Annotated in this window: 117 protein-coding genes (2 of these 117 only partly in view); 49 read left to right on the top strand and 68 right to left on the bottom strand. The window is 63.6% G+C overall.

Annotated elements, in window-relative coordinates; translation table 11 throughout:
- A protein-coding gene (locus NO877_RS11480; protein WP_256396480.1) for a glycosyltransferase crosses the window boundary here: on the bottom strand, positions 1–8 show its 5' end (the start). Its footprint begins 949 nt before the window's first position; the window shows 8 of its 957 coding nt (coding positions 1–8); the start codon lies at positions 6–8; its stop codon lies beyond the left edge, outside the window.
- A 105-nt stretch (positions 9–113) separates the two neighbouring features.
- Between NO877_RS11480 and NO877_RS11475 the strand changes: the two genes are divergently transcribed.
- On the top strand, positions 114–1,487 hold the full coding sequence (locus tag NO877_RS11475; protein WP_256396479.1) for a sulfatase: 1,374 nt from the start codon (positions 114–116) through the stop codon (positions 1,485–1,487).
- A gap of 107 nt (positions 1,488–1,594) precedes the next feature.
- Positions 1,595–2,635: a lysylphosphatidylglycerol synthase transmembrane domain-containing protein gene (locus NO877_RS11470; RefSeq protein ID WP_256396478.1), complete on the top strand. Its 1,041-nt coding sequence runs from the start codon at positions 1,595–1,597 to the stop codon at positions 2,633–2,635.
- Positions 2,636–2,651: 16 nt separating this feature from the next.
- Here the strand turns inward: NO877_RS11470 and NO877_RS11465 are convergent, their stop codons facing one another.
- Positions 2,652–4,115, bottom strand: a complete 1,464-nt coding sequence (locus NO877_RS11465; RefSeq protein ID WP_256396477.1) for an RtcB family protein — start codon at positions 4,113–4,115, stop codon at positions 2,652–2,654.
- 63 nt (positions 4,116–4,178) lie between these two features.
- Complete coding sequence (locus NO877_RS11460; RefSeq protein WP_256396476.1) at positions 4,179–5,321, bottom strand: DoxX family protein; 1,143 nt, start codon at positions 5,319–5,321, stop codon at positions 4,179–4,181.
- Positions 5,322–5,495: 174 nt separating this feature from the next.
- On the opposite strand from NO877_RS11460, the gene NO877_RS11455 reads away from it, so the two are divergent.
- Positions 5,496–6,869 carry an RDD family protein gene (locus NO877_RS11455; protein WP_256396475.1) on the top strand — a complete coding sequence of 458 codons (1,374 nt, stop codon included), beginning with the start codon at positions 5,496–5,498 and terminating at the stop codon, positions 6,867–6,869.
- A 5-nt stretch (positions 6,870–6,874) separates the two neighbouring features.
- On the opposite strand, the gene NO877_RS11450 is transcribed toward NO877_RS11455, so the two are convergent.
- On the bottom strand, positions 6,875–7,297 hold the full coding sequence (locus NO877_RS11450; protein ID WP_256396474.1) for an archease: 423 nt from the start codon (positions 7,295–7,297) through the stop codon (positions 6,875–6,877).
- A gap of 113 nt (positions 7,298–7,410) precedes the next feature.
- On the opposite strand from NO877_RS11450, the gene NO877_RS11445 reads away from it, so the two are divergent.
- The 3 genes from NO877_RS11445 to NO877_RS11435 all read left to right on the top strand — a co-directional run bounded on the left by NO877_RS11445 (position 7,411) and on the right by NO877_RS11435 (position 8,615).
- The gene (locus NO877_RS11445) at positions 7,411–7,887 is read left to right on the top strand and encodes a GNAT family N-acetyltransferase (RefSeq protein WP_256396473.1); all 477 of its coding nucleotides are present in this window, start codon (positions 7,411–7,413) and stop codon (positions 7,885–7,887) included.
- Between the two features lie 81 nt (positions 7,888–7,968).
- The gene (locus NO877_RS11440; protein ID WP_256396472.1) at positions 7,969–8,262 is read left to right on the top strand and encodes a 50S ribosomal protein L21e; all 294 of its coding nucleotides are present in this window, start codon (positions 7,969–7,971) and stop codon (positions 8,260–8,262) included.
- Positions 8,259–8,615 carry an RNA polymerase Rpb4 family protein gene (locus NO877_RS11435; protein ID WP_256396471.1) on the top strand — a complete coding sequence of 119 codons (357 nt, stop codon included), beginning with the start codon at positions 8,259–8,261 and terminating at the stop codon, positions 8,613–8,615. The genes NO877_RS11440 and NO877_RS11435 overlap by 4 nt, the downstream gene beginning before the upstream one ends.
- A gap of 83 nt (positions 8,616–8,698) precedes the next feature.
- Here the strand turns inward: NO877_RS11435 and NO877_RS11430 are convergent, their stop codons facing one another.
- Entirely contained in the window at positions 8,699–9,253 is a 555-nt protein-coding gene (locus NO877_RS11430; RefSeq protein WP_256396470.1) for a pentapeptide repeat-containing protein, read from the bottom strand.
- A gap of 168 nt (positions 9,254–9,421) precedes the next feature.
- On the opposite strand from NO877_RS11430, the gene NO877_RS11425 reads away from it, so the two are divergent.
- The 7 genes from NO877_RS11425 to NO877_RS11395 all read left to right on the top strand — a co-directional run bounded on the left by NO877_RS11425 (position 9,422) and on the right by NO877_RS11395 (position 15,546).
- Positions 9,422–10,009 (top strand): DUF655 domain-containing protein, encoded by a 588-nt coding sequence (locus NO877_RS11425; protein WP_256396468.1) that lies wholly within the window; start codon positions 9,422–9,424, stop codon positions 10,007–10,009.
- A gap of 43 nt (positions 10,010–10,052) precedes the next feature.
- A complete protein-coding gene (locus NO877_RS11420; protein WP_256396467.1) occupies positions 10,053–10,937 on the top strand; it encodes a 16S ribosomal RNA methyltransferase A in 885 nt (294 codons plus the stop codon).
- Positions 10,927–12,084, top strand: coding sequence for a mechanosensitive ion channel family protein (locus NO877_RS11415; RefSeq protein ID WP_256396466.1), 1,158 nt, complete (start codon positions 10,927–10,929; stop codon positions 12,082–12,084). Before NO877_RS11420 ends, NO877_RS11415 begins: the two co-directional genes overlap by 11 nt.
- On the top strand, positions 12,077–12,676 hold the full coding sequence (locus NO877_RS11410) for a HemK2/MTQ2 family protein methyltransferase (protein ID WP_256396465.1): 600 nt from the start codon (positions 12,077–12,079) through the stop codon (positions 12,674–12,676). The genes NO877_RS11415 and NO877_RS11410 overlap by 8 nt, the downstream gene beginning before the upstream one ends.
- Before the next feature lie 71 nt (positions 12,677–12,747).
- Complete coding sequence (locus NO877_RS11405) at positions 12,748–13,344, top strand: hypothetical protein (protein WP_256396464.1); 597 nt, start codon at positions 12,748–12,750, stop codon at positions 13,342–13,344.
- Positions 13,345–13,465: 121 nt separating this feature from the next.
- On the top strand, positions 13,466–14,476 hold the full coding sequence (locus tag NO877_RS11400; protein ID WP_256396463.1) for a 5-methyltetrahydropteroyltriglutamate--homocysteine methyltransferase: 1,011 nt from the start codon (positions 13,466–13,468) through the stop codon (positions 14,474–14,476).
- A complete protein-coding gene (locus NO877_RS11395) occupies positions 14,473–15,546 on the top strand; it encodes a methionine synthase (RefSeq protein ID WP_256396462.1) in 1,074 nt (357 codons plus the stop codon). Before NO877_RS11400 ends, NO877_RS11395 begins: the two co-directional genes overlap by 4 nt.
- Positions 15,547–15,556: 10 nt before the next feature.
- On the opposite strand, the gene NO877_RS11390 is transcribed toward NO877_RS11395, so the two are convergent.
- The gene (locus tag NO877_RS11390; protein WP_256396461.1) at positions 15,557–17,149 is read right to left on the bottom strand and encodes a bacterio-opsin activator domain-containing protein; all 1,593 of its coding nucleotides are present in this window, start codon (positions 17,147–17,149) and stop codon (positions 15,557–15,559) included.
- Positions 17,150–17,396: 247 nt separating this feature from the next.
- Between NO877_RS11390 and NO877_RS11385 the strand changes: the two genes are divergently transcribed.
- From NO877_RS11385 to NO877_RS11375, 3 genes are read left to right on the top strand one after another with little or no spacing between them, the layout of a single operon-like run.
- Positions 17,397–17,750 (top strand): hypothetical protein, encoded by a 354-nt coding sequence (locus NO877_RS11385; RefSeq protein WP_256396460.1) that lies wholly within the window; start codon positions 17,397–17,399, stop codon positions 17,748–17,750.
- A 53-nt stretch (positions 17,751–17,803) separates the two neighbouring features.
- On the top strand, positions 17,804–18,775 hold the full coding sequence (locus NO877_RS11380; RefSeq protein WP_256396459.1) for a ribose 1,5-bisphosphate isomerase: 972 nt from the start codon (positions 17,804–17,806) through the stop codon (positions 18,773–18,775).
- Complete coding sequence (locus tag NO877_RS11375) at positions 18,772–19,683, top strand: ATP-dependent ribose-1-phosphate kinase (RefSeq protein ID WP_256396458.1); 912 nt, start codon at positions 18,772–18,774, stop codon at positions 19,681–19,683. Before NO877_RS11380 ends, NO877_RS11375 begins: the two co-directional genes overlap by 4 nt.
- A 27-nt stretch (positions 19,684–19,710) precedes the next feature.
- On the opposite strand, the gene rbcL is transcribed toward NO877_RS11375, so the two are convergent.
- The 16 genes from rbcL to NO877_RS11295 all read right to left on the bottom strand — a co-directional run bounded on the left by rbcL (position 19,711) and on the right by NO877_RS11295 (position 33,522).
- Entirely contained in the window at positions 19,711–20,958 is a 1,248-nt protein-coding gene (gene rbcL, locus NO877_RS11370; protein WP_256396457.1) for a type III ribulose-bisphosphate carboxylase, read from the bottom strand.
- 57 nt (positions 20,959–21,015) lie between these two features.
- Positions 21,016–22,116 carry an NADH:flavin oxidoreductase/NADH oxidase gene (locus NO877_RS11365; RefSeq protein WP_256396456.1) on the bottom strand — a complete coding sequence of 367 codons (1,101 nt, stop codon included), beginning with the start codon at positions 22,114–22,116 and terminating at the stop codon, positions 21,016–21,018.
- A 236-nt stretch (positions 22,117–22,352) separates the two neighbouring features.
- Positions 22,353–22,616: a DUF7542 family protein gene (locus tag NO877_RS11360; protein ID WP_256396455.1), complete on the bottom strand. Its 264-nt coding sequence runs from the start codon at positions 22,614–22,616 to the stop codon at positions 22,353–22,355.
- Positions 22,617–22,671: 55 nt separating this feature from the next.
- Positions 22,672–23,631 (bottom strand): inorganic phosphate transporter, encoded by a 960-nt coding sequence (locus NO877_RS11355; RefSeq protein WP_256396454.1) that lies wholly within the window; start codon positions 23,629–23,631, stop codon positions 22,672–22,674.
- 141 nt (positions 23,632–23,772) lie between these two features.
- Positions 23,773–24,237, bottom strand: coding sequence for a nucleoside-diphosphate kinase (ndk, locus tag NO877_RS11350; protein ID WP_256396453.1), 465 nt, complete (start codon positions 24,235–24,237; stop codon positions 23,773–23,775).
- A 42-nt stretch (positions 24,238–24,279) separates the two neighbouring features.
- Positions 24,280–24,459, bottom strand: coding sequence for a 50S ribosomal protein L24e (locus NO877_RS11345; RefSeq protein ID WP_256396452.1), 180 nt, complete (start codon positions 24,457–24,459; stop codon positions 24,280–24,282).
- The gene (locus tag NO877_RS11340; protein ID WP_253736706.1) at positions 24,459–24,683 is read right to left on the bottom strand and encodes a 30S ribosomal protein S28e; all 225 of its coding nucleotides are present in this window, start codon (positions 24,681–24,683) and stop codon (positions 24,459–24,461) included. Before NO877_RS11340 ends, NO877_RS11345 begins: the two co-directional genes overlap by 1 nt.
- A 6-nt stretch (positions 24,684–24,689) precedes the next feature.
- Positions 24,690–25,052: a 50S ribosomal protein L7Ae gene (gene rpl7ae / locus NO877_RS11335; protein WP_256396451.1), complete on the bottom strand. Its 363-nt coding sequence runs from the start codon at positions 25,050–25,052 to the stop codon at positions 24,690–24,692.
- A gap of 236 nt (positions 25,053–25,288) precedes the next feature.
- Positions 25,289–25,456 carry a hypothetical protein gene (locus NO877_RS11330; protein ID WP_256396450.1) on the bottom strand — a complete coding sequence of 56 codons (168 nt, stop codon included), beginning with the start codon at positions 25,454–25,456 and terminating at the stop codon, positions 25,289–25,291.
- Positions 25,457–25,496: 40 nt separating this feature from the next.
- On the bottom strand, positions 25,497–25,940 hold the full coding sequence (locus NO877_RS11325; protein ID WP_256396449.1) for a MaoC family dehydratase: 444 nt from the start codon (positions 25,938–25,940) through the stop codon (positions 25,497–25,499).
- Between the two features lie 102 nt (positions 25,941–26,042).
- Entirely contained in the window at positions 26,043–27,791 is a 1,749-nt protein-coding gene (locus NO877_RS11320; protein WP_256396448.1) for an ice-binding family protein, read from the bottom strand.
- Positions 27,792–28,196: 405 nt separating this feature from the next.
- Positions 28,197–30,071: a Glu-tRNA(Gln) amidotransferase subunit GatE gene (gene gatE / locus NO877_RS11315; protein WP_256396447.1), complete on the bottom strand. Its 1,875-nt coding sequence runs from the start codon at positions 30,069–30,071 to the stop codon at positions 28,197–28,199.
- A gap of 72 nt (positions 30,072–30,143) precedes the next feature.
- Entirely contained in the window at positions 30,144–30,314 is a 171-nt protein-coding gene (locus NO877_RS11310) for an HVO_2901 family zinc finger protein (RefSeq protein WP_256396446.1), read from the bottom strand.
- 300 nt (positions 30,315–30,614) lie between these two features.
- Positions 30,615–32,024, bottom strand: a complete 1,410-nt coding sequence (locus tag NO877_RS11305) for a class II fumarate hydratase (protein ID WP_256396445.1) — start codon at positions 32,022–32,024, stop codon at positions 30,615–30,617.
- A 65-nt stretch (positions 32,025–32,089) separates the two neighbouring features.
- Positions 32,090–32,353: a BolA family protein gene (locus NO877_RS11300; protein WP_256396444.1), complete on the bottom strand. Its 264-nt coding sequence runs from the start codon at positions 32,351–32,353 to the stop codon at positions 32,090–32,092.
- A 59-nt stretch (positions 32,354–32,412) separates the two neighbouring features.
- On the bottom strand, positions 32,413–33,522 hold the full coding sequence (locus tag NO877_RS11295) for an RNA ligase (protein WP_256396443.1): 1,110 nt from the start codon (positions 33,520–33,522) through the stop codon (positions 32,413–32,415).
- Between the two features lie 130 nt (positions 33,523–33,652).
- On the opposite strand from NO877_RS11295, the gene NO877_RS11290 reads away from it, so the two are divergent.
- On the top strand, positions 33,653–34,345 hold the full coding sequence (locus tag NO877_RS11290) for an RNA ligase partner protein (RefSeq protein ID WP_256396442.1): 693 nt from the start codon (positions 33,653–33,655) through the stop codon (positions 34,343–34,345).
- Here the strand turns inward: NO877_RS11290 and fen are convergent.
- Both fen and NO877_RS11280 read right to left on the bottom strand, forming a co-directional pair.
- Entirely contained in the window at positions 34,342–35,322 is a 981-nt protein-coding gene (fen, locus tag NO877_RS11285; RefSeq protein WP_256396441.1) for a flap endonuclease-1, read from the bottom strand. The two genes, NO877_RS11290 and fen, sit on opposite strands and share 4 nt — an antisense overlap.
- Position 35,323: 1 nt before the next feature.
- Positions 35,324–36,016: a GNAT family N-acetyltransferase gene (locus NO877_RS11280; RefSeq protein ID WP_256396440.1), complete on the bottom strand. Its 693-nt coding sequence runs from the start codon at positions 36,014–36,016 to the stop codon at positions 35,324–35,326.
- Positions 36,017–36,111: 95 nt separating this feature from the next.
- On the opposite strand from NO877_RS11280, the gene NO877_RS11275 reads away from it, so the two are divergent.
- Together NO877_RS11275 and NO877_RS11270 are read left to right on the top strand one after the other, a co-directional pair.
- A complete protein-coding gene (locus NO877_RS11275; RefSeq protein ID WP_256396439.1) occupies positions 36,112–36,537 on the top strand; it encodes a DCC1-like thiol-disulfide oxidoreductase family protein in 426 nt (141 codons plus the stop codon).
- A 69-nt stretch (positions 36,538–36,606) separates the two neighbouring features.
- Positions 36,607–37,578 (top strand): VOC family protein, encoded by a 972-nt coding sequence (locus NO877_RS11270; protein ID WP_256396438.1) that lies wholly within the window; start codon positions 36,607–36,609, stop codon positions 37,576–37,578.
- A gap of 12 nt (positions 37,579–37,590) precedes the next feature.
- On the opposite strand, the gene NO877_RS11265 is transcribed toward NO877_RS11270, so the two are convergent.
- Both NO877_RS11265 and NO877_RS11260 read right to left on the bottom strand, forming a co-directional pair.
- Positions 37,591–37,860, bottom strand: a complete 270-nt coding sequence (locus NO877_RS11265) for a DUF7571 family protein (RefSeq protein ID WP_256396437.1) — start codon at positions 37,858–37,860, stop codon at positions 37,591–37,593.
- Positions 37,861–37,950: 90 nt separating this feature from the next.
- On the bottom strand, positions 37,951–38,703 hold the full coding sequence (locus tag NO877_RS11260; RefSeq protein ID WP_256396436.1) for an FkbM family methyltransferase: 753 nt from the start codon (positions 38,701–38,703) through the stop codon (positions 37,951–37,953).
- An 85-nt stretch (positions 38,704–38,788) separates the two neighbouring features.
- On the opposite strand from NO877_RS11260, the gene NO877_RS11255 reads away from it, so the two are divergent.
- Positions 38,789–39,427 (top strand): class I SAM-dependent methyltransferase, encoded by a 639-nt coding sequence (locus tag NO877_RS11255; protein WP_256396435.1) that lies wholly within the window; start codon positions 38,789–38,791, stop codon positions 39,425–39,427.
- Here NO877_RS11255 and NO877_RS11250 read toward each other — a convergent pair.
- Entirely contained in the window at positions 39,424–39,624 is a 201-nt protein-coding gene (locus tag NO877_RS11250; protein ID WP_256396434.1) for a hypothetical protein, read from the bottom strand. The two genes, NO877_RS11255 and NO877_RS11250, sit on opposite strands and share 4 nt — an antisense overlap.
- Before the next feature lie 112 nt (positions 39,625–39,736).
- Here NO877_RS11250 and NO877_RS11245 point away from each other — a divergent pair, with 112 nt between their 5' ends.
- Positions 39,737–40,129, top strand: coding sequence for a DUF3054 family protein (locus tag NO877_RS11245; RefSeq protein WP_256396433.1), 393 nt, complete (start codon positions 39,737–39,739; stop codon positions 40,127–40,129).
- A 43-nt stretch (positions 40,130–40,172) separates the two neighbouring features.
- Here the strand turns inward: NO877_RS11245 and NO877_RS11240 are convergent, their stop codons facing one another.
- The 6 genes from NO877_RS11240 to malA all read right to left on the bottom strand — a co-directional run bounded on the left by NO877_RS11240 (position 40,173) and on the right by malA (position 47,757).
- On the bottom strand, positions 40,173–41,783 hold the full coding sequence (locus tag NO877_RS11240; protein ID WP_256396432.1) for a hypothetical protein: 1,611 nt from the start codon (positions 41,781–41,783) through the stop codon (positions 40,173–40,175).
- A gap of 2 nt (positions 41,784–41,785) precedes the next feature.
- Positions 41,786–42,643, bottom strand: a complete 858-nt coding sequence (locus tag NO877_RS11235; RefSeq protein ID WP_256396431.1) for an ABC transporter ATP-binding protein — start codon at positions 42,641–42,643, stop codon at positions 41,786–41,788.
- A gap of 101 nt (positions 42,644–42,744) precedes the next feature.
- Entirely contained in the window at positions 42,745–43,464 is a 720-nt protein-coding gene (locus tag NO877_RS11230; RefSeq protein WP_256396430.1) for an Ig-like domain-containing protein, read from the bottom strand.
- A 75-nt stretch (positions 43,465–43,539) separates the two neighbouring features.
- Positions 43,540–44,346, bottom strand: coding sequence for an acetyl-CoA synthetase (locus NO877_RS11225; protein ID WP_256396429.1), 807 nt, complete (start codon positions 44,344–44,346; stop codon positions 43,540–43,542).
- Positions 44,347–44,429: 83 nt separating this feature from the next.
- Entirely contained in the window at positions 44,430–45,608 is a 1,179-nt protein-coding gene (gene dnaJ, locus NO877_RS11220) for a molecular chaperone DnaJ (protein ID WP_256396428.1), read from the bottom strand.
- Positions 45,609–45,759: 151 nt separating this feature from the next.
- Positions 45,760–47,757, bottom strand: a complete 1,998-nt coding sequence (malA, locus tag NO877_RS11215; RefSeq protein ID WP_256396427.1) for an alpha-amylase MalA — start codon at positions 47,755–47,757, stop codon at positions 45,760–45,762.
- Positions 47,758–47,985: 228 nt separating this feature from the next.
- On the opposite strand from malA, the gene NO877_RS11210 reads away from it, so the two are divergent.
- From NO877_RS11210 to NO877_RS11200, 3 genes are all read left to right on the top strand, one after another.
- The gene (locus NO877_RS11210) at positions 47,986–52,521 is read left to right on the top strand and encodes a DUF7997 domain-containing protein (protein WP_256396426.1); all 4,536 of its coding nucleotides are present in this window, start codon (positions 47,986–47,988) and stop codon (positions 52,519–52,521) included.
- Between the two features lie 53 nt (positions 52,522–52,574).
- Positions 52,575–53,093, top strand: coding sequence for an SRPBCC family protein (locus NO877_RS11205; protein WP_256396425.1), 519 nt, complete (start codon positions 52,575–52,577; stop codon positions 53,091–53,093).
- Between the two features lie 62 nt (positions 53,094–53,155).
- On the top strand, positions 53,156–53,560 hold the full coding sequence (locus tag NO877_RS11200) for a VOC family protein (RefSeq protein WP_256396423.1): 405 nt from the start codon (positions 53,156–53,158) through the stop codon (positions 53,558–53,560).
- A gap of 9 nt (positions 53,561–53,569) precedes the next feature.
- Here the strand turns inward: NO877_RS11200 and NO877_RS11195 are convergent, their stop codons facing one another.
- The 6 genes from NO877_RS11195 to NO877_RS11170 all read right to left on the bottom strand — a co-directional run bounded on the left by NO877_RS11195 (position 53,570) and on the right by NO877_RS11170 (position 58,870).
- Complete coding sequence (locus NO877_RS11195; protein WP_256396422.1) at positions 53,570–55,228, bottom strand: ATP-binding response regulator; 1,659 nt, start codon at positions 55,226–55,228, stop codon at positions 53,570–53,572.
- A 71-nt stretch (positions 55,229–55,299) separates the two neighbouring features.
- Positions 55,300–57,090, bottom strand: coding sequence for an SLC13 family permease (locus tag NO877_RS11190; RefSeq protein ID WP_303646957.1), 1,791 nt, complete (start codon positions 57,088–57,090; stop codon positions 55,300–55,302).
- Between the two features lie 64 nt (positions 57,091–57,154).
- Positions 57,155–57,292, bottom strand: a complete 138-nt coding sequence (locus tag NO877_RS11185; RefSeq protein ID WP_256396421.1) for a hypothetical protein — start codon at positions 57,290–57,292, stop codon at positions 57,155–57,157.
- A 133-nt stretch (positions 57,293–57,425) separates the two neighbouring features.
- A complete protein-coding gene (locus tag NO877_RS11180) occupies positions 57,426–58,058 on the bottom strand; it encodes an RAD55 family ATPase (protein WP_256396420.1) in 633 nt (210 codons plus the stop codon).
- 43 nt (positions 58,059–58,101) lie between these two features.
- Positions 58,102–58,458, bottom strand: coding sequence for a hypothetical protein (locus NO877_RS11175; protein ID WP_256396419.1), 357 nt, complete (start codon positions 58,456–58,458; stop codon positions 58,102–58,104).
- Positions 58,459–58,495: 37 nt separating this feature from the next.
- Positions 58,496–58,870 (bottom strand): YlbF/YmcA family competence regulator, encoded by a 375-nt coding sequence (locus NO877_RS11170; protein ID WP_256396418.1) that lies wholly within the window; start codon positions 58,868–58,870, stop codon positions 58,496–58,498.
- 130 nt (positions 58,871–59,000) lie between these two features.
- Between NO877_RS11170 and NO877_RS11165 the strand changes: the two genes are divergently transcribed.
- Positions 59,001–60,008: a sodium:calcium antiporter gene (locus NO877_RS11165; protein WP_256396627.1), complete on the top strand. Its 1,008-nt coding sequence runs from the start codon at positions 59,001–59,003 to the stop codon at positions 60,006–60,008.
- A 182-nt stretch (positions 60,009–60,190) separates the two neighbouring features.
- Here NO877_RS11165 and NO877_RS11160 read toward each other — a convergent pair whose 3' ends face one another.
- The 4 genes from NO877_RS11160 to NO877_RS11145 all read right to left on the bottom strand — a co-directional run bounded on the left by NO877_RS11160 (position 60,191) and on the right by NO877_RS11145 (position 62,818).
- Positions 60,191–60,430, bottom strand: a complete 240-nt coding sequence (locus tag NO877_RS11160; protein ID WP_256396417.1) for a hypothetical protein — start codon at positions 60,428–60,430, stop codon at positions 60,191–60,193.
- 61 nt (positions 60,431–60,491) lie between these two features.
- Entirely contained in the window at positions 60,492–61,151 is a 660-nt protein-coding gene (locus tag NO877_RS11155) for an alpha/beta hydrolase (RefSeq protein ID WP_256396416.1), read from the bottom strand.
- Between the two features lie 127 nt (positions 61,152–61,278).
- Positions 61,279–62,349 carry an actin-like salactin gene (locus tag NO877_RS11150; RefSeq protein ID WP_256396415.1) on the bottom strand — a complete coding sequence of 357 codons (1,071 nt, stop codon included), beginning with the start codon at positions 62,347–62,349 and terminating at the stop codon, positions 61,279–61,281.
- 16 nt (positions 62,350–62,365) lie between these two features.
- A complete protein-coding gene (locus NO877_RS11145; RefSeq protein ID WP_256396414.1) occupies positions 62,366–62,818 on the bottom strand; it encodes a FlaD/FlaE family flagellar protein in 453 nt (150 codons plus the stop codon).
- A gap of 221 nt (positions 62,819–63,039) precedes the next feature.
- Here NO877_RS11145 and NO877_RS11140 point away from each other — a divergent pair, with 221 nt between their 5' ends.
- Entirely contained in the window at positions 63,040–63,732 is a 693-nt protein-coding gene (locus NO877_RS11140) for an HD domain-containing protein (RefSeq protein ID WP_256396413.1), read from the top strand.
- A 12-nt stretch (positions 63,733–63,744) separates the two neighbouring features.
- Here NO877_RS11140 and NO877_RS11135 read toward each other — a convergent pair whose 3' ends face one another.
- Positions 63,745–65,658, bottom strand: a complete 1,914-nt coding sequence (locus NO877_RS11135; RefSeq protein WP_256396412.1) for a hypothetical protein — start codon at positions 65,656–65,658, stop codon at positions 63,745–63,747.
- A gap of 172 nt (positions 65,659–65,830) precedes the next feature.
- On the opposite strand from NO877_RS11135, the gene NO877_RS11130 reads away from it, so the two are divergent.
- Both NO877_RS11130 and NO877_RS11125 read left to right on the top strand, forming a co-directional pair.
- The gene (locus NO877_RS11130) at positions 65,831–67,129 is read left to right on the top strand and encodes a M48 family metallopeptidase (RefSeq protein ID WP_256396411.1); all 1,299 of its coding nucleotides are present in this window, start codon (positions 65,831–65,833) and stop codon (positions 67,127–67,129) included.
- Positions 67,129–67,542 carry a GIY-YIG nuclease family protein gene (locus NO877_RS11125; protein ID WP_256396410.1) on the top strand — a complete coding sequence of 138 codons (414 nt, stop codon included), beginning with the start codon at positions 67,129–67,131 and terminating at the stop codon, positions 67,540–67,542. The genes NO877_RS11130 and NO877_RS11125 overlap by 1 nt, the downstream gene beginning before the upstream one ends.
- 177 nt (positions 67,543–67,719) lie before the next feature.
- Here NO877_RS11125 and gltB read toward each other — a convergent pair whose 3' ends face one another.
- Together gltB and proS are read right to left on the bottom strand one after the other, a co-directional pair.
- Entirely contained in the window at positions 67,720–72,264 is a 4,545-nt protein-coding gene (gene gltB, locus NO877_RS11120) for a glutamate synthase large subunit (RefSeq protein ID WP_256396409.1), read from the bottom strand.
- A gap of 174 nt (positions 72,265–72,438) precedes the next feature.
- On the bottom strand, positions 72,439–73,908 hold the full coding sequence (proS, locus tag NO877_RS11115) for a proline--tRNA ligase (protein WP_256396408.1): 1,470 nt from the start codon (positions 73,906–73,908) through the stop codon (positions 72,439–72,441).
- 143 nt (positions 73,909–74,051) lie between these two features.
- Between proS and NO877_RS11110 the strand changes: the two genes are divergently transcribed.
- Complete coding sequence (locus NO877_RS11110; protein ID WP_256396407.1) at positions 74,052–74,246, top strand: cold-shock protein; 195 nt, start codon at positions 74,052–74,054, stop codon at positions 74,244–74,246.
- Positions 74,247–74,327: 81 nt separating this feature from the next.
- On the opposite strand, the gene NO877_RS11105 is transcribed toward NO877_RS11110, so the two are convergent.
- Both NO877_RS11105 and NO877_RS11100 read right to left on the bottom strand, forming a co-directional pair.
- Positions 74,328–74,831: a macro domain-containing protein gene (locus tag NO877_RS11105; RefSeq protein WP_256396406.1), complete on the bottom strand. Its 504-nt coding sequence runs from the start codon at positions 74,829–74,831 to the stop codon at positions 74,328–74,330.
- Between the two features lie 36 nt (positions 74,832–74,867).
- Positions 74,868–75,350: a DUF7984 family protein gene (locus tag NO877_RS11100; RefSeq protein WP_256396405.1), complete on the bottom strand. Its 483-nt coding sequence runs from the start codon at positions 75,348–75,350 to the stop codon at positions 74,868–74,870.
- A gap of 244 nt (positions 75,351–75,594) precedes the next feature.
- Here NO877_RS11100 and NO877_RS11095 point away from each other — a divergent pair, with 244 nt between their 5' ends.
- Complete coding sequence (locus NO877_RS11095; protein WP_256396404.1) at positions 75,595–77,520, top strand: beta-CASP ribonuclease aCPSF1; 1,926 nt, start codon at positions 75,595–75,597, stop codon at positions 77,518–77,520.
- A 23-nt stretch (positions 77,521–77,543) separates the two neighbouring features.
- On the opposite strand, the gene NO877_RS11090 is transcribed toward NO877_RS11095, so the two are convergent.
- Positions 77,544–77,714 (bottom strand): HVO_0758 family zinc finger protein, encoded by a 171-nt coding sequence (locus tag NO877_RS11090; protein ID WP_256396403.1) that lies wholly within the window; start codon positions 77,712–77,714, stop codon positions 77,544–77,546.
- A gap of 161 nt (positions 77,715–77,875) precedes the next feature.
- Here NO877_RS11090 and NO877_RS11085 point away from each other — a divergent pair, with 161 nt between their 5' ends.
- Genes NO877_RS11085 through NO877_RS11075 form a run of 3 tightly spaced genes read left to right on the top strand, consistent with a single transcriptional unit; the run spans position 77,876 to position 80,186 of the window.
- A complete protein-coding gene (locus NO877_RS11085) occupies positions 77,876–79,033 on the top strand; it encodes a glycosyltransferase family protein (protein ID WP_256396402.1) in 1,158 nt (385 codons plus the stop codon).
- Positions 79,034–79,073: 40 nt separating this feature from the next.
- A complete protein-coding gene (locus NO877_RS11080) occupies positions 79,074–79,562 on the top strand; it encodes a DUF7109 family protein (RefSeq protein WP_256396401.1) in 489 nt (162 codons plus the stop codon).
- Between the two features lie 24 nt (positions 79,563–79,586).
- Positions 79,587–80,186 (top strand): NUDIX hydrolase, encoded by a 600-nt coding sequence (locus NO877_RS11075; protein ID WP_256396400.1) that lies wholly within the window; start codon positions 79,587–79,589, stop codon positions 80,184–80,186.
- 4 nt (positions 80,187–80,190) lie between these two features.
- On the opposite strand, the gene NO877_RS11070 is transcribed toward NO877_RS11075, so the two are convergent.
- Together NO877_RS11070 and NO877_RS11065 are read right to left on the bottom strand one after the other, a co-directional pair.
- Positions 80,191–80,727 carry an Hsp20/alpha crystallin family protein gene (locus tag NO877_RS11070; RefSeq protein WP_256396399.1) on the bottom strand — a complete coding sequence of 179 codons (537 nt, stop codon included), beginning with the start codon at positions 80,725–80,727 and terminating at the stop codon, positions 80,191–80,193.
- On the bottom strand, positions 80,724–80,882 hold the full coding sequence (locus NO877_RS11065) for a DUF7559 family protein (protein WP_256396398.1): 159 nt from the start codon (positions 80,880–80,882) through the stop codon (positions 80,724–80,726). The genes NO877_RS11070 and NO877_RS11065 overlap by 4 nt, the downstream gene beginning before the upstream one ends.
- A 103-nt stretch (positions 80,883–80,985) precedes the next feature.
- Between NO877_RS11065 and NO877_RS11060 the strand changes: the two genes are divergently transcribed.
- The 4 genes from NO877_RS11060 (at position 80,986) to NO877_RS11045 (ending at position 84,701) form a co-directional block, all read left to right on the top strand.
- Positions 80,986–82,707, top strand: coding sequence for a radical SAM protein (locus NO877_RS11060; RefSeq protein WP_256396397.1), 1,722 nt, complete (start codon positions 80,986–80,988; stop codon positions 82,705–82,707).
- Positions 82,708–82,733: 26 nt separating this feature from the next.
- Complete coding sequence (locus NO877_RS11055; RefSeq protein ID WP_256396396.1) at positions 82,734–83,540, top strand: MBL fold metallo-hydrolase; 807 nt, start codon at positions 82,734–82,736, stop codon at positions 83,538–83,540.
- 3 nt (positions 83,541–83,543) lie between these two features.
- Positions 83,544–84,227 (top strand): YkgJ family cysteine cluster protein, encoded by a 684-nt coding sequence (locus tag NO877_RS11050; protein WP_256396395.1) that lies wholly within the window; start codon positions 83,544–83,546, stop codon positions 84,225–84,227.
- A gap of 66 nt (positions 84,228–84,293) precedes the next feature.
- On the top strand, positions 84,294–84,701 hold the full coding sequence (locus tag NO877_RS11045) for a TRAM domain-containing protein (protein ID WP_256396394.1): 408 nt from the start codon (positions 84,294–84,296) through the stop codon (positions 84,699–84,701).
- A gap of 34 nt (positions 84,702–84,735) precedes the next feature.
- Here the strand turns inward: NO877_RS11045 and NO877_RS11040 are convergent, their stop codons facing one another.
- The 4 genes from NO877_RS11040 to NO877_RS11025 all read right to left on the bottom strand — a co-directional run bounded on the left by NO877_RS11040 (position 84,736) and on the right by NO877_RS11025 (position 88,143).
- The gene (locus tag NO877_RS11040; protein WP_256396393.1) at positions 84,736–85,968 is read right to left on the bottom strand and encodes a tripartite tricarboxylate transporter permease; all 1,233 of its coding nucleotides are present in this window, start codon (positions 85,966–85,968) and stop codon (positions 84,736–84,738) included.
- A 106-nt stretch (positions 85,969–86,074) separates the two neighbouring features.
- Positions 86,075–86,419, bottom strand: a complete 345-nt coding sequence (rpl12p, locus tag NO877_RS11035) for a 50S ribosomal protein P1 (RefSeq protein ID WP_256396392.1) — start codon at positions 86,417–86,419, stop codon at positions 86,075–86,077.
- A gap of 21 nt (positions 86,420–86,440) precedes the next feature.
- Positions 86,441–87,502 (bottom strand): 50S ribosomal protein L10, encoded by a 1,062-nt coding sequence (locus NO877_RS11030; protein WP_256396391.1) that lies wholly within the window; start codon positions 87,500–87,502, stop codon positions 86,441–86,443.
- Positions 87,502–88,143: a 50S ribosomal protein L1 gene (locus tag NO877_RS11025; RefSeq protein ID WP_256396390.1), complete on the bottom strand. Its 642-nt coding sequence runs from the start codon at positions 88,141–88,143 to the stop codon at positions 87,502–87,504. Before NO877_RS11025 ends, NO877_RS11030 begins: the two co-directional genes overlap by 1 nt.
- A 245-nt stretch (positions 88,144–88,388) precedes the next feature.
- Between NO877_RS11025 and NO877_RS11020 the strand changes: the two genes are divergently transcribed.
- Positions 88,389–89,000 (top strand): chemotaxis protein CheC, encoded by a 612-nt coding sequence (locus tag NO877_RS11020; RefSeq protein ID WP_256396389.1) that lies wholly within the window; start codon positions 88,389–88,391, stop codon positions 88,998–89,000.
- A gap of 129 nt (positions 89,001–89,129) precedes the next feature.
- On the opposite strand, the gene NO877_RS11015 is transcribed toward NO877_RS11020, so the two are convergent.
- A complete protein-coding gene (locus NO877_RS11015; protein ID WP_256396388.1) occupies positions 89,130–89,618 on the bottom strand; it encodes a 50S ribosomal protein L11 in 489 nt (162 codons plus the stop codon).
- Positions 89,619–89,759: 141 nt separating this feature from the next.
- Between NO877_RS11015 and NO877_RS11010 the strand changes: the two genes are divergently transcribed.
- Positions 89,760–90,098 (top strand): hypothetical protein, encoded by a 339-nt coding sequence (locus tag NO877_RS11010; protein WP_256396387.1) that lies wholly within the window; start codon positions 89,760–89,762, stop codon positions 90,096–90,098.
- A 565-nt stretch (positions 90,099–90,663) separates the two neighbouring features.
- Here the strand turns inward: NO877_RS11010 and NO877_RS11005 are convergent.
- Positions 90,664–91,725 (bottom strand): M20/M25/M40 family metallo-hydrolase, encoded by a 1,062-nt coding sequence (locus NO877_RS11005; protein WP_256396386.1) that lies wholly within the window; start codon positions 91,723–91,725, stop codon positions 90,664–90,666.
- A 110-nt stretch (positions 91,726–91,835) separates the two neighbouring features.
- Between NO877_RS11005 and NO877_RS11000 the strand changes: the two genes are divergently transcribed.
- Together NO877_RS11000 and NO877_RS10995 are read left to right on the top strand one after the other, a co-directional pair.
- A complete protein-coding gene (locus NO877_RS11000; protein ID WP_256396385.1) occupies positions 91,836–92,072 on the top strand; it encodes a hypothetical protein in 237 nt (78 codons plus the stop codon).
- A 69-nt stretch (positions 92,073–92,141) separates the two neighbouring features.
- Entirely contained in the window at positions 92,142–93,092 is a 951-nt protein-coding gene (locus tag NO877_RS10995) for a zinc-dependent metalloprotease (protein ID WP_256396384.1), read from the top strand.
- An 8-nt stretch (positions 93,093–93,100) separates the two neighbouring features.
- Here the strand turns inward: NO877_RS10995 and NO877_RS10990 are convergent, their stop codons facing one another.
- The 3 genes from NO877_RS10990 to NO877_RS10980 all read right to left on the bottom strand — a co-directional run bounded on the left by NO877_RS10990 (position 93,101) and on the right by NO877_RS10980 (position 94,539).
- Positions 93,101–93,325 carry a hypothetical protein gene (locus NO877_RS10990; protein WP_256396383.1) on the bottom strand — a complete coding sequence of 75 codons (225 nt, stop codon included), beginning with the start codon at positions 93,323–93,325 and terminating at the stop codon, positions 93,101–93,103.
- A complete protein-coding gene (locus NO877_RS10985; protein ID WP_256396382.1) occupies positions 93,325–93,750 on the bottom strand; it encodes a YybH family protein in 426 nt (141 codons plus the stop codon). Before NO877_RS10985 ends, NO877_RS10990 begins: the two co-directional genes overlap by 1 nt.
- A gap of 84 nt (positions 93,751–93,834) precedes the next feature.
- Positions 93,835–94,539: a class I SAM-dependent methyltransferase gene (locus NO877_RS10980; protein WP_256396381.1), complete on the bottom strand. Its 705-nt coding sequence runs from the start codon at positions 94,537–94,539 to the stop codon at positions 93,835–93,837.
- A gap of 196 nt (positions 94,540–94,735) precedes the next feature.
- Between NO877_RS10980 and NO877_RS10975 the strand changes: the two genes are divergently transcribed.
- Positions 94,736–95,008, top strand: coding sequence for a MarR family transcriptional regulator (locus tag NO877_RS10975; protein WP_256396380.1), 273 nt, complete (start codon positions 94,736–94,738; stop codon positions 95,006–95,008).
- 84 nt (positions 95,009–95,092) lie between these two features.
- Positions 95,093–96,001: a glycosyltransferase family 2 protein gene (locus NO877_RS10970; protein ID WP_256396379.1), complete on the top strand. Its 909-nt coding sequence runs from the start codon at positions 95,093–95,095 to the stop codon at positions 95,999–96,001.
- A gap of 7 nt (positions 96,002–96,008) precedes the next feature.
- Here the strand turns inward: NO877_RS10970 and NO877_RS10965 are convergent, their stop codons facing one another.
- Complete coding sequence (locus tag NO877_RS10965; RefSeq protein WP_256396626.1) at positions 96,009–96,830, bottom strand: amidohydrolase family protein; 822 nt, start codon at positions 96,828–96,830, stop codon at positions 96,009–96,011.
- 177 nt (positions 96,831–97,007) lie between these two features.
- Here NO877_RS10965 and thsA point away from each other — a divergent pair, with 177 nt between their 5' ends.
- Together thsA and NO877_RS10955 are read left to right on the top strand one after the other, a co-directional pair.
- Positions 97,008–98,576, top strand: coding sequence for a thermosome subunit alpha (gene thsA, locus NO877_RS10960; protein WP_256396378.1), 1,569 nt, complete (start codon positions 97,008–97,010; stop codon positions 98,574–98,576).
- Between the two features lie 258 nt (positions 98,577–98,834).
- The gene (locus NO877_RS10955) at positions 98,835–100,208 is read left to right on the top strand and encodes an FAD-dependent oxidoreductase (RefSeq protein ID WP_256396377.1); all 1,374 of its coding nucleotides are present in this window, start codon (positions 98,835–98,837) and stop codon (positions 100,206–100,208) included.
- Positions 100,209–100,231: 23 nt separating this feature from the next.
- Here the strand turns inward: NO877_RS10955 and NO877_RS10950 are convergent, their stop codons facing one another.
- The 5 genes from NO877_RS10950 to NO877_RS10930 all read right to left on the bottom strand — a co-directional run bounded on the left by NO877_RS10950 (position 100,232) and on the right by NO877_RS10930 (position 104,019).
- Positions 100,232–100,720 (bottom strand): DUF3592 domain-containing protein, encoded by a 489-nt coding sequence (locus tag NO877_RS10950; protein WP_256396376.1) that lies wholly within the window; start codon positions 100,718–100,720, stop codon positions 100,232–100,234.
- Positions 100,721–100,776: 56 nt separating this feature from the next.
- Positions 100,777–101,562, bottom strand: coding sequence for an HpcH/HpaI aldolase family protein (locus NO877_RS10945; protein WP_256396375.1), 786 nt, complete (start codon positions 101,560–101,562; stop codon positions 100,777–100,779).
- Positions 101,559–102,536, bottom strand: a complete 978-nt coding sequence (locus NO877_RS10940; protein ID WP_256396374.1) for a hydroxyacid dehydrogenase — start codon at positions 102,534–102,536, stop codon at positions 101,559–101,561. Before NO877_RS10940 ends, NO877_RS10945 begins: the two co-directional genes overlap by 4 nt.
- 95 nt (positions 102,537–102,631) lie before the next feature.
- Entirely contained in the window at positions 102,632–103,201 is a 570-nt protein-coding gene (locus NO877_RS10935) for a cysteine hydrolase family protein (protein WP_256396373.1), read from the bottom strand.
- Positions 103,198–104,019, bottom strand: a complete 822-nt coding sequence (locus tag NO877_RS10930; RefSeq protein WP_256396372.1) for a YqcI/YcgG family protein — start codon at positions 104,017–104,019, stop codon at positions 103,198–103,200. The genes NO877_RS10935 and NO877_RS10930 overlap by 4 nt, the downstream gene beginning before the upstream one ends.
- A 269-nt stretch (positions 104,020–104,288) precedes the next feature.
- On the opposite strand from NO877_RS10930, the gene NO877_RS10925 reads away from it, so the two are divergent.
- From NO877_RS10925 to NO877_RS10915, 3 genes are all read left to right on the top strand, one after another.
- The gene (locus tag NO877_RS10925) at positions 104,289–105,797 is read left to right on the top strand and encodes a methyl-accepting chemotaxis protein (protein ID WP_256396371.1); all 1,509 of its coding nucleotides are present in this window, start codon (positions 104,289–104,291) and stop codon (positions 105,795–105,797) included.
- Between the two features lie 75 nt (positions 105,798–105,872).
- Positions 105,873–106,322 carry a universal stress protein gene (locus NO877_RS10920; RefSeq protein ID WP_256396370.1) on the top strand — a complete coding sequence of 150 codons (450 nt, stop codon included), beginning with the start codon at positions 105,873–105,875 and terminating at the stop codon, positions 106,320–106,322.
- 104 nt (positions 106,323–106,426) lie between these two features.
- The gene (locus tag NO877_RS10915) at positions 106,427–106,858 is read left to right on the top strand and encodes a universal stress protein (protein ID WP_256396369.1); all 432 of its coding nucleotides are present in this window, start codon (positions 106,427–106,429) and stop codon (positions 106,856–106,858) included.
- A 71-nt stretch (positions 106,859–106,929) separates the two neighbouring features.
- Here the strand turns inward: NO877_RS10915 and NO877_RS10910 are convergent, their stop codons facing one another.
- A complete protein-coding gene (locus NO877_RS10910) occupies positions 106,930–107,952 on the bottom strand; it encodes a DNA replication complex subunit Gins51 (RefSeq protein WP_256396368.1) in 1,023 nt (340 codons plus the stop codon).
- Positions 107,949–109,103 carry a DNA primase small subunit PriS gene (gene priS / locus NO877_RS10905; protein WP_256396367.1) on the bottom strand — a complete coding sequence of 385 codons (1,155 nt, stop codon included), beginning with the start codon at positions 109,101–109,103 and terminating at the stop codon, positions 107,949–107,951. Before priS ends, NO877_RS10910 begins: the two co-directional genes overlap by 4 nt.
- Before the next feature lie 186 nt (positions 109,104–109,289).
- Here priS and NO877_RS10900 point away from each other — a divergent pair, with 186 nt between their 5' ends.
- On the top strand, positions 109,290–109,303 hold the beginning of the coding sequence (locus tag NO877_RS10900) for a YciE/YciF ferroxidase family protein (RefSeq protein ID WP_256396366.1). It continues 496 nt past the right edge of the window; the window shows 14 of its 510 coding nt (coding positions 1–14); its start codon is at positions 109,290–109,292; its stop codon lies off the right edge, out of view.

The raw sequence follows: 109,303 nt of genomic DNA, 5'->3' as shown, positions 1-109,303 counted from the left end.
GTACTCATAGACGGCTCTGTCTGTTCCCACCAGGTGCACAAATATAAACTGCCCGTGACTGTCGAACAGTCGCAACCAGAGTGACTAACTACTCGCTACCGTTTGGTAGGGATATGAGCGACGCCACTTCCGGGCGGAACAACGTCGTCTTCCTCGTGTTGGACTCGCTGCGGACCGACCGCGTCTCGGCATACAACGAGGGCATCGACTTCACCGACCATATCGACGAGCTGGTCGACTCCTCAATCGTCTTCGAGAACGCCGTCACCCAGGCCCCCTGGACCCTGCCCTCGCATGCCTCGATGTTCACCGGCCAGTATCCGTGGGACCATGGCACCACACAGGCCCGCAGCTACGCCACGGGCGACGAAGAGACGTTTATCGGCCAACTTCGCGAGGCGGGCTACACCACTGGCGCGGTCACGCCGAACGTCTGGATCACCCCACACAAGGGAATGACTGAGGATTGCGATACGGTCGAAAACTTCCTTGGCAGCGCGGACAACTCACTGAGCCGCCGGATCTCGAAGTTCACGACCAAGCTCTACGACAGCCTCGGCACCCTCCCCAAGCGAATCCTCGGCCGCCAACTCGACCGGGCCTTCCGGCTGTTCGGCGTCGACGACTCGTGTAAATCCGAGGAGACGGTCGGAGCCGTCGAGGCGTACCTCGGCGACAGAGAGCCCGACGAGAACTTCTTCCTCTACGTGAATCTGATGGAGCCCCACGAGCCGTATCATCCGCCCCAGCGGTACGTCGATACACATGGCGTCACCGACGAGTCGGTCATTCCCCACCGGCAGAAGGATATGTTCACCAAGGACGATATCGATTACGAGGAACTCCGGCGGATGTACGACGCTTCGGTCGACTACACCGACGATCTGGTCGGCCGAATCACGAGCGCGCTGGAAGCCAACGATCTCGACGACGATACGGTCGTCGTGCTGCTGTCGGACCACGGCCAAGCACTCGGCGAGGACGGTGTCTTCGGCCACCAGTTCACCGTCGCCGAGCCGGTGATCAACACGGTGCTGATGGTCGATCACCCCGACCTCGATGGACGGCGCGAGAAGCGCCCGTTCGAACTCCGGCGACTGTCCGATCTCGTCCCCTACTGGGCCGGGATCGAGCCGACCGAACCCAACGCCTTCGGCGAGACGATTCGGGGCGGCTACGAGTTCCCCGAGAACTTCACCGGCTACATTCCAAGCGACCAGTGGGACGACTACTACCGGCAGGCCAGATACGTCAAACGCGACGGCACAAAGGTCGTCAAATCAACCGACGAAGACGGGAACGCACGCTACGAGGCCGTTGATCTCGACACCGGCGAGGAGATCCCGGTTCCCGAGGACCTGAAACGCGAAGTCGACGCGATCGGCGACGTCGACGTTGGCGACACGGGCGACGATTCCGACGAGCAAGACGGCGAGGCGGTCGACGACGAGATCGAAGACCGGCTCGAAGCACTCGGCTACCGGTAGTTCTCCGTGGCGGAAACAGCCGCCACAGAACAAAGGCATCTTATATTGCTGTGCCGAACGCTTCGGCAAATAGACTGGTCCGCACAGTGGTCAGTGACTTCCCACATATGAACCTCTCACTCGGCGACGACTGGAAATCGAACAAGTGGCTCTGGTATGCCATCACGGGGCTGCTGTTCGTCGGACTGCTGTATTTCGCCGATGCCGAGCGGTTCGTAACCACGCTCAATCAGGTCGATATTCCGCTGTTTGCGGTGGCGGTGGCGGTCGGCTTCTCCTCATTGGGGGTCTGGGCGTGGGTCTGGTACCGGTTTTTCGGCCAGCTGGCGATCCGGTCGACGGTCTCACAGACGCTGCGGATGTTCATGACAGGCCACTTCCTGAACTCGATCACGCCGCTGGGACAGTTCGGCGGCGAACCGATCATGGCCTACATCATCTCGGAGACGACCGACTCCGAATACGAGCGATCGCTGACCGCCGTGGTCTCCTCCGATATCATCAACGCCGCCCCGTTTTTTACGTTCACCCTCGGCGGCATCCTCTATCTGGCCGTCTTCGGGACGCTTGCGGGGTTCCTCGTCGACATCGGTATCATTGCAACCGTTATCCTGACCGTCGGCGGACTGGTCGCCTATCTGCTCTGGTCGGACAACGGCACGCTCACTGAATCGGTCCACGGTCTCCTGGACTGGTTCGAAGCCCGAGTCGGACGGTTCGAGGGCGTCTTCGACTCCCTGAAAGACAGTGTCGAACGGATCGAAGAATCGTTTCAGGCCGCGGGCAACGACCGGCGGTTCCTCGCCGAGACGGCCGCGGTCTCACATCTCGCCATCGTCGCCCAGATCGCCTCGCTGTACTTTGTCTTCCTGTCGATGGGCATCGAGCCGCGGTTCGTCCCCATCTACTTCCTGGTGACGCTGTCGACGGTCGCCACGCTGTCGCCGACCCCCGGCGGCTCGGGCACCTACGAGGCGGCCTTCTCGGGGCTGATGACGTTCTTCTATTCGGTTGATCTGGCGACCGCCCTGAGCGCGGCCGTCCTGTTCCGGCTGACGACCTACTGGCCGGGGATCGTCGTCGGATACGTGTCGATGCTGACCCTCCGTGACGAGACTGGCGGCGACCCGGTGCCTGATCGAGAGTAGCCGACCTGCGAGCGGTTCAGCCCTTTATATTGCAGACCGGGAACGTCCGGGCGACCGCATCGCCGATCCCGAGCTCCTCGGAGACCCGAACCACTTCGTCGACGTCCTTATATACGCCAGGAGCCTCCTCGGCGATCGTCGCGCCACTTTGGGCTTTGACGTAGATCTGGTTTTGTTCCTGGAGTTCGTCCTGGACGGTCTCGCCCCAGTAGTCCTGTTTGGCCTGCGTCCGACTCATCGTCCGGCCCGCGCCGTGGGCCGTCGAACCGAACGTTTCTTGCATCGACTCCGCGCCGCCGCGGAGGACGTAGCTCCCCGCGCCCATGCTGCCGGGAATGATGACCGGCTGGCCCACGTCGCGGTAGGCCCGCGGGACCTCCTCGCGGCCCGCGGGGAAGGCTCGGGTCGCGCCCTTCCGGTGGACGTACAGTTCACGGGTCTCGCCGTCGACGTCGTGGGGCTCCTTTTTGGCGATGTTGTGAGCCACGTCGTACAGCAGTTCCATCTCCATGTCCTGCCAGTCGCGGCCGAAGACGCGCTCGAAGACCTTGCGGGTCTGGTGGGTGATCAGCTGGCGGTTGACCCACGCGAAGTTGATCGCCGCGCCCATCGCGCCGTAGTACTCGGCGGCGAGTTCGCTTCCCGCGGGCGCGGCCGCGAGGTCCTTGTCGGGCAACTCCGCGAGCAGATCGCCGTGCCGTTGCTCGATTTTCCGGACGTAGTCCGAACAGACTTGGTGGCCTAGACCCCTGCTTCCGCAGTGAATGAGGACGACGATCTGGTCGGCTTCGAGACCGAACGCCTCGGCCACGTCTTCCTTATAAATGTCCGTCACGCGCTGGACCTCCAGGAAGTGGTTGCCCGAGCCGAGGCTCCCGACCTGATTCTTGCCGCGATTTTTCGCCTTCTCGGAGACGGCGTCGGCGTCGGCGTTGGGCCGGCGGCCCTCGTCCTCGCAGTGGAGCCGGTCGGCCTCGGTGGCGTACCCTTCTTCGATCGCCCAGTCGAGGCCGCGTTCGAGGATCTCCTCGACGGTTTTGACGTCGGTTTCGACGACGCCACCGCCGCCGAGGCCGGAGGGGACGTTCTCGAAGAGGGTCTCGACGAGTTCCTCCTCGTTCCCTTGGAGGTCCTCGTAGGTGAGGTTCGTCCGGATCATGCGGACGCCGCAGTTGATGTCGAAGCCCACGGCGCCGGGCGAGATACAGCCCTCCTCGGCGTCGATCGCGCCGACGCCGCCGACCGGGAACCCATACCCCTGGTGGCCATCGGGCATACAGAGGGCGTACTTCTGCATGCCCGGCAGCTGGGTGGCGTTTTTCAGCTGCTGGAGGGTTTTGTCGTCGCCGATCTGTTCGAGCAGTTCCTCGCTGGCGAGGACGCGTGCGGGGACGCGCATCTCGCCGGATTTGGGGATCTCCCAGACGTGTTCCCGAACCCGTTCCAGCGTGATGTCCTGGAACTCGCGTGTCGTAGTCATAGTGGGCAATCGGCGGCCGGGGTGAAAGAGGGTTGCGTCAGCCGCCGGATGGGGTGCCGAGGCTCAGTCGTCGGTGGGCGTCTCGTCAGCTGGCTCCGGCTCGGTGAGATCGGCCGCTCGCGTGGCAACCTCGTTGGCGGTCCGAATCCGCTCGGCGAGCCACGCATCGAACGAGTAGGGACCCGCCCCCGTGATCAGCAGCGCCGACACGAGACCGAAAAGCGAGATGTGGGCCACCACGGGGTCGTCCGGCAGGCCGAACAGCGTGGTCGTAAAGAGGCCGAACGCCACCAGCGAGAAACCCCGCGTAAAGGCACCCGCAATGAGCATCACGCCAACGAGGGCTTCAGTGAGTCCGGCTCCGATCACCCACAGCGCGGGGTCGACCGGCACGATCGCGGTGAGATCGTACTTCTCGACGACCGCCAGCGCCTCGCCGGGGCGCATCAGCTTCTGGGTGATCCCGAGATAGATGAAGGCGATCCCGATCCCGACCCGGAGGACGACCGGGGCCAGTTCTTTATACGGCTTGATTCGCGTGGCGAAGGGGACCGCCACCCGGCGGTAGAAGGGGTCGAACTGCGAGTAGAGGGTCTTGTCGTCGTCGGCCATCCGGGCGATAACGGCGTCGGCGCTGGGCCGACCGCCGCCGACGAGCGCGACCGCCAAGAGTCCAGGAACGTACTCGAAGGCCAACAGGAGCCCCGGGTGCGACGGGAGGGCGACCAGATAGACGAACAGGGCCCAAACGGCCGTTACCCGCGTTGCCAGCCCAAAGAGGAGGAAGAAGCCGACCGAGATGCCGAACAGCCGCAGTGCCGTGGGGTACGGCAACGTGACCGAGGGGCTGAACAGGTAGCCCTGAAACCCCGCGGCGATCAGCGGCATCCCCATGCTGAGCCGGAGCAACCACCCCAACAGATCACGGTAGTCGTCCATCGCCGCCCGGAACGCCGCGATATCCGCGGGGAACGGTCGGAGGTACAGATAGCCGCCGATTCCCGCGAGGACCGCGATGAAACCGACCAGCAAGGTTCCGACGATGAACGGGGTGGTGAACGCCGCGACGAGGAAGTCGACGACGTTTGCGGGCTGGCTGCCGGGTGGCCTCACGTACTCGACGTGGGCGGTTGCCGAACCGACGAAGGCGACGAGCGCGGCCAGTAGGGCAACACTACCCCCGAGGAGGCGACGATTGGTGTGCATACCACCTCTAGGTACTTCGGGGTTCTAACTGCAGCGGTTTTCTCAGTTCGCCGGTAGGTGTCTCTCACAAACATACCTGAAATACGCGGTCGATCAATCGCTCTCGACAGTCAGCACTCGACTGAACCGTTCACAACTGTTTTTTATCGAATCGGAGTACGAAACACCACCCAAATGTCGTCCCCACGGAAGCTCGGTCTGTTTGGTGTGATCCACATAGACCGACTCAGCAAAGTAACACGGGAACTGGAGGCGTTCGTCGGCGATAGCGAGACGATCTTCATCGAGTCACCCACCGATTCGATGGGCCTCCGGCAGTACGGCTCGCTGTTCGCGCGGGTGCCCGCCTACGCCTTCGGCGCGCTGCTGTTACAGCTCGCCATTTATACGCCGCTGTTTCTCCTGTTTAATCGCGATCTGCTCCCGACCGAGTTGGCCGCCGCCCGACGCGTCGCCGACAGCAACGGGCTGTCGGTGCAGGCCGTCGACGAACATCCCAACGAGACGCTGAGTCGGGCCGGACCGCGGCTGATCGTCCTCAACTGGCTCGTGTTTGGAGTGGTAGGGTGGCTTGAACCAGTGGCGACGGCAGCAACGGCCGCGGTCGCGGTCGGCGGCGGGCTGGTCCCGATTTTGATCAGACGCCGCGGCCACCGGTACGGGGGCCTCGCTGCGGCCATCTGTGGGCTCGGTCTCGCGGGCTGGCTGGTGGCCGAAGGGTTGTGGTCAGTTTGGCTGTTCTGCTGTGGGCTGCTGTTCGTCGTGGTGATCGTCTGGACGCTCGATCACCGAAACGAAGTTATGCTCGATCGGATCGAAGAACGGTCGACCGAGGCGGACTACGACGAAGCGGTCCTCGTCACGGGGAAGGCTCATCTCGGGGGGTTGGCCTCCCTCGCCAGCGGTCAGGAGCTCGCAGTTCCCCGCGTCCACATCTCACGATGGCTGCGCGCCGGAACAACGATCACCGACTTCGAGCCCGAGGATCTCCCGACCATCGGCAGGAAAACACTCGCCCCCACTAACGACCTCACCCCGAACTCCGGGCTGGGGCCGCTGGCCCGACGCGTCGGCGCGGCCGTGGTGGATCTGCTGGTCGTTGGAATTCCGACGGCAGTGCTCTGGGTCGTCTTCGCCGTCGTCGCCTCGATTGCCACCAGCGACCCGACAGCCACGGTCGGGGCGGTACTGATCGGATTCCCGGCCGTGATGGTGGTCGGCTACCACGTCCTCCTGGAGTGGCGTTTCGGGACGACAGTCGGCAAACGGCTCTTTGGCCTGGTGGTCGTCGACCGCGCAGGCGACGATATCTCGGGTCGTTCGGCACTGGCTCGGAACCTCCTGCGGCCGGTGAGCCTGCTGGGTGGCTATCTTGTCGGCGGCCTGCTGGTGGCTGTGACGAGCCGCCACCAGCATCTCGGCGATCGGCTCGCCGGGACTGTCGTCGTCGCAGGCGATCGATCGACCGACAGCTCGGCGGAACCCGACGATACTGGGACAACAGAGTCGGCACAGTCGAACCAGCCGCCAGCCGCCAGTAATAGCTGATCGGTTTACACGTCGAAGACGACGTAGCCGTACCATTCGTCGTCGCGCTGCTCGACGACCATCTCGGAGTAGGTGACGGCCTTGATCTCGCGGGCCGTGACTTCGGCCAGCGGGACGCCGCGGGCGCTGGCAGTGACGCGCCACTCCCCACCTGGTGTTTCGGGGTCCTGGACGGTCGCCTCGTTGTCGACCGGCAATACCAGCCGAACGTCCCGCTCGTAGATGAGTTGGTCGAGATACTCATACAGGAGGGCTTCGACCGACTCCGCGCGGCACTCGATTTCGAAGCGGTCGCCGCCGCTGGTGGGGACCGACTCGCACATCGCCGCGGCGAGTCCCTCGGCGATCGCCCCAAAGAGGCCGCCGAGCTCCGGCGCGGTTGCCTCGACGGCGATGTCGGCGGTGTGCTCCCGGAGCGTGTAGCTCATTAGTGGCCAGTCGGCCCCGGTCGACATGACGGCTTCGACTCCCGGCGACCCACCCGAGGGACGACCAGTGGCCCGGAGGAGTTAATATGCTTGTGGGCGCTATAGCTACAGTAGTGAGCGTCACTGTCGAACAGCGCGTCGACGAGGCGGGTGAGACCGACTACGTCGAGGCCGCCTGGCACCTGAAAGAACACATCCGCCGGACGGAGGGCGTGCTCAAACAGCGCCGTGGCTTCTTTATCGACGCCTACCGCCGGTCGACGACCCACCTGTTTTTCGAGGACGGCGATCTCGTCGCCTTCGCCTCGGTCCGACGCGACGGCTATATCCTGTTTCTCGCGGTGCGCCCCGACGCCCGCGGCCGCGGCTACGGCCAGCGGCTGATCGCCGAGATCGCCGACCGACACCGGACAGTGACCTGCCATGCGCGGACGACAAATGAAGAGGCACTCGGCTTCTACGAACACCTCGGATTCCAGATCACCCGCCGGATCGACAACTACTACGAGGACAATGGCGACGCCTTCTACCTGAAACTGGGCGAAGATAGCTCTATTCGCGACAAGGTCTCGGAGTTTTTCAATCGCTGAGCGGGGCCATGGGGACAAGTACCGTGGCAGGCGCGGAACGCACGTTTTATAACTGGACCGGGACAACGGGAAGCTACGACTATGCCGAGTTCCAATGGGCCCATGAAGGGGACGCGAGGAAAGCTTTCGAACGACCCACGCGACCGCGGCACTTCGCCGCCGCAGCGCGCGATCCAGGAGTTCGAGGCGGGCCAGAAGGTCCACCTCAAACTCGACCCGAGCGTGCGAGAGGGGCGGTTCCACCCGCGCTTCAACGGCCTGACCGGTGAGGTCACCGGGAAACAGGGCAGCGCGTTTACGGTGAGCATCAACGACGGTGGCAAGGAGAAGACAGTCATCGCCCGCGCCGCTCACCTCAAAGAACAGACCGAATGACTATCTTCAAGGAAAAAGTCGACGAGGAGTATATCACCATCTCGGAGGTCAAACCGCTCCTCGGCGAGGTCGAAGCCGAACGCGCCGTCGACGAGGACCGCGAGCTGCGCTACGAGCTCGCCCGCGCGATCGAACACGTCAACCGCTATGCGGTATTGGACCCCGAGGAGGCCCGCGAACTCGTCGAGAAACTGATCGAACTCGACAAGGTCAACGAGAAAACCGCCCACAAGATCGTCGACACCCTCCCGGAAGACCGCACCGAGCTGCGGTCGATCTACGCCAAAGAGCGCTTTGCGCTCGACGGCGAGGAGCTCGACGAGATCCTCAACCTCGTCGCGCAGTACGCCTGAGACTCCTGGAAACGGTCGGTTGCCGATCTGCGAAGGGTTTTACCTGCTGTTGTGTTTCTCTCGGCCGATACATACGGACCGAGCTACGGCGTTCGAACGATCTCGTCGCCGTGTGCGTATCTCGATCCGTCGGGCATGGTCGCCCCCACAAACTGAGTTCCAGTCACCGTCGCATCGGTGAGGTCCGACCCCGTGAGATCGGACCCCTGGAAATCCGCCCGAGTGAGATCCGCCTCCCGGAAGTCGACGTTTCGTGCCGATGCTTTCAGGAAGTTCGTCGCGCCCAGATCCGCCCGGCGGAAGTTGGCGCCGTCGAGCGTCGCGCCGGTGACATCCATCATATACAGCCGCGACCCTTCGAAGTTCGCCCCCGAGAGGTCGGCAAACCGGAACCGCACAGCCTGTATCTCCATCTCGGAGAGATCACAGTTCGAGAGGTCTTCGTTGTTGAGATCCTCTCCAGGAACGAGATTGAACGACTCACACGAACGGTAGCCGTTGGTCGCCGTTCCGGCCAGATCGCCGTCGAGACAGCCCGCCAACGCGACCGAGCCAGCCGTACAGAGCGATCCGACTGCACCGAGTACGTGGCGTCTGGAGATGTTCCGGGCCGGTTGGTGGGGAGATGGTGTGGTCATTTGTGAAACACTCGCAATCGCAGTATATCGGTCGTTTCTGGTGATAAACTAGTCGTATACTGTCCGTATTTGGCACCGTCCCGCCGAACACTGCCGACGATCCGGCAGTCGGCTGGCGGCGTCGCTTCGAGGCGATTTTTTAAGTGGCTTGTTACCCTACAGTTCGGTATGTCCACTCCCGAAAACGGCAGCGGTGACAACGCTGAGTCGACCACCCACGCCGTTGTTCTCGACTATCTCCCCCACGGTCGGTCGGACGACAACCGACCCCAGTACCAGAAGGACGCGGTCGCCTACGCTCTGACCGAGGACTCCTTCGACCTCCTGGAGCTCACTTTGACCGACGAGGCCGACATCAACATCGTCGACCGCGTGGCGGTCGAGCCGCCGGACGACGAACAGATCGACACCGTCCGCGAGATCGACTACGACGAACTCACCAGCTCGGCGGAGTCGGAACTGGAGTACGCCATCGAGGCGATCATCGACGCCGACGAACAGCGCTTTGTTGACTTCTACAACGATGCCCAGCCGATCACCCTCCGGCTCCACCAGCTGAATCTCCTGCCGGGGATCGGCAAGAAGCTCCGCAACAAGATCATCGATACCCGGAAGCGCGGCCCCTTCGAGAGTTTCGAGGAGCTCTCCGAGCGCGTCGGGGGATTGCATCGCCCCAAGGAGGTCCTCATCGAGCGAATCCAGGAGGAACTGCGGGACGACGACCTCAAATACAAAATCTTCGTCCGGCCGGAGTAGCCGAAACGAGACGTTTAGGCCGACAGAGTCGGAACCCCATGTAATGACTGTCTCCGACCGCACAGACGTTGGGAGCCGTGATCCCGCCGCACTCATTCGGCGGGCTGGCGAACGCGGCAACCCGGATTTCGACCAGCACTTCCTCGTCGACGACCGCGTCGTCGATCGGATTCCCACGTTTCTCCCCGCAGAGAGCGACACCAGCCACGTCCTCGAAATCGGCGGCGGGCCGGGCATCCTGACCGACCGGCTGCTGGCGGTCGCCGACCGCGTCACCGTCATCGAGCGTGATCCGACCTTTGCCGACCACCTCCGCGAGGAGTTCGCGGCGGCCCGCGAGGCGGATCGACTCACCGTGATCGAGGGCGACGCCTTGGAGGTCGACCTCCCCGAGTTCTCGGCCTGCGTTTCGAACCTCCCCTACAGCGCCTCCAGTGAGATCGCGTTTCGACTGTTGCCGCTCGGCAAACCCCTTGTACTGATGTTCCAAAAGGAGTTCGCTGACCGGATGGCCGCCGAAAGCGGGAGCGACGAGTACGGTCGGCTCTCGGTGAGCGCCCAACACTACGCCGATGTCGAGGTCGTCGAGTACGTCCCGAATACGGCGTTCGATCCCCAGCCCGCCGTCCAGAGTGCAATCGTGCGACTGACACCGCGGGCTCCCGACTACGAGGTCGACGACGAGACGTTCTTCCTGGATTTCGTGAAAGCGATCTTCACCCAGCGGCGGAAGACGATCCGAAACGGGATTCGGAACACTGCCCACATCTCGGGGCTCGACGATCCGGCGGCGGTCGTCGAGGCCGCCGACGAGGAGCTGCTGGGTCGGCGGGCGGGCAACGTCGCGCCCGCGGAGTTCGCCGCCCTCGCGGCGGTCGCCGCGGAGTACGGGATCGACGGTGGTGACTCGACCGCCAATGGTGACTGAGATCGCCAGCGGGGTGGGTCTGTGGCTGGTCGACAACACCCAGCGACTGCTTGTCACCGTCGCGGTGCTCGGCGGGCTGATCGGTCTCAAACAGCTCGTCGATCGCTGGCGACGGGACCGGGAGGTCACCCCGCGGATCGCACTGGTGATCTCGGCGGTGCTGGCAGTCTGCATCGCGGGTGGCCTCTCGTCGCTGGTGGCGGTCTGGGGGCTCACCGGGACGCTGTACAGCGCCTACGACGGCGTCGACCTCGGCCGACAGATCGCCAACATCGTGCTGTCGGTGGTGATCCTCGGGGGGGCCTACGCGCTGTCGGATTTCGTCGGCCACCTGATCAAGGATCTCGCCAGAGAGCAAAACGCCATCAGCGAACACGAACGGGAGATCCTCCATCGGACCACCCAGATCACCATTTACGCCTTCGCGCTGTTGGTCGTCATCGGGCTGTTCACCGACAACATCGGCAGCCTGCTGGTCGGCGCTGGCTTCCTCGGTGTGGTCGTCGGGATGGCCGCCCGCCAGACGCTGGGAGCGGTGCTTGCGGGCTTCGTCATCATGTTCTCGAAACCGTTCGAAGTCGGCGATTGGGTCGTCATCGGCGAAGACGAGGGCACCGTCACCGAGATCACGATCGTCAACACGCGCATCCAGTCGTTCGACGGCGAGTACGTGATGGTGCCGAACGATACGGTCACCAGCAACCCGGTACGAAACCGAACCCGTCGGGGGCGGCTCCGCATCGAGGTCGATGTCGGCGTCGACTACGAGACCGACCCCGAGCGGGCGGGCGAGATCGCCACCGACGCAGTCAGCGAGGTCGACCGCATCCTGGACGTCCCGGCTCCACAGGTCGTCGGCAAGGAGTTCGGCGAGTCATCGATTGTCTTGGGTGTCCGGGGCTGGATCGAAAACCCGAGCGCCCGCCGACGGTGGCAGGCCCGTACCCGAATGATCGCCGCGATCAGGGAGGCGTTTGCGGCCGAAGATATCAAGATCCCGTTCCCACAGCGGGAACTCTCGGGACGCGCCGAAACCGGCGGGTTCCGGCTGGCTGACGGCGAGCAGTCAGTAACCGAGAGACCCAGTCAGGACGGCACATCGGTCAAAAAGCAGCCCCAATCGAGCGAGGGAGAGGACGATGACTGATTCGCAGGACTCCCGCTCGCAGTTGGCCGAGCGGCGGGGGCTCGACCCCGAGGTCTACCAACCGGCGGAGGATTCGGGGCTGCTGGCGGAGGCCGCCGTCGACTCGCTGTCGGAGCCCGAAGTCGTCCTGGAGGTCGGCACCGGCTCGGGGTGGGTCGCCGAGCAGGTTGCCACCGAAACAAGTGCCCGAGTGATCGGGAGCGATCTGAACCCACACGCCTGCCGACAGGCCCGCAATCGGGGTGTCGAGGCTGTACGGGCCGATCTGCTTGCCCCCTTCGCCGCCGACGCCTTCGATGCCGTCCTGTTCAATCCGCCCTACCTGCCGACCGACCCGGACAACGAGTGGGACGACTGGATGGAACACGCGCTGTCGGGCGGCGAGGACGGTCGGCGGCTCATCGTCCCCTTTTTAAAAGATGTAGGCCGCGTGTTGGCTCCCGGCGGGGAGGTCTACCTGCTGGTGAGCAGTCTCACGGGGTACGATATCGTTGTTGAGCTCGCGGAGGACGCCGGGTTTTCGGTCGACGAGGTCGTCCAGGAGTCCTACCCATTCGAGGTGTTGTCGATCCTGCGGCTGCAGCCGGTCTGAGCGTCCGCTCCGACTTTCAGACTCGGAAACTGTGCCACGTGGATTTTGGGTCCTGTCGATACGTCGTACATATGGACCGACAGGCAGCCGCTCGTGAGGAATCGTCGTCGAACACAGCACCCAGTACCGACCGACTCGGTGATCGACTCAGCCGACGCCGCCTGCTGGCGGCGGGCGCATCCGTGGCCGTCGTCGGGACGGCTGGCTGTGCGCAGGTCGCCAACTACATCGCCGGGCTCGTCCTGGAGGACGTGAATCTGTTCAACCAGACCGACCGGCAGCTCACCGGCACGATTTCGGTGACTGATCCCGCAGCGGAGACGGTGCTCGACGAGTCCTTCGAGATCCAACCCGAGACCGACGACGAGGGCGAAGCAAACGGGAGCGAAGACGGCGGCGAAGCAAACGAGAGCGAAGGCACTGTCGACGAGGAGTCGGGGGCAACCTACGCGGACGTGCTCACCGGGGCTGGCGAGTATACCGTCTCGGCCACACTGGACGACGACAGCGCGATTGAGGGCGAAACCACCGCCGAGCGGAGCGTCGACGTCGCCGATCCGGCCGCCGAACACATCGTCGTCGTCTTCGGAGCCGACGATTTCGACGGTGTGATGGGGGCGTTCGCCATCGAGGAGTTCACCGATATCGGCGAGCACGTCGAGAACTGATCGGTCGACGGCGACGTTTGGTCGACGATGGCCGAACGGCCTCGCTACTCTCGCTGAATTACTGTAAGACATAATCTGTCTTAGTAAATATTAAGCGACCTCATCCCAAAGACGGGTGTATATGACCGAACGAGTTGCGACGACACCGGGGCTGTTCCCGCTTCCCGATGCGGCGAAACAACAGCTTTCGGACCTAAAAGGCCACCAGAAGGGCGATCTGATCTCCGGCACCGAGGGCGGGGAGATCGCGGCGGCCTACGAGGAGTACCGCGGCGAAGTGATCGACCAACAGCAGTCGACCGGGCTCGACCGGATCGTCGAGGGGCAACTCCGGTGGGACGATATGCTGGCCCACCCGTTGACGACCCACGAGAACGTCAGTGCGAAGGGAATCGTCCGCTACTACGACAACAACAACTTCTACCGCGACCCCGTCGTCGAAGGTGACCTCACCTTCTCGGGTGACGTGGCCAACGAACTCACGGCTGCGACCGAGCTGCTCGGCGACGACGCCCTCCAGGCGACGCTCCCGGGCCCCTACTCGTTGATGGATCTGGCGACCGACGACTACTACGGCGACGAGGGAGACTTTTTCGAGGCGGTCTCGGAGTTCCTCGGCGACGAAGTCGAGGCGTTCCCGGACCACGAAACGCTGTTCCTGCTGGAGCCCTCCCTCGTGGAGAACGCACCGAACGAGGACCTCCAGGAGCAGCTGGCCGAGGCCGTCGACACCGTCGCAAGCAAGACTGACGCCGACGTGGTCGTCCATACCTACTTCGGCGCGCTCGACGAGAAGACCTACGCCCACCTGATGGACGCCGATGTCGAGGCACTCGGCTTCGATCTCGTCGCGGGCGACCGCCAGGATACGCTGTCGAACATCACCGAGTTCGGTACGAAGGACGCCGCCGCACTCGGCATTGCGGATGGACAGAATACCCTCGTGGAGTCGGCCGAGACGCTCGAAGAGCGCGTCGAGTGGTTCGAAGACCAGATCCCGGTCCAGGAGTTCGACCGACTCTACCTGTCGACCAACACCGAGCCGTTCTATCTACCCGTGAACAAACACCGCGAGAAGCTCGCCGCGATCGCTGCGGCAGCCAACATTGACGAAGAGGAGGTAACAGCATGAGCCGACCTGCCGACAACCGCGAACAGTTCCGACCCGAGGACCACCCCAACGACCACTTCCTGCTGACGACCGTCGTCGGCTCCTACCCCAAGCCCAAGTGGCTCAACCGTGCCGACGAACTCGTCGGCGACGAGGATTCAAAGTTCGACGAGGAGGACCTCAAGGAAGCTCACGACGACGCCGCCCGCGTCATCACCCACGAACACGAGCGCTGTGGGTTGGATACCGTGGTCGACGGCGAAGTCAGGAGAAATGAAATGGTCGAGTTCTTCGCCGACCGCATCGACGGCTACGAGTTCAACGGTCCAGTCAAGGTCTGGGGCCACAACTACTTCGACAAACCCTCGGTCTCCGCCGAGGTCAGCTACGACGAGCCGTGGCTCGTTGACGAGTTCGAATTCACTGACAACGTCGCCAGCAAGCCGGTGAAAGTCCCGATTACGGGTCCCTACACCCTCGGCAACTGGGCGTTCAACGAGGCCTACGAGACCGAAGAGGAACTCGTCTATGACCTCGCGGATCTCGTGAACATCGAGGTCGAGCGACTCGTCGAAGCCGGAGCCAAATACATCCAGATCGACGAGCCAGCCCTCGCAACCACACCGGACGACCACGCCATCGTCGGCGAGGCACTCGAACGGATCGTCAGCGGGATTCCCGAAGACGTCCGCATCGGCCTCCACGTCTGTTACGGCGACTACTCCCGTATTTACCCCGAACTCAACGACTACCCGGTCGACGAGGTTGATCTGGAACTCTGTAACGGCGGCTACGAGCAGATCGACGTCTTCACCGACCCTGAGTTCGTGCCGGATCTCGCCCTCGGCGTCGTCGACGTCCACACCGCCGAAGTCGAGAGCGTCGAAGAAATCAAGGAAAACATTTTGCAGGGCCTCAAGGTCGTGCCGCCGGAGAAACTCACGATCAGCCCCGACTGTGGCGTCAAACTGCTGCCGCGGGAGGTCGCCTACGGCAAGATGGAGAACCTCGTGAAAGCGACCCGCGAGATCGAAGCCGAACTCGATGCTGGCGAGATCGATCTCGACGAACCGGTGCCGCTGGCCGACTAACCCTTCTTTTTTAGGCGGTCACCGGGAGCTCCTCGAAGATCGCGTTCATTAGTTTTCCCTGGCCGACGCGGAGATGCTGGTGAAACGTCGGCGAGGCGATTCCCAGCGTCTCGGCGACCTCCTCGCCGGAGGCATCCCGTGGCCACTCGAAGTAGCCCGCCGCGTGGGCAGTCTGGAGGACCGTCCGCTGTCGGTCGGTGAGGTCGCCCAGCGCCGATGCCGCGCGCTCGGCGTCGGTTCCTGGATCGACGTGGATCTGTCGACGGGCACGTAGCTCCACGTCGGGATGGTGTTCGCGGACGACCTCGATCAACTCACGGACCGTGTCGCTCGACGGGAGATGGACCGTCAGAGAACAGTCGCCGTTTTCGAGGATCGCCGTCTCGGTCGACCAGCCGTGGGTTGCGAGAAGGGGGATCACACACTGTCGAGCGAGTCGGATGGCGATGCGTCGACTCTCGTCCGTGCCACTGATGACCGTGAGGTCGGCGTCGTCGAGTGGTTCGAAGACGGCAGTAATGGTGTCGATCTCTGCGGCCGAGGTCGTCCCGTACATCACGTAGTTGCCGTCGGTGGCGACTGTCTGGGTGATTTCGATCCGCCAGTCGGTAGCCGAGGGCAATTGCCCGAACAACGCCGGAATCAACAGATCGACTTCGATCAGCTCATCGCTCATTAGCGCCCGTGTCCGCTCGCTGGCGGCGATCGCGTGGCCGACGACCGTCCCGAGTTGGGCGAGGATCGCCCGCTCGTCGGAGCCGAAGGCTGTCGACCGGTCGGAGTACACACAGCAGATCCCATACAACGCTCCGCCGTGGATAATCGGGACGGCTGCGAGGGCCTGCTCGCTGTAGGCCTGATCGGCGTCGTTTCGCCAGTCGAACGCCGGGTCCTCGTGGGTGTCGGTCGTCGCCTGGACTTGGTGGGTCCAGATCGCCTGCCGGACGATTGTTTCGCCGAGCATTCCCTCGAACTCGCCGTTGATAGTATCCCCGCAGTCGCCTGCGCTGGTATGAACCGTTATCGCGCCGCTTCTACCATCGACAGTACCCATCCACACACAGTTGTAGCCCGTGGTCTCGACGAGCGCCGAACAGACCGTTCGTTCGATCTCCGACCGCGAGGACTGGTCGATGATGACGTGGGTGACCTCCCGAATCGCCGCACTGAGATCCCTGAGGGCTTCGAGATGCGCCACCTGCCGCTCGCGTTGGCGGGCGGCCAGTTTGTACTCGGTGACGTTGATGTGGGCGACGACGGCGTGTCGCCGACCGTCGACGGTGACCGGTACTGCGACCAACAGAAACCAGCGCTGTTCGACCGGCGAATGACAGGGATACTCCAGCTGAAACTCCTCGCGGGTACCCGCAAGGAGCTCCGAGAGCCCACGCCGGGCCCGTCGGGCCGTGTCGGTCCTCGACCGCTCGCAGACGTCGAGATAGTTGATGCCGATCGTATCGGCCGCCATGCGAATGTCGTTGCGCGTTCCGAACTCGCGCCACGCGTCGTTGGTCTGGAGGATCCTCCCCTCTTCGTCCAGCAGCGACACGTTCACGGGGAGCGCGTCCAGAGATTTGCCCAAGAGCTGCAGACGGCTATCCATACAGAGAAGTGGTCTTTGAGCCGAATAAGCCCATCATACGGGATAGTGTCGCTTAGTGTCGACTTACCGAGAGACAGATACAGTTACCGGCCGGACCGTTCGACGCTGATGCTCCCTGTCGTGGCTGGTATCTGTTTTTATTCCACAAACACGACCTGTTCCGGCCAGCTACTGTCCGATACTGACAGTATACTCGGAGGGAGCCGAACCGTTATTCCGTTGGATCTGCTCGGACGAAACACGAACCATGACCTTCCGCCATGGGGCACACCGGGCCGACGCCGAGCCGGGAAAAGACCCACACGACGACCCACCGAACGGCGATGCGGACTGTGATGGGACCGACAACGGGTCGCCGCGACTGACCGCCGACCAACGCCGCGAGTGGCGTCGCTGGATCGTCGAAATGTTTCTCACCGCCGACTACGGCGTCGTCCCGGTCGACCACCTCGTCGACGTACTCGTCGAGCGCGAACCCGAAGCAATCGATCGGTCGATCTGTCGGACGGTACTGACCGAGCGACTGCTCCCACGACTGGCTCGCGAGAGCGTCCTGGAGTACGATGCAGACCGGGAACTCCTGATTAACTACGGCGAGTAACTCCCGAAAGTTCCCGCAGGCTCTTGTATCCCGGCGTCCTACCCGGGAGGACGATGGCAGATCCACAGCTCCATCCGACAGTCGAGGCGACCGCCACGGAGATCGCCTCGATGGAGGTTCGGGGCGCGGCGCCGATCGCCGCAGCCGCCGCCAGCGCACTCCGGGCCCAAGCCGTCGAGTCGACCGCCGCCACACCCGCGGGCTTCGAGTCGACGCTCCGGGCGGCTGGGCGGCGGCTACAGGCCACGCGGCCAACGGCGGTCAGCCTCCCCAACGCGCTCCGGTATGTGCTCCAGCGGATGGACGGCGAAACCGTCGGTGGGCTTCGGGCCTCGGTTATCCGGGCGGCCGACGAGTTCGTCGACCGGCTCGACCGGGCACAGGCGGATCTCGGCGCGGTCGGGGCCAACCGTCTCCGCGACGGGGATCGGGTGATGACCCACTGCCACTCGACGGATGCGCTGGCCTGTATCGAGGCTGCCGTCGAGCAGGGCAAAGGGATTTCGGCGGTCGTCAAGGAAACCCGCCCGCGAAATCAGGGCCACATCACCGCCCGCGAACTCCGCGATCTGGGCGTCGACGTGACGCTGATCGTCGACAGCGCGGCCCGCCGGTATCTCGGTGCGGTCGATCACGTGCTGGTCGGTGCCGACAGCATCGCCGCCGACGGCAGCCTGATCAACAAGATCGGAACCAGTGGGCTGGCGGTCAACGCCCGCGATCGCGGGACGCCGATCATGGCCGCCGCCCAGACGATCAAACTCCACCCCGACACGCTGACCGGCCACACGGTCGAAATCGAGATGCGGGACGAAAGCGAGGTGGTCGACAGCGAAACCCGGGCGGAGATCGGCGACATCGCCGTCGAAAACCCCGCCTTCGACGTGACACCGCCGCGCTACGTGGATGCGATCATCACCGAACGCGGGCAGTTCCCGCCCGAAAGCATCGTGACGCTAATGAGAGAACTGTTCGGCGAGAGCGTCGGCGAGCCCTGGGAGGAGCCCACGGGGGAAACCGAATGAGCGTCCTCTGTGCGGGCCACATCAACTGGGACGTGACGATGCACGTCGATAGCCTCCCTGACCCCGACGGCGAAGTCCGAATCGAGCGGCTGATCCAGTCGGGCGGCGGCTCGGCCGCCAACGTCGCCGCCGGACTCGTCGGGCTCGACCAGTCGGCATCGCTGTACGGCAGCGTCGGTGGCGACGATACGGGAGCCTTGGCCCTCCGTGAACTCGACCGCGTAGGCGTCGACTGCGGGCACGTCTTCATCGACGCCGAGGGGACGACCTCGGTGAAATATCTCGTCGTCGATGCCACCGGCGAGGTAATGGTGTTCTCCAACGCGGGAGCCAACGAGGCGTTCTGCAGCGAGGATATCTCGGCCGAACTGTTCCGCGGCGTCGACCACCTCCACCTGACGAGCCAATCGCCGGAGATGGCCTCGCTTTTGGCGCGGCTGGCGAGCGATCTGGGGCTCTCGGTGAGTTTCGATCCAGGACGCCAGGTGGCCGACCGGGGGTACAGCGAGGCGCTGGCGTCGACTGACCTCCTCTTTCTAAATCAGCGGGAGGCCGATCTCGTCGCCGACAGCGGCGTGCTGTCGCCGACCCAGCCCACTGAGATGACCGTCGTGGTCAAACACGGCGGCGACGGCGCGACCGTCTACACGCCCGACGGCGAGACGACTCACGAAGGGTTTGTCGTCGACCCGGTCGACCTCACGGGTGCTGGCGACGCCTTTGCGGCCGGGTTTCTGGCGACGCTCGCCGATGGCGATTGGGTCGACGAATCGGGGGCGACTGCCGAGGCCGAACGGTACGCTGACGCGCTGGCGGCTGGCAACGCCTGTGGCGCGCTGGCCGCCCAGAAGGTGACCGCCCGGACTAAACTCTCGTGGGCGGCCGTCGAGGGACTCGCTGAAATATAATTATATTTAATCAAATATAATTACACGTCATCGGGGAGTCTCTGTTCCCCATTTCCCGATGGCCGTTTCGAGTTCGGGGTGTTCCGCCGCGTATTCGTCGAGATCAACCCCAGCAACGGTCGCGTCGACGGCCTGCCGCAGGGCCTTCGCCCCGGCGTGGGTCCCGTCGGGGTGGCCATGGATGCCGCCACCGGCCTGAATGCAGATATTGGTGCCGAGCCGGTCGACCAGTTCGGGGACGAGTCCTGGATGCAATCCCCCAGACGCGACCGGTAGCACGTCCCGCAGGCCGTGGAGATCGCTGGCGAGCCAGTCGTTGATCCCGCGAGAGTCCTCGTTTTCGAGCTTGCCGAGGTCGGCCGTCCCAGTGTGGAGCTGGTCGACGCCACAGAGCCGGGCGACCTGCGCCAGCACGCGCATCGAGACGCCGTGGTTCGGTACCCGATCGAACGCCGCGTGCATCGCCCGGTGGGCATGGATCGCCAGATCGTGCTTTTCGCACTGATCCCGCACCGTCTGGACGGCCGCCCAGCCGCAGGTGATCACGTCGACCATCACGTACTCGCCGCCCTCCTCGGCGACCATGTCGACGCGCTCCAACATCGTGTTCGTATCTGCAGTGACGTTGATCAGGTAGGATTTCTTTTCGCCGGTCTCGGCTTCGGCGCGGTCGCGGGCCCCGAAGCTCTCGATCAGCCGATCTCTGAAGGGATTGAAGGGTTGGTCGGTGAGGTTCTCGTCGTCTTTCAGGAGGTCGATACCGCCGGTCCAGGCCTCGTAGCCGACCTGGACGTGTTGGTCGGTCGAAAGGCCCACCTTGGGTTTCGGCACCGTCGCGGTGATGGGACGGTCGCCCGCCCCGAAGATCGACTCCCGGACCGCCGAGCCGAACCGTGGGCCGGGAAACGAGGCCGTCAGCGCCTCGGGCCACTCGCAGTCTAGGAGTCGAATCCGATCGACGGCCTTCATCCCCATGATATTGCCCGCGATACACGAGAGGATCTGAGCCATATTGCCCGCCTCAAAGAGGCTGTCGGGGTAGGCGACTTGCACGCGTCTCCCGTCGATCTCGAAGGCCGTTGCGCTCAGATCGGTGATCTCGCCGTCGACCTGGAGTTCCGCCCACGTCCCGTTGGAGCTCTCGGAGGCCACGCGGCTCGCCGCGGCGGCCATATCCATGTCCGCGGCGGGATCGACGCTGAACGTACAGACGAGCTCCGAGTCGGCGGGCTCGTAGCTGGTATCCAGGAAGTCCTCGTAGGTAATTCCGGCCATGTCATTGCTATTCACACCCGAGACGGATAAGTTTGCGACCGGCTGCCGCCGCCCCGCTCAGAACGCCCGTTCGTACTGTGGCGGTACCGACACCGCGTCCTCACGGCCCAGCTGTTGGGCGGCGTGGAGCGTGAAGTAGGGGTCACGGAGGTGTTCGCGGCCGAGAATCGCCATATCCGCCCGCTCGTTTCGGATCAGTGCGTCGGCCTGCTCGGGAGCCGTGATGCCGCCGACAGCACCGACCGCGATCTCCGAGGCCGTTTCGGTTTTGAGTCGCTGGGCGTAGGGCACCTGATACCCCGGCCCGGTTGAGGGGAGCTCCTGGTCGGGATGAATCCCGCCCGCACTCACGTCGACGAAGTCGACGCCCGCCTCGGCGGCGCGGTCGGCAAACTGAATCGACTGCTCGACGGTCCAGGAGTCGCGGTCGGCGAGCCAGTCGGTCGCCGAAATCCGGACGAAGAGCGGTTTCTCCTCGGGCCACACCTCGCGGACGGCCCTGATGACCTCCAGGGGGAACCGAATCCGACCCTTGAAATCACCGCCGTATTCGTCGTCGCGGGTGTTGGTCACCGGCGAGAGGAACTCATGGAGCAGGTAACCGTGGGCCGCATGGACCTCGGCGACCTCGAAGCCTGCTTTGTCGGCTCGCTCGGCGGCCGCGACGAACGCCTCGGTGACTGCCTCTAGGTCTTCATCGTCCATTCGGCTCGTCTCCGGTGCCTCCTGGTCGCCGTAGGGATACGGCTCGTCGGTCGGCCCGAGAACGTCCCACCCACCGTCGGCGGGTTGGAGTGGGTCGTGGCCTTCCCACGGCCGACTGGTCGAGGCTTTGCGGCCTGCATGAGCCAGCTGAATCCCCGGCACGCTGCCCTGGTCTTTTATAAATGCAGTAATATCAGCGAGTGGCTCGACGTGGTCGTCGGCCCAGATCCCGAGGTCTTCGGGCGAGATGCGGCCCTGTGGGTCGACGGCGGTCGCCTCGGTCATCACGAGGCCCGCCCCGCCGACGGCCCGACTCATGAGGTGCTGGGCGTGCCAGTCGGTGGCCCGTCCGTCACGGCCTTCACAGGAGTACTGGCACATCGGCGAGACCATCACCCGGTTCGGCACAGTCGTCTCCCGGAGCGACAGCGGCGTGAAAAGATCGACGCTCATCACCGGACGAAGTCGACCCGGAGGCAAGTATGCACGGATCCCGGAAGGATCGTGTCCCGCTACCGACAGACAGGTCGATCAACACCTATATGCCGCCACCGACCCGATGTTCAGTTGCGAACGTCATGCCGCCGGTCGGGTTTCGATAACCATGCGCGTCAAACCGCACACTGAGCCCGACCGTAGCTGATGGCGTTCTCACTTCTATACCAGTGAGCGACAGCGATGTCGCGTTGTTACTCGTCGTTCTGCTCGTCGGCCTCGTCCGACTGCCAGTCGAGCAGCGGCGAGTCCGGATTCTCACAGCCGTCGACGCCACAGACGCCAGCATCGGCTCCGGCCTGTGCGACACCGACGTCGACGCGGTCGATCTGCCAGTCGATGTCGTGACCGGTCGACGATTCGTGGTCGTCAAGCGCGAGGCGTGCCCGACCGAGGTTCGGGAACGACTCCCGAAACTCGCAGTCCAGACACTCGATCACGACGTGGTCGGCACCCATAGGGGATTGTTGGGTCATCGTCGAAAAAACGCTCCCGGTTACGACGTGGCTCGAATCAGACGAGCTGGATCACAGAAAACAGCGCGTAGGCAGTCAGCGTCGACCCGATGAGCGTAATGACCCAGCTCGAAAGTGTTCCGAAATACTTCCGGCGGTCGACACCGCCGCTTCCGTGGGCGAACCCACAGCCAGCGATGCTGTTGATGATGATGTGGTTGTAGGAGATCGGCACGCCGAGGACGTTGGCGATCAGTTGGACCATCGGAATCGCCGTCAACAGCACCGCCAGTGAGGTCCGCTGGCCGAGACTGGCGTACTGCCGGGCGACCGCCTGCAGCATGATCGGGCTCTTGGTCCACGCGCCGACCATGATCCCCAACCCACCGAAGGCGATCAACGGGAGAATCCCGAACCCGAACTCCGTGACCGTCCCGACGAGTGGACCCACCGCCAGTCCGACCTGGCTCCCACCGCCGATAAACGAAAAGACGATGCCCGAAAACAGTACGCCCCGGTCGATCAGGTGGTCGGTCCGGTCGGATTCGGGAACGTACTCGATGAGCCGAGCCAGCCCGTAGGCGAGGCCGACCGCGGCGATCCCCGATCCGATCCAGGAGGCGAACGTCAGCGACCAGTAGTCGAGGTTCGGCTCGGAGCCCGCCGCAAGCCCCACACCGGCGACCGCGCCGAACGTCGAGAAGGCCACCGGAATCGAGTGTTCGAAGTAGATCCCCATGCCGACGTAGAGCCCGATGATGAGCAATGCGATCGTCCCCATCTCGAAACTGACCGATCCCGTGATGATCTCCGACCCAACCCCCCGAGTGACTGTCGCACCCTGGGCGACCGCGCCGACGAACCCGACGAGACCGACCAGCAGCGCCCCCCGAAGAACGGTAATCGAGTTCGAGCCGATCGCCGGAGCCATCGACACCGAGACGCTACTCGCACCGGTCACCGCCGCGACACCGAACGAGATCAGCAGTGCCACAGCCAGCAAGACGAGCGATGGCATGGTCGTGGCTAACGGTTGGCTATCTCCGACTAAAACGCATTGAACTCAGTGAGGAAGTTTGTGTAACAATCGGGCAGAACACAGTCGACGGCCAACTGGTAGTATTAAAAAACCACAGTAAGGGAGTCGGCTACGCCGAGGTTACTCGTACTGCCATTCGGCGGTGACCTGCTCGTAGTCGAGCAGTTCGTCCTCATCGAAGAACAGCTCGATCTCGCGTTCGTTCGAGCCGGGGTCTTCGTGGTCCGAGGCGTGGATCAGGTTCCGACCGAGATCGAGGCCGTAATCCCCACGGATCGTTCCCGGCGGGGATTCGGCGGGATCGGTTTCGCCGACCATGCGGCGGACCTGGTGGGTGGCGTCTTTGCCCTCCCAGACCATCGCGAAGACGGGCGCGGAGGTGATGAACTCGACGAGATCATCGAAAAACGGCTTGTCCTCGTGTTCGGCATAATGCTGTTCGGCCAACTCTCGGTCGAGCTGGATGGCCTTGGCTCCGACGAGCTTCAGCCCCCGGTGTTCGAACCGGGAGATGATTTCGCCGATCAGGCCGCGCTGGACACCGTCTGGTTTGACCATTACGAAGGTCCGTTCGTCGTTACTCATAACTAGTGGGTGGTGGGAAGATAGTTACCGCTGGTGGCCGGGTTAGTTCTCGCGGCCTGCTTCGGTCCACTCGAGGTCTCGGGCCTCGCGGCCGAGCAGATAGTTCTTCTCTGCCTTCGAGTCCTTGAAGTGGAGGACGGTACCGTCTTTCTTGACGAACATCGTGCCCGTACCGGGCTCGATCTCGTCGCCTGAGTAGTCGCACGTTCGTGTTTCTACCATTATTGGCCTCCGATGGAGTCCGCATCACGCTGGGTCTCTCGCAGCTGGAGGATGTCCCCCTCGCGGATCGGCCCCAGAACGTTGCGGGTAATGATACGGCCCTGGTTCGAGCCTTCTTGGATGCGGCACTTGACCTGCATGGCCTCGCCGTGCATCCCGGTCTTGCCGACGACCTCGATGACCTCTGCGGCCGTCGAGTCGGTGGCGTTCTCCTCTGCGCTCATGGTGAGTTACTGAAGTTCCTCGACCTTCGAGCCGATGTCTTCGACGTCGTCCGATGCGTCGCCAGCGCTGACGATCGCGGCGGCGGCGCTGCCGACTTCGAGTCCGGCTGCGTGGCCGACGTCGTCCTGGGTCTCGACGAAGACGACCGGAATGCCCTTCTCCTCGGCGATCTCGGGGAGGTGCATCACGATCTCTTCGGGCGAGACGTCCTCGGCGACGTAGACGAGCTGGGCGTTCCCGCGCTCGACGGCCTTGGTGGTCTCGTTGGTTCCTTTCTTTACACTACCTGTGTCTCGGGCGACTTCGAGAGCGTCAAGCGCGCGCTCTGCGAGGTCGGCTGGGGTGTCGTAATCTACGTAAACTGGCATATTTTACCTCTCCTATCTGTGGGCTCGCACGTCCTCGCCGAACGGTAGGTCCCTGACGGCGAGGAGTATCATCAACCCCGATAGGCTGTACCCCTTCGTTTGACTCACCCCCATAAAAGCGCTTTCAAACCACCCCGGGCGTGTGAGCCCTCACCAAAGTCTCTTGTGGGGGTTTCAGTTGTCGACTACCTACTGACATGAGACGGATACATACTGCAAGTGATCGTCCACACTAGTCACCGGTTCGTCGACGCAACCGTCGTCCCGGCCTCGCCAGTCGAGCGAGCCAGCCAGTAGCCGACCACGAAAGCGATAGCTGCGAGCGGCCCGATGAAGACCCCCACGAGTGGTGCGAGAAAATAGACGATCAGCCCCACGTCGACCGCACGGTCTTCATTGCCCATCGATTTTATGTTGTATCTCTGCCAGTAAAACCGTTGGGGACTATGTGTCGCGGCGAGCGAACATTACGATACCAACCATCGAAAACACCACCTCGTCAGCAGCGTTCGTGGTTTCGACGTGGAGCCGGACCGTGCCGCGCTGGTCGCTGTCGACCTCGCGTTCTAAAACGGTGGCCCGAACCGAGAGCCGGTCGCCTGGCTGGACCGGCTCGCGCCATCTGAGTTCGTCGACGCCCTTCGCACCCATCGTCGCCGCCTCAGTTAAAAAACAGTCGACGAGCAGGCGCATCGACATCGCGGCGGTGTGCCAGCCGCTGGCGATTAGCCCGCCATAGGGCGACTTTTCGGCCGCGCGGTCGGGATCGGTGTGGAACCACTGAGGGTCATACTGGTCGGCGAACTCGCGGATTTCAGCTTCGGTGACCGCGTACTCGTCGCTGGTCCACTCGTCGTCGACCGCGAGGTCTTCGAAATAGAGCGTCATAGATGGGGTTTCGGTACAGTCGGTAAGAACCTTGACCACTGCGACAGCAGCCAGAAGGGAGTCTCCAACAGCGATAGCCCGGTGTCGACTCCCGGAACGTCGCTAGTCGATGTCGACGGAGTCGACTTGATCGCCGTCGTGGTAGAGGTAGACGGTCCCCTCCTCGTCGCCCTGGACGTGGAAGGTGTCGCTGGACTCGCCGTCGACGGTGACTTTCCCGCCGTGCTTACTGTCGTCTAGGCCCCACGAGAACTTTATATCGTGTTCGGTGTCGTTGTATATCTTGAATTTGTACTTGTCGCCTTTCTTTTTCGAGACGAGCTTGAGGTCGACGTCGTCCTCGACATCCGGCTTCTTTTTGTCCTCGTCATCGTCGTCGTCATCATCGTCATCGTCGTCGTCATCATCGTCATCGTCGTCGTCATCATCGTCATCGTCGTCATCATCTTCGTCATCCATGTCCTCGTCATCGTCCATATCGTCGTCATCTTCGTCATCCATGTCCTCGTCATCATCATCATCGTCCATGCCGTCGCCAATGATGACGAGGAGGATGGCTCCTTCGACCCGCTCGCCGTCTGCCACTCCGACCGCCCGGAATTCGTACGTAGTGTCGGGTTCGAGACCCTCGATCTCGGCGTCGAACTCGCCGGTTTCGTCGAGCGTCTGGGTGTCGGTAGTGTTCCACTCCTCGGTGCCGACTTCGCGCCACTCGAAGAAGACGTCGACCTCGTCGAACTCGCCGAGGTCGGTCAACTCACCGTTGAGCGTGGCCGACGATTCGTCGACGTCCGTCGCTGGCGTCGTTATGACGTCAGGGATGTCCGGATCACAACTGATGTCGAGAGTCGTGATATCGAGGCTGATCTCGCTGTCGTCGGTCTCAAGAGAGTACGTTCCATCCGCGAGACTCTCCAGCGTTTCCGAACCCTCTGCGGGAACCTCTATCGTCTCCTCGAATCCGTCAGGACCGGTGATCGTGACCATCACCGAGCTGTCGTTAGGGTTCGTTACCGTGATCTCACCGTCCCCATCGACACACTCCGAACTCACCTGTAGGTCGACGAGATCGCAGTCGCAGCCAGTAACGGTCGCCATCTGCAGGTTGACGTCGGTTTGGGCGTACAAACAGCCGTCGACCGTTGCGTCGGTGAGTACGTTGATTCCCGTTTGGGTCAACACGATCCCCGCGAACTCGGCGTCCGTTCCGATCTCGACACCCGCACCGCCAGCGACCACCCAGACGATGTTTTCAGCCTGCACGTCCCCTTCCAGATCGACCGTTACCCCGCTCGCCACGGTGAGGTCCCCCGTAACCTGGAAAATAAAGGTGTCGTCCGGCCCACCGTCGATGGTGATATCGTCGTCGATCGAAAGGTCGGTATCCCAACTGTACACTCCTGGAGTCAGTGTATCTCCGCTGAGACTTCCACCTCCCACGTTCGTAAAGTCGGAGTCGCGGCCGAACGCATCGGTGTATGCGGCTTCGAAATCGCTCACGGCCGTGGTCAATCTGGACGGGGTCGGCTCCGTATAGTTGGCCGCGTACACCCGTCCGCCCACCTGCGTCGACGTCGCGAAGACGCCCGTCGCATCCAACGTCAGATCGAATCCGGTTATCGCAGTCGACGCGATCGGGCTCACGCCGATGTCCCCGGCGATATCGGAGTCGGGAACGGTCGAGATTCCGGATTTTGCCAGGATCGAAAACTCACAGGCCGTCCCGAGGTCGACCGGTTCCGGTCCTTCTTGATCGCCGTTTTCTTGAGCCGCACCCACACAGCCAGCGAGACCGGCTGTGAGCAGCCCACTCGATGTGAGGACTGTTCGTCTGGTAGGAGTGTACTCCATATCCGAGGCTCACCGAACAGGGATATTGTAAGTCAGATCTTATCCTTGTGAGAATACAGATTGATTTGCTTGACTATTTTGATTGTATATTATGTGTGGGATACGAACTGATTAACAGCATATTTCCGAGGGTGTCGATGTCCGTGGAATGTCGGGAGGGCCATCGGAGGAGCCGAGAGCCACATCTGGAGCGGGTGTCGACGAGCGGATTCCGATTGTCCTGCATAACCGTCTGTGTGCCGTCCAAAACAAACACAAAGCAACCAAAACTCACAGCGTGTGGTTATTCAGATGGTTACCATACTACTGTAAGATACGTCAAAAATAGGTAGGCCATCCCTACTCGGGTATTCACAGCAAAATCATCCGAGAGACGACAGTCGATATCTCCGAGCGACTGGCCAGTTAGCTCCGCTTGCCGATCTCCTCGCGGAGAATACTGCTGATCGTCTCGCCGTCGGCCTTCCCGCGGAGTTCGCCCATACATTCGCCCATCAACCCCGAGAAGGCGGCCATCCCCTCCTCGGCGACCTGGTCGCCGTTGCGCTCGACGACACCGACGATGACCTCTCGGACCTCCTCGTCGTCGACGCCGCCAAGCCCGGCCTCTTCGACCGCTTCCTCGGCGCTGAGGTCGGGTTGGTCGGCAAGCACCGTCAACACGTCCTCGACGCCCTCCTTTGCGAGTTCGTCCTCCGAGACCAACTCGAAGACGGCGAGGAAGTGCGCATCCGCGAGGTTTTCGACTGCCACTCCGTCCCGGCGGAGTTCGGTGACCGTGCTTTCGAGCACGGACGCGGCGAAGGTAGCGTCGACGCCCTGCTCTACAGCTTCCTCGAACAGTGGCATCCGGCGGCCGTAGGCGACCTGCTCGGCCAGCCCGGCGTCGAGGCCGAATTCGTCCTGATAGCGGTCGACCTTCTCGGTGAGGAGTTCGGGCTCCTGGATCTCGCTGGGATCGGGTTCGACCGGCGGCACGTCGGTCTCGGGGTACATCCGCGCCGCGCCGGGCAGCGGGCGGAGATAGCGCGTGGTTCCCTCCTCGGTCGCATCGCGGGTCTCCTCCGGCACGCCCTCGATGGCCGTCTCCGCGCGTTCGGCGACGGCCTCGATGGCGAGCTCTGCGGTTTCGGCGTCGGCCGCAACGATGGCGACGGCGTCGTCGGGGTCAGCGTCGACGGCCTCCCGCAGCGCGTCGACTTCCGCCTCCGTGACGCCGTAGGCTGGCAGTTCGTCGGTGTGGAAGATGCCGCCCGCGCCGTGGCGTTTGGCGTGATCCGAGAACTCAGTGCCGAGCCGACGGTCCGGCTGGATCTCCCGACCGACCAGTCCGTCGAACCCAAAGAGTGGGACAGCCGTGACTTTGCCACCGGAGCCGAGTGCGCCGCCGATCACGCCGGAGTCGGTGTCCTCGAAGACACCCGTTACGTCCTGCGTGTCGCCGACGCTCGCCTCGCGGTCGTCGAGTTCAGCGGCGATGTCGACCAACTCGGACTGGCGCTGGACCTCCAGTTCGACGATCTCGTCGATCTGATCGAGCGCCTGGACGCCCTTGATCTCGACGCGTGCGCCCTCCTGGATGGAGACATTCACGTCCTGGCGGATCGTCCCGAGGCCACGCTTTACTTTGCCCGTCGAGCGCAGGAGCATCCCGATCCGTTTGGCGGCCTCCTTTGCCTGCTGTGGGCTCCGGATGTCGGGGCCAGTTCCGATTTCCACGAGCGGAATGCCGAGGCGATCGAGGCTGTAAAGCACGCCATCCTCGCGCTCTTCAACGCGCTGGGCCGATTCCTCTTCGAGTAGGAGGTCAACGACCGAGACCGGCCCCTCGCTGGTCTGGATTTCGCCCTCCTGGCCCAGCAGCATGGTGCGCTGGAATCCCGATGTGTTGGAGCCGTCGATCACCAGCTTACGCATGACGTGCAGTTGGTCGACGATACTCATATCCAACAGCGAGGCGATCTGCATGGCGACCGCGAGGGCTTCGCCGTCGACTTCTGTGGGTGGCTCGTCGTCCTCCTCGACCAGACAGGTGGTGTCGTAGGCGAGATACTCGAACTCGCGGTCGACGCGGCTCTCTTCGAGGGCGGCGTCGTCGAGTTCGCCCAGCTCGCTTTTGGTGGGGTGCAAGAAGCGAGTAATCGTCCGCTCGGATTCCTCGGGCTCGCGGATATCGGTCGGCGACTCACAGAACAGCTTGGTTTCGGTGTCGAGCTGTTGGTGAATTTCGAGACCGGCGACGAGACCGAGTGACTCGTAGTCGTACTCGGAGTGACTCATTGATCGAACGTGAGACACGGGGGCCTAAAAAGGATGGAGATGCTGGCGCGATAAAACGAGAAAGACGGGGTGTTAGTTCTGGGATCGGACGCGGCGGAGCCCGTCGCCGAGCCCCTCTGCGTCGCAGTCCTCACCGGGGCACTCGTAGTGCCAGCCGTCGCGGGTGGCCTGCCCCTCCGGGAACGTCGATCCACATTTTCGGCACAGTAGCAAGTCGCGTCCCCGTGTCTGAAGCTGAGGCATACTTCGAGATTCTACAGGTACGGGCTTCAAAATATCGTTTTCGGGGCTAACGGCCAGTAAGCGGATATAATCCGGCCCCGTCTTGCGGTTTGAACGGTCGGTATTGAGTTATTGACTCACGGTATTTTTATTACCACTGATAGGCATCTCTCTCAAAATCGGCTGTATACGAACGTAGCCGCCCTCTGTCTCTCACGATTGTTCAGTGTCGACCGACCACACTTGGCCGATAGATCGTGTCGACCGGTCACTGCGAGCGGACTGGCAAAACGGACGGTCAGTTCGAACGGGTCGGCTGACCTACTCCTTGGTGCCGAGAATCCCGCGGTGGGTCATCGCCTCAGGGTCGAGCACCTCGTCGGCCTCCTCGGGTGTCAGGTATCCCTCATCAATAGCGACCTCGCGGACCGTCTTCCCCTCGGCGAGCGCCTTTTTGGCGACTTTCGAGGCCTTATCGTAGCCGATCGCGGGGTTGAGCGCGGTCGCCAGCGCCATCGACTGTTCGACCTGCTCGGCGCAGTACTCCTCGTTAGCTTCGAGTTTGTCGACGAACCGATCGGCGAAGATTTCCGATCCATTCGCAATGAGTTCCGCCGACTCCAGGAGGTTGTGCGCTAACACTGGCTTGTAGAGGTTCAGGTCGATCTGGCCCTCGCTTGCGCCCGCGGCGACGGCGGCGTCATTGCCGACGACCTGTTTATGCAGCTGATTGACCGACTCGGCGACGACCGGATTGATCTTGCCGGGCATAATTGAGGAGCCAGGCTGGTTTTCGGGCTGTTCGATCTCGCCGAGGCCGTTGCGCGGGCCCGACGCGAGCAGCCGGAGATCGTTGGCGATCTTATTGAGGGAGCCAGCGACGGTTCGCAGCGCGCCGTGGGCCTCGCTCATCGCATCGTGGGCGGCCTGTGCCTCGAAGTGGTTGTCGGCCTCGCGGAACTCGAGGCCGGTCTCCTCTGACATATACTCGGCGGCGCGCTCGGGGAATTCGGGGTGGGTGTTGAGCCCGGTGCCGACGGCGGTCCCACCGAGGGCGAGTTCGGCGAGGTGGTCGGTGACACCCTCGGCGCGTTCGATCCCCTTCTCGATCTGGGCGCGGTAACCGCCGAACTCCTGGCCGAGTCGAACCGGCGTGGCGTCCTGGAGGTGCGTCCGACCCGTCTTGACGACGCCGTCGAATTCTTCCTCTTTGTCGGCCAGCGACGATTCGAGCGTTTCGAGCGCCGGGATCACGTCCTTGGCGACGGCTTCGAGCGCCGAGACGTGCATCGCGGTCGGGATCACGTCGTTGCTCGATTGGCCGTAGTTGACGTGGTCGTTAGGGTGGACCGCGCGGTCGCCGATTTCATGACCGAGGATTTCGGCGGCGCGGTTGGCGATCACCTCGTTGGCGTTCATGTTCGAGGAGGTGCCCGAACCGGTCTGGAAGACGTCGACCGGGAACTGATCGTCGAGGTCGCCCGCGATGACCTCGTCGGCCGCCTCGACGATCGCGTCGGCGATCTCCTCCTCAAGCAGGCCGAGATCACGATTGGCCTGCGCGGCGGCCTTCTTGACGATTCCGAGCGCGCGGACGAAGCGACGCCCGAAGGAGATCCCCGAGATGGGGAAGTTCTCGACGGCACGCTGGGTTTGGGCTCCCCAGTAGGCGTCCGCGGGCACCTGCATCTCTCCGAGACTGTCGGCTTCGGTTCTGAACTCATCGGACATACGCGGCACAACGCGGGATTCCGGGGTAAAAGCTACTGATCTCCTCAGACACTGGGAACGCCCGTTCAGACCGTCTCGTCGGCGTATTCCTCGGGGGTGTAGGTCGACAGTTCGATGGCGTGGATGTCCGTGGTCATGTGCTCGCCCAGCGCGTCGTAGACCTGCTGGTGTTGTTGGACGAGGCTCTGGCCCTCGAAGGCCGGGGAGACCACTTCGGCGGCGTAATGGGCGTCCTCGTGTGCCTCGTCGATTTGGCGCGGGAGACTGACAGTCGCTTCCGCGTCCTCGATCCCCGCTTCGATCGCGGCTTCGATGTCGTCGGCGTTCATGACTGGAAATTGGGGTCGGCCACTAAAAACGGACAGGCTTCGCGCGGCCTCTGGGATGGTCACTCTGTGACGATCGTCCCGTCGAGGTAGGTGTCGATCTTGTCGGTCGACCGCTGGATCTGCTTGGAGAACGTGAGCACCCGCTGGCCCTCGACCCGGCGGTCGCGCTCGATGTCGATGGAAAGGCTCTGCTCGCGGAAATGATCCAACAACGCGTCGACGACCCGCGGCTCGGCGCGAACCGTGTGGCGTTCGCCGAGTCGCTCGCCCTCCTCGACCGTCTCGATGGCATCGGCCATCGGTACGAGGAGCGACTCTCCGAGCCCGTGGGCGCGCTCCCGTCGTTCCGCCTCGGTGTCCCCGAACTCGACCGACTGGAACCCCTCGCGGATGAGCCGCCGAAACGAGAAATCCCGGCCGTAGTCAAACGGGAGGCCAAAAGCGAAGGCCAGATCGCCCTGATTGGCCGCCGATGTGGTGTATTTCAACTGCTGGCCCCCGTCGACTGTTTTCATGACGATTCCCTCGCGACCCCGACTATCGAGGTCGTCTATGATTTCGGGTGTCGACTCGACTGCCTCGCTCGGCTTATAAATCCCGAACAGGTCGACCTGCGGAATCCCGAGGGCTTCGCAGGCCGCGCGTCGCTCTTCTACTGGCAGCGACTCGCCGCTCTTTCGGTCCTGGATGTCGAACGCATGGAAGGCAATCGAGTCGACGTCGTAGCAGTCGGCGGTCGTATAGGGGTTTTCGGGGCCGATCATCTCGCCGCAGAGCATCCGGTCGGGATACTGCTCGAAGAACCGATCGACGGGAAGCAGCGACCGCGCCTTGTGGGTCGTAAACGGACAGACGATCCCGCTACGCGTGAACGCAAACACGTCGCCGTCGATGCGGGCGACCCGGACGTTGTAGCCGTCGAGTTTCTCCTCGACGGCGATCTCGCCGTCGAAGTGTTGGGGGATACCCGAATCGAGCACGAGACAGCGGGGGATCTTGGGAAACCCACGAACCACGGTTCCGGCGACCAACACCGTCCCCTTCTCGATGCCCTTCCGGTAGTCGGGCAGTCGACGGTAGTCCCGACCCGCGTAGCTGTCGTCGTGGAACCCCTCGGCGAGCTCCGCAAACCGCTCCCGAGACAGCCCGAGTTGGTCGTGGTACTCCATGACACGAGCTACGACTGCATTGTACATCAATCTCCTCGCCATCCCTCCGCAGTCGGGGGAATTTCAGGGAAAAGATCCGGTTCAACAGGCGGATCTGGAGCTACAAACCGACGGGGGTTGAGGTCGACGCATGGACCGCTCGTTCAAACAACGGTTCGTCCTGGACACCTCGCTGTTTATCACCGAGGAGATCAGGGCCGACGGGGAGTCCCTAGAGGAAGCCATCGAGCGACTGTTGGACTTGATCGCCACCGCGCGCCTGGAGCTGGCTATCTCCTGTTATATGCCGCCGTCGATCCACAGCGAACTGACGACGATGCTCGACGATCGGGGGGTCTCGGCGTCAACCCAGTCGACGCTCACCACCTGGGTCGTTCGCAAACATCCCGACCGCTATTCGGTCTCGATTCCCGCAGATGTCGTCTATCGGTTCGTCGACGAGATGAGCGACCGCGTCGATCGTGGGCTGCGAGTCTCCGAGGAGGCCGTCCGCCGGGCCGAAACCTCGGGTGATGAACCACTCGCAGAGCACGACCACATGACCGAGATCGACGCCGTGATCTCGGATCTCAGGGACCGCTATCGGCGGGCGCTCCGGCAGGGTGTCCTGGACTCCCGAGAGGATTTCGATCTCCTCGTTTTGGCCCGCGAACTCGACGCTGGCGTCGTCACCGAAGATACGGGGATCATCGCCTGGACCGAGGATTTCGGGCTTCGCTACCTCCGCGGGCAGGATTTCCCGCCGCTGCTGTATGACTATCTGGAGGCCGTCGACGCTCTCGACCGGCTCGATCATCCCCGACCGCGGGACGAAGAAGCCTAACTCCAGCGGTCCAGGCCGGTCTGGACGACAGCGGACTCGATGCGCTCGAAGCCGCGTTCGACCTCGCCCGCGTCGACCTCCCACTCCCCGGTGACGTACTCGCGGGCCGCTGCGAGATCCGGCTCGATCGAGCGGTCGAAGCTATACTCGTCGGTGACGGGCGGGTCGAAAAACAGCTCCCGAATCCGGTCGGCGAACTCGATGTGGTCGCCGCGGGCCTCCAGGACCCCAAAGAGGTCGCCATGCTCCTTGATAAGCTTGATCGCCGTCTTCGGGCCGATGCCGTTGATTCCCTCGTTGAAGTCGGTCCCACAGAGCATGGCGGCGTCGACCAACTGCTCGTAGCTGATCTCGTGGCTGTCGAGGGTGGGCTGGAGTTCCATCAGTTCCGGGTGGCCCTTGCTCGTCAACCCGCGCAGGGTTCGCGGTGCGCCAAAGAGGAGTGTGTCGTAATCCTCGCTACCGACGTAGTCGGCGTCGCCGATCCGGTTCATATACGATGCTTGGGCCTCGCCCTCGGCGGGGGCGTCGATGTAGGGGACATCGAGCAGGTCCAGGAGCTCCCGACTCGTCTCGTGGATCGTCTCGGTGAGCCGGACCGTCCGGGCCGACAGCCGGGCGGCCTCGATCGCGTCGCCGTCTTCCTTGGCCTGTTCGAGCCGTTCTTCGGCCTCCTTTCGGTTCTCACGTCGACGCTCGACTTCGTCGTCCTTGAGGTCGGTGACGCCACCGTCGAACACGAAGATGGGCGTGAGATCGTGCTCGAAGAATTTGGGGAGCCCCTGGACGATGCCGACGAGGTTGGCGACCTCGGTGCCGTCGTCGGTGGTATAAATGCCGTCGTTGGTCCATTTAACCGTCGTCGTCAGATACCGATACAGCCAGTTGTGGGCGTCGACCGCGATGACGCTGCCCTCGATGTCGGCGAAGGGGCACTCCGAGAGCGCCGCCAGCGAGCGGAGATCCGCGTTTCCCATACTACTCGCTTGGACGCTGTGGATTTGAAACCCCCGAGTCGACCGCCTCGGGTGCGGGCGGGGCGACCGCCCCGGGTGGCTCGGCACCCTCGTGGGCCACGAGGAACTCCCGTTCGGCCGCTGATAGCCCCTTGCGCTCGCGGAACCGGTCGAGTCCTCGATGGTAGCGGGCTGTCGTCACCTCGGCCCGTTCGTCGGCCGGGCGTTCAAGGATGAGTTCGGCAATCCCGGTTTCGCGGGTGGTGAAGGCAAAGCCTGCTTTATAAAGAGCATGATAGGAAAAGACGTTGTTGACCGCGATGCGCACCGTCTCGTACCCCGCTGTTGCTGCACAGTCGCTTATAAATGCCGCGAGCCGCGGGCCGAGTGCGAGGCCGCTGCCACGAAGGTCGTTCCGGACCGTCAGATAGCGGATCCACAGGGTGTCGAGCTCGGTGCGGTCGGCGTTGAACGCGACCGCCGCGAGGATTCCGTCGACGAACTCGTCAGCATCGAGGCCGTCGGGAAGCGGCGGCAGGGAGTCGCCGGTCGACTCGTGGTCGGCGGACGGCTCCCTGTGGCCCGCCGGTGGCTCGCCACGTACCACGGCGATGCCGGTGTTGCCGGTGACGAACTTCCCGGCGTAGCTAAACCGGCGGTAGTCCAGCCGGAGTCGGGGTTCGTCGACCGGCCAGCCGAGGAGGGCGAACTCCATACCGGATGTCGGTGGGCGGCTCATAAGAGGGCTTGGCTCGATGTAACGCACCGGCTGCCCCAACACTCAGGTCGAACCCCACCGTACCGTTGCAGATGGTCCCGAAACTCGTCTACGACGACGCCTGTCCGTTCTGTACTTGGGCAGTACTGTTCGCGGTCCGTCGCGGCAACATCCGGCCCGTCCGGCTCTCGGCGGTCCGGAGTGGTGACTCCCGACTTACCGAGGCCGAACGCCACCGACTCCCCGACGCATACGAGGCGTGTGCCCACCTCGTTACGGACGAGGCAGTGTACTCCTGTGGTGCCGCAGTCGAACAGTCGCTAGTCATCGCTGGCATCCTCCCCGAACAGTTCGTCGGCTTTCTGCGCCAGTTTGCAGACTACGAGCGTGCCCGTGAGCGTCTGTATCGCCTCGGAGCCGAACACCGAGGGCTCCTGTCGACGGTGGTCGGTCGGGAACCTCCGGTCAACAAGCATCTCTCCGCGGAACACGGCCACCGCGAGCGTCACTCCGAGTGACGGAGTCCCGCCACCGGTAACACTCGTGTCACCGCGTACTCAAGTAGCCGTAGCGTCTGCTATCGGGCAATGACAGACACACCATCAACACCGGGCATCCACCACGTCACCTGTGTCGCGGGCGATCCACAGCGAAACATGGATTTCTGGGTCGAGACTCTCGGCCTCCGGCTCGTCAAGCGGTCGATCAATCAGGACGACCCCTCGACCTATCACTTCTTCTTCGCCGACGCGGAGGGGACGCCGGGCACCAGCATGACGTTCTTCCCATGGGAAAATATGCGCCAGGGGAAGGTCGGCACCGGCCAGGTCTCCAGGACCGCCTTCCGAGTTCCCGAGGGCAGTCTCGACTACTGGGAGGATCGGTTTGACGAGTACGGCGTCGACTACCACGACCGCGTCGACCGGTTCGGCGAGACGGTCCTCCCGTTCCGCGATCCCGATGGCCTCCCGGTCGAACTCGTCGCGGTCGAGATTCCCGACGACGACCCCACCGTGCCGTGGACCGAGTTCGTGCCCGCGGAGCACGCCATTCGCGGCTTCCACTCGGTGACGCTCTGGCTGGGCGATCCGTTCCAGACCGAGGAGCTGCTGCGGACGATGGGTCTGGAAGAGGTCGGCACCGAAGAATCGCCGGGCGACACACCGGGCGACGAGCGCACCCGCTTTGCGGCCAGTGGGTCGGTAGGCAAATACGTCGATGTGCTACCGACGATCGAGGGTGGTCGACAGGGCCACGGGACGGTCCACCACGTCGCCTTCCAGACGCCGACCGACAAGGACCAGGCTGCGATGCGCAAGGCCGTCAGCAGACACAGCGTCCGGCCGACCAACCAGATCGACCGTCACTGGTTCCGGTCGGTCTACTTCCGCGAGCCCAACGGCGTGCTGTTCGAACTCGCCACGAGCGAGCCGGGGTACGACAGCGACGAACCCCTCGACGAACTCGGCGAGCGACTCGTCTTGCCCGGCGAGTTCGGGAGTCGACGCGAGGAGATCGAGGCCGGGTTGACTGATGTGGCGATTCCGAGAAACGAGTAACGAGCGTGTCGCTCAGCTCGACAGCTCGTCGGCGGTCCAGCCGGGGTCCTGGCCGGTGACCGTGATGCAGTCGGCCCGGCAGGCCGGACACAGATCGGGGACCACAGCGTCGCCCCGCGGAACGTACACCGCGCCACCGCATTCCATGCAGGCGTCGGCGACGACCGTTACGCAGTCCGCACAGACGTTGAAGTCGTCGACCGTCAGATCGCGCAGCGGTTCGAGTTGTTTGTCCAAAGTGTACTCGTCGATGACCGTCTGGCAGCTGTGGCACGATTTCATAACGATGCGTATTGTCCCATGTGACCGTGTCACATATAGTTGTCTCTTGCTACAATTGTCGCTCCAGGATCGAGTGTTGCGGCGAGCGCGTTAGGCTGGCTCGCATCGCCAGTAGTCGTCCCGCTCGGCGATGGTGTAGTCGACAGCTGCCAGAACCTCCCGCACCTCGTCGCCGGTGTCGGCCGACAGCCCCTCCTCGTGGACCTCGATAAACAGGGTCGGGCGGTGAGTGTCGAGCGTCTCACGGGCCCCACGGAGGACGGCGGGACTCGCGCCCTCGACGTCGATCTTGAGCGCGTCGGGCGGTCCGTGGGACTCGACGAGCGTGTCGACGCACCGGACCGGGACGTCGACGACCTCGGCCAGCGAGGCCTCCCACCGGGTCGCACTCTCGCGGTCGAATCCCGAGAGTTCGGCGTACGTCGAGACGAAAAACGGGCGGGTAGCGTCTACGTCGCCGACGCCGCACTCGACGACTTCGATGCGGTCGCCCAAAGCGTTGCAGTCGACGTTCGTTTCGAGTTGGGCCCGCGTTCGGGGGGCTGGCTCGATGGTGAGGAGTTGGCGGTCCGGGGAGTCGGCAGCCAGCGCCAGCGCGTAGACACCGACGTTGGCCCCGATATCGTAGATCACTGCCTCGGGGCCACAGTGGTCGTGGAGTTCGGCGAGCATCTCGTCGCCGCCGTGGCGGTTGAGCAGGTCGTAGCTGCGGAACCGTCCGGCCGGGGTTCGTTTCTCGGTCGCCAGCCACCGGCGGGCGTAGTTGGCCTCGACCAGCCGGTAGTAGCTCCGGTAGGCCAGCCAGCGGACGCGCTGAAACGCCCAGGTTGAAATCCGGCCCACAGGCAGTCTCATGGGCCGCCGAGTATTGGATGTTCGTGATACGAGTGGAGCAATTACTTTACAGCCCGGCCGCGGAGTCGACGCCATGCACGGACTCGGCGACGTTCGGTTTTTCGACCGGCTGGCCCCCCTCTACGATCTGGTGATGCCCGCGGCCGACCGGTCGACTCTCTCGGCTGGACTCGCTCGCGCCGAGGGGTCGGTCGAGCACCTCCTGGACCTCGGCGGCGGCAGCGGCCGGGCGACGATCGCGGTCGATGTCCCCGAGCGAACCGTCCTCGACGTCTCGCGGCCGATGCTCCGGCGCGCCCGAACGCGACAGCCCGACCAATTGGGCCGACGTGTGGGCCGCCCCAGCGACGGCGACCCAGTCGGCCCGCTGTCGACCCTTCAGGGCGACGCCGGGCGAATGCCGCTGGCCGACAATGCGGTCGACGCCGCGATGGTGGTCGATGCCTTCCACCATATGCCCGCCCAGCAGGCAGTCGTCGAGGAGGCCGCCCGCGTAGTCCGGCCCGGCGGCGTCTTCGTCGTCCGCGAGTTCGACCCGAGCCACCCACTCGGCTTGGGCCTCGTCCGCGCCGAGCACGCGATCGGCATGGGATCGACCTTTTATAAACCGAACGAGCTTGCCGATCTGCTGGCTGGAGCTGGCTTTGACGTCTCGCTGCTGGACGATGGCTTCGAGTATACGGTCGTCGGAACAGTGCCGTCGGCGAACTAACCCCACCGTCTGGCGATCTCGTGGGCGAGAGTGGCCGGAACGGTCACCCACAGGAGGACGAACAGGATCGTCTCGATCGAGGGAGCCCCGTCGGTCACGCTACTATAAAAGGCGAGTGCGCCGACCGCGAGCACGGCTACAACTGCAGCGACGTAGTCGGGGTCCGTCCAGGATGTCGAGAACTCGGCGTCGACCATTGGTCAGTCGTGCAGTGACGGTCCGCCGAATATAAAACCGACCGTGGAATTGTCTCGCAGGCCAGTCGCGTCGAACCACTGAAGATTTTACTGATCAGTCGAACGGTCGACCATGGCTGGACTCAACGGGCGCGTCGACACGGCCGCCCTCCCGCTTGCAGTCGGGGATCTGCTGGCGATCCTCGGGGTACTGACTATCGGAATGAACCAACACGCGACGTTCGGTCCCGAGCGCGCGGTCGGCGTCTACGCGCCGTTCCTGCTCGGCTGGGCCGCCGCCGCCCTGCTGATCGGCGCGTACTCGGCGGGCGCAGCCGAATCGGCGAAGGCAGCGATCCCCCTCGGTATCCGGGCGTGGGTGCTGGCCGCGCTGGTCGGCTTCGGCCTCAGATGGACGCCGGTCTTCCCCGGCGATCTCGCGGTCGCGTTCGTCCTCATCACGCTCCTGTTGACGGGCGTGCTGCTCGGCGGGCTGCGCTGGCTCTTCTTTAAAATCGTCGGCTGACAGGCCGACGCCTGCGGTCTCTGCTTTTTAAACCGAACCGAGATCAGTCGAACTGGAATCGGTCGACGCGCCGCCGCGCGTAGAGCACCGATACCAGCCCACACGACGCCGCCAGGACGGTCGAGACCACGAGCCCGGCGAGTGCGAGACCGGTCCGCGGGAGGCCGAGCGTCGACGTGACCGCAGAGGCGATGATGTGACTGTGACCGACCACAAGCGGCAGCGAGACGAGCCCAATCACGATCGAGTAGAGTAAGAACGCCAGCGTGCTCGGGACGATCGCCTTCCGGCTCCTGGAGACGCTGACGGCCTCGTAGCGCGGCAGCGCCGCGCCGATCCCGGTCGCGATCGCCGCCGCGGCGACCACCAACAGCAGCGAGCCGAGGGTCAGCGTCGCGACCGCCCACAGCGGCTGGGGACTGAGAACGCCGAGGAGTGCGACCGCTGCGGCTGTCGCGGGCAGCCCGACCAGCGTGCCAGCCGCGATGTGGCCGCCGATGATCGCGCGTCCTGGATCGGGCGCGAGCAGCGTCGACGGCAGCACCGACCCCTCGTTGCCGACGACGTTGAGCGTGAACAGCGCGCCGGTGATCCACACTCCACAGACCGCCACCAGCAGGGGGAAGCCGCTGCCGACAGTGCCCGCCTCGATGGTCTGGATGACCGGCGTAATCAGGAGGAACAGCGGATAGACCGCATACGACAGCGAGATCGGGGCCCGGCGGGCGCGGGTCCAGTCGACTGCCACGACGCCAGCAATGGGTTGGGGGAGCAGCCGCGAAAGCCGCGATCCCTCGGCCGTGGTCGGGGCAGTGTCCGTCTCACGCGGTTCGAGCCCGTCGGCATACCAGAGCCACGCAGTGAGCCGCGAGACCACCGGGCCGCTGAGGCCGAGGCCAACGATGCTGACGACCAGCCCGCTGCCAGCCAGCAGCGGTGATCCGCTAGCCGCCGTCGACAACAGGGCGAGTTCGCCGACCCAGCCGATGGGCGTCGGCGTCAACAGCAAGTAGAACGGATCGAGGAGCGCACCGAAGGAGTTGGTGACGATAACGCTCATATAAACGAGGAACAGGGCGACGAAGACGACCGTCCGGAGGCGGCTCAACAGCCGCGATCTGACCCCGCCGTTTTTAAAAACGAGAACGACTGCGAGGCCGGTCAGGAAGCCGGTCGACACCAGCAGCCCGATCGCCACGAGGATTGCAGGGGCGGCGAGTGCTGACCCGCTCCCAAGAGCAAAGGCGACTCCGGCAGCCGCAGCGACGAGGCCGATCGGGAGACCGAAGGCCGCGGCCTCCGCGAGCAGCAGTCCGGCCACCAGCTGCCGGTGTGAAATCGTCGTCAGCAGCCCGTCCCGGCAGTCGGGTTCGAGCAGCGACGAGTAGCCCCGAAACCCGCCGAAGACGGCCGCAAACAGCCACAGGGTGACGGCGATCTCACGGACGGTCGCCGCCGGTGTCGCAAGGTCGCCCGCTCGAAGCGCCGATCCGCCGAAGTAGGCCCCCGCAAGAATGGCGAGCACTCCCGGCAGGAAGAACAGACACATCAGCCCGATGCTGATGAGCTGTGCGGTATTGGCCTTGATCACCCGCCAGCGCCGACGGATCTCGGTCCGGCCCACGGTCCGGGTTCGGCTCCAGGACACCGACATCGCTACCGACCCGCCGAGTCGTCGGCCGCTGGCTGTCTCGCCCCCGCTCCGTTGGTCGACTCGGGAGCCGCCTGGGCCGCGGGCGAATCGGTCGTCACCGCGAGGAAGACGTCTTCGAGCGTCGACTGGCCGTCGCCGTCGGCATCGCCGTCGACTTGGGCCGACAGCTCCGCGGGTGGGCCTTCGGCGACCAGCGTTCCGTCATAGAGGACGCCGACGGTGTCGGCCAGCTCCTCGACGACCGAGAGGATGTGGGTCGACAGGAAGACCGTCTGGCCCGCGTCGCTCAGACTGGCGATCACGTCCAGGACGGTCCTGGCGGCCCGCGGGTCCAGGCCACTGGTTGGCTCGTCGAGGAAGACCACCGACGGCTCGTGGAGCAGCGCCGCGATCAGGCCGATCTTCTGGCGCATCCCTTTCGAGTAGTCGTCGATCCGCCGATCGGCGTCGGCGGCGAGATCGAAGCGCTCGAGCCACTCTGTGATTCGGTCGTCGGCCTCGGCTGGCGGCACGTCCCGCAGCCGGGCGACGTACTGCAGCTGTTCGCGGCCGGTGAGTTCGTCGAACACCGGCGGCTCCTCAGGGAGATAGCCGAGGTGATTCCTGACGCCGTCGCGGTCGCTCACGGGCGCACCCATGATCGCGGCCTCCCCGTCGGTCGGCTTGGTCAGCGTCGTCAGCATCCGCATCGTCGTGGTCTTGCCCGCGCCGTTTGGGCCGAGAAAGCCGTAGACAGTGCCGGGTTCGACCGAGAGGTCGATCCCGTCTACCACGGTCGTCGAGCCGAACTGTTTGGTCAGTCCCGTGGCGTCGATTGCTGGGGGCGACTCGTCGGTCGTCTGCTGGGAGGGTGATGACATATAAATAAGTCGTTGATAGAACTGTTTGGCCAGCCGATACTTGAAGAATCGGGTCGGTTGCTGGCTCTGCAACTCGCCTCGACGCCCGGCTTCTGTTGGTTTTAACTCCAGCACGGAGCTTGATCCGCGATTTCCTGAGTTACGAAAATGCCGTCTTCGCTGACCGTCACCGAGCCATCGAAGGCCGAATCGCCCACACTGAACCCGAACCGATCCGTCTCGCGGTGGCCGGTCAGTGTTTCGGCGACCAACTCGTAGCTCCCGAACGCGTCGGTCGCCTCGATCTCCCGGTCTTCGTCGGGGTCGAGGCGGAGGGTTTCGTCGACGAGCGTCTCGTCACCGTCGGTCAGTTCGATCCGAACCTCGTGGTTGCGCTCTGCCCTGTTTTCGACCGCGATCTTCGCTGGCTCCGGCTGTCTGACGACGTCGGCTTCCTGGAGTTCGAGCCGCCGACTCTCGCCGTCAGTCGTGACCGTCGGTTCGTACGGCGTGCCGTCGTCGATGATATACGAGCGATCGGGGTCGACTGCCTCGTCGAACCGCAACTCGTCGGATTCGTACTGGCCGTCGTCCAGCGCCGCTCTGACTTCGGGCTTGATGGGCTCTGGTAGCGACGTGTAGTTGACCGAGACGAAATGACACTGCTCGTAGGTCTGCTGGTCAGTTCCGTTTTCGGGGTCGTTCTCCGAGCCGTCCTCCGACTCGTCTATCGAGGTGTTAGAACTGGACGTCCCGTCCGCTTCGGCAGCCGAATCGAGACAGCCGCTCAGCGACCAGCCACCCAGCGACCCCACCGCTCCGAGGACCAGTCGACGTCTCATACCGGCTCTGTGACTGGTGCGTATATCTGCTTTGTGAAGCCGTCAACTGAAAGTCAGGTTCGACCTCGGGTTCGGTTAGTCGAGAAGCGTCCCGATCGCAAGCCGCCTCGGCTCCGGCGTCGACTGCTCGTCGTCGACGAGTGCCGCATCGTCGACGAGCGCCGCGTCGGCGTCGACGGCAGTCGCTGCATCAGTTATAAACACCGCCGTCGCACCCGCAGCCAGCGCGGCGACGAGCCCGCCGCCGATCGTTTCGGGCCGCGACAGCGGTGTACGGATCGCCAGCCGCGACCCTTTTGTAAGTGAGAGTTCCTCGACCACTCGTTCAGCCATTTTTAAAAGGCGGCGGTGGCTGTACTGCTGGTCGCCAGCGACGAGCGCCGTCGATTCAGGGTCGACCTCCGTCGGCGGGAAGGCGGGGTTCTCGCTCCAGACCTCCTGCTCCCAGTGGGTCGTCGTGGTCGCCTCGGGGGAGCCGCCGAACACGGCGAGTCGGCCCCCGCGCTCGGTGTGGGCGGCCTCGTCGTCGACCGACACCAGCCGAACCCGGGCCTCAGCGGTCGAATCGAACGTCGTCACGGCTCCGAGCTGGGCAGCCCCTAAAAAGGCGAGCAGCGGTTCGGGACGGAGCGCGGGGTCGACCGCAAGCCGCGCGTCGGCGCTAAGGCCCAGATACCGGAGTACGTTGCCCGATTTGTATGCGGTCGTAATGAAGTCGTGATAGCTCATCTCGCGGTCGGCGGCCGGAACCACGACCGCGGGCTGGCTCCGCCGCTTGTCGCGCGCCAACAGATCGCCGAGTACAGCCGCGTCCATGGCGGGCGTAGGCAACACCGATCCAAAAACACCCCGTTGTCGCTGGCGCGTGTCAACAGAACTCATAGACACCGCGCTTCCGGTGAAATCGCACGTACCAGTCGCTATCGAGCCCGAAAACAACGTGTTTCGGATCGGCAGCCGACCGCTCAGAAACTGTTTTTGATCTTCTCGAAGAAGCCCTCACTCACGTCGACTTCCTCGCCACCGGCCTCGGCAAAGGCCTCCAGGGCCTCGCGCTGGTCCTTGTTGAGCGAGTCGGGCGTGACGACTTGGACGGTCACGAACAGGTGCCCCGAGCGCCGACCGCGGAGCCGTGGCATCCCCTCGCCGCGGAGGCGGAACTGCTCGCCGCTCTGGGTGCCTGCCGGGATGTCCATCTTCTTGGTGCCGTCGAGGGTCGGAATCTCGACGGTGTCGCCGAAGACCGCCTGCGGGAAGGAAATCGCGTGGTTGTAGTGGAGATCGTCGCCGTCCCGCTCGAAGGTGTCGTGGTCGGCGATCTCGATGTCGATCAGCAGGTCGCCGTTCGGCCCCCGGTTCTCACCGGGGGCTCCCTCGCCGTCCATGCGAAGTGTCTGACCCGTTCTGATACCGGCCGGGACCTCGACGGTCAGCGTGACCTGTTTGTCCTCGATGCCGTCGCCGCCACAGGTGCCACAGGTCTTGTCGGCGGTCTCGCCCTCGCCGCCACAGCGGGGACAGGTAGAACGCTGCTGGACACGGCCGAAGGGGGTCTGCTGGACACGGGTGGTCTGGCCGGTGCCGTCACACTCCCGGCAGGTCGAGACCTCGGCGTCGTCAGGGTGGCCCGCACCGCCGCACTCCGAACACGTCTCGGGGCGCGTGATGGTGAACTCCTTTTCGACGCCGTTGTAGGCGTCTTCGAGGGTGATCTCCATCGAGGTCCGAAGGTTCCGACCCTGTCGGGGCTGGTTACGGCGTTGGCCGCCGCCGCGGCCGCCACCACCGCGACCGCCGCCGAAGAACTGCTCGAAGATGTCCTCAAAGCCGCCGCCACCACCCATACCACCCATGCCACCGCCGCCGAAGCCGCCTGCGCCACCGCCGGGGCCTTGGCCGTCGAAGCCGCCGCGCTTTTCGGCCTGCTCGAAGCGGTCGTGGCCCATCTGGTCGTAGGCCTGCCGCTTTTCCTCGTCTGTGAGGACCTCCTTTGCCTTCTCGACCTGCTTGAACTTCTCTTCGGCGTTCGGATCATCGCTCACGTCGGGATGATACTCCGCGGCCTTCTTCCGGTAGGCCTTTTTGATCTCGTCTTCGGAGGCGTCTCGTGAGACACCGAGCACCTCGTAGAAGTCCTCGCTCATCAGTTACTCGTTCGTATTGGTCGGGACTACTTGAAAAACGCGGCTCTCCCCTCGTGTGTGAGTTCGACTCGTGATATATCGGGTAGTCGACGAAACAGCGGTCCGGCGGTCGAACGGACTCGCTGTCGACTTCGCGCCGCCGCGCGCCGATCTACTCGTCGACTTCGACGACTGCCACGTCGTCGACGGTCAGTCCTTCCTCGGCGGCGATCGAGTCGCCGGAGACGAGATCGGTCGCGTCGACGGTTTTGTCGATGCCGACCGTCTCGGTCCCCTCGCCGAAGTTGAGCAGGACGACGTACTCGGTGTCCTCGCCCTCACGGCCGAAGGCGACGACCTTCGAGGCGTCGTCGGCCTCGTACTCAATGCGTTCGAGGTCGCCGTTCTCGCCGAGGGCCGGGTGGTTCTCCTTGAGTTGAATCAGGTCGTCGTAGTGCTCGCGGATCTCCTCGCGGGCGTGGTCCCACGCGAGATGGTCGCGTCGACCGCGCTGACCCAACTCTTGGCCGCCGTACAGCATCGGAATGCCGGGGAGCGTAAACAGTGCGCCCGCGGCGGCCTTGGTCGCCTCGTCGCCGCACTCGACGACGTAGCGCGTCTCGTCGTGGTTCTCCATGTAGAGCATGAAGGCGGCGTGATCCGGAAACGCCGAGCGTTTTCGCCCCTCGACGGCATCCAGGATCGACTCGGCTGGCTGGTGTCCGTTGCCGACCTGCCGGAGGGTGAAATACAGCGTCGTATCGAAGTGGATGTCGAACATCCCCTCGTGGAAGTCGGCGATGTACGGAATCGTCTCATCCAGGAGAAGGAACTCCGGGTCCTTGCTCTTGAGTCGCTCGCGCATCTCCTTCCAGAAGGATTCGGGGACGGCCCACGCCATGTCACATCGGAAGCCGTCGGCGACTTCGGCCCACTCGTCGACGGCCTCGAGGAGGTGCTCGCGGACTTCGAGGTTCGTGAAGTCGAAGTTGGCGATGTACTCCCAGCCGAAGTAGGTGCCTGGCTCGCCGTTGTCCTGCCACTCGTACCAGTCGTAGTACTCCGAGTCGGGGTTCTGGTAGGCGTCCTGGAAGTACGGATGATCCCGCGCGGAGTGGTTCATCACGAGATCGAAGAGGACGGCCATATCCCGCTCGTGGGCCGCCTCGACGAACGACTCGTAGTCCTCGCGGTCGCCGAGGTCGTCCGCGATCGAAAAGAAGTCGGTGATGTTGTAGCCGTGGGGCGCGCCGTCGTGCTGGAGCACGGGCGTGAGCCACAGACAGTCGACGCCGAGTTCCTCCATGTAGTCGAGGCGGTTTTCGAGCGCCTCGAAGGTCGTCTCTGCCTCCTCGTCGTCGGCCGCGAAGCCGCGGACGTAGATCTCGTAGAGTGTGACGCGTTTGCCCCACTCCGGGGGGTCGTTGGGGCGGTGGACCGCGAAGTTGCCGGTCGTGGTCACGCCGCCGTCGGTGACCAGTTCCTCGTCGTCGGTGAGTCGATCGACAGTGACCGCGTCGGCGACACTGTAGCTGTCGCCGATGGCGACCGCGTGGACGCGTACCTGCTCGCCGATGGCTTCGAGCGGGATGCGGAGCTCGCGGTCGTCGATCGTGACGTCGCCCTCGGTGACGCCGTCGCGGTCGTCGAGCATGAACTCGATGTCGAGCTCGTCGGCGTCCTGCGTCGAGGCGGGGTTCGGCGTCGGCGTCGCGGTGACGACGGCTTCGTCGCCCTCGATTTCGGCGTCGAGTCGGATGCGCGGTCGACCGCTGCCCTCGCCGCTGGATTCGCCGAGCGCACCCGAGCCGGAGCCGCTGACGCCGCCGCTTTTGAAGGGTCGCGCCGAGCCGCTCTGGCCGCTCATCCCGCTGTAGCCGCTCTGGCCGCTGCGGCCCGAACCGGAGCCTTCGCCGGTCGGTCGGCGGTCGCTCGGGAAGACGCGGATCGAGAGATCGAACTGATCGGAGGGAGTCCGCAGCGTCGCCGTGTACCGGCCGGGTACGTCGGGGATGAACTGCTCGACCGCGTCGTCGCCGACCGTTGCCTCGCTGGCGAGCGGCGCTTCGCTGATCGTCCATTCGTAGTCGGCCTCGGGGTCGGGGTCCCGTGGCGCGAGCTGTAAGCTATCGCCAACCGCGATGAACTGCGGCGGTCCTGGATGGTCCATATTGCTACTAAAAACACTCTCTCACTTTGGTCTTATGTATTTGGAAACTACTCATAACCGGAATCTTGGATGATTTATTTATATATTTCGAGAATTCTCACAATTATTTTAACTCTATTCAGGTTTGTCCCAACCGCCGAATTTATCACTGTCGTTCACCCCAATTGTCGGGTAACCGGGAGGATCGAGCCGCCAATACTTAGTTGTAGACCCCCAATCAGGGAGTACATGCGACTTCGCACTGCGTTGAACGAGTACAAGCGCCACAGGGGTCGACGCTTTCCCGAGGAGTGTCGGACCACCGATGGCGCGTTTTCGGCCCACGGCGATCGGCTCGTCTACGTCGATCCCGAGGGCAGCCTCCGCGACTATTCGTCGGCGCTTTCTGGACTCTACGGTATCGATCGGTCACGACTGGGCATTGAAACCGCTGACGGCACCCAGTGGTTCGACGAGTTTTCGACGGTCAGACAGCACTACTACCGCGAGACGAACGTCGTCGAAACCGAGTACGACGCCCGCGGGTTCACCGTCCACCAGTACGACCTCACGCTGGGCCGGGCCCACGTCACGCACGTCGAACTCCGCGGGGCGATCCCCGCCGACGCCGAGCTCACGGCGTTTCTGACGTTCGCCCCCGAGGGCCGCGAAACACAGGTCGGCCGACTCATCCACGAGGACGTCGGCCCCGACGACACCAAGACCGTCGAGGTATTCCACCGCGCCGAACACGATTACGTCACCGCTTCCAACGGTATTACTGACGTTCGGGGCCAGATCCCCGAGCGCTTCGAGGAGGTGCTTTCGGAGGAGGCCTTCGACTTCCCGCGGGATGCGGTCATCAACCGCTTCGAGGACACCCACCTCAGCGGCGACGTCGTGGTCAACGCCCCGCTCAATCAGAGCGGCCGGGCGGCCAGAACTACGCTCGTCACCCAGCTGTCGGATCACGACAGCCTCGGCCGCGAGGAAGCACTCGCCGACATCCGCCGGTGTGCGGAGGCCCACCGTACAGCCGACGACATCCGGGATGCCGGACGCGAGCGCGCCGAGGTATCGGTGCCGGATTCGGCCCCCAACGGCGCAGTCGTCCGCTCGGATCTCCGGGCACTGTCGCTGCTTACCGCACCGACCGGCGCACACATCGCCGCCCCCGAGTTCGACCCCTTTTATAGTAACTCCGGCGGCTACGGCTACACATGGTTCCGCGACGAGGCCGAAACCGGCCGCCAGCTGCTTGAAGCCGACAGCCTCCTGGAACTCGATCTCCAGCGAAACATCGAGGCCACAGCGGAGTTCTTCTGTGAGACCCAACGCGAGGACGGCTCGTGGTCCCATCGGGCGTGGGCCGTCGACGGCTCGCTCGCGCCGGGATGGGCCCACAGCCGCGTCGAGGGTGCAGGCAACGAGGAGTATCAGTCGGATCAGACCGCCAGCGCGGTCGCCTTCCTGGCGACGCTGCTGACCGAACGCGAGGAGACGCTCTCCGAGGAACTGACCGCCTCGGTCAGAGAGACAATCCACGACGCCCTTGCGGTGCTCGACGAGACCTTGGAGGACGACGGGCTTCCCGGCCGGTGTCAGAACCTCTGGGAGAACATGGACGGCCGCTTTACCCACACGGCGGCGGCCTACCTCACCGCCTACGCGACGGTGGCCAACGCCCCCGTGGACCACCAGACCGCGACCCACGCCCGCGACCAGGCCGACACGATCGTCGACAGCCTGGACAAGCTCTGGAGCGACAAGCGGCAGGTCTACGGCCTCCGGCTCAACAAAAGCGGGAAGATCGACAACCGGATCGATTCGGGGACGTTTGCGATCGTCGAGGCGCTGGTCGCCTACGACCAGCTGACCGACCTCGAAGAGTCGACGGTCGACCGACTCACGAACCACATCCGGCACGTCTTCGATAACCTCTATCGTGACCCCGACGACAGCGAGGTCGCCGGGCTCGCCCGATTCGAGGGCGATACGTGGCGCTCGGAGGGGCAGGCAGGCGAGAAGATCTGGAGCGTCTCGACGGCCTGGGGCGCGAACGCGGCGGCCGACCTCGGCGTGCTGCTGGCCGACTACGACCGCGACGACGAGGCCGAGGAGTACTTCGAGATCGCCGAGACGCTCTACTCGCTGCTGCTGCCCGACGGCCCACTGACCAGCGATGCGGGCTATCTCTCCGAGCAGGTTTTCGACGACGGGACCCTCGACGGTGCCGCACCCCTGGGCTGGTCTCACGCCCTCCGGCTCCGGGCGACCGCCGCCCTCCGCGAGCAGAACGCCCTGCCGGGCTCGACGCCCGCCCCATCGGGGCCCGAAAGTCGGCCACGGTGGACAACGGGTGAAAAATACGGCGTCGGTACGGTCGCCGACCACGGGAAAAGCGACGCCTCGAAGGTCTGGTACACCCTCACGGAGGGGGCACTCACCGAGGTCCGGTTCCCACGGGTCGACCTGATGAACCTCAGAACCGTGGACTTCCTCGTCGCCGACACCGGCGAGAAGTCCGAGTACACCGCCCGTACCCACAACGAGACGCGGATCGACGACGACACCGACACCATCGAGCGTCGCGTCGAGCCGACCGACGACGACGCGCTACTCTTCCGCCACGTCATCACCGAACGCGGCGACGGCCGGGGCCACGAGTGGACGCTCACCGTCGAGTACGCGATCGACCCGAACCACGACGCGATCGTCGCCGACGTCGACTTCACGGCCGACGACGACAACGAGTACGACGTCTACGCGATGGCCGACATGGCGCTGACCAACACCGGCACCAGAGACCGGGGCTACCGGCTCGGCGAGACCGGCAACTACCACCTGGCTGCCCGGGATGCCGAGGCCTACGACACCGGCTCCGAGCCACTTTTGACCGACGAGAACGGCGACGTCTACAGCGTTGCGGCGGCGATGACCACCTCAAGCCGGTTCGACTGGGCGACTGTCGGCTCGGCTGGCTCCGAGCACCTCTCGAAACTGTTCGCCTCGGGCAAACGGCCTGTGCCGACCGACCGACTCGACGACGACAACATCGTGCTGGTGGGCCGGATCGGCACCGGCGACGTCAACGAACAGGTCGCGATCGGGTTCGGCGAGAACGCCGACACCGCCGCCGCCCTCGGTGAGGCCGAAGGCGCACTGGCTCGCGGCTACGAGGACGTCCGGTCGGCCTACGCCGAAACGTGGGACGACTTCCTGGCCGACAAGTCGTTCCCCGATTCGGTCACGGGAGACGACGACCTGCTGGCCCAGTACAAGAGCTGTCTGATGGCCCTGCGGGCCGTCGAGGACAAGACCTACATGGGCGCTGGCATCGCCAGCCCCTCGGTGCCGTGGGGCGAGGCCGTCACTGCCGACGAGCCGAAGGGCTATGGGTATAATTTCGTCTGGTCCCGGGACCTCTATCAGGTCTTTACGGTCTTCGAGGCGCTCGACGACCGCAAGACGGCGACCGACGCCCTCCAGTTCATCTTCGAGTACCAGCAGGACGAGGAGGGCTTTATCCCCCAGAACACCTACGTCAACGGGCTGACCCGGTGGGGCGGCGAGCAGATCGACAACATCTCCTTCCCGCTGATCATGGCCTACCAGCTGGCCGAAAGCGGTGTGGGCTTTGCGGATGTCGAGTACGACTATATCAACGTCAAGCGGTCGGCGGACTACGTCGCCCGCAACGGCCCCGCAACTGCCCAGGAGCGATGGGAAGAGGAGGCGGGCTACTCGCCGTCCTCTATTGCGGCGGAGATCGCGGGCCTCGTTTCGGCGGCTGATCTCGCCATCGACGAGGGCGAGACGGCCGACGCCCTGCCGTGGCTTGCGCTCGCCGACGAGTGGACCGACCGCGTCGAGGAGTGGACCGCGACCGAGACCGGCACCGATCTGCACACGCACACGCCGTACTACGTGCGCGTCACCCGCGACGGCAACCCCGAGGCGGGCCATCTGCGAACGCTCGCGAACGCGGGACCGACGCTCGACGAACGGGAGATCATTGATGGAGGGTTCCTGGAACTCACTCGCTTGGGGATCAAGCCGTACGACGACGAAGTCATCCTGAACTCCCTGACCGAGGTCGACGAAACGATCCGGGTCGACACGCCGCAGGGCCCGGCGTTCTACCGCTACAACGGCGACGGCTACGGCGAGCGCGCCGAGGAGGCCGAGGGTGCGCCGTGGTCCGTGCAGACGAAAGGCAAAGGGCGTTTGTGGCCCATCTTCACCGGCGAGCGCGGCGAGTACGAACTCCTTGCCGGAACCGACGAGGGGCCGCTCGAACCGCAGTCGATGCTGGAGACGATGGCCGGCTTCGCCAACAGCGGGCGGATGATCGCCGAGCAGGTCTGGGACCGCCACATCGAGAACGACTACAACTGGGATATCGGCGAGGGGACCGGTGCAGCGACCCCACTCGCCTGGAGTATGGCCCAGTTCATCCGGCTGGCTCATGGCATCGATGCCGGTGAGCCAGTCGAGCAGCCCACCGCAGTCGCCGACCGGTATCTCGGCGACGAGCGCGATGAAGAGCCGACGCTCCGTGTCGAAACGCGGATCGTCGACGACAGCCTGCAGGTCACTGGCGAAACTGACGGCGAGCTCGTCGCAGTCAAGGTGACCGCCGACAGCGCGATCGGCGAGGTCGAAGACGGGAAATTCGAGCTGACGATCCCGATCGACCACGGCGAGATCCCGGTGACGGTTGCGGCCGCCAGCGACACCGACCTGCGGCGGGCCGGAACCGCCGTCGAGCGGTTCACGATCTGACGCCATCCCAGCCACGCCGCGTTTCTTTTGCCCGTACCGCCCCTATGACAGCTATGTCGACCTACAGACGCAGAAGCAGAATCCAGGCTCCCCTCGATGAGGTCTGGGAATTCCATTCGACGACCGACGGGCTGGAAGCCCTGACGCCCGACTGGATGGGACTCACCGTCTCGTCGGTTCGGGGGCCGGACGGCGAGGCCGACCCCGAGGAGCTGGTCGAAGGAAGCGAGATCTCGATGCGATCCAAACCCTTTGGCCTGTTCCCCGAAAGCCGGTGGCTCTCGCGGATCACCGACCGACGGGAGGGCGAGGGCTACCGGATGTTCCGCGACGATATGCTCGGCGGTCCCTTCGATCTGTGGATACACACCCACGAGATGTACGGCGATGGCAACGAGACCGTCCTCATCGATACCGTCGAGTACGAACTCCCCAGTCCCCTCGGCGGTCGAGTCGATCCCGCGGCTGTCGTCGGCTTCGAGCCGATGTTCCGCTATCGCCACCGAAAGACCAAAGAGATTCTCGAAGGCGACGGCACGACAGGCGAGACAGGGGCACCCACTCCGGAGTAGCAGCCAGTCGACGGCGCTCACCCACCGGACCCATTTTTGCCGACCGCCATCCAAACGGAGGTATGGATATCGATGTCGTCGACCTCGACCACGTCGCCATTCGCGTCTCGGATCTCGACGCAGCCCTCGAATTCTACCACGACCTCCTCGGGATGGAGATTCGGGACTGCCAGCGGTACGAGCAAAGCGAGGTTCCCTACGTCGCGGTCGTTGCGGGTGGTCGACACATCCATCTCGTGCCGACCGACGAACCGATCGACGTCTCAAGCGATCACCTCTGTCTGTTGCTCCGCTCGTCGGAGATGGAGACCGAAGCCGAAATCGAGGCGTTGATCGACGAGCTACGCGCGGCAGGCATCACCGTCGAGGATGGCGAACCGTACAGGCGATATGGAGCCTACGGCCGCGACTGGGCGGTCTACGTGCGCGATCCCGACGGTCGACGGGTCGAACTCAAACTCCACTAAGGAGGCTACTCACCGGCCGAGGTCGATATCGAACCGTGCGCCGCCTTCCTCGCTTTCGGCGGCCTCGATCTCCCAGTCGTGGCCCTCGATGATCGACCGGACGATGGCGAGACCCAGCCCGGTGCCGTCGCCGCCGGTATGACCGTACTCGAAGACGACATCCCGTTTGTCCTCGGGAATCCCCTGCCCGTCGTCGGCGATATAAACGGTGCCGTCGTCGGCCTCGACGCGCAGATTCACGTCTTTCCCGGCGTGGACGACGGCGTTCTTGAAGAGGTTCTCGAAGGCCTCCTGGAGCCGCGATCCGTCTGCCTCGACGGGGTCGAGATCGTCGAGACCGACGAGTTCGAGGCTGCCGTCGTAGGTCTCGACGCTCTCCCAGGCCTCCTGGACGATGGGTTGCAGTTCAACCTCTTGGGTTTCGCCGACCGCCCGGCCCTCACGGGCGAGCGTCAACAGATCGTCGAGCATCTCTTCCATACGCTCGGCGGCGTCGAGAGCAGGGTCGAGCCGGTCGAGGTTGCCGGTCTCCATGGCGAGTTCGAGGTACCCCGAGATGACGTTCAGCGGGTTCTGGAGGTCGTGGCTGATCACCGAGGCGAACTGTTCGAGCTGTTCATTCTGTCGCTCCAACTCCTGGCGCTGGCGGCGGCGGCGCTCCATGTGGCCGACGAGCTCGCCGACCGCCTGGAGTCGCTGGCGGGCCTCCTCGCTCCACTCCCGCGGCTGTTCGACGGTAATAACGATCGTCCCCGAGAGCTGCCACTCGATGACGACCGGCAGCGCCAGGAGGGTGCCCCTGTCGCCATCGGCGGGCAACTCGGGCGATGCCTCCGAGGAGACAACGGCCGTCGTACCGCTGTCGCCGTTGCTCGCGGGTGTGGTGGCTGTACCGCCGGTTGGCTCCGGCTCGGCGGCTGCCGTGATGTCGACACAGGCTGGCTCGAACTGCTGGAGCTGAGAGCCAAAGCCGGGAAACTGGTCGGCTGGAACCGTCTCGGAGCCGACCCCGAACAGTTGCCGATGTGTCTCGCTGTCGCCGATTTCGTCGTCGGTCCAGCCGTGTGTCAGTTCGAGCCGCGTTCCGTCGTCGACTTCGTAGATCAGACACTGGTTGGCGTCGATCTCCTCGGCCAACGACTGGAGGGCCCACTCGGTTTTCATATCGACTTCGTCGGCGGCCGCGCCCATCAGCGACCGCGAGACGTCGAGTGTGATCCCGTTGAGATCGGTCGAGCCGATGTCGAGACTGTCGAGACAGTGCCGAAGCCCGACGATACCGTCGGTGCTATCGATCATGTCGGTCGAGCTGTCTGGCTCCCCGTCGGCAGTCACATCCGACGAGCGCTGTTTATAAATCACGTCGTTGATGCCCGCCCGAAACGCCTGCCGTACCAGATCGATATCCTCCTCGGCCGTAAACAACACGAACGGCGTTTCGTCGGTCTCCGATTCCACCGAATCCAAAAACTCTAGTCCTCCCATCTCCGGAAGCTCGTCGGCTGCCACCACACAGTCGAACGAGCCATCCATCGCCGCAGTTGCTGCTTCGACGGATTCCGCAGCTGTCACCACCCACTCCGGCTCCAACGCCGACGGTACGTTCCGCCGGTATGCCGGATCAGGATCGACATAGAGAAGATGAGACCCCCCCTCCCGTTTCGTCATACCTAGGTACTCTGGAAACTGCTGTATCAACTTTCCCTTCTAGTTATCACCGCTGATTACATTTGGTGGAATCATACCCCATACAGCCACCCGATAGACAGCGTGGTGACGACCGCCAACAGGAGCTGCAGGGGTGCACCAACCCGGAAGAAGTCCGAAAACCGGTAGCCGCCGGGGCCGTACACCATGAGGTTCGTCTGGTAGCCCACGGGTGTAATAAAGGCGGTCGAGGCCGCGAAGGTGACCGCCAACACGAAGGAAAACGCGTTGGCTCCGATGGCGGTGGCGACATCGAACGCGACTGGGATCAACAACACGACGCTGGCGTTGTTGCTGACGAGGTTCGTCAACAGCGAGGTCAACAGATAGAAGACGCCCAGCACGACAAGCGGCGCGAAGTCGGCGCTTCCAGCGACGACCAGCGCCGCGAGCCACTCGGCCGCACCGGTCTGTTCCATCGCAATACCGAGGGGGATCACGCCCGCCAGCAGGAAGATGACGTTCCAGTCGACGGCGTCGTAGATTTCAGTGGGTTTGAGACAGCCCGAAACCACCATCGCCACCACACCAGCGAGCGCCGAGACGACGATCGGCAGCCAGCCCACCGCCGCGACGGCGACCACCCCGGCGACGATGCCGAGGGCAACCGGCGTCTTCGAGCGGCGGTAGCTGGTCCAGTCGGGGTCCTGAGCGACGACGAACGCCCGGTTGCGGATCAGCCGGTCGGCGGTCTCGCCCGTCGTCTCCAACAGCAGCGTGTCGCCGCCGCGGAGCGGCGTGTGATCCATCCGCTGGCGGATCACCGCGTTCCCCCGGCGGATCGCCAACACGGTCGCGTCGTATCGCCCTCTGAAGTTCAGCGAGGCCAGCGTCTCCCCGATCAGGTTCGTCCCCGGCAGGACGACGGCCTCGATCAGCGTTCCGTCGGCGTCGGTCTCGAAATCCGCATCGTGGTGGGTCGTCTGCGGCAGGAGGTCGACGCCCTCGGTGTCGATCAGCTCCAGGAGCGTCTCGCGGTCGGTCCGAACCAGCAGGATGTCGCCCTCCCGAAGCTCTTTGCGGGCCAGCGGCTCGCCGAACGTCTCGCCGTCACGGACGAGGTGGACGATGTCGACATCGACCGCGAGCGTTTGGAGACTCTCCTGGATCGTCCGACCGACGAGCGGTGACTCCTCGCGGACCACGACTTCAGTAAGGTAGTCGGCCAGCTCGAACTCCGCGGTGAGTTCGAGTTCGGGTTTGATCCGCTCGGGCGTGAGGTATCGCCCCACAGTCAGGAGATAGAGGCTGCCGACTGCGAGGACGATCAGCCCCACGGCGGTAAACTCGAACATCGAAAAGGGTTCGGTCGCCGGGCCGCCGACCCGGTCCCAGACATCGGAGGCCAGAATGTTCGTCGACGTGCCGATCAGCGTCAGCGTCCCGCCCATCATCGAGGCAAACGAGATCGGCATGAGGAGTTTGGAGGGCGAGCTGTTGGTCTGTTTGGCAATCGAGATCGCCATCGGAATCATCACCGCGACGACCGGGGTGTTGTTGACGAAGCCAGCAGAGCCACCCGAAATGCCGACGACCGCGCCCAACTGTTTGAGCGGGCTGTCCTTGGTCCAGTCGACGACCCGATCGCCGAGCTGTTTGACGACGCCCGTTCGACGAACGCCTTCGCTGAGAATGAACATCGCCAACACGGTGATCGTCGCCGAACTCGCAAACCCCGACAGCCCGTCGGCGGGGGTAATCGTCGTCCACGGCTCTAAGACGACGAGGACGACGACCAGCGCGATGGCGGTGATATCGATCGGGACGGGTTCGGTGACGAACAACAGGAGCGCCAGCAGAATGACCGCAAAAACGACCATCATCCCCAGTGTGACTGGGGGAATCTGGAGCAGGCCGGTCGACACAGCCGACGCCACGGACACCGTCTTACAGGCCGAGTCCGTACGGAACGACGATCCCCGGCGGGTTTTCGATCATGCTCTCGGGGGCGAGGACAAGCAGCCCGACAACTCCTGCAACGGCAAACGCGACGAGGACCAACAACAGGAGACTGATCTTGTTCATTGTCGGGGTCTCGATCGGAGCCGGATCGGGGTGATAGACACGCTAGCCATTGCTATACTGTTAGCTAGGACGGTGATAAATCCTTGTGAACCGAGTGGTTCCTGCCAGCAACGGTTCCCGCTCGATCGGCCGTTCAGGCGATATCCCGGCTCGTATCGATCGAGACGCCCGTCGAGAGTTTGAGCTTGATCGTCTCGTCGAGCGCGCGGCCGCCGCGGAATTTGGGGACCGACAGCCGGTTGACGATCTCGGTCCCCTGGACCTCGGTGTTGAGTTTAAATACGACGTCCGCCATATGCTCGGTCACGTCCCGAAGCTCCGGCACTGACCGACCCTCCATCGCGTGGAGAATAGCGATGCTTTCGGTGTTCCGCATCTGTGTCTGGAGTTGGTTGAGGAAGTAGCGGTAGCGGCTGGCCTCCTGGCGTTCGAGTGGGTCGAGGGTATCGACGATCAGCGTCGACTCCGTGGGGAGAGTTCCCAGGAGCTTGTTGCCCTGATCCAGCGGGGCTTCGACGCCGATATCCCGGATCGTCGGCTCGCCGACGTTCGTATACCGGCTGGTCCGGTCGAGGGCGTCCTGGACCGCCTGATCCGAGCGGATCGTCGTCAGATACAGCGCCATCCGCACCGCTGTCACCTCGTACAGCAGCAGCTCCGACTGGCTGGCCGGATCGGCCGAAAACAGCACGATACTGCCGGTTGGTATCCCCCCGTCGAGCTGCCGATCGAGCACGTCGATCCCCGTCGAGAGGCGTCTGCTCATCACCGAGCGGTTCGTCCGGGTGGGCTTAAGAGTACCTCCCGAATTATCGCTTCGAATAACGTGGGGCTCGACTGTGCTCGCCGGTCGGCGTGTGGACCGAGACGGGACAGTCGAATCTCGTCTCAAGTCGGTCATCGGACGGCGAGTCCGACCGACTCTGGCAGACGATCACGCCGTCGACCGACTGGTCCATGCGCCGCTGGATCCGGTCGGCGGCGTGCAGTGAGACCGCACAGGGCGCGACCGCCAGCCGCAGTCGGCTCGCAGTCGTCGGATCGACGGCCGTTGTGCCACAGCGTGTCGCCCGGTCGATCACCAAGAGCCCCTCGCGTGGCTCCGATTCGAGGGCCGGGCGAAGCGCGGGCGTCGACACGCCGGGCGTCGTCACGACGAGATCCATACCGCCTGTGCTGCGGTCTCGTATCTAAAACTAGGGCCTAGTCCTGACAGCAGCCGCCAGCCTCGCCGCCGAAGTCGACGGCCAGTTCCTCGGAGATGGCCATGTTGACCGCTTCGAGCCGCTCCTGGAGCGCCTCCTGAGCGTCGAGGTACTCTTCCATCACCGGCAGGTTGTGGAGCTTTCGCTGGGCCTCCTGGACCTCGCGCATCGACTCGCGGTCGGCACGGCCAGCCTCGCGGTCGACCATGAACTCGTGGCGGAGCTCCTCGAACTCGCGGATCATCTCCTGGGCTTCGGCATCGTTTTCGACGGCCTCGTTGGCCTCGACGAACGCCTCGTGTTCGGGACTGTCGGCGATCTTCTTGCCCAGTTCACGACCCAGACCTTCGAGTGTTGCGGTTTCGACGCTCATGACTTCCCATTGGAGATCGACCTGTTTGAACCTGCCGGATACGGCCCTCTCGACCGCCACTGGCCACCCCACGCCCCCAAAGAGCCACGGAACCGAGGGGCTTACTACGGCCCGTCGACCACTCACGGTCGTGTCAGTCGTTACGTTGCTCGGCTTGACGGTCGTCTCGACGGCGGTCGTCTGGAAGGGAAGCGAGCTGTTGGACGAATCCAGCCAGAAGCTCGCCCTGTATTACGGGCTGCCCGCGGTCGTCCAGGGCGCAGTGATCGTCGCCATCGGATCGAGTTTCCCCGAACTCGCCAGCGTGGTCCTCGGGGTGCTGCTCCACGACACCTTCGATCTCGGCGTCGGCACCATCGTCGGCTCGGCGATCTTCAACATCCTCGTGATTCCGGCGGTCAGCGCGATCGGCCGGAGTCCCCTGGGGGTCAACCGCGCGGTCGTTTATAAGGAGGCGCAGTTCTATATGCTCTCGATCGCCGTCCTGTTGCTCACGTTTTCCTTCGGCGTGATCTACAACACCAACGGCTCGGTCGGCACCTCGGTGATCGGCCGACCGCTGGCGTTGATCCCGCTGGCCGTCTACGGGCTGTATCTCTTCATTCAGTACCAGGATATCTCGGACTACGAGCCGCCGGTCAGCGAGGAGTCGATCGAGATCCGCCGCGAGTGGCTCCGCTTGGCGGTCGGCCTCGTGTTGATCGTGGTTGCAGTCGAGGGACTGATCCGGGCGGCCCTTGGCTTCGGCGAGCTGTTGGACTCGCCGGAGTTCATCTGGGGGCTGATCATCGTCGCCGCCGGGACGAGCCTCCCGGATGCGATCATGAGTGTCCGGGCGGCCGCCCGGGGGGCAGGCGAGGTCAGCCTCTCGAACGTCCTTGGGAGCAACACCTTCGACCTGCTGGTCGCGCTGCCGGTCGGCGTGCTGTTGGTCGGCTCGACCACAGTCAACTACGATCTCGCGGTGCCTATGATGGGCGTGCTGACGCTGGCAACGATCATCCTGTTTGCGATCATGCGAATCAAGCTCCAGATCACACGCCGCGAGGCCCAGTTCCTGTTGGGCTGTTACGGACTGTTCGTCGCGTGGGTCGCCGTCGAAACGTTCGGCTATATCGACACGCTGCCGGGTGTTTAGTCCTGCAGTCGTTTGAGCAGTCGACCCACGACCAGTTGTCCGATATCGACCCGCGACGACCTGTCGTTTGGTATCGATCAGCGACAGGTCGGATCTGTTGGCCGCATCGGATACTACCTCGGGGTCGGCCGTCGACCCGATAGACAGTTGATCGAACAGTGCGGCCAACGGGTCGAGGCAGGCTAGGTGGGGTGGTCGAGGCGTCGCCACAGCCGGTCGACCGTGATGACAAGCCCGATTCCACCGAACAAGATCCCGGCGGAGACGCCACCCCTGGGCCAGCCGAGAGCGACGCCGACCAACAGACTGGTGACGACCACGGCGACCGTCGCGGCGAGCCACTCCTCCACTGTTTCCGGTCGCCGTAGCCACCAACTCCCACCGTCGGCCGAGCCGGAGGCTCCCAGTTTTTGTGTCGACATACCGCCGCCTTTGAACCGGATACTGATAAGTATACGCCAGCTATTGTCAGTTAGACAGCCACTATTCGGAGGAGACGCCCTCGACGAACGCAACCAGATCGTCGAGCTCCTCGGGACTCACACCGTGGGGAGCATCATAGACGTTGTAAGTGACCGCCGCACCGAGTTCCGCGAAGCGTTCGGCGGCGGCCTCCGAGCGCGCCGCGGGGATGATCTCGTCGGCACTCCCGGCGGCGACGAAGACGGGTTTGTCGCCGATCCCCTCGGGTTCGAGATCGCGGTGGGAGTCGGGAAGATAGCCGTGGAGGGCGACGACCCACTGGTAGTCCGCTGGCGAATCGAGCAGCAGCGAGAGGCTGGTGATTGCCCCCTGGCTGAAGCCGAGGAGTCCCAGCCGGTCGGGATCGAGATCGTAGGCGTCGATGGCAGCGTCGACGCTCTCGGCGATCAGGTCCCGGCTCCGGTCGAAATCGGCCGCATCGGGCTGGCTCTGGTGGAGCCCGCCAGCCGAGAGGTCGAGGTCGTACCACGTGTAACCACCCTGGAGCCGGTCGGGCGCACGAAAGCTGACGATATGGAACGTATCGGGGAGCTCTTTGGCGATCGGGAGGAGATCCTGCTCGTTCGCGCCGCGGCCGTGCAGGACGAAGGCCGCCGGTGCCGGGCCATCGGTTGGCTGCTCGGGGTCGATATGGACGTGTTCGAGTGGAATGTCGGACATACTGGCTGTTGGACGGCCACACTCTTAAACAAAAAGTAACATCGGTGTCACCGGTAGCAACCGACTACACGGATCGAACGGGTAGTAGCCGACGACTACCTTTCAAATAGATAATGGAGCCGTTAGCTTAGAGGTTGTCAGCGAGCTTGCCGGCGATCCGCTGGGCTCCTTGGGCCGCAGCGAGATCGGGTCGGTCGGCTGCGACGACCGTAATGTCGCGGTCGAGTTCCTCGGAGAGTCGCTCCTCGAAGACGTCTTCGATTCCTGGGATACAGGCCATCCCGCCGGTGAGGGCGATCGGCTTGCCGAGGGCGATCTGGTAGGGTTTCATGTGGGTGTTGGCCAGCTCCGAGAGGAAGTTGTTGGCGATCTCGTCGACCGCCTCGTCGACGTACTCGTTGAGCGCGTCCATCACGCTGCGTTCGATGGTGAACTCGTGGGAGCCGCCGCCGGGCTGCTGGATCACGTCGGTGAAGGGTTCGAAGTCGACGAAGTCACCGTGTTCCTCCTTGTACTCGCGGGCGGTCGTCAGGTCGATGTTGACCCGACCCTGTGTTTCTTCTTCGACCGCATTGGCGATCCGGCGGTCGACCTCGCTGCCGGTCACCGCACCGGTCGAGAAGGGTTCGAGCTGTTCGGCGTGGCGGTAGGCGCAGGCTTCGAGGTTGGTCGAGCCCATGTTGATCGCGACGAACACCTCGTCGATGGCTTCGAGGCCGTCGCCCATCGCCGGGACCGCCCCACAGAGCGATTCGGGGAAGCTCCGGACGAGTTTCTGGCCGATCGGGCTGTTCTCGATGACCTCGGTGAGGTTTTCGAGCCCCTCGTCGTTGTCGATCGTCGGGATCGCATAGACGACGACGCTGTCTTCGGGAATGTCCTGTGCGCGGACCAACTCATTGAAGAACTTCGAGGCGAGCTCCGCCCGATCGTCGTCCTCGGGAAGCCCCGACCGGAGCATGAACTCCACCGTATCGGGGAACTCCTGAGCGGCCTGCTCGCCGTAGAGGACTTTCTCCTCGCCGGTGATGGCGTCCTCGTAGGTCGCCAGACAGGTGAGTGTCCGGACGGTTTCGATCTCGCCGTCTTTTGGATATTGGAGTACTGTGCGTGTGCTGCCGAGTTTGACCCCGACAGGGGTTATTTCGCTTGCGTCGCTTGAGCCGTCGAACGCGCCGTCTTCGGTGTCGTCTGCCATGATTAGTGATAGTGGGTCACGTAACTGACGCCAGCGTGGCGATATAGAGGAGGCTGAGACGATGATCACCCGCGGTCAGCGACCGGTCGTGGACTGGCTCCTGGAACCGGTGGACCGACGTGTGCAGTTCGGCTTCGACAGCCGGTGTAATCCACCGTAGCTGCCGGTAGTAGTGGAGCGCGCTCTCGGTCCGGTCCTGGCCGCCGACGTGGACGAGGAAATCCAGCCACTCGTCTCGAAGTCCGGTGCCGAGATCCGACTCCGGAAGAGCCGTCAGAAACGGCCGTGAGAGCTGGTCGAGCTGTTGGCGTTCCGACTGGAGCGCCAGCAGCTGTCGGAACTGTTCATCACGGATCGACTCCTCCGGCTTCCGTGCCGGTGTCGCCGCCTGCGAGCCCTCGTCGACCGGCTCGACGCCAGCTAGCTCCCGCAGTTCGTCGGCATCGTACTCCCGTGGGTTCACTGTCATCGTCTGTCAGGGCCTCTCTATCGCCGGGTGGTCGCCCGCGTCGTGCCCTGCCCGACAGTCATTCTTCGAAGAATATCAGCATTCTGGTGGATATCCGACCGCGAAACGCGAACGGTGGATAGCTGTACCCAACTGGGTAGCGTTGTCGTAACGCCTAAGAGTGAAACGGACGTTCTATTGGATAATGAAACAACCGGTTCGCTCTCTCTGGTGGTGGTCCCATGGGTGTTGAAATCAAGGAGTCGGGAGTCACCGACCACGAGTTCGCCGAGATGGAGCAGTTCGTCTATGATTATCTCTCCGCGAGCGTCCAGACCGAAGACGACGGCGGCCGAATGCGATGGTACCCCTGGCACAGCGCCGACTACCGCTTCAACCACATCAAAAACGTCGTCGATCTCGCCCGGAAGATCGGGAAAAACGAGGGTGCGGATCTCGATGTTATCACCGTGGCGGCCCTGTTCCACGACATTTCGAAGCTCGAAGCCCCACAGGATATCCACGCCGAGGAAGGCGCAAGCGTCGCCCGCGAGTACCTCACCAGCCGGTCTGACTTCCCCCAATCGTTCGTCGACGAGGTCTGTGCGGCCATCGAGGCCCACTCCCACCAGGGGTCGTTGGCCGAGCTCCCCCTCGAAACCCAGTGTCTGATCGAGGCCGACATCCTCGATAAGATCGGGGCCAACGGTACCGCCCTCATGCTGCTGCGAATGGGGTATGAGTCCAGGACTCACATGGATGCCGCCCGGATGGTCGACCGCGTCTTCCAGCGCGGCCGCGACCACGTCGACCGGCTCGAATCCGATACCGCCGAATCGATCGCCCACCAGCGGCTCAAACGTGTCAAATGGTTCCGCGAGTGGCTCGAAGAGGAGGTTGCCGATATGGACGCCGAACGACCGAATACCGCATAGGATTCCCGTCCGTTACGCCTCGGTTCGGTCGGCGATCTCGAAGGCCAGAGTCTGTTGGAACGTCTCGCCGTCGACCTCGTACTCCACGGTGGCTTCGATCTCATCGCCGACTTCGAGATCGACGGGATCGCCGTCAGCGTCTTCGAACCCGTTGACGTACACTTCGACCGCGTCATCGCCGCCGATATCGCCCTGCTGGTCGAAGGTCGTCGTCGAGCCGGTGTCAAAGCCGTCTTCGATGGCCCCTGCTTGATCATCACCATCGAAGTAGACGACATCATTATATTCGCCTGATGTGTCCTCATCGTTTTCGACGCGTGCTGCGGAGGGGCCGTCGGTGATCTCCATCGAGACGGTTTCGATTACGATGTCTTCGTCGGGCAGCGGGTTGATTAGCCCGAACCGAAGCGCGTTGTAGCTCTCGCCTCCATCGGGCTGAACGGCATGGGTTTCGGTGTTTTCCTCGCCATCGTCGACCGAGAGGAAGTACGCCTCGTTGTCGCTGCCGCGTCGGTCGAGTGTCAACTCGGTTCGACCGTGCATGTCGGTGATATAAACCTCGCTGGCCTCGCTGCTGTCGAGGAACTCTCGAACCGTTTCGAGGTCGTCCTCGACTTCGGCGGGGTCCTCGTACGACAGCCTGTTGAGGAGATCGAGGGTTCCGCCGTCGAGCCAGTTGTTGAGTGCGGCCTCGGTCAACGCCTCGTCCCGGAAGACGTCGTCGGGGTTCTCACCCTCCGTATATTTGTAGAGTCCGATGTCCCGTTCTTGCCAGTCCCGCTGGTTGGGCTCCAGTTCATACTCGATGCCTTCTCGCTCCTCGCCAATGAGAAAGACGTACTCGGTCGATTCATTGGAGATGCTCAGGCCGAGCCTGAAGTAGCGATGGCCCCCGTCGCTTTCGATCCCGCCTTCTCTGGCGTCGACCGGCGAAAACCGTGGATTGTCCAGGAGGGTCGAGTTGACATTCGCGACTCCCGTCCAGAGCCCGCCGGGAGACGAAATGGTCTCCGAGTTCGTCTCCGAGAAATCAGATTCCCCGCCCTGTCCGACCGACGAGTCCTCATTATCGCCGCCCCCACCGTCTCCGGAGCCATCCTCGGCTGGCCCCGTCGAGGGTTCCTGGTCGACGGCAGTGACGCGGCAGTCGATGTCATAGCTCCCGCTTTGCAACTGGATGTCGATCCCGTTGGCGGTCTCGTTTTCTACCACCCGCTCGACTGATCCCCCCTCCGAGACCAGTTCGTCAGCGAGTAGGTTCGGGTCGGTTTCCCACTGGTCGGCCGGAATCCCCGTCGGAACGGTGAGATTGAAATCGTCTTCGACTGTCCGTTCGACCGTCTCTATTTTCCCGGCGCGAAATCGGACCGATTGTCGCCCAGTTCCCCGCTTCGCGATCGACCCTTCCAGCGGCATCAGTGAGAGCTGATCGCCCGAGACGAGCGATTGCTCCGATTGGACAAGTATCTCCTCGTCGAACTCCAGATACAGGACTGAACTCCCGTAGGTGATCGTCGGTGGGTCCCGGTACTCCCGGTAGTTAGCCTCGTACTCGAGTGCCCTCGTCGATCCGTCGGCTCCACAGATCGATTCGATGTCGACCGCATCGGATTCGATCGGGTCAGGGGCCGTCGTGGTGAGGCTTCCCGCCACCGGCGGTGGCGTGACCGCAAACAGTCTCGATCGGTAGTCGGTGCCTAATGTGACAGTCGACTCGATATCGTCTCCGGTCGAGATGGTGTTGTGGTAGTCCGCCTGGAGCGTCTGCATCTCGTCGATAACGTTCTGGCTGTGTTCGAACTCCGTGACTCTGTTAGCATCCGGAACGATCGTTGCCTGGTAGGTCGTTAACATCAGAACCAGAATCCCAAGCAGCAGTACAGCACCGATCTGAACGGTTACTGCGCGAGTGTCGGTGCTACCCATTAGCAGCTAGATACCAGTCAAATAATAAAAAACACCGGTTATCCGATGTCTCTGGTTTTTAAATATTTCTTTAAATCACGACTATATGGTGTGCTGATGTGTTGCAAGCGAACCTGAAGTCGATACCCAGTCAGACAACGTTTAGGCTGCCGATCACGTCCGTGGTACTCAAATGCAGTATCCCGAACTCCACGCCGCGTTCGTCGTCCTGTTGGTCGGCACACAGGCGTTTTTCACCGCGCTGGCGGTACTCAACGTCCAGCACGCCGACCGGCTGGTCGACCGGAACGCCGCTTGGCTTGCCGACACGCTGGGTATCGACGACCACAACGAACTCCATGACTATCACCGACTCACGACCGCCTTCTCGGAACTCCAGTCCTGGATCGGCCTTGCGGTCCTCCTTGTCGTCCTCTACGCTGGAGCCCTTGAGTGGGCAGTCGGCCTCCTCACAGCGACCGGCCTCTCGACCGTGCTGCAGGGGGTTGGCTTCTTCGCTGGCCTCGTCGTGGCCACACAGTTGTTTTCGCTGCCGTTCAGCATCGTCTCGACGTTCGGTATCGAGGAGGTCTTTGACTTCAACCAACAGACCCCACGGCTCTTCGCCCGTGACACGCTTCTCACACTCGGTATCTCGCTCGTCTTCACCGCGGTTCTCGGCGGCGCGGTGCTCGTCTTTATAAGCGCACTGCCGACGCTGTGGCCGCTCGCCGCGTGGCTGCTGTTCGTCGTGTTCTCGCTTGTGATGCAAGTGCTCTATCCGCGTGTGATCGCACCGCTGTTCAACGATTTCGACCCCGTAGAATCGGGTGAACTGCGGGACGCCGTCGAGGACGTCTTCGAGCGGGCTGGATTCTCTACGAGCGACATCTACACGATGGACGCCAGCCGACGGTCCTCACAGCTCAACGCCTACTTCATCGGCTTCGGGAGCACCAAACGGGTCGTGCTGTTCGACACGCTGGTCGAATCGATGGAGATCCCCGAGCTACAGGGCGTGTTGGCCCACGAACTCGCCCACTGGAAGGAGGCCCACATCTGGAAGCAGTTCGCGGGCAGCGCGGTCCGCATGGGCGTCGTCTTCGCCGCCCTCGGCGCGCTCGTTGCCTTCGAGCCCTTATATACCGCGTTCGGAATTCCCGAGACGGCGACCTACGCGGGGCTCCTGCTGGCGGCGCTGATCGTCGGCCCGGTGCTTCAGTTCACCGCGCCGCTGGCCAATCGGCTCTCGCTGAAACACGAACGCGAGGCCGACGCCTTCGCGGCCGACGTGATGGGAGCCGAGCCGATGATCGATGCGCTGGCCCGGTTGGCCACCGAGAACCTCGCCAACCCGTTCCCGCATCCGTGGTATGCGACGTTCCACTACAGCCATCCGCCGATCCCCGAGCGGATTCGGCTCCTGGAGGCCCGCGAGGACGCCAGTGAGGAGTCGACCGATCTTGGCGGAGCCACCCCGGCCAACGACTGATGGCCGACCCTGGCTCCTACCTGCTGGTCATCGAGTGTGAGCAGGCCACTGACATCGAGGTCGGCGCGCTCGGCACGCGCGCGTTCGATACGGGCCACTACGCCTACGCTGGCAGCGCGTTCGGTCCCGGTGGGCTCTCGCGCGTCGATCGCCATCGACGGATCGCTGCTGGCGATCACGACGTGCGCCACTGGCACATCGACTACCTGCTCGGTGCGGAGGCTACTCGGCTGGCAACGGTCGAGACGTTTCCCGATCGGGATCTCGAATGTGAACTGGCGACCGCGCTCGCAGAAGCAGGCTGTAATCGCGTTGCGTCGTTCGGAGCCTCCGACTGTGACTGTCCGAGCCATCTGTGGGGGCCGACCGATCGGTCGAGGCTGCTCGCCGCGGCCGACGCAGTCCAGGAGTAGGCGTCGGCTACCGGATACGCGACGATCCTACTTATAAAAAACAGCAGTGCCATCCCATCTCGGACGCTGGCCAGCGATATCGCTACGCGCTTTAAATACGAACGAAACACGATCCGACGCAACTGCCGGGTAAAAATAATCGGCAACTACCAATCGGTAGGCGGTGCCGAACGCCGATCAGTCGTCGCTCGACACTGCTTCGGCGTCGAGTCGAGCGTCGACAGCCGCCGAGGCGGTCTCGGGTAGCTCCTCGCGGACGTCGTCTGCACCCTCGTTTTCGATCACGTTGGCGTAGGCGTCGGGGAAGACCCGAACGAAGTTATCGATCTCGGTCCCCCACTCCTCAAGCAGTTCGGCCGCACGGTCGCTGCCGGTGTACTCAGCGTGGTTCTCGACCATCCGAGTCAACATCCGTTCGTCCTTCCCGGTCAGCGACTCGGAGAACGTCACCATCCCTGTGTTGAGTTTGGACTCGAATTCGCCGTCAGCGTCGTAGACGTAGGCCACGCCGCCTGACATCCCCGCGGCGAAGTTCCGGCCCGTCTCGCCGAGGACGGCGACGACGCCGCCGGTCATGTACTCACAGCCGTGGTCGCCGACGCCCTCGACGACCGCCTTGACGCCGGAGTTCCGGACGCCGAAGCGCTCGCCAGCGACGCCGTTGAAGTAGGCCTCTCCCTGGGTCGCGCCGTACAACGCGACGTTGCCGATCAGGATGTTCTCGTCGGCCTCGTAGGCTGCCGTTTCGGGCGTCTGAACGATCAGTTTCCCGCCGGAGAGGCCCTTGCCGACGTAGTCGTTGGCTGCCCCGGTGAGGTCCATCGTGACACCCGATGCGAGGAACGCCCCGAAGCTCTGGCCCGCGATGCCGTCGAAGTCGACCGAGATCGTGTCGTCGGCCAGCCCCTCGCCGCCGTACTGCGAGGAGATCGTATTCGAGAGCGTCGCGCCGACCGCGCGGTCGACGTTGGATATCTCGTGGTCGAGTTGGACGCGCCGCCCCGATTCGAGGGCGGGCTCGGCCTCGTCGATGAGCTCCCAGTCGAGTTGGCTATCGACCTCGTGGTCCTGCTCGCGGGTCTTTCGGCGCTGGTCGCCCGCCGTCGGGGCGATGACCGTCGAGAGATCGAGGTGTTTGGCCTTCGGATGGTCCGTTTCACGCTGGTCCAGGAGTTCCGGTCGACCGATCATCTCGTCTAAGGATTTGAAACCGAGGTCGGCCATGATCTCGCGGAGCTCCTGGGCCATGAACGTCATGTAGTTGATGACGTGGTCCGGCTGGCCGGGGAACCGCTCGCGGAGGTCCTCGTCCTGCGTGGCGACGCCGACCGGGCAGGTGTTGGCGTGACACTGGCGGGCCATCACACAGCCCGCGGTCACCAGCGCCGCGGTCCCGAAGACGTACTCCTCGGCGCCGAGCAGCGCGGCGACAGCGATGTCGCGGCCGGTCTTCATCCCACCGTCGGCGGTGACCTTGATCCGGTCGCGGAGGTCGGTGCCACAGAGCATCTGGTTGGCCTCGGCGAGCCCAAGCTCCCACGGGAGGCCGGCGTTCTTGATCGAGGTTTTGGGTGAGGCTCCGGTCCCACCGGAGTCCCCGGAGATGTGAACCACGTCGGCGTTGGCCTTGGCGACACCGGCGGCGATGGTGCCGATCCCGGCCTCCGAGACCAGTTTCACGTTGATGTCGGCCTCGGGGTTGGCGGCTTTCAGGTCGTGGATCAACTGCTTGAGGTCCTCGATGGAGTAGATGTCGTGGAGCGGCGGCGGCGAGATGAGGCCGACACCCGGCGTCGCATACCGGACGTGGGCGATCATCTCGTTTACCTTCTTGCCGGGGAGGTGGCCACCCTCGCCGGGTTTCGAACCCTGGGCCATCTTGATCTGGATCTCGTCGGCCGAGGTGAGGTATTCGGAAGTGACGCCGAACCGGCCGGAGGCGACCTGCTTGACGTTACACTCCTTTTCGGTGCCGAACCGTTCCGGCGGCTCGCCACCTTCTCCCGTATTGGATTTCCCACCGAGGCGGTTCATCGCGATGGAGTTGGTCTCGTGGGACTCCGGCGAGATGCTTCCCAAACTCATAGCGGCCGTCGAGAAGTTCTCGACGATCTCGTGGATCGGTTCGACCTCCTCCAGTGGGACCGACTCGCGGTCCGAATCGAACTCGAGCAAGCCGCGAAGCGTCTGGAGGTTCTCGTTTTGATCGTTGATCAGTTCGGCGAACTCCAGATACCGCTCGTAGTCGCCCGAGCGAACGGCCTGCTGAAGCGTGCCGACTGTCTTGGGGTTCCACTGGTGGTAGATCCCCGACGAACGGTGTTCGTACTCGCCTTGGGTCTCCAGTTCCGGATCGCTCCCGAAGCCGACTGCGTGGCGAGTCCGTACGTCGTCCTCGATCACGTCGAGGCCGATTCCCTCGGTCCGAATTTCGGTGCCTTCGAAGTATTCGGCGATCAGATCCGAACTCAGGCCGACGGCCTCGAAGATCTGGGCCCCCTGATAGGATTCCACGGTCGAAATCCCCATCTTGGCCATGATCTTCAGCAGGCCGTGTTCGAGGGCGTGGATGTAGCCGTCGATGGCCTCCTCCTCGTCGACGCCGTCGGGACCCGCACAGAGATCCGAAATCGTCTGGTAGGCCAGATACGGGTTGACCGCGCCCGCGCCGTAGCCGACCAGCGTGGCGAGGTGGTGGACCTCGCGTGGGTCGCCCGACTCGACGACGAGCCCGACATCCGTTCGCAGACCGTGCCGAACGAGGTCGTGGTGAACGCCGCCGGTCGCCAGCAGGCTCGGGATCGGAATCCGATCCTCGCCAGCGCCGCGGTCCGAGAGCACGATGATATCCGCGCCCGCGTGGATCGCTTCGCGGGCGTCATCTCGAAGCTCCTCGACAGCCGTTTCGAGATCCGTCTCCGGATCGTAGGTCATGTCGAGAGTGGTCGACTCGAAGCCATCCGCGTCCCGGTCGAGCCCCTTGATCGAGGCCGTCTCCTCGTCACTGAGGACGGGCGAGTCAAGCACGAGCTGATGGGCGTGCTCGGGTGACTCGTCCATCAGGTTCCGCTGTTCGCCGAGTCGCGACTGGAGACTCGTGACGAGTTCCTCCCGAATGTAGTCGATCGGCGGGTTCGAGACCTGCGCAAAGAGCTGTTTGAAATACGTGAACAGCGGCCGGTTGAACTCGCCGAGCACCGACAGCGGCGTGTCGTCGCCCATCGAGCCCACGGGGTCTTTGCCCTGGTTGGCCATCGGCTCCAGGAGATGGTTCAGCTGGTCGGTGGTGTAGCCGAAGGCCGCTTGGTGGGCTCGCAACTCCGAGACATCGCCCTGCGGTTCGAGGCTGTCGCCCGAGATGTCTTCGAGATGCTGTTGGTGGTCGTCGACCCACTCGCCGTAGTTGTCGTCGATCAGCTCATCGAACACTTCGGCATCGGGGATGACCCGACCCTCCTCGGGGTCGGCGACGAAGATCTCGCCGGGCTGGAGTCGGCCGCGTTCGGTGATCTCGCTGGGGTCGGTGTCGAGCGCGCCGACCTCGCTGGCCATGATCAGTTGGTTGTCTGTGGTGATGTCGTACCGGCAGGGCCGCAGGCCGTTGCGGTCCAGGACCGCCGAGATCTTCTCGCCGTCGGTGCCGGCGACGAGCGCAGGGCCGTCCCACGGCTCGATCAGGCTGGCGTGGTAGTCGTACCACTCCTGGCGGTCGGAGTCCATCGCGTCGTCGTTCTCGTGGGCCTCCGGGATCAACATTCGGAGGACGTGCGGGAGTTCTCGGCCCGAATGCAGCAGGAGTTCGACCGCGTTGTCGACGCTTGCGGTGTCGGACTGTCCGGCCTTGGTAATCGGCTTGAGCATCTCGATCTCCTCGCCGAATTTCTCGTCTTCGAGGGCGGACTCGCGAGCACGCATCCAGTTGATGTTGCCACGAATGGTGTTGATTTCGCCGTTGTGGATGATCTTGCGGTAGGGGTGGGCGAGATGCCACGCGCCGAGGGTGTTGGTCGAAAACCGGGCGTGGACCAACACGAGCGTACTCTTTACGCGCTCGTCGGTCAGATCCTCGTAGTAGCCAGCGAGCTGTTCGCCTTTGAGGAGCCCTTTATAAACGACCGTCTTGCGGTCGAGCGAGCAGACGTAGAAGCGCCCGGAGTCGTCGATCTCGTCGATCCCGGCCTCGACGGCCTTCCGCGAGAGGTAGAGTGCCCGGTCGAAGGCATCGGCGGTCATCTCCGCGGTCGGTGCGACGAAAGCCTGCTGGACGTTCGGCTCGGAGTCGACGGCGGTTTTCCCGAGCTCGCTGTTGTCGGTGGGGACGTCCCGCCACTCGAAAACCTCCAGATCGTAGTCGGCGACCGTCTCCTCGAAGAAGTCGGCGATCTCGGCGCGCAGCGCGTCGTCCTGCGGCATGAAAATCGAGCCGACGGCATACGTCTCCGGGAGATCACCGACAACATCGTCGAAGAAGTCGTCGGGGCGCTGAACCGTGATTCCGGCACCGTCGCCGGTGTCTTTCTCCGCGCCCGTCGTCCCACGGTGTTCGAGGTTGCAGAGCAGTTCGATTCCGTCTTCGACGACACTGTGCGAGGCACCGCCGTCGAGGTCGACAACGGCCCCGACGCCGCAGTTCGATCGGTCGTCAGTCGGGTCCGCGAGCCCGACGGTCCCCGCATGCGCGTCCTCTCCATGCGCATGGGTATCACTGTGTGGCTTGGTCATACAGAGACGGAGCAAGGGGTGAAATAAATGCCTACTGTGGAAGGAATAAGGGTTCCTTTGACACATATAAGGTCAGACAAGGTAATTGATCCTCATTGTAGTGCATAAAATATAATGAGATCACCGGACAAATCCACATGAAAGAACATGGGCGTCTACCGAGGGGTCGGTTCGCTAGTAGTTCTTGGCGAAGTAGGCCGTCTGGGTGGCTGGCTCGCCACAGATCCCACAGGTATCGTCTTCGTCGATCTCCTCCTCGTCGTCGAAGGGACACATGACGATTTCGGCCGACAGTGGTTCCTTGATCGGCTCCTCGCAGTCTTCGTCGCCGCACCACGGCACTTTGACGTACCCATTATTCGGGCCAAGCGTGCCGAGGATCTCCTCGCGGGAATCTGCTTCACGAACGTTCTCCTCTAAGTTCTCCTCGGCAGCGGCGTACAGTTTGGCATACACCTCGTCGAAGTGGTCCTGGACCGTCTCGCTGATTCCCTCGCGGTCCTCGACAGTCTCCTCACCATCAGGTCGGTGGACCACCGTGATTTCGTCGTCCTCGACCTCGTAGGGGCCGATTTCCAGCCGTACGGGGACGCCTTTGAGCTCCCACTCGTTGAATTTGAAGCCGGGATTCCGCTCGTCGCGGTCGTCGAGTTCGACGCGGATGCCCGCCTCGGCGAGCTCCTCGCGGACCGACTCGGCGTACTCCAGGACTTCCTCCTGGGTCTCCTCCTGCCAGATCGGGACGATAACGACCTGTTCGGGAGCCACGGTTGGGGGAAGTACGAGCCCCTGGTCGTCCGAGTGAGTCATGATTAGTGCGCCGATTGCACGCCACGACAGTCCCCAGGAGGTGGTGTGGGCGGGCTGGGTCTCCTCGTCCTCATCGGAGAAGGTGATATCGAACGCCTCAGCGAAGGAGGTCCCGAGGTGGTGGCTGGTGCCCGCCTGGACCGATTTGCCGTCGGGCATCAGTGCCTCGACGGTCGTCGTCGTCTCCGCGCCGGGGAACTTGTCGTGGTCGGGCTTCTGACCCTTCAGCACGGGAATCGCAAGCAAGTCCTCGTAGAGGTCGGCGTACTGTTCGAGGCGGGTCATGGTTTCGTCCCAGGCCTCGTCGTGGGTCTCGTGGGCGGTGTGGCCCTCCTGCCAGAGGAACTCCTTGGTCCGGAAGAACGGTTTCGTCTCGGTGGCCTCCCACCGAACGACCGAACACCACTGGTTCACGCGGAGGGGGAGATCGCGGTGGCTGCGGACCCACTGAGCCATGTAGGGCGCGATGATCGATTCGCTGGTCGGGCGAACCGCAAGCCGCTCTTCGAGTTCCTCGTGGCCGCCGTGGGTGACCCACGCCACCTCGGGATCGAACCCTTCGACGATGTCCTTCTCCCGTTCGAGGTAGCTCTCGGGGATCATCATCGGGAAGTAGGCGTTCTGAACGCCCGTCGACTTGAATTTGCGGTCGAGTTCGTTCTGGATGTATTCCCACAGCGCGTAGCCACGTGGGCGCGTGACGATGAACCCGCTCATTCCTTCGGGACCGTAGTTGGCGAGGCCAGCCTTCTGGACGACTTCGGCGTACCAGTCGCCAGTGTTGTACTGCTTGCGTTCGGTAATTCCGAGGTCTTGGTCGCTGTCGCTACTCATTACCAGAAATCCGGAACCGGGACAAATAAACTCGGTGTGTTCGCGGTCGACACCGGCTGTGGGTGTGTGAACGTCAACACAGCGTCCGTGGTACCACGACTCGGAGAAGTCTTATCCGTGGATGGGCCATACGTTTGTTTGCAATGGCACACGGTAAAGTTGACTTCTTCAACGACACGGGCGGCTACGGTTTCATTTCGACTGACGATTCTGACGACGACGTGTTCTTCCACATGGAAGACGTTGGCGGCGAGGATCTTACAGAGGGCGAGGAGATCGATTTCGATATCGAGCAGTCTCCCAAAGGCCCACGAGCGACCAACGTCGTTCGTAACTAACTGACTACACTGTCGCCCTCGGGCGACACTGCAACACTTCATTTTTGCGCAGACTACGACCGAGAGCCGCAGGCCTCGCGGTCAGCCGGTTCGTTCGGCGACCTTGCGGAGCAGCTCGTACTGGTCGTCCGCGTAGGCGATCACCCGCACGTCGATCAGCGTCTCCGGGTTGTAATCGGCGATTTCCGAACAGATGAGATCCGCCGCCCGTTCGAAGGGAAAGCCAGCCGCGCCGGTCCCGAGTACCGGCACCACGAGTGATTCACACCCCAACTCGTCGGCGGTTTCGAGGCTGTTCCAGGTCGCTTCCTGGATGCTTTCCTCAGTGGCTTTCCCGTCCCCGTAGTGTGGCATCGCCGCGGCGTGGATCACGTAGTCGGCATCGAGATCGAAGGCATCGGTGACGGCAACTTCGCCGAGGTCGACCGGACCCTTTGCCATCGCGGCCTCGTTGAGTTCCTCACCCGCCCCGCGGCGGAGCGCGCCAGCGACGCCGCTTCCCATCCGAAGGCTCGTTCCGGCTGCATTGACCAATGCGTCAGCCTGTTGGGTGGCGATATCGCCCTGGATCGGTGTGAACTCCATGGGGGTAGTTACTGGCTACTTCCCCGTAAACACTGGCTATGATACGGAAAACGGACTCTCAGCTTCGCGCCAGTTCCAGCCGGGCAGCCGGGTCTGAAAGCCCGCCGCCAGCGCCGCATCCAGATCGTCGACCCCCGCCTTCTCACCGTCTTCCCCATGGGTGTGGATATCCGCGAAATGGAACGTCGCCTGCGCCAACAGCGCCAGGGGCTGGCCGCCCGCGATCGTGGCCGCGAGTTCGCGGCCCAGCATCTCGTCGACGATGAATCCAGGATAGTCGTCCTCGACATCCAACTCCCGCAGCAGCCCCACGTAGCCCGCGACGTTGACCGCGACTTCGCCGTCGGCGAACACCGTCTCGACCTCGTTTTTATAAGCCGCTTCGCTCACGCCGTCGACCTCGGTCTCGAACAGCACTCCAAGGCGGTTGCGGGTCTCGTTGATAATTGGGACGACAGTTGAAGCGCGGGTGTGGACCCACTCGTATTCGGCCGCAATCCGGTCGGGTGTGAGCTCCATACCCCGTTTCGGACGCCAACTGCCTTACGTGTTTGCGAAGGGTTTTATAACACGGATCGTATAACCCCGAGTAAGCGGGTTTTCGTCGTCTGTTCCCGCATTCGCACCTATCGACGCATCTTTCGAGTATGTTCCATACCGACTCCCAGTTCCGGACGGCTACACAGCTACCCGTGCAGACAGCGACAGCCACCGGCTGGTCGACGATAGGTCGCTCCAGACGCAGTCCCGATTTCTCCGACTTATGAGTTCAGTAGACAAGCAGCTCGACGATCTGAAAGCAGAGATAGACAGCGAGGTTCCAGCCGATATCACCGTCTCCGACGTCACCTACGAGGGGCCGGAGTTGGTGCTTTATACGCCACATCCCAAGCAGTTCGCACGCAACGGTGATCTGGTCCGCAACCTCGCCAGCAAACTCCGGAAGCGTATCACTGTCCGACCGGACCCCGAAGCGTTGTCGGCCCCGAAGGCCGCCGAAGACGAGATCCTCTCGGTGATCCCCGAGGAGGCGGGCGTCACCGACCTTGACTTCCACCAAGACACCGGCGAGGTCGTCATCGAGGCCGAAAAGCCCGGCATGGTGATCGGTCGACACGGCTCGACGCTCCGCGATATCACCAAACAGGTCGGCTGGACCCCCGAGGTCGTCCGGACGCCGCCGATCGAGTCCTCGACGGTCTCCAACGTCCGCAACTTCCTCAAACAGGAACGCGACGACCGCCGCGACATCCTCGAACGTGTGGGTCGACAGATCCACCGCGAGGAGATGGGCCGCGATCAATGGGTCCGCATTTCGACGCTCGGCTGCTGCCGCGAGGTCGGCCGGGCGAGTTTCATCCTGTCGACGGCCGAAACTCGGATCCTGATCGACTGCGGCGACAAACCCGGTGCGGAGGGCGAAGTGCCCTACCTGCAGGTGCCGGAAGCACTCGGTTCGGGCGCGAACTCGATCGACGCCGTGGTGTTGACCCACGCCCACCTCGACCACTCGGCGCTGGTTCCCTTGCTCTTCAAATACGGGTACGATGGTCCGATCTACTGTACGGAGCCGACCCGGGATCTGATGGGTCTGCTACAGCTCGACTACCTCGATGTCGCCGCCAAAGAGGGCCGGACCCCGCCCTACGACTCCGAGCAGGTTCGAGAAACGATCAAACACACTATCCCGCTCGAATACGGCGACGTGACCGACATCGCCCCCGACGTGAAGATCACCTTCCACAACGCTGGCCACATCCTCGGCTCGGCGGTCACCCACTTCCACATCGGCGACGGGATGTACAACGTCGCCTTCTCGGGCGACATTCACTACCAGGACACGCGCCTGTTCAACGGAGCGGTCAACGACTTCCCGCGGGTGGAGACGCTCGTCATGGAATCGACCTACGGCGGTCGCAACGATTACCAGACCGACCAGGCCGATTCGGAGGAAAAACTGATCGAGGTCATCAACGAGACCTATGACAAGGGGGGCAAGGTACTGATTCCGGCCTTCGCCGTCGGCCGCTCTCAGGAGATCATGCTCGTCCTCGAAGAGGCGATGCGGACCGGTAAGATCCCGGAGATGCCGATCCACCTCGACGGGATGATCTGGGAGGCGACGGCGATCCACACGACGTATCCTGAATACCTGCGTGACGACCTCCGGGATCGGATCTTCCACGACGACGAAAACCCGTTCCTCGCCGATCAGTTCAACCACATCGACGCGGGCGAGGACGAACGCCAGGAGGTCGCCGACGGCGACCAGTGTGTCATCCTCTCTACGTCCGGGATGGTCACCGGCGGCCCGATCATGTCGTGGCTCCGGCATCTCGGCACCGATCCGGACTCCCGGCTCGTCTTCGTCGGCTACCAGGCGCAGGGAACGCTCGGCCGACGCATCCAGAACGGCTGGGACGAGATCCCGGTTAACGACAGCTACGGCGGCGGCCGCTCGAATACGCTCTCGCTCAACATGGATGTCGCCACCGTCGACGGTTTCTCCGGTCACGCCGACCGGAAGGGACTGATGGATTTCGTCAAAACGATGAATCCCCGCCCCGAGAAGGTACTCTGTGTCCACGGTGACGAACGCTCGGTCCAGGACCTATCGTCGGCGCTCTACCACGAGTTCAATATGCGGACGTTCGCGCCGAAGAACCTCGAAACGTTCCGCTTCAAATAGTCGACGCCGCAGCGATCCGGTTCTCAGCGGAGTTCCTTCCACTCGGTGCCACACTCGGGACAGGTGCGGACCGTAAATACCTCGTCGGGATCGTTCTCCTTTTTCAAGCTCTCGCCGCAGGCCGTACAGACGACGCGACCGTAGTTGTCCTTCTCTAGTTCGCCATCTCGGAGTCCTTTGCGGGTCGACTTCATTGAAAGACGATAGAAACGCCAACGTAAAAACTGCTTGGCTGTTGTGGTCCGTTTGTAAACAGGGCGAAAGGGGAAGCCACACGGTTCGGGAGTCCCTCCTGAGCCAGCCAGCGGCCGAACCGAGGGGCATATGTCCGCTGGGTACCAAGAACAGTCAACGAATGGAGTACGTCCAGGAGCGGATTACGACACTCCACGAGCTTCGAACGCCGACGCCGGAGGCTCCGACCGACCGAACGGCGGTCGTCGTGCCGATGACCGAACGGGAGTACGGCGGGTTGGCCGCCGAGGGTGTCCTTTCGGAGCTTGCAGCCGTCGACCCCGACCGAGTCGTGGTCCCGCTTCGAGCCCCGCCAGAGAAGGTCGGCCCGTTCCGGAAGTGGCTCGACAGTTTCGATCTGTCGATCGAAGTGCTGTGGTGTAGCGGTCCTCGCGTCACCGAACTGTTGGCTGATCACGGACTCAACGGGGAGGGTGGCAAAGGCCGAGATGTCTGGCTCGCGCTCGGACAGGTCCTGGAGTCGGAGTACGTCGTCTGCCACGACGCCGACACCAAAACCTACGACCGCTCGTACGTGCCGCGGCTGCTGTTTCCGCTCGAACACGGCCACGAGTTTGCCAAGGGCTACTACGCCCGCGTCGAGAACAACGCGCTCTACGGGCGGCTGTTCCGCCTGTTCTATGCGCCGCTGATTCGGACGCTTGCGGCCGAGACCAACGCTCCCGTGGTGGACTACCTCTCGGCGTTCCGCTATGCGCTGGCGGGTGAGTTCGCCGCGACCGGGGAGCTCGTCTCGAAGCTCCGCGTCCAGCGGTCCTGGGGGCTCGAAATCGGCACGTTAGGCGATGCCTACGCCCACGCTGGCTTCGCGGGCAGCGCGCAGGTCGACCTCGGGGCCTACGAACACGACCACCGGGCGGTAAGCGGCCCGACGGGGCTTTCAGAGATGAGCAACGCCGTCGGTGAGGCCCTGTTTCGCGTCGTGAGCGAGCACGGCGTCGACCCCGACTATGCCACGGTAGCCGACCGCTACCGATCGGTCGCCGCAGGGCTCGTCGACCAGTATGCGGTCGATGCGGCCTACAACGGCCTCGACTACGACCGGAGCGACGAGCTCGATCAGGTCGCCGCCTACAGCGAGACCGTCGGCGAGCCGGGCGAGGACACGCGACTCCCGGCGTGGCGCGAGGCACCGATCGCCCCCGACGCGGTTGCCGCGGCCGCAGCCGCCGATTTAGCGGCCGCAACCGCCGATTCGGTGTCGCAGTCGGAATCCGAGCCCACCGACGAACCGGCCAACAGAACCACCCAAGAGTAGCCGACAGACCGATACGTTCTCACCGTCCAGAGTGTGCTGTATGACGACCACTCACGACGAACTTGCGGGCGTCGTCGACCTCTTCGGCGCGCTGACGCGGTCGGAACTGACCGCCGCGCTCGGCGAACTCGCTTTTAAACAGGGTCAAGACGTCGACGAGTCGGCCCTGCGGTCGGCGATCGAAGCCGCCGTTGGGACCTACGCGCTGGTCGAGTACGAGACCAACGAGGGTGGCGACGACAGCGTCGAGCCGCTCATCGTCGTCGGCCCGACCGCGTTTGCTACCCTGCCGCCGAACGCCGAGGATCTGCCGCATATTCTGGATTTCGAGCGCCGAACGATCGACCGCGAGCGGCTCGCAGCCCAGGTTAGCCAGCGCCTAACGAGCGAAGCCGAGGCCGCGGTCGAGGCCGGCGATACCGAGCGAGCGGCCGAACTGCTCGACGTGAGCTACGATCTGGAGGCGTGGGCGACCGTCGACGCCAGCGGGGTTCGGTCGCGGCTGGAGCCGGTGCTCCCGCAAGATTAAGAGGACACCGCCCAAGGGTGAGATATGGACCTGACGGGCATCCGCCGGTATACGCCATCGGAGCTGGCCGATCCGGACCGGGAGGCGGCGGTGCTTGCCCCCATCATCCAGGAGGGCGGACGCTGCGAGATCCTCTTTACCAAACGCTCCGAACAGCTCGGCAACCACCCCGGTCAGATGAGTTTCCCGGGCGGCGGCCGCGAGCCGGAGGACGCCGACCTGGAGGCGACTGCCCGTCGCGAAGCCCACGAGGAGATCGATCTCGACCCCTCGGCGGCCGAAATCGTCGGTGCCATCGACGACATCGAAACCGTCACCCGGTACATCGTTCGCCCCTTCGTCGGGATCATCCCCGACCAACCGTACACGCCCGACGAGTACGAGGTCGCCGAAATCGTCCGGCTGGGCGTCGAGGATCTCACGGACTTGAATAACTACGAGTCCGAACACCGCGACCACCCCGAGTACGGCCCGATCCGCATCCACTTCTTCCACGTCGACGGCTACACCGTCTGGGGGGCGACCGGCCGAATGTTGGCACAACTCCTCGAACTGGCGACCGACTGGGAGATCCCGCCGGAGGTCGACCGGGTCGCCGAGCCGGACGCCGAACTCCCGATTTAAAAACTTACGCGTTGTCCGGCTCGTCGCTACCGTCTTCGATGTCGATCTCCGTCGAGTCGTCGGACTGCTCGGAGTCCGCGGCGTTGCCGGACGCCGCCGTTTCGTCTGGCGTGTCGACATCGGCTTCTTCGTCGGTCACAGTGACCGTTTTCGCCGACTCCGATTTCGGCACCCGCACCTGTAGCGTTCCCGACCGGGTGAGCGTTGCGGTCGGATCGGCGTTCGCCGCGGTGACGCTGGCGTCGTCGGGGAACCGAGCAGTCCCCGACAGCGTCAGGCCGCGACCAGGGAACCGCATCCCGAAGCCTTCGTAGAACTCCCGGAAGCGGTCGATCCGGACTTCGAGTTCGTTGTCCATAAACCGGACTTGGACGTCCTCCTTAGTCGCCCCCGGCGCGTCGAAGACGACGAGATACTCCTCGTCGGTCTCCAAGAGATCGTAGGCCAGTGGCTTGCGCTCCTGGACCTGTCCGATCCCGCGGCCGACGCGTTCGAGCACCGTGTTGATCGCCTCCCGACCGTAGGTTTTGAGCCGCGTCATAGCTCGATCTCCTCGAGGGCCGAGGCCTCGGTACAGTAGGGACAGACCAGATCGTCGACCTCGTGGTTCTCCGGCACGTCGTACGTATAGTGGACTTCGAACATATCGAGTTCGCAGTCCGTGTTGTCACAGATGACTTCGACGGTGGCTGGCATGCTTGAACAATGGGTCGCCACCGGCATAAATGACGTGGAGCGCGGAAATTCGGCCGATACCCGGACCGCACAGTTTTAGCGCGTCGACGCCGAAGACGGTCGTATGACTCATCCGTCGGATCTCTCGGTCACCATCGTCGACGGCTACGTCGACGAGCCGGCGCATTTCGGCGTCCCACCCTACATCTCGACGTATCCACGCTTTACCGCCGGCGCGCTCGTCGACGCTGGCGTCCCCCAATCGAACATTACCTACCACACGATCGACGAACTCCGGGAGGAGAAACAGAAGTGGCGGGCGATCTCCGAGGCGGATCTCTTTATATACGTTGGCGGGATGACCGTCCCCGGCAAGTACGTCGGCGGCACCCCAGCCGAGCCCGACGAAGTCAAAGAGATGGCGTGGGTCGCCGAGGGGACCTCCGTCCTCGGCGGCCCGGTTCGGTTCGGTGTCGGCGAGGAGAACGCCGGGGCGACCGAGACCGAGCGCAAGGATCTCGACTACGATTTCGTGGCGAAAGGCGACATCGAGGCCGCGGTCTACGATCTGGTCGACTCCGGCATGGAGGGCTTTAACAATCGGATGCGGGACAACGACGAACTGGCACGGTGGGCCCCCGGCGGCGCGTTCATCGTCGAACAACACCCCAACCATCCCGACCATCTGATCTGCGAAATGGAGACCTCGCGGGGCTGTGCCTACCGCTGTTCGTTCTGCACTGAGCCCTTATATGGCAACCCGGCGTTCCGGACACCCGTAGCGGTCGTCGAGGAAGTCGATGCGCTGTCGGACTACGGGGTCCGGCATTTCAGACTAGGTCGACAGGCCGACATTCTCGCATTCGGCGGCGACGGCGAGGCTCCGAACCCCGAGGCACTCAGGCAGCTCTACGGCGGGATTCGGGAGGTCGCCCCCGACCTCGAAACCCTCCACTTGGACAATATGAACCCGATTACGATCACCGAGTGGCCCGAGGCCAGCCGGGAGTGTATCCGGATCATCGCCGAACACAACACGCCGGGCGACACCGCTGCGTTCGGCCTGGAGTCGGCCGACCCGCTTGTCCAGGAGGAAAACAACCTCAACGTGACTGCCGAGGAGTGCTTTGAGGCAGTCAAAATCGTCAACGAGGAGGCGGGCTGGCGACCCGGCGAGGACGCCGAAGCGGCCCCGACCCACGGCGAAGGGGCAGCCAACCGCCTGCCGAAACTCCTGCCGGGGATCAACCTCCTCCACGGGCTGAAGGCCGAACGGCGAGAGACCTACGAGCACAACCGCGAGTTCCTCCAGCGCGTCTACGACGAGGGGCTGATGCTCCGGCGGATCAACATCCGGCAGGTAATGGCCTTCGACGGGACCGATATGTCCGAGACCGGCGCGGAGATCGCCCAGGGCCACAAGGACCTATTTAAATCATATAAAAAAGAGATTCGCGAAGAGATCGATCAGCCGATGTTGGAGCGGGTGACGCCACAGGGAACCGTGCTCCCGGACGTCCATCTCGAATACCACCAGGACGGCCGGACCTTTGGTCGACAACTGGGTACCTATCCCCTGCTCGTCGGGATTCCCGGCGAACACCCGCTTGAGACGACGATCGACGCGGTCGTTGTCGACCACGGCTACCGCTCGGTCACCGCAGTGCCCTATCCGCTGGATATCAACAGCGCGAGCATGACCGAACTCGAAGCCCTCCCCGGAATCGGTCGACAACGCGCTGGCGACATCATCGTCGACCGACCCTACGAGGCAGCCAGCGAGGCCGGTGAGACGATCGACCTGACGAAATACGTCACCGCCAACCCACCACAGCAGGCCGACTGAAAACTGCCCTCTCGACGCCTCCAACCATGACACAGCACACAACGGAGATCACACGGATTTCGGTCCCCACCGACACCGTCGCAACGACCGACCAGACGAACGTGTACCTGATCGAGGGCGACCAATCGCTGCTCCTGGACCCCGCCACACGACACCCAACAGTCGACGACGCCGTCGCCGACTGCGCGCCCGACCACATCACCGCCACCCACTGCCATCCCGACCACACCGCGGGGCTGACAGCCTACGCCTTCGAGACGGACGCGACGGTCTGGGCACCGGTCGGCTACGAGAACCGGTTTGCCCAGTCGACCGGCGTCTACCCGGCTCGAACGTTCCGAGAGGGCCACTCCATCGGCCCGGCGACAGCGATCGAAACACCGGGCCACGCCAGCGACCACACCGCCTTCGAGGTAGAGCTCGACGACGGCCGGACGGCGATTTTCACGGGTGATCTGGTCGTCGCCGAGGGGAGCGTCGTCGTCGGTGGGCCCGATGCGGATATGGCCGACTACCTCGACTCCCTGCGTCGGGTTCGGGAGCGCGAGCCGGACGTGGTCTTCCCCGGCCACGGGCCAATCATCGACGAGCCACGCGAGACGATCGATCGGCTTCTCGCCCACCGCGAGAAGCGGGAGCAGTCGGTGCTTGATGCGATGGCCACTAATGCCGAGGACGTCGAGGAGATCGTCGACCGCGCCTACGAGAAAGACATCAGCGAGGTCTCCGATCTCGCGCGCAAGACGGTGATCGCCCACATTCGGAAACTCGCCGAGGAAAATCGAGTCCGGTGGGACCCCGAGACCGAACAGGCGACGCTGGTCGACCGATAATCCATGGACTCGCTCGAAACCGAACTCGAACGCGCTCGCGGGCTCGACGTGGCGGCGTTAGCTGACGCTATCGAGACGATCGGCTTCGAGTGTACCCGCTGTGGAGCCTGCTGTAAGGGGTACGACCCCGACGACGGCAACGGGGGAAAAAGCGACCGCGAGCCCCATACCGCGACCGTGTTTCCCGACGAAGTCAGGGGGCTCCAGGAGACGACCGACTACGACTGGCGGGACGTCGCCCGACCGATGCCGTATGGACTCAGCGAGGGCGATGAGGGTCCCGAGGGCGAGACCTTCGAGTGGGCGCTCCAGACCGACTCCTGTGGCGACTGCACCTTTTATACTGAGAGCGACGACGGCACTGGAAGCTGTGGCGTCCACGAGGATCGACCCTTGATCTGTCAGACCTACCCGTTCAGCGTCGCCCTCGGCGGGACGAGCCAGCCGATGGGCGAGGCAGTAGATGCGGAAGGTATGGTTCGGGCCCACGAATGCGAGGGCCTCGGTCGGGACATATCGCGGGAAGAGGCCGAGGAACTGGCTGAGGCACTTAAAAAGCGAGCCGTCCGAGAGTTGGAGGAGGCGATCGGTGTCCGGGACAACTACGAGCCCGCTGACACCGAAAGGGTCGTGGTCCACGACTCCGAGGGTGCGAAAACCCAGGATGGTCGACCGCTCAATGAGTAGTCACTCCATACCGGTCATCCTGTCACTTTATTATGGTCCATGATAACACTGTGATAGAGGTATATTATGGAAATCTCAGATCAACTCCTCTGTCTGTTCAGTGCTGAAATAACCGAAGAAGACGACCGCTACACCGTCGAGGTCCCGAAACGGGAGATCGACACCGGTGCAGTCGAGGCGGGCGACACCTACCGCGTGGCACTCATCTCCAGGACGGCTGCGGAGGCCGGTGAACCAGACGAGCCGACGACTGCAAGCCGACCGTCGGGCGAACCCCAACCCCCCGTCGAGGCGGGCGAACTCCGCTATGTCGAGATCGAAGACATCGGCAAACAGGGCGACGGGATCGCCCGCGTCGAGCGCGGCTACGTGATTATCGTCCCCGGTGCGGATGTCGGCGAACGCGTGAAGATCGAAGTCTCCGAAGTCAAGTCCAACTTCGCGGTCGGCGAGATCATCGAAGAAGACCTGTAGTTTCGACCGACCTCCTGCAGCCCTTTTATATCATTTATATCATCAGCGGGCCGATGAGCACGCCCATCAGATGGACACGCCGCGCGCCGAATCGCGGTGGAACGAGGCCGACAACCGTCGACACCGCGAAGACGAGCACGCCGAATAGGCCGGTAAAGGCGAACGAAAGGACGGAGAGAAACGCCAGGACGACCAGCGAAACGCGCGTGTAGTCCGCTCGGCCGACAGTCAGCAGATACCGGTCACCGAGCGCAACCACCAGCAGGGTTCCGCAGGCCGCCCCGACGACGACTGCCGCCAGGAGGACCGGTACGTCGAGGGGGACACCGGTGGAGTCGACGGCGACCATCACGCCCGTTCGTGGCGTCCCGAGCGCGATGAGCGCAAACAGTGCGAAGACGGTGTTGGCCGTGTTCGCGCCGCTGGTGGCCACGATGAACCCCCGGTCGGCGTCCCGGTTCGGCACCGCGGGCAGGGCCATCACGGAGGCGATCGCCGCCGAGATGCCGGGCAGGTAGCCGACGATCGAGCCAGCGACCGAGCCCGCTCCGGCGGTGAGCCCCAAATCCCGCCGCCCCATCGTGAGTTTGGCATCGGCCTGTGGCGGCACTCCGCCGCCACCCATCGCATCGAGCAAGATCGGCGCGCCGAACAGCCCCGTCAAAAGCGGGGTGAGCATACTCCCTGCATCCAACGGTGCCTTGGGCGTCACGTCGAGGGTGACCCAGCCCAGCGCGGCGGCGAGGCCGAACGACAGCAGCCCGCCGACGATCGCCTCGGTCGACGATTCAGTCACGACGAGCAGACAGACGACAGCGCCGAGGACGACCCAGAGGTGGGCCCTTATAAACGGATACGCATGGGTCATCGCCCACGTGATCGGGAGCGCCAGCGGGAGGGCAGCCGCGACCGCCAGCCCGCTGCCGACCGCCGACAGCCGGAGGGCCTCGCGTCCTCGGCCCTCCAGGACCAGCCGGTGGCCCGGCAGCGCGGAGATCGCCATCGCAGCGTCCGGAACCCCGAGCGACAGCATCGGGACGATGTCGAGAAACGTGTGGACGACGCCTGCGGTGAGCATTGCCACGCCGACGAACAGCGGATCGGCGGGAATCGAGGCCGCGGTCGCCGCCAGCAACAGCGCGAAGTTGTTAGCGTGGAGGCCGGGGACCAGCCCGCTGGCAGTGCCGAGAGCGACCCCGCCGAGGGCGAAGCTGACGAACGAGACCACGACCTGTGGATCGATCCCCGCTTGCAGCCAAAGCTCCATCGACGGTGCTGGTCGCGCCTTCGGATTTAAGAATAGGGCCGTGGGAACGTAGCTGCCGCTCACCACGTAGCACGCAAAAAATAACGGGTCTGCGAGCTGTGCCGATTTAGCCGAAGAGGTTGCCGAGGCCCTCGCCGTCGGCTTCCTCGTCTTCGTCGTCGTCGGCTGCGTCTTCGGCTTCGTCAGCGTCGGCCTCGTCGTCGCCATCGTCAGCCTCAGCCTCGTCGGCTGCGCCTGCGTCGGCTGCGCCACCGGCTCCGCCTGCGGCGGGGACGGCTGCGGCCGTCTCGATGGCCTCTTCGATGTCGACGTCTTCGAGTGCGGCGACGAGCGCCTTGACTCGGGACTCCTCGACATCGACGCCTGCTGCGTCGAGGACTGCGGTGACGTTGTCTTCGTTGATCTCTTCGCCGGTCTCGTTCAGGATGAGTGCTGCGTAAACGTATTCCATTGTTGTAGGTTCCTTGGGTTGTTAGAAGAGCGTTCCGAGGGCATCGTCGTCTTCGTCGTCGCCGTCTGCCTCGGCCTCTTCCGTGTTGTCTTCGTCTGCCTGTGCGTCGTCCGCCTCGGAGTCGTCGGCTGCCGCTTCAGCGTCGGCCTCGTCGGCTTCCCCGCTTTCCTCGTCTGCCGAGGAATCGATCTCGCGGAGCTCTTCAGGGAGTGCTTCGGGATCGTCGATCTGGTCGACGAGTGCGCGGACCTGGCCGTCGGCCTTACCGACGAGTTCGCCCAGCACGTCCGGGCTCTCGACGGCACCGGAGAGCGCGACCGATTTCGCGTTGCCGGTTGCCTTCGCGATGAGCGACGGCGCGGTTTCGGTCGTCGGGTAGGTCGCGTTGATCGAGAGGTTCCGGGCCGCTGCGGCGGCGGACTGAATGTCCGCGCGGTACTCCTCGACGTCGATTTCGAGTTCGTCCGGGGTGAACAACACGCCCTCGGAGTAGACTCGTTTGAGGTCGAGGCCGACCTCTTTGGGCTCGATGCCCATCTCGCCCAGCACGCCAGCGAGCTGCTGGTCTACGACCTCGCCTTCCGAGAGGACGGTGCTGTCGGAGAGCACCTGAATGGAGCCCTCCTGGATTCGGGCGTCAGCACCGGCCTGCTGGAGTTCGCCCACGAACGGTCCGGGGTCGACGCCGGTGTCACCCTCGGGGATGACGATGTCGTTGGGCGCGACCTCGCCCGCGCTGATCGGAGCGGGAGTCTTCGAGGCTTCGAGCTGTTTGAAGAGTCCGAAGGGGTTGTCGTTCGTACCGATCAGGGCGACCTGTCCGGCGACGAACTCGGTGAGCTGCTCGACGCCTTCGTTGGCCTCTTCGAGTGCGCGCACGACGAGCGTGTTGCGGCTCATCCGGACGGCGGCACTGCCGTGGAGGTCACGGCGCATGGCCTGCAGCTGTCGGCTCGGAATGCCTTCGACGCCGACGATGCCGACCGACTGGTAGCTCGAAATGAAGTCGACGAGTTCGTCGACCTCGTCCTGTTTCCACTGTGGGATCGTCTCGGTCTTGCGGACGGATTCGCTCTGGCTCATTAGGCGTTCACCTCGACGGCGGGGCCCATCGTCGTCTTGACGTAGATCGAATCAAGGTTGAGCGGGCCCTTTTCGAGGTTCGCTTCCAGTCGCCGAATAATCACGTCGATGTTCGAGGCGATGTCCTCTTCGGACATATCGTCGGCACCAACGCGGGTGTGGAACGTTCGTCGGTCACGGGAACGAACCTGGACGGTGTTTTTCATCCGGTTGACAGTCTCGACGACGTCGTCGTCGGGCTGGAGCGGTGTCGGCATTTTACCGCGTGGACCGAGGACGGTCCCGAGGTAGCGGCCGATGTCCTGCATCAGGCTGGCCTCGGCGACGAAGAAGTCGGTCTCGTCGGCGAGGTCCTTGGCGGCGTCGGTATCGTCGCCGAGGTCTTCGAGGTCGTCCCCCGAGAGCACCTCGTCGGCAACACTCTCTGCCTGCAGGGCGGTTTCACCTTCGGCAAACACAATAATCTGTGTTTCCTGGCCGGTTCCGGACGGGAGCACGATGCTCTCGTCGACACGTTTCGCTGGATCGTTGAGGTCTAAGTCTCGCAGGTTCACCGCGAGGTCGACGGTCTCACGGAAATTCCGTGGTGGCGACTCGTCGAGCGCGCGAGAAACTGCTTCTACTATCGTATCGTCTGCCATTATTCACCTCCGTAGTACGCAGGATGCTGCTCCTACGGGTCAGTGACACAGGCTACGCCTGTCTCACCGGAAGGTGGCGGATGAGCGGTATAAACCCGTCGAACCCGATTCGACCGTCTGTGGGTGTTTCACACGATGTTACGCCAGTTTGTGACAGTCCGTCTTGGCGGCAGCTCTCCCGTCCGTTGGCCGCGGTCACAGCGGTTCATACAGTGTTTTATGCTTGCGAAGGATGTCTTTATGAAATGAGTCTGAAGGTCGACATTCGCAAGCTGGAGCTATTTAATAAGATCTGTCGACAGGGTTCGATTCAAGTCGCCGACAGTTTGAGTCAGATGTCGGGGATGGACGCCGAAATCGAGATGGCGAAAATCAACTTTCTGCATATCGACGACGTGAAGAAACACATCGGCAACCGGAACGCCGTCGGCATCAGCATCGAGCTGACCGAATCGCCGTACGGCAATGTCCTGTTTCTCCTCGATCCACGCGACAGCAAGGAACTCGCCCAGTCGATGATTCCGGGCGATATGGGTGGCGACGATTCCAGTGGGTTCAGCAGCATGGAGAAATCGGCGATCCAGGAGATCGGCAACATCATGACCTCCAGCTACATCGACGGCTGGGCGAACGTCCTCAACACGACGGTCAACATGACGACGCCGACGTTTACCTACGGCTCGACCGCGGAGATCATCGACAAGATGGGCGGCTGGCCCGACAAGGAGATGGTGTTCGTCCTGGACTCGGAGATCACGACTCACGATACCGATCTCGATCTCACCGTCTACACCTTCCCACAGCTCGACTCCCTTGTCGAACTCGTTCGGCAGATCGACGTCGACGCAAACGTCTGAATTCGACCGTAGACTCACCGTCGCGTGTTTTGTCGCTGGCTGCTTTTATAAATAGCCGCGCGTATTGGGGCGGAGTATCGACTGTTCGCACTCAAGAACCAACGAAAGCAGAAACTCGGTCGCCGAGAATTAGGCGCTGGCGTCGTCGACGAGTACGTCGTCGTACTCGCCCGCATCGACGCGTTCCTTGAACGTGCGTGCGTCCTCGCCGTCGATGGTGACGCCGAGGGTCATGCAGGTACCGCTGACCTCTTTGGCGGCGTTTTTCACGTCGTAGGACAGCAGGTCGGTCGACTTCTGCTCGGCGACCTTTTTGAGCTGCTCGACCGACATATCGGCGACGAAGTTCTCATGGGGTTCACCGCTGCCCGAGGAGAATCCGGCCTCGTCTTTGACGAGTTCGGATGTCGGTGGGACACCGACTTCGATCTCAAAGGAGCCGTCGTCTTCGTACTCGATAGTGATCGGGACTTCCATCCCGTCGAAGGCGTCGGTCTCGTCGTTGATTTCCTGTACGACTGCTTGGACGTCGACCGGCGTCGGACCGAGTTCCGGACCGAGCGGTGGGCCAGGGTTGGCCTGGCCACCAGCGACGAGTACTTCGATAGTTCCAGCCATACGCGGATGAAACCGGTCTCGGCTTTTAACGGTTGTTCTTTCCCCCGCTCCACGCGTGTGAATGACACAGCAAACGGGATCTGTTCGACCACGGTGTGACACACCAAACGATATTTCCGAGGCGAACTGGAGTGCAAACGTATGCTGTATCTGGGACTCCTCGCCGGGAGTGGCCTCCTCTTGGCCCCGGTCGTTGCCAGCGTGATTTATCTCGATGCCACCCGGCGAGGGATGTGGGACGGTCGACGACCGCTCCTTGCGGGAGTCGTCGGGCTCGGAAGTTTCGCCGGGTTCCTCGTCCCGTATGGGTTCCAGGAGCAACTCGGCTACATTTATTATATCGTACTCAAGCCCCGGCCGATTACGGTCCACCCATTGGAGTGGGTGATCGTGAGTATCGCTACCGGCCTGCTGCTCAGTGGCGTCGTCGGCTGTGCCTACCTCGTCGGGAGTCGGTTTCGACCGCCACAATCGAACTAGTTCCGGGAGATCGCTCGGACCGGACTCAGAACTTAACGGAGAACGAGTCATCCTACCCATGGGATTGTTTCGACTGTCGACCCTGTTCAAAACGCGGTGAGGGCTTGCGCAAGTTTAATCAAATAAAAAGTATGACAATTCAACCAAGACAAATTATGAGTTATCTATTGATGTTAGTTGTGAGTGGGCTGCTCGTGGCTCCACTTATGTCCGGGATGATTTATTTTGACACTGCTCGACGGAGCCTGTCTGGGTCTATTCGTCTCCTACTGGTAGCTCTTTTCGGCATCAGTAGCTTCTCTGGATTTTTTGTTCCGTATGTATTCAATAAGCAGATCTCGTATCTCTATCACTATGTTATCCAACCGAGACCAATTGCCGTTACGCCATCTAAATCGATACTCATCAGTATCACAATTGGCGTACTAACCAGCGTACTTCTCGCCGGTGTCTATCTTGGCAGTGTCCGGTTCATCCCATCTGAAACCGGGTAACCCGCTCACAGGTACGATCCGTCGACTGCTGCAATTACGTACGACTAGCAAACGAGCAAACGAACGTCGATTCAGAACTCGACCGCAAACGAGTCGACGTCGCCCGCCGCTTCGGCAACCGCCCCGAGCAGCGCCGCCACGCCGTCAAGATCCTCGGTGTCGATGACCTCGACCGGCGTGTGCATGTAGCGGTTCGGAATCCCGAGGTTCAGCGAGGGAATTCCGCTCCGGCTGGTATAAAAGGCGTCGGCGTCGGTGCCGGTTCGGGTGCCTGTGGCCTGCAACTGAATGTCGACCTCCGCGTCCTCGGCAGCCTGCCGAGCGAGGTCGACCACATTGGGATGGTTCGCGCTCCCGCGCGAGACGACCGGCCCCGCGCCGAGTTCGACTGGCCCTTGATGTTTGCCCTTCACGTCGGGGTTGTCGGTCGCATGGGTGACGTCGATCGCGATGGCGGCGTCGGGATCGAGGTCGAAGCCGACCATCTGTGCGCCTTTGATCCCGACTTCCTCCTGGACGGTGCTCACTGCATACACCGTCGCCTCGACATCGTGTTCGACGGCGTGGCGCAGCCCCTCGGCGGCGCTCCAGGTGCCGACGCGGTTGTCCATTCCCCGCGCGGAGAGTCGCGTGCCGTTGAGTTCGAACAGTTCCGTCGAGAAGGTGATCGGGTCGCCGACCTCGACGAGCTGTTCGGCCTCCTCGCTGTCGGCCGCGCCGATGTCGACGAACTGCTCTGCGATATCGTTGTACTCTTCGCTGCCCACGTCGCGGAGATGGATCGCCGTCTGGCCGATGACACCCTGGACCGGCTCATCGCTGTGGACCGTGACGTGTTGGCCCTGCGAAATCGTGCGGTCCGAGCCGCCGATCCTGGAGATCCGCAGAAAGCCGTTGTCGTCGATATCCCGGACGATGAAGCCGATCTCGTCGGCGTGACCCGTAAAAGCGATCTCGGGGCCGTCGCCCGATCCCTCGTGGACCGCCACGGTGTTGCCGTAGTCGTCGGTCCACACGTCGTCGGCGAACTCGCTGACGTAGTCGATCCAGACGCGCTGGCCGTCGGTCTCGTAGCCAGAGGGGCTAGGTGTCGACAGCAGTGCCTCCAAAAAGTCCCGCGGTGTGTCGTCCATGTCTGTGGCAACTGACAGCACACCTATCAACCTAGCGTTTCGCGTGGCTATCGGCTGGCGAGGCCAGAAACGCCACAACCGATTTAGGCGGGTTCGGCGTATACTGCCGTATGGGAGACATTACATTACTCGAACTCCACCCCCATGGAGACATCCAACTCGGTCCGAAATCACTCCGCAGCTCCACGAGCGAGGCCGACGAACCGGCCGCTGAGACAGTCGACGACTCGGGCGGGCGCTCGCTCGGCGCGCTGCTCTTGGTTGTCGGCGTCCTCGCGGTGTTGGTGCTGATGGCGACGAAGCTCCTCGGCGAGGACGCCGACGAGGAGATCGCTGGCTTCGACTGACACCGTCAACTGACGGCGGGGCGACACCCCCGCACAAGGACTTTGGTTGCGCGCGCCCTCCACTACCGCATGGATCTCTTTCGTAGCGTGCAGGCGGTAGCCGACTCCGGCGGCGACGGCATCGTCGACTGGACTGCCGTCGCTACGGCCGCCAAAGCCGCAACGCCGAGCGGCGACATCCGGCTTTCGAGCGAGGAACAACAGGGGTACCGAACGGATGTCCGTGCGGCCCGCGATCGACTCCGATCGGTCGGTGGCGTCTCCTTTGACCTCCCCGAAACCATCGAAATCCAGAACCGCCACCACTGGATCGACGCCAACGTCGCTACCTTCCGCCGGGTCGTCGAACCGCTAGAGGAGCAGACGACGATGTTCCCCGGCGTCTCGCGGGCGATCAACACCGGGACGATGGCAGTCACGCTGGGCTTCCTCGGCCGGAACGTCCTCGGCCAGTACGATCCCCTGCTGTTGGCTGACACCGACAACCACTCGCTGTACTTCGTGCGACCGAACATCCAGCGCGTCGCCCGCCAGTTGGACGTCGACTACCCACGGTTCCGCCGGTGGATCGCCTTCCACGAGGTCTCGCATGCCGCGGAGTTCGGCGCGGCCCCGTGGCTGCCGGGCTATCTCGAAGACCGGATGCAGGGGACGGTCAGCGCGCTCTCGGAGGGGAATCTCGACCGCGAGGCGTTCCAGGAGCTCAACACCGCGATGACCGCCGTCGAGGGGTACGCCGAACTCCTGATGGATCAGGCCTTCGACGAGGAGTACGCCGACCTCCGGGCCAAACTCGATGCCCGTCGACAGGGCGGTGGCCCCTTCGTCCAACTGATGCGGCGGCTGCTCGGCTTGGGACTCAAACGCCAGCAGTACGAACGCGGCGCGGAGTTCTTCACGGCGATCGCCGACGCCCGCGGACTGGCAGCCGCCAGCGCGGTTTGGGACCGGCCGGAGAACCTTCCGACCGACGAGGAACTCGACAGTCCGGGGCGGTGGCTCCATCGCGTCGAGGCCTAAGGGGCCGCTCAGCGGAGCGACTGCCGGAACTCCCGGAAGTTCCGTAACACGAACCACAGCAGGACGAGCCCGACACCGATACCGACCCCGAAGACGGCTGCGACTTCGAGCGGTGTCGGATCGATCTGCAGCGACATCAGGGCCATCGATCCCGCAACCAGGAGGACGAACCCGATCTTGAGGCGTCTGTTGGCTGTCGTCTTTTCGTCATCCGTGAGACTCGACCCGACCATCAGCCGTCCCAACTAAACAGGTCGTCCTCGGGGTTCTGTAACTCCGCCGTGGGGGCCGAGACGTGGAGCGTGACGAACTGCCACTCATCGCCGTTCTCACGCCGTTGGAGCGTGCCCGTCCACCGGGTGTCGAACTCGTAGTCGGAGTCGGTCTGGGTGTCGGTCCACGCCATCGACACCCGGTCGCTGAACCACGCGAGGTTCCCGTCGACCGAGACCGACAGGTCGTGGCTCTCGACGGTCCAGTCGTCGGTCGTCGCGGTCTGCTCGGAGAGCCCCGCGGCGATATCGGCGTAGCCGACCAGCCGCTCGCTGAGCCCGATCTTGATGCTGTCGGGTGCCTCCGCGAAAAACGACGACAGCGATTCACCCTCCCGCAGTGCCTCGTAGTAGGCAGTGATCGTTGTCTCGGCGTCCTGGTGCATAGTTGGCCGTCGACCGCAGGGGGCTTCAAATCAGTGTTTTAGTAGTCGGTCAATACCGTGTCGGTCCCGCCGGATCGGCGGTTCCTACTTCGTCGTGTGCCAATAGGAGACAGAGGCTAGTCGGTCACCCACCGTGCTCTTGCCGAGTCCCGTATCGAGCCGCCGGAGCGGCCGGGCGACCTCCCGTGGAAGCTGTCGATACAGCCCGTACGGGAGGATGAAGTCGTGTGACTCCGAGCGGAGTTCGAGCTCCGAATCCGCAAGCAGGCTCTCGACGTCACGCCGGGAGTAGAGCCGCGATCCCATCGGCAACAGCCAGTTGTAGATCACGCGCGTGCTCCCGAGGTTGAACGTGTCGAAAAACACCTCTCCCTTCGAGACACGACGGAGTTCGCGCAGAAAGGTCACGGGACGGTCCGCGAGATGGAAAAACCGCATTGCGAAGACGGCATCGAAGTGGTCATCGGGGAACGGCAGCCGGGCGGCATCGCCGCGCATGAACTCGACGTGGTCGTCGACACCTACCTCTTTGGCCTTCTGTCGACCCTGTGAGAGCATCGCGGGCGAGATATCGAGACCGATGATATCCGCGCCCTGTTGGGCCATCATCACCGTGAACCGACCGGTGCCGCAGGCGACCTCCAGGATTCGTTCTCCCTCGACCGGACCGAGCGCAGAGAGGACGGCCTCCTTTTCCCGCCGATCAATGAACGCCCCACCTTCAGAAAAGCGTTTGTCGTCGTACTCCTCGGCGACATCGTCGGCCTGATACCACTCTTTGCCTTTCACAGTAGCCGAATTTGCACACTGGAGCACTAAAACCGTACTGGATACGACCGTCACTCCCGGATACACATTCGACCAGCGAACCGACGCTGTTCGGACACTAATTTCCGGATTTATACTAGTATCCCCTTATACAATAGGTACTGATTTGCGAGATATGTAGACAACCTTTACCACCGGGCGCTTGATTCGAGTTATCATGAGCACTAGTCCGGTCGAGGCCAGCGGTCATGTGGAGCTGTCAGAAACCGAGTTCCGTAACCGACTCCGTGAGTTGCCGCCGAGTGCGAAACTCGTCGCCAAAGTTCTCGAAACCGACCAACCGCTCTCCCAGGGCCAGTTGGCCGACGAATCGCTGCTGCCGGATCGGACGGTGCGGTACGCACTTAACCGACTGGAGGAATCCGAGCTCGTCGGCTCGCGCTACAGTTTCAAAGACGCACGCAAACAGGTCTACTATCTCAACACGTAACGAAACAATACCGTATCTTTCACTGTTTTTTCTGTAGGAATTAGCAATCCGCCATTTTATATATTCTCTCTCGAAACGTCATGTATGCGGCTTTCGGTCGTCGTTCCAACCCTCAACGGACGAGACCAGCTGTCGTCCTGTCTCGACAGGCTGACAGCCGAGGCTCCCGACGCCGAAATCATCGTCGTCAACGGGCCCTCGGCCGACGGGACGACCGGGATGGTACGCGACCGAGACGACGTCGACGTCCTCGTGGAAGTCTCTGCCCGAACGGTCAACGTCGCCCGCAACGCGGGCATCGAAGTCGCTTCGGGCGACGTGATCGCCTTCGTTAGTTACGACCTACGGGTCGAAGACGACTGGCGGCAGGCCCTCGTCGACGGGCTCACCGACGCGCCGGTCGTCACGGGGCCGACTCACCGGACCGTCACGGGCGGGATGACGACCGAGTCGGCCGAACAGCGGCAGATCGCGGGGCGTGATGTGACCTACTTTTCCGGCGGCAACGTCGCCTTCGAGGCCGACGTCCTGGAGGACCTCGACGGGTTCGACGAGTATCTCGAAACCGGCGGCGCACGAGACGGGGCCCACCGGCTGGCCGGAATGGAGGTCGGCGTGAGGTGGCAACCCGAGATGTGCGTTCGGTGTGAATACGAGGCCGACGGCGGCCAGACACAGCGGGACTGGGGCTGGAAGTATCGCGCGTTGGCCTACCGGTTAGTCAAGAACTACGGCCTCCGGCCGACCGTCCTGCGGCGGACCGTCTCCCATGCACTGGGCGATGCTGCCGCCACCGCACGGGACGTGATCGGCGGGGATGCCCAACCGACCGCGTGGTTCGGGACGGGGCGGGACGTGATCTCGGGGATCGCAACCGGAAGCTCCGACGGAATGGTCGCCCGAGCACGGGATCGGGAATCCTCTCGAAACCCACATGGCATCTCGAAACGCGCCGACAGAGCGGTCGCCCGATACGACTGGCGGGACAAGTAGGCGGTGGCTACTGCGGGGCGAAGCCAGGAATCAGCCGCGTCGGATTCTTGTTGAATACCTTGTTCATCGCGTCCTCGGAGACATCGAGTGTGAGGATCTCCATGATCGCGACGTTCGGATGGACTTGTGGCGTGCCGCTGCCGAAGAGGATACGGTCTGGATATTCTAGAAGGCCGCGTTCGAGCAGTTCTCGGGAGCGGACCGCCCACGAGTCCAGATACAGCCGGTCGTAGGCGTCCAAAAGATCGAGCGATTCGGCCATTCGCCCGCGATCCATGGGGTAGCCGCCGAAGCCAGCCAGAATAACGGGGAACCCCTCGCCGATGAGTTCGCCTTCGGCCGCCCGCGGCGAAAACGAATCCCGGCAGTAGACGATCACCGGCAAGTCGACGGCCGCCAACTCGTCGCGGACCTCCTCGTCAGGGAGTCCGTCGACCGCGGGATCGAGGACGAAGCCGTGAAACCGGTCGTCATAGGCGTACTGTTCGACATCACCCGGTCGGGTATGGTAGTTCTCGCGTGTGGCCCGCATATTCCGCATTGTGGCAATCGCCCCGCCGGTGGCATCCAGCTGGCCGTTGAGCCGGGCGAAGGCGAGAAACGGTCGATCGACGCTGAGCCGGGCGACCGCGTTGTTCGCCCGGAGATAGCCCGTGGTCTCGGCGTGGGGACTGGGCGAGACCGCCGCCCGGACGATACCGGCCTGGTGGCACTCCCGTTCCAGCTGGTCGGGGCCGGTGTCCCGCCCGTAGGTCGTCACGGCCATCTCGTCGTGGTCGAGGTAGGCGTGACAGTCGACCACGCGAAAGCCGTGTTCCAACTCCAACATCGTCTCCTCGTCGGACCGCCTCCCTAATAGTTGTTTCAGCACAGTCGACTGTCTCCGTTTCAGGGTTGTCCTGGAGCGGTCGTCTCCTCTACCGCCGCTCCCTCGGGTGATTAGCGGAATCAAGGATAGAAAATTTTATATAGAACTGCAAACCATCTGGTAGTGAGGGTATTCATAATGTCATCACGAGGTCAACAGCCACTGTTCATTCTCTCGGAGAACAACGAACGGACGAAAGGACAGGCCGCCCAAGACTCAAACATTCGCGCAGGCAAGGCCGTTGCCAACGCGGTGCGGACCACACTGGGCCCGAAAGGAATGGACAAGATGCTCGTCGGCTCGTCGGGTGATGTCACCATCACCAACGACGGCGCGACCATCCTCAACACGATGGATATCGAGCATCCCGCCGCACAGATGATCGTCGAGGTCGCCGAGACCCAGGAAGTGGAAGTCGGCGATGGAACAACGACTGCCGCAGTGCTGGCGGGCGAACTCCTCTCGGAGGCCGAGGAGCTGCTCGACTCGGATCTCCACCCGACGGTGATCGTCGAGGGGTATCACGAGGCCGCCCGCCTCGCCCAGGAGGCCATCGACGAGCAGGTCCTGGACATCGACCTCGACGACGACATTCTCGAAGCGGTCGCCGAATCCAGTATGACCGGCAAAGGGACCGGCGACGTGACCGCCGAGGTGCTGGCTGCACAGGTCGTCGGGGCCGTCCAGCAGGTCGCAGGCGGCGACCGAATCGACCGCGAAGACATCCGCATCCACACCCAGACCGGCGCGGCCTCCAGTGCGACCGAACTCGTCGACGGCGTCGTGCTCAGCGAGGAGCCCGCCAACGCCAACATGCCCCGCAGCGTCGAAGACGCGACCGCGGCGATTCTGGATGCCGACCTCGAAGTCCGGACGAGCGAGGCCGACGCCGAGTACAAGGTTTCGAGCGTCGACCAGCTCAACGCCGCCGTCGAGGCCGAAGACAGCGAGCTCCGGCGCTACGCCGAGACGCTGACCGACGCGGGCGTCGAGGTGTTGTTCTGTACCGGCGACATCGACGACCGCGTGGCTGGCTATCTGGCCGACGCCGGGATCCTGGCCTTCGAGAGCGTCTCCTCGAAGAAATCGAAGTCACTCGCCAAGGCGACGGGTGCGAAACACCTCGGCACGCTGTCTGACCTCGATACCGAGGATCTCGGCACGGTCGACTCGGTGTCGATCCAAACCTACGGCGACGAGGAGGCTGCCTTCGTCGACGGCGGCACCGAGACCGACTACGTCACGCTGTTCGTCCGCGGCAGCACCGACCACGTGATCGACGAGCTCGAACGCGCGCTCAACGACGCGATCGACGTCACCATCGCCGCCCTCGACAAAGGTGGCGTCGTCCCCGGTGCGGGTGGCACCGAGGTCGCCATCTCCGACCACATCCGGAGCCACGCCGCCGGTGTCGAGGGTCGCAAACAGCTCGCTATCGACGCCTTCGCCGACGCCGTCGACGCCCTGCCGCGCACGCTGGCCGAAAACACCGGGATGGACGCCATCGACGCGCTGGTCGACCTCCGCGCCCAGCACGATGCGGAGGGGATCGCTGGCATCGTTTCGACCGGCCGCAGCGGCGAGATCGGCGATCCCGTCGAGGCAGGTATCCTGGACCCAGCGGCGGTCAAACGCGAGGCTATCGAGTCGGCGACCGAGGCTGCGACGATGATCCTGCGGATCGACGACGTCATCACCTCGGAGTAGTCGACGCACCCCGCGGTCCGGCTTTTACATACTGGTACCGACTCTCGCTGTGTATTCGGCAATCCGCATCGAATCGTCGAGCTGACAGCGAAACGAGGCGTACCGTTCTCGAACCAATATAAATAGTCGCCGACTAACTACCTGACTGCATCGGGTAGTAGCTGTGGTAACACACGGCAGCAGAGATAGTAGCTCCTTTGTAGGTCGACGACCACATTAGGTCGAAGACAGTCAGCGATTCCGAGGGACACACTACATATGCCGAAAGAATACGACTTAGTCATCGTTGGCGGCGGAATCAGCGGCGCATCGTTACTGTACACGGTTGCCACGTTCACCGACATCGAGCGGGTCGCACTGATCGAAAAGGAAGACGAGATCGCGGCGATCAACTCCCACCACACGAACAACTCCCAGACGCTCCACTTCGGAGATATCGAGACCAACTATACCCTCGAAAAGGCCGAGAAAGTCAAGGAGGGCGCGGAGATGGTCGCGGGCTATCTCGAAGCCAAAGACCCCGACCGCGAGATGCACAGCAAGCGGAGCAAGATGGTGCTGGCGGTCGGCGACGACGAGGTCGACAAGCTCGAATCCCGCTACGACGACGAGGGGTTCGGCGATCTGTTCCCCAAACTCGAAGCCATCGGCCGCGAGGAGATCGCCGAGATCGAGCCCAAGGTCGTCGAGGGTCGTGATCCGAGCAAAGAGCTACTCGCGCTCCAGACGCCCGACGGCTACACCGTCGACTACGGCGAACTCTCGAAGGCCTTCGTCGATCAGGTCCGGGAACACGAACACGTCGATGTCTACACCGGAACCAAAGTCGAGCGCGTCAACGAGACCGACGACGAGTTCCTCATCGAGACCGAAAACGAGGGCTGGTTCGCGGCGGATACGACAGTCGTCACCGCGGGCTCCCACAGCCTCCAGATCGCCAAGAAAATGGGCTACGGCGAGGACCTGTCGCTGCTGCCGGTCGCGGGGAGCTTCTTCGTCGCCAACGAGGGCCTCCTGAACGGGAAGGTCTACACCCTCCAGATGAAGAAACTGCCGTTCGCGGCGGTCCACGGCGACGCCGAGGTCCACGACCAGAACATGACGCGGTTCGGCCCAACCGCGAAGGTCGTCCCGGGGCTCGAACGCGGCGAGCTGTCGTCGGTTCCGGACTTCTTCGACGTCTTCGGGATGAATCCGGACTCCTTCCTCAGCTACGCCAACATCATGGCCGACCGGATCCTCTTCCCGTTCGTCATCGAAAACCTGCTGTACGATATCCCCGTGGTCGGCCGGAAGACGTTCCTGCCGGACGTCCAGAAGGTCGTCCCGACTGTCGAGGAGGGCGACATCAAGCGAGCGAAAGGGTTCGGCGGCATCCGGCCGCAGATCGTCAACACGAAGACGAAATCTCTCGATATGGGCGAGGCCAAAATCACCGGCGACGACATCATCTTCAACATCACGCCCTCGCCGGGGGCCTCGACCTGTCTGAAGAACGCGATGCGCGACACCAAGCAAGTGATCGAGTTCCTCGATGGCGAACACGAGTTCGACGAGGACGGCTTCCGCCGGGCGACGATCGACAACTTCCCGCGCGAGGCCGAAGCCGAACCGGCTCCGGCCGACGACTGAACTGCTGGCTGTGCTGGCTGTTTTTATATAACTCCCGACAGCGACAGGAGGACTACGCCGAGACTGACCAGTCCGAGGCCGAAGCCGATCCGTGCGAGGTTCGGACCGCGGTGGGGAGTCGGGTCGAGAAACGAGTGATGTGGGTTGGCCCGGTCGTAGTAGACGGTCGTCGACGCGCCGGGCTCGTAGTTATCGATCACCGAGCGGACCGCCGATTCGCTGTGGAACAGTTTCGTATACCGGCTCGAACCGGGGTAGATCCGCGTGCCGCGAAGCCGCTGGGTCGGCGTCTGATACTCGTATGTGACTGCGGGAACGTACGCCGACCTAGTGCCGTTTTTTACCTGTTCGATATCGACGGTCTCGATCGTGCCGCTGGCCGCCTCGGCGCGGCTAACAGCCCCACGTTGGTGACGGTACTGCCGAGCCCCGCTCCAGGACAACGCGAGACCAGCCACTACGAGAAGCGCGCTTGTCACACCGAAGACGGCGGTTTCGGGTGTGACGGCCATATCGGGAATTGTCGACCCACGGCCAAAAGGCTACGCCGACGGTCGATCCCCGTCAGCTATTCGGTGACCAGATCGAGCCGCCCGCTCAGCGTCGAGCGGATCGCGCCGGTATCGCCGCCGATACGGACGATCTGGAACCCCTGTTCGACGGCCTCGCGCGCAGCAATCGGATCGTTCTGAATCCGCCCGATCGGGACGCCAGCCTCCAGACAGGCCTCGCGGGTGCGGTCGATGGCGGCCTGTAGTTGTTCGGGGTTCTTGTCCAAGGGGTCGCCGCCGGACAACGACATCGAGAGGTCCGCCGGGCCGAGAAAGGCAAAGCCGAGCCCTGGCAGCGAGAGGACCTCTTCGATGTTCTCGACGGCCTGTTGGTTTTCGATCATCGTCCCCACCAGCACCTCGCTGTCCTCGCCGCCGATGTGGCTGTCGACGTAGCCCTCCCACTCGCTGGTGCGGCCGACGCCGACCCCGCGGTCGCCGACATCGCCATCGTAGGCGAAGTGGGCGGCTTCGAGCGCCGGGCGGAGCTGGTCGGCCGTCTCGATCCGGGGAATGAGGATCGTCCGGACGCCCGCATCCAGGACCTTCCTGACGAGTGCGGGCTCGGGTTTCGGCAGCCGGACCAGGAGTTCGGTGTCGCCAGCCTCCGCGGCGCGCGTGAGCTCCTCGAAGACGGTGCTGTCGTAAGGACTCGGCCCGCCGTGTTCGAAATCCAGCCAGACGAAATCCATGCCGACGGTGCCGAGCGTCTCGATGACTGTCGGCGAGAAGGTCGCACACGCCGCGCCGAAGATCGTCTCGCCGTTCTCGACTGCGCGCCGGAACCCGTTTTCGGTCCTCATTGGCTCGCCTCCCCTTCGAGTGCCTCGCGGTTGACCGTCGATGCCGGCAGGCCGCCCTCGTAGACGGTCCGGACGTTGGCCGCCGCGCCGCGACTCATGCGTTCGAGGGCGTCATAGGTGACGCCAGCAATGTGTGGAGTCATCAGGACCTCGCTATGCTCGTAGATCGGATGGTCGGCCCCCGGCGGCTCCTCCTCGAAGTTGTCGATGCCCGCCCCGGCGATCACGTCGTTGTCGAGTGCCGCAAGCAGGGCGTCTTTGTCGACGACGCCACCGCGGGAGGTATTGATGAGGACGCCGTCTTCGCCGAGGGCCTCGAACTGCGCGGTCGAGACGGCGTGGTAGGTGCCATCGACCAGCGGCACATGGAGGCTCACCGCATCCGACTCCCTGAAGAGGTCGATGAGTTCGTCGACGCGGCCGATCCCCTCGGGGATCCGGTCGGCGGGGTGGTTCGGATCGTAAATGATGACGTCGAGGCCGATTCCTTGGGCGATGGCCGCGGTTTCGTGGGCGATTGAGCCGAAGCCCATCAGTCCGAGGGTACTGTCCTGGAGTTCGTAGCCGACGAACGCCGAGCGATCCCAGCCGCCCGCACGGACGTGGCGGTCGGCGGCCGCGAGGTTGCGTCGGACGCCGAACTGGAGGGCAATCGCGTGTTCGGCCACCGACCGGGCGTTGACTCCGGGGGTGTTGCAGACCACGATGTCGTGTTCGGAGGCCGCCTCGATATCGACGTTATCCAGTCCGCTACCGTGTTTGGCGATCACCTGCAGGCTCTCGGCGCGCTCGATCACCTCCCGATCGAGTTCGGCGACCCTCACAATGACCGCGTCGTATTGTGCGATATCGCCGAGCGCATCGTCGACGCTATCGTAGGCATCCATGCCGGTACAGTCGGCGAAATCGTCGATCGATGACGGACCTGCCGGATCGATCTCTGGAGGGAGCAATATCTGCCACGGGGCTGACATACCACCAGATTTGTGACGATCGGTGAAAAGTATAGGAGTCGAAAAACAGCTGTTTCAGGCCCCATATCTCTGAATATCGAGGATTTTGATATATTTCAGAGAGTGGCTATTCGGCCGATCACCGTCTCGGCGTCAGCGATCGTGGCGAACTCCCCGTTGAGGTGAGCGAGGGCAGTGCGGTGGACCGTCTCGGCGTCGAACCGCTCGCCGTCGAGGTGGCGGTCGAACGTCGCCGTCGCGTCCCGAGCGACGACGACTTCGTACCCCCTGTTTTCGGCCATCCGCGTCGTCGTCGAGACACAGTGGTCGGTCGTCAATCCACAGACGACAAGCGTTTCGAGGTCCCGCTCGCGGAGCCACGCGTCCAGCCCGGTGTTTATAAATGCGCCGTTGACGCGCTTGACGAACTCCGGCTCGTCGTCGCGGGGCTGGAGGTTGGATTTAAAAGCGAAGCCGGATGCGTCGCCGCGGAGTGGGGAGTCGGGGTCGGTCGAGTCGTGGCGGACGTGGACGACCGGCAGCCCCCGCTCGCGCCAGGCCGCCAGCAGGTCGGCCGCCCGAGTCTCGGCTTCGGGATTGTTCCGCTCGCCCCACCGCGGCTCGTCGAACCCCTCCTGGAAGTCGACGAGCACGAGTACCGGCCGATCGCCGAGCACGAGGCTCATATCGAGGCCACCGGCTCCCCGTCGTCGATGAGCCGCCGTGATTTGGGATGTTCGCGGGAGACGGCGATGGGGCAGTCGTCGGGGGCTTGGTCGTCGTCCGCCGAGAGCAGATACTGGGGCCACTCGCGGTCGCCGTCGACGCCCCAGTCGCCGATGTCGGCGTGGGGGCAGACGCCGTCGTAGTCCTCAAGCCGATCTTGAATCACCTCGCGGGCGTGCTGGCCTTTCTCGGTGTCGGCGGTGACATCGAGCGTCTCGAACAGCGCCCGCGGCTGGAAGGTGATCTCCAGGCCGATCGGACAGTAGCGGCTCTTCCGCGTCTCATAAAAGGGGGCCCGGCAGGTCGGGAAGATCGGCTCGCCAGCGAAGGAAAACTCCCAGTAGGGGTCGTCGGGGTCGGTCGGGATCTCCTCGGGCCACGGCTCGGGGTCGTGGACGTGGAGGAACTGGAGGATGTGCCAGAGGTGTTCGTGATAGTCAGCCTCCGAGAGCTCCGTCTCGGGCGGTTTGAAGAACGTCACCAGCGAGGCGGTCTCGCTGTACTCTTGCCAGCTATCGAGGTACTCCCCGAGGACGCGCCCGAGATCGAGCAGGGCGTCCTTGTCGGTCAGCGACGGCACCACGGCGTACAGCGGCTCGCCGTTTTTGACGGATTCGATCCCGAAATAGCAGGGAAACGGCGAACCGTTCCGTTCGCCGAGCAAGCCGTCACGGAACGAACACCAGTGGTCGGCAACCCAGTCGGGGGCCTCGCCGCGCGCGACGCGCCGGGCGAGCGTCTCCTGGTCTAATAGTTTGCCACTGATCCGGTCTACCATACCAACCGTAGGCTGTCGGGTTTCTTCATCGCTTCGGTCTTCCGGTCGCAGAACGCCGTCGACAGCAGTGAAACACGCGGAGAGATCGTAAAAACAGAATATAAAAGGACCAAAATCAAACGAACCTTCGAATCCACTCCAAAATAAGCGATTTACAACTCATATATCACAATTCGAAACGAATGCCCATTGTTTGCTCTCAAAATTGTTCACTATTTATATTCTATATAAATACTTTAGTGGCTTGTTATTCGTTCACAACACAACCAATGGCAACAGAGCAGTCGACCCCGGTAGGGGGCGAAGGTGTTGGTATCGAAGACGGGTTGATCGCGAACGCACAGGGGGCGGTTGGCGTCGTTCACGCCACCTCGGAGTCGGTCGACGAGCGGCTCTCGTTGATTCGGGATGCCGCGAGCACGCAGGTCGAGGACATGGAGACCGTCGCCGAGGACGTCACTGACCTGAGTGCGACGATCCAGGAGGTCGCCGCCAGCGCCGACGAGGTGAGCGCGACGACTGATCGGGCGGCGACAGCTGCCTCCGACGGCCGGGAGGCGACGAGTGAGGCGACCGAAGCGATGGAAGCGGCGTCGGCGGCCACACAGCGGGTCGCCAACCGGGTCGAGACGCTCGAATCCCAGATCGATCGCATCAACGAGGTCGTCGACGTGATCGACGATATCGCCGACCAAACCAATCTGCTCGCGCTCAATGCCTCGATCGAGGCCGCCCGCGCGGGCGAGGACGGCGCGGGGTTCGCGGTCGTCGCCGACGAGGTCAAATCGCTGGCCGAGGAGTCCCAGTCCCGAACCGAGGAGATCGAAACCTCGGTTACGGAGATTCAGTCGGTGACCGACGAGCTGACCGACGCGCTCGATTCGGCCGTCGAGGCGGTCGAAACCGGGGCCGAAGAGGTCACCACCGCCGAATCCCAGCTGGATATCGTCGACGACGAGATGGAGTCGGCAGCCGCGGGGGTCGACGAGGTCTCCGAAGCGGTCTCGGAGGGCGCGGAGGCCAGCACCCGGGTGGCGAACGTTACCCGGAACACCGCCGATGCGGCCCGCGAGATCGAGTCCTCTGTCACCGAGATCCACGACGAGCGGGCCCAGACGACCGACCTGCTCGGCGAGATCGACGACGCGCTGTCGACCGCGCGCCAGCACCGCGACCGGCGGCTCGACGAGGCCGACACCGTCCCGACGGGGATCGACGACTTCGACCGCGACGGCAGCCTGCCCGCGGGCTCCCGCGACGTCATTCTCACCGACACCGAAGGGTCACCGACCGCCGAGAGCGCAGTCGACGAAGCGGTCGCGGGCTTTGCTGCGGCGGCGATCGACGCCGGGTGGGCCGTCTCGCTGTCGCCGACGGCCAGCCTCGACCGGTCGACGCTCCAAACCGTCCTGCAACGCGAGGCGGGTGTCACCCTCGACGACGCGCTGGCGAGCAACCGGCTGTTCGTTCTCGACCTCTTCGGCTCCTGGCGACCCGAGGAGAACGTGATCGATGTGACCAAGAGCAGCCTCTCGCGAGCCAACAGTCAGGTCGACGCCAAGCGGGACCGGCCCTGCGTGGTGATCGGCAACATCGCGGGGGAACTCGACCTGATGGGTGAGGCGGCCGTCAGGGAGAATACCTACGCCAACGACGGCGAGACGCTGAGCGACGACGACCTCGTGGTGAACGTCGTCGACGAAACGACGGTGCCCCAGCAGCTCCAGTCGTTCTACGTCGGCGCGGCCGACAACACCTGTCGGCTCGACGGTCGCTAACCAGAGAGCCGACCGGGCTCCCAGTGGTCGGGAGTCGACGGTGAGTATAAAAGACCGCCAGCCGAAGCCGGATATATGACTGTCCTCACGCCGTTCGATGGCTCGGAACTAGCCAAGACCGCCCTGAAGCGGGCCGAGACGTTCGCCGACAGCCGCGACGAGGAGAGCGTCGCCCTGACGGTGTTCCCCGATGACGCGGGGTTCGCCGTCGAGCGAGGGTGGGTCCCCTCGGAGGCGGCCTACGACCCCAAAGCGTTGTGCCAGCAGTTCGAACAGCAGGTCGAGGAGATCTCCCCGGCGACGAGCTTTCGCTGCGAGCAGCCCGCCGACAGCGAGGTGTTGACTGCCACCGCGACCGACGATATCACGCGGACGATCCGAGAAGTCGCCGCCGAACTCGACGTCTCGGTGATCTTCATCGGCACCGAGAACGCCGGGCGCATCTCGACGCCGGTGACGAGCGTCGGCAGCCCGCTGTCGAAGGACCCGCAGTACGACGTTCACATCGTCCGTCACACCGAGTAGCTCGGCGGCGATCCAGTCGGGAGTACGGCCGACAACAACAGCCACAGTTCTCACCGCATGGGAAGGTCCTGTACTGATTAGTATCTGCCTGCTAACGTCCAGTTATGAAGTATCTCGTGGCAACAGACGGCTCCGATGTCAGCGACAGAGCGATCGAACACGCCGCCATCGAGTCGACCGCGTGGGATGCGCCGCTCGAAATCGTCCACGTGCTCACACCCGAGCCGAAACTGGTCGACGGCAGCCTCGTGATTCCGGGCAGCGAGACGGCTGTCGACCACGGGACACAACTGCTGTCGGAGGCCGAACGATTGGCTGAGACGGCCGCCGACAAACGCGAGGCGAGTATCGAAACGTCGACCGAACTGTTGGCTGGCCAGCCCGCCGACAGGATCACGGCCTACGCCGCCGAAAACGGCTTCGACGCGATCTACGTCGGCCACCACGGCGAGGCTGACGACGCCTCGAACCGGGTCGGCAGCGTCGCCAAAAGCGTCCTGGACAAAGCAACCGTCCCCGTAACGATCGTCAAATAACGAGCAGAACGGAATTTTCACTGCGGATATCTACGTCGTCAGGAGCTACTGCGCCGAATACGTCCCGCGAGTCAGTCGAGTCGCATCGCGGCATCCCGATCGACCAGCGGGTCGGCGTTCGTCGTCGGCAGGGTGACCACGTCCTCCGAGCGGAGGGTGTACTCCCGGCCGTCGACGCCGAATATCTCGCCGACGTTTTTCGTGATTCGAACCGTGGTTCGGTCCTCGCCGTCGGTATCCGATGCCGCCCCGGATTCGTCGGTTGGGTCCGGGTTCGCGTTGGTCGGGTCCGGACTGTCGTCGGCTGCCTCCGCGTCACCGCCAGCCGACGCCGTCGGTGGCTGGTCGAGGGGTGTGTCGCCTCCAGGAGCATCGCTCGCCACGTCGGTGGCCGTTCCGCCATCGGTCGATGTCCCCAACACGGCGTCGGGCTCGGGCTCGGCCTCCGGCGGCGGGATCTCCTCGGGCGAGCTATCGGTCGGCTCCGTCTCGGGCGTACTCGACGCTGTCTGTTCGGGGGCTGCGGGCGTGGCTTGCTCGGCTGTTTCAGCTGTCGACTCCGAGTTGCCGCCCATCGCATCGGCGAGCACCCCGTCGGCGGCCGACTCGGTTGCGGGCTCGGGTTCCGCGGCTCGGTCGGTCGGAGACGGTGGCGGCGTCGGCTCCGCGTCGGCCGTAGCCGCACCGGCCTGCTCGGCCGACTCGCCGTTGCCGGACAGCACGTCGAGGACCGCGTTTTTGTTCCGTTCGATGCGGTCGACCAGGTCCTCGAAGAGGTCCCGTTCCTCGGTAGTCATCCCATCGTCGTCGACCGGCATCTCGGCGGCGGCAAACGAGGCGAGCTTGACCACTTTGCCGACGCGCCGTTCGTACACCGCTTCGGCGACCTCCTCGGCGGTTTCCAGCTCGTCGGAGAGCCGCCGGACTTCGTCGTCCGAGAAGGGGTTCTCGACCTGTTTGGCGCGGCGGTCCCGGCTGGCCTTGAGGTCCTGTAAGTAGGCCGCGACGTCTTCGTAGAAGGAATCCCGCAGCTGCTGGAGGCTGTCCTTGCGGCGTTCCTTCGATTGGACTGTCCGAAGCTCGTCGAGTTTCATGTTTTGTCGGCCTCGCCGCGCGCCATAAGAAAGACGCCGACGTACTCTGCTACTGTGTGTGTACCCGGCTCCAACTTAGTTATGTCGCCCGCGAGTTCGACCCGCCGCGGTTCGTCGGTCGTAATCTCGATCTCCCGGCCGCGGAACCGATCGGGCACCGCATCGACCAGCGGATCGAAGGCGTCGAGATCGTCGCGGTCGATGGGTGTCACCACGAGTCCGCTGCCGCCGTGTAGCGTCTTCGGCAGGCGAATGAGTCGGTGGGTGTCGGTGGTAACGGGTTCGTCGATCGGGGCCGTCTGGGTCTCGATGACCCGCTCGACGAGCGTGTCTTTGAGCAGTCGGATGCCGGGCCCGCCCGCCTCCATGTTCCCCTCGCCGATCGCATCGGGGTTCGCTTTGAGGGAACCCAGAATGGTCTCGGCGCGGCCGTCGCCGATGCCGTCGATCTCGGTGAGGCGGGCGAGCGCCTCCTCGTCGTCCATCTCCCGAAGTTCGTCGGCGAGATCGACCATCTCCCGGTGGACTCTGCGTCCCCACCCACCCTCGGTCTGCAACATCCGCTGGTTGGTGGCTCCAGGAGAGACGATCCGGATCAGTCCGTCAGTATCCAGCCCGTTAGCCAGTACATAATCGACGATCTCGCGGCGCGCGTCGCTATCGAGGTCCTGGATCTCCTCGTCCCGAACGTGGACGTGGTAGCCCCGCCCGCCCGAGAAGACGACGCTCACGTCGTCGAAGCCGAAATCGTCCTCGACGAACGTCAGCAGGCGGTAGAGAGCGTCCTTGCAGGCGGCCAGCATCTCGGCGTAGGTCGCGTCGTCGGGGTCGATGCTGGGGAGGTGGTCGGCGTCAAGATCGAATACGAGGTCCGCGCCCTGCCACCCCTTTTGAGACATCGTGCTCGCGGAAGGGTCGGTGTAGCGGGCGGCCGAAAAGTAGGCGTGCCGCGGGGCTTCGCGGGCCAGGAAGTCGTCGACGTCGCCGAGATCGAGTTGGGACTGGTGGCGAACCATCGTCGTGCCCGTGCCGGGCGTCCACGGGATGTGGCCCCACTCGCGTTCGTTGGCCGCGGGCGGGAGCGCAACCGTCGACCCCCGGTAGTAATCGCCGAAGCGGTCCTGGAGGTACTCACGGGTGCGGTCGTCCATTCGACTCGTGGTTATGCAGAGGCTACTAAAGTCGTTACCGTTCGGTCGGCCACAGGAACGCCGACCCAGCGCCGCCACCGAGCGCCACCACCGACTGGCAACCAACCGACCGTAGCCGGAAACCGAGTGTGAGCAAGCCGGATGAACACTTACACGGCGGTTCGTGGATGGGTGAGGTGTGGTTCTATGACAGTCGAAAC

Origin of the sequence: Halohasta litorea (genome assembly GCF_024494645.1) — an archaeon.
Classification (GTDB): Archaea; Halobacteriota; Halobacteria; order Halobacteriales; family Haloferacaceae; genus Halohasta; species Halohasta litorea.
The sequence above is the reverse complement of the archived record's forward strand: the minus strand, read 5'-3'. Positions and strand labels throughout refer to the sequence as shown.

Excerpts from the sequence above, each read along its gene's own strand:
- NO877_RS11310 (WP_256396446.1), bottom strand. The coding sequence starts at position 30,314 with ATGCCTCAGCTTCAGACACGGGGACGCGACTTGCTACTGTGCCGAAAA.
- NO877_RS11455 (WP_256396475.1), top strand. The coding sequence starts at position 5,496 with ATGTCGTCCCCACGGAAGCTCGGTCTGTTTGGTGTGATCCACATAGAC.
- NO877_RS11125 (WP_256396410.1), top strand. The coding sequence starts at position 67,129 with ATGGCCGACCCTGGCTCCTACCTGCTGGTCATCGAGTGTGAGCAGGCC.
- NO877_RS11385 (WP_256396460.1), top strand. The coding sequence starts at position 17,397 with ATGACCTTCCGCCATGGGGCACACCGGGCCGACGCCGAGCCGGGAAAA.
- NO877_RS11010 (WP_256396387.1), top strand. The coding sequence starts at position 89,760 with ATGCTGTATCTGGGACTCCTCGCCGGGAGTGGCCTCCTCTTGGCCCCG.
- NO877_RS11055 (WP_256396396.1), top strand. The coding sequence starts at position 82,734 with ATGACACAGCACACAACGGAGATCACACGGATTTCGGTCCCCACCGAC.
- NO877_RS11270 (WP_256396438.1), top strand. The coding sequence starts at position 36,607 with ATGACAGACACACCATCAACACCGGGCATCCACCACGTCACCTGTGTC.
- NO877_RS10935 (WP_256396373.1), bottom strand. The coding sequence starts at position 103,201 with ATGAGCCTCGTGCTCGGCGATCGGCCGGTACTCGTGCTCGTCGACTTC.
- NO877_RS11420 (WP_256396467.1), top strand. The coding sequence starts at position 10,053 with ATGACTGTCTCCGACCGCACAGACGTTGGGAGCCGTGATCCCGCCGCA.
- NO877_RS11365 (WP_256396456.1), bottom strand. The coding sequence starts at position 22,116 with ATGAGCGTCGATCTTTTCACGCCGCTGTCGCTCCGGGAGACGACTGTG.
- NO877_RS11305 (WP_256396445.1), bottom strand. The coding sequence starts at position 32,024 with ATGTCCGATGAGTTCAGAACCGAAGCCGACAGTCTCGGAGAGATGCAG.
- NO877_RS11255 (WP_256396435.1), top strand. The coding sequence starts at position 38,789 with ATGCACGGACTCGGCGACGTTCGGTTTTTCGACCGGCTGGCCCCCCTC.
- malA (WP_256396427.1), bottom strand. The coding sequence starts at position 47,757 with ATGGACCATCCAGGACCGCCGCAGTTCATCGCGGTTGGCGATAGCTTA.
- NO877_RS11135 (WP_256396412.1), bottom strand. The coding sequence starts at position 65,658 with ATGGGTAGCACCGACACTCGCGCAGTAACCGTTCAGATCGGTGCTGTA.
- NO877_RS11065 (WP_256396398.1), bottom strand. The coding sequence starts at position 80,882 with ATGCCAGCCACCGTCGAAGTCATCTGTGACAACACGGACTGCGAACTC.
- NO877_RS11130 (WP_256396411.1), top strand. The coding sequence starts at position 65,831 with ATGCAGTATCCCGAACTCCACGCCGCGTTCGTCGTCCTGTTGGTCGGC.
- NO877_RS11415 (WP_256396466.1), top strand. The coding sequence starts at position 10,927 with ATGGTGACTGAGATCGCCAGCGGGGTGGGTCTGTGGCTGGTCGACAAC.
- NO877_RS11080 (WP_256396401.1), top strand. The coding sequence starts at position 79,074 with ATGACGACCACTCACGACGAACTTGCGGGCGTCGTCGACCTCTTCGGC.
- NO877_RS11195 (WP_256396422.1), bottom strand. The coding sequence starts at position 55,228 with ATGACGAAACGGGAGGGGGGGTCTCATCTTCTCTATGTCGATCCTGAT.
- NO877_RS11025 (WP_256396390.1), bottom strand. The coding sequence starts at position 88,143 with ATGGCAGACGATACGATAGTAGAAGCAGTTTCTCGCGCGCTCGACGAG.
- NO877_RS11050 (WP_256396395.1), top strand. The coding sequence starts at position 83,544 with ATGGACTCGCTCGAAACCGAACTCGAACGCGCTCGCGGGCTCGACGTG.
- rpl12p (WP_256396392.1), bottom strand. The coding sequence starts at position 86,419 with ATGGAATACGTTTACGCAGCACTCATCCTGAACGAGACCGGCGAAGAG.
- NO877_RS11450 (WP_256396474.1), bottom strand. The coding sequence starts at position 7,297 with ATGAGCTACACGCTCCGGGAGCACACCGCCGACATCGCCGTCGAGGCA.
- NO877_RS11250 (WP_256396434.1), bottom strand. The coding sequence starts at position 39,624 with ATGGTCGACGCCGAGTTCTCGACATCCTGGACGGACCCCGACTACGTC.
- NO877_RS11180 (WP_256396420.1), bottom strand. The coding sequence starts at position 58,058 with ATGAGCAGACGCCTCTCGACGGGGATCGACGTGCTCGATCGGCAGCTC.
- NO877_RS10990 (WP_256396383.1), bottom strand. The coding sequence starts at position 93,325 with ATGGTCGGGTCGAGTCTCACGGATGACGAAAAGACGACAGCCAACAGA.
- NO877_RS10940 (WP_256396374.1), bottom strand. The coding sequence starts at position 102,536 with ATGTCAGCCCCGTGGCAGATATTGCTCCCTCCAGAGATCGATCCGGCA.
- NO877_RS11275 (WP_256396439.1), top strand. The coding sequence starts at position 36,112 with ATGGTCCCGAAACTCGTCTACGACGACGCCTGTCCGTTCTGTACTTGG.
- NO877_RS11340 (WP_253736706.1), bottom strand. The coding sequence starts at position 24,683 with ATGAGCGCAGAGGAGAACGCCACCGACTCGACGGCCGCAGAGGTCATC.
- NO877_RS11085 (WP_256396402.1), top strand. The coding sequence starts at position 77,876 with ATGGAGTACGTCCAGGAGCGGATTACGACACTCCACGAGCTTCGAACG.
- NO877_RS11265 (WP_256396437.1), bottom strand. The coding sequence starts at position 37,860 with ATGAAATCGTGCCACAGCTGCCAGACGGTCATCGACGAGTACACTTTG.
- NO877_RS11410 (WP_256396465.1), top strand. The coding sequence starts at position 12,077 with ATGACTGATTCGCAGGACTCCCGCTCGCAGTTGGCCGAGCGGCGGGGG.
- NO877_RS11095 (WP_256396404.1), top strand. The coding sequence starts at position 75,595 with ATGAGTTCAGTAGACAAGCAGCTCGACGATCTGAAAGCAGAGATAGAC.
- NO877_RS11200 (WP_256396423.1), top strand. The coding sequence starts at position 53,156 with ATGGATATCGATGTCGTCGACCTCGACCACGTCGCCATTCGCGTCTCG.
- NO877_RS11465 (WP_256396477.1), bottom strand. The coding sequence starts at position 4,115 with ATGACTACGACACGCGAGTTCCAGGACATCACGCTGGAACGGGTTCGG.
- priS (WP_256396367.1), bottom strand. The coding sequence starts at position 109,103 with ATGGACGACCGCACCCGTGAGTACCTCCAGGACCGCTTCGGCGATTAC.
- NO877_RS11295 (WP_256396443.1), bottom strand. The coding sequence starts at position 33,522 with ATGGAGTACCACGACCAACTCGGGCTGTCTCGGGAGCGGTTTGCGGAG.
- NO877_RS11430 (WP_256396470.1), bottom strand. The coding sequence starts at position 9,253 with ATGACCACACCATCTCCCCACCAACCGGCCCGGAACATCTCCAGACGC.
- NO877_RS11170 (WP_256396418.1), bottom strand. The coding sequence starts at position 58,870 with ATGAGCGTCGAAACCGCAACACTCGAAGGTCTGGGTCGTGAACTGGGC.
- proS (WP_256396408.1), bottom strand. The coding sequence starts at position 73,908 with ATGAGTAGCGACAGCGACCAAGACCTCGGAATTACCGAACGCAAGCAG.
- gatE (WP_256396447.1), bottom strand. The coding sequence starts at position 30,071 with ATGAGTCACTCCGAGTACGACTACGAGTCACTCGGTCTCGTCGCCGGT.
- NO877_RS10910 (WP_256396368.1), bottom strand. The coding sequence starts at position 107,952 with ATGAAACTCGACGAGCTTCGGACAGTCCAATCGAAGGAACGCCGCAAG.
- NO877_RS11000 (WP_256396385.1), top strand. The coding sequence starts at position 91,836 with ATGGGAGACATTACATTACTCGAACTCCACCCCCATGGAGACATCCAA.
- NO877_RS11360 (WP_256396455.1), bottom strand. The coding sequence starts at position 22,616 with ATGGGTGCCGACCACGTCGTGATCGAGTGTCTGGACTGCGAGTTTCGG.
- NO877_RS11140 (WP_256396413.1), top strand. The coding sequence starts at position 63,040 with ATGGGTGTTGAAATCAAGGAGTCGGGAGTCACCGACCACGAGTTCGCC.
- NO877_RS11190 (WP_303646957.1), bottom strand. The coding sequence starts at position 57,090 with ATGATGGTCGTTTTTGCGGTCATTCTGCTGGCGCTCCTGTTGTTCGTC.
- NO877_RS11380 (WP_256396459.1), top strand. The coding sequence starts at position 17,804 with ATGGCAGATCCACAGCTCCATCCGACAGTCGAGGCGACCGCCACGGAG.
- NO877_RS10965 (WP_256396626.1), bottom strand. The coding sequence starts at position 96,830 with ATGTTGGAGTTGGAACACGGCTTTCGCGTGGTCGACTGTCACGCCTAC.
- NO877_RS11205 (WP_256396425.1), top strand. The coding sequence starts at position 52,575 with ATGTCGACCTACAGACGCAGAAGCAGAATCCAGGCTCCCCTCGATGAG.
- NO877_RS10985 (WP_256396382.1), bottom strand. The coding sequence starts at position 93,750 with ATGCACCAGGACGCCGAGACAACGATCACTGCCTACTACGAGGCACTG.
- NO877_RS10950 (WP_256396376.1), bottom strand. The coding sequence starts at position 100,720 with ATGGCCGTCACACCCGAAACCGCCGTCTTCGGTGTGACAAGCGCGCTT.
- NO877_RS11320 (WP_256396448.1), bottom strand. The coding sequence starts at position 27,791 with ATGGAGTACACTCCTACCAGACGAACAGTCCTCACATCGAGTGGGCTG.
- NO877_RS11230 (WP_256396430.1), bottom strand. The coding sequence starts at position 43,464 with ATGAGACGTCGACTGGTCCTCGGAGCGGTGGGGTCGCTGGGTGGCTGG.
- NO877_RS11475 (WP_256396479.1), top strand. The coding sequence starts at position 114 with ATGAGCGACGCCACTTCCGGGCGGAACAACGTCGTCTTCCTCGTGTTG.
- NO877_RS11355 (WP_256396454.1), bottom strand. The coding sequence starts at position 23,631 with ATGCCATCGCTCGTCTTGCTGGCTGTGGCACTGCTGATCTCGTTCGGT.
- NO877_RS11015 (WP_256396388.1), bottom strand. The coding sequence starts at position 89,618 with ATGGCTGGAACTATCGAAGTACTCGTCGCTGGTGGCCAGGCCAACCCT.
- NO877_RS11375 (WP_256396458.1), top strand. The coding sequence starts at position 18,772 with ATGAGCGTCCTCTGTGCGGGCCACATCAACTGGGACGTGACGATGCAC.
- NO877_RS11160 (WP_256396417.1), bottom strand. The coding sequence starts at position 60,430 with ATGTCGACACAAAAACTGGGAGCCTCCGGCTCGGCCGACGGTGGGAGT.
- NO877_RS11300 (WP_256396444.1), bottom strand. The coding sequence starts at position 32,353 with ATGAACGCCGACGACATCGAAGCCGCGATCGAAGCGGGGATCGAGGAC.
- gltB (WP_256396409.1), bottom strand. The coding sequence starts at position 72,264 with ATGACCAAGCCACACAGTGATACCCATGCGCATGGAGAGGACGCGCAT.
- NO877_RS11440 (WP_256396472.1), top strand. The coding sequence starts at position 7,969 with ATGCCGAGTTCCAATGGGCCCATGAAGGGGACGCGAGGAAAGCTTTCG.
- NO877_RS10925 (WP_256396371.1), top strand. The coding sequence starts at position 104,289 with ATGGCAACAGAGCAGTCGACCCCGGTAGGGGGCGAAGGTGTTGGTATC.
- NO877_RS11290 (WP_256396442.1), top strand. The coding sequence starts at position 33,653 with ATGGACCGCTCGTTCAAACAACGGTTCGTCCTGGACACCTCGCTGTTT.
- ndk (WP_256396453.1), bottom strand. The coding sequence starts at position 24,237 with ATGAGTAACGACGAACGGACCTTCGTAATGGTCAAACCAGACGGTGTC.
- NO877_RS10930 (WP_256396372.1), bottom strand. The coding sequence starts at position 104,019 with ATGGTAGACCGGATCAGTGGCAAACTATTAGACCAGGAGACGCTCGCC.
- NO877_RS10970 (WP_256396379.1), top strand. The coding sequence starts at position 95,093 with ATGCGGCTTTCGGTCGTCGTTCCAACCCTCAACGGACGAGACCAGCTG.
- NO877_RS11105 (WP_256396406.1), bottom strand. The coding sequence starts at position 74,831 with ATGGAGTTCACACCGATCCAGGGCGATATCGCCACCCAACAGGCTGAC.
- NO877_RS11100 (WP_256396405.1), bottom strand. The coding sequence starts at position 75,350 with ATGGAGCTCACACCCGACCGGATTGCGGCCGAATACGAGTGGGTCCAC.
- fen (WP_256396441.1), bottom strand. The coding sequence starts at position 35,322 with ATGGGAAACGCGGATCTCCGCTCGCTGGCGGCGCTCTCGGAGTGCCCC.
- NO877_RS11175 (WP_256396419.1), bottom strand. The coding sequence starts at position 58,458 with ATGGATCTCGTCGTGACGACGCCCGGCGTGTCGACGCCCGCGCTTCGC.
- NO877_RS11030 (WP_256396391.1), bottom strand. The coding sequence starts at position 87,502 with ATGAGCCAGAGCGAATCCGTCCGCAAGACCGAGACGATCCCACAGTGG.
- NO877_RS11150 (WP_256396415.1), bottom strand. The coding sequence starts at position 62,349 with ATGGCAGACGACACCGAAGACGGCGCGTTCGACGGCTCAAGCGACGCA.
- NO877_RS11240 (WP_256396432.1), bottom strand. The coding sequence starts at position 41,783 with ATGTCGGTGTCCTGGAGCCGAACCCGGACCGTGGGCCGGACCGAGATC.
- NO877_RS10945 (WP_256396375.1), bottom strand. The coding sequence starts at position 101,562 with ATGAGGACCGAAAACGGGTTCCGGCGCGCAGTCGAGAACGGCGAGACG.
- NO877_RS11330 (WP_256396450.1), bottom strand. The coding sequence starts at position 25,456 with ATGGGCAATGAAGACCGTGCGGTCGACGTGGGGCTGATCGTCTATTTT.
- NO877_RS11325 (WP_256396449.1), bottom strand. The coding sequence starts at position 25,940 with ATGACGCTCTATTTCGAAGACCTCGCGGTCGACGACGAGTGGACCAGC.
- NO877_RS10955 (WP_256396377.1), top strand. The coding sequence starts at position 98,835 with ATGCCGAAAGAATACGACTTAGTCATCGTTGGCGGCGGAATCAGCGGC.
- NO877_RS11345 (WP_256396452.1), bottom strand. The coding sequence starts at position 24,459 with ATGGTAGAAACACGAACGTGCGACTACTCAGGCGACGAGATCGAGCCC.
- NO877_RS11060 (WP_256396397.1), top strand. The coding sequence starts at position 80,986 with ATGACTCATCCGTCGGATCTCTCGGTCACCATCGTCGACGGCTACGTC.
- NO877_RS11400 (WP_256396463.1), top strand. The coding sequence starts at position 13,466 with ATGACCGAACGAGTTGCGACGACACCGGGGCTGTTCCCGCTTCCCGAT.
- NO877_RS11020 (WP_256396389.1), top strand. The coding sequence starts at position 88,389 with ATGAGTCTGAAGGTCGACATTCGCAAGCTGGAGCTATTTAATAAGATC.
- NO877_RS11470 (WP_256396478.1), top strand. The coding sequence starts at position 1,595 with ATGAACCTCTCACTCGGCGACGACTGGAAATCGAACAAGTGGCTCTGG.
- NO877_RS11075 (WP_256396400.1), top strand. The coding sequence starts at position 79,587 with ATGGACCTGACGGGCATCCGCCGGTATACGCCATCGGAGCTGGCCGAT.
- NO877_RS11425 (WP_256396468.1), top strand. The coding sequence starts at position 9,422 with ATGTCCACTCCCGAAAACGGCAGCGGTGACAACGCTGAGTCGACCACC.
- NO877_RS11435 (WP_256396471.1), top strand. The coding sequence starts at position 8,259 with ATGACTATCTTCAAGGAAAAAGTCGACGAGGAGTATATCACCATCTCG.
- NO877_RS11185 (WP_256396421.1), bottom strand. The coding sequence starts at position 57,292 with ATGAACAAGATCAGTCTCCTGTTGTTGGTCCTCGTCGCGTTTGCCGTT.
- NO877_RS11005 (WP_256396386.1), bottom strand. The coding sequence starts at position 91,725 with ATGGACGACACACCGCGGGACTTTTTGGAGGCACTGCTGTCGACACCT.
- NO877_RS11225 (WP_256396429.1), bottom strand. The coding sequence starts at position 44,346 with ATGAGTTCTGTTGACACGCGCCAGCGACAACGGGGTGTTTTTGGATCG.
- thsA (WP_256396378.1), top strand. The coding sequence starts at position 97,008 with ATGTCATCACGAGGTCAACAGCCACTGTTCATTCTCTCGGAGAACAAC.
- rbcL (WP_256396457.1), bottom strand. The coding sequence starts at position 20,958 with ATGGCCGGAATTACCTACGAGGACTTCCTGGATACCAGCTACGAGCCC.
- NO877_RS11390 (WP_256396461.1), bottom strand. The coding sequence starts at position 17,149 with ATGGATAGCCGTCTGCAGCTCTTGGGCAAATCTCTGGACGCGCTCCCC.
- NO877_RS10915 (WP_256396369.1), top strand. The coding sequence starts at position 106,427 with ATGAAGTATCTCGTGGCAACAGACGGCTCCGATGTCAGCGACAGAGCG.
- NO877_RS11460 (WP_256396476.1), bottom strand. The coding sequence starts at position 5,321 with ATGCACACCAATCGTCGCCTCCTCGGGGGTAGTGTTGCCCTACTGGCC.
- NO877_RS11405 (WP_256396464.1), top strand. The coding sequence starts at position 12,748 with ATGGACCGACAGGCAGCCGCTCGTGAGGAATCGTCGTCGAACACAGCA.
- dnaJ (WP_256396428.1), bottom strand. The coding sequence starts at position 45,608 with ATGAGCGAGGACTTCTACGAGGTGCTCGGTGTCTCACGAGACGCCTCC.
- NO877_RS11040 (WP_256396393.1), bottom strand. The coding sequence starts at position 85,968 with ATGGAGCTTTGGCTGCAAGCGGGGATCGATCCACAGGTCGTGGTCTCG.
- NO877_RS11045 (WP_256396394.1), top strand. The coding sequence starts at position 84,294 with ATGGAAATCTCAGATCAACTCCTCTGTCTGTTCAGTGCTGAAATAACC.
- rpl7ae (WP_256396451.1), bottom strand. The coding sequence starts at position 25,052 with ATGCCAGTTTACGTAGATTACGACACCCCAGCCGACCTCGCAGAGCGC.
- NO877_RS11280 (WP_256396440.1), bottom strand. The coding sequence starts at position 36,016 with ATGGAGTTCGCCCTCCTCGGCTGGCCGGTCGACGAACCCCGACTCCGG.
- NO877_RS11235 (WP_256396431.1), bottom strand. The coding sequence starts at position 42,643 with ATGTCATCACCCTCCCAGCAGACGACCGACGAGTCGCCCCCAGCAATC.
- NO877_RS10995 (WP_256396384.1), top strand. The coding sequence starts at position 92,142 with ATGGATCTCTTTCGTAGCGTGCAGGCGGTAGCCGACTCCGGCGGCGAC.
- NO877_RS11090 (WP_256396403.1), bottom strand. The coding sequence starts at position 77,714 with ATGAAGTCGACCCGCAAAGGACTCCGAGATGGCGAACTAGAGAAGGAC.
- NO877_RS10975 (WP_256396380.1), top strand. The coding sequence starts at position 94,736 with ATGAGCACTAGTCCGGTCGAGGCCAGCGGTCATGTGGAGCTGTCAGAA.
- NO877_RS11245 (WP_256396433.1), top strand. The coding sequence starts at position 39,737 with ATGGCTGGACTCAACGGGCGCGTCGACACGGCCGCCCTCCCGCTTGCA.
- NO877_RS11395 (WP_256396462.1), top strand. The coding sequence starts at position 14,473 with ATGAGCCGACCTGCCGACAACCGCGAACAGTTCCGACCCGAGGACCAC.
- NO877_RS11070 (WP_256396399.1), bottom strand. The coding sequence starts at position 80,727 with ATGACGCGGCTCAAAACCTACGGTCGGGAGGCGATCAACACGGTGCTC.
- NO877_RS11210 (WP_256396426.1), top strand. The coding sequence starts at position 47,986 with ATGCGACTTCGCACTGCGTTGAACGAGTACAAGCGCCACAGGGGTCGA.
- NO877_RS11145 (WP_256396414.1), bottom strand. The coding sequence starts at position 62,818 with ATGACAGTGAACCCACGGGAGTACGATGCCGACGAACTGCGGGAGCTA.
- NO877_RS11155 (WP_256396416.1), bottom strand. The coding sequence starts at position 61,151 with ATGTCCGACATTCCACTCGAACACGTCCATATCGACCCCGAGCAGCCA.
- NO877_RS11110 (WP_256396407.1), top strand. The coding sequence starts at position 74,052 with ATGGCACACGGTAAAGTTGACTTCTTCAACGACACGGGCGGCTACGGT.
- NO877_RS10920 (WP_256396370.1), top strand. The coding sequence starts at position 105,873 with ATGACTGTCCTCACGCCGTTCGATGGCTCGGAACTAGCCAAGACCGCC.